A 114,347-nucleotide genomic window follows, 5' to 3' on the forward strand; every position below is an offset into this window, starting at 1 on the left:
GCGAAGGCTGCGGCCGATGCCGCGGCCGCCGCCCAGGCGCAGGCTGCGGCTGCCGCCCGGGCCAGGGCTGCCACACCGCCGCCTTCTGCTCCGGCCCCGAAGCCCGCCGCTCCGGCTCCTGCCCGCCCTGCCGCCCCCACCAACCCCAGTGGGGCCCAGGCCATCGCCCGGGACATGATGGCGGCCAAGTACGGTTGGGGGGCCGACCAGCTCGGCTGCCTGGTCAGCCTCTGGAATAAGGAGTCCGGCTGGAACGTGAATGCCTACAACCCGTCCAGCGGCGCCACCGGCATCCCGCAGGCGCTTCCCGGCAGCAAGATGGCCTCGGCCGGAGCCGACTGGGCCACCAACCCGGCAACCCAGATCTCCTGGGGTCTGGGCTACATCGCGGACCGCTATGGCAACCCCTGCGGGGCCTGGAACAAGTCGGTGGCCTCTGGTTGGTACTGAGGTCGGGTCGCGCTCGCGCCGACCGGTCAGTGCGCCACTGACCGGTCAGTGCGCCACTGACCGACGGGACTTCAACCATCCGTCGATAGCGTTCCAGAGGGACACTCCGACCACTCCCGCTCCGAGCAGAATGGCCAGGATGCGGCCCACTTCCGGCGGTACATTCCCTCGGCCGAGGGTGTAATCCACGAATTCCGGGTTGAACAGCTGACTGGTGATCAGCAGGTACAGGATCACCGTCGAGAAGACGACGGCGAGCACCGTGTTCAGCCACGCGAAGCCGGTGGTCCAGCCGTGGCGCGCGTAGACCGCGATCGCCAGGGCTGCTTCGAATGCGATGAGGATGAGCATTCCGCCCGGCCACCACGGCCACAGTTCGGAATTGAGCACCGGCATCGCAGTGGTCTGCGATCCGAGGCCGACGCCGATGTCCACGCCGTTCTCGGCGACGAGGACGAATCCGATGGATCGGTCCCAGAGCAGAGCGCCCGCGGCGAGGCCGAGGAACGCCAGCGAGGCGATGAGGTCGCCACGCCCGGCACCGGTCTCCTGCGGCTCGGGAAGCGCATCGAGCGTCCATCGTTCGCCGGTGTCGGCCCCGGTGCGCTCCAGGATGATGAAGACCAGGGTCGTCCAGAAGCCGACGTGCACGATCGTTCCGATCGCGACGGAGAGGAGGACTCCGATGGTCTCCGCGATGGGCGCATCGGCGATGAGCTGCGCAATCAGCACGCCCACGACAGCCGTGACGGGCGCGATGGTCCAGAGCAGTTTCAGCAGCCTCCACCAGGTGAGGTAGTACCTGGGGCCGATGAGCTGCAGGGGGCGGTCGGCGTAGCTGGCGGCCAGCACATCCGGATCGCCGAGGGCCGTGAGCACGGCGCGCTCGGCGTCCTGCCGCACTTCGCCCTGCTCAAGGCGTGCTTCGATGTCGTCGGCGATGGCGGCCGAGAGCTCGGCGCGAACATCCGCCTGTGCGTCCTGTGGAAGAGTGCGCACGGTCGCGGAGATATAACGGTCAGTCAGAGTGGCAGTCATTCAGTTCTCCCATGGGTGAGGGACGCGATCGCTTCGGTCAGCGCGGCCCATTCGGTTGTGAGAGTGTCGGCCAGTCGGAGGCCGGCGGCCGAGGTGAGGTAGAACTTGCGAGGACGTGATTCCTCGGTGTTCCATTCGCTCGTCAGATAGCCCTGCTTCTCCAGACGGCGAAGCAGGGGATAGAGCGTGTTGGCGTCGGCGGCGAAGCCGTGCCGGGCCAGATCCTCGAGCAGCCCGTACCCGTAGCCGGCATGGCGGAGAAGGTGCAGGCACGCGAGCACGATCGTGCCGCGCCGCAATTCAAGGAGTTGCGGGTCGAAGTCGTCACTATCCTTCATGCAGCTCACCATACTGTGCACCACACACTATCGTCAAGAGTCAGGTGATTTCCGAGGACCCGGTTGCCTCGTTCGGCTACGCAGGCCTGAGATGAAGTAGATTCGATGAATTTAGAACTTAATGTCTTCTGCTATAGAACATGTATTCTAAAAGTGCTAAACTTCTGATATGGACAACCGGGCCGATCTCAGCGACATCGAGGCCTTCGATAGTGGGCGTGTCGATGTCGAGGGCATTGATATCGAGGAGCTCGACGACGGCGGCGCGTTCGGCATCGTCACGGCCGAATCGTCCGGCGACGCTGCCTCCCTCGATCGGAGGATGCGCGTGCTGGCGGAGCTGGTTTCCGCGGCCGCTGCCGCCGATCGACTGCTCGCGTCGGTGGCGGCGGCGCGGGCCGAGGCGGTCGACCAGGTGCGGGCCTGGTGCCTCGCCAACGAACTCGCCGCCGAACGTGATCGGGCCCGCCGGGCCAGGCTGGCCCAGGCCGCCGAGCGGGGGCTCGCGCCCGATCTCGACAGCACCTTAGACAGTACGGTCGACAGCACGGCAGAGAGCGCCGCCGACAGCGAGGCCGTGTCGGCGGGCGTGGCCGGCACCCGGTGGGACGCCCTCGAAATCGCCTACCGCACCGCGGTTTCCGAGCTTGCCTGTGCGCTGCACATCTCGCAGGCCTCGGCCTCCAACCTCATGTCGCAGAGCGAGGCCCTCACCGGCACGTTCACGGCCGCTCGCAATGCCCTCGCCACCGGCCAGATCAGCTACGCGCACGTGCGGCTGCTGATGGAACATGCAGCGTCCCTGCCCGAGGCAGCCCGGCCCGAATTCGAGGCCAGGATGCTGCCCGAAGCGAAGCGGCTCACCGTGGCCCAGTTCGACCGCGAGGCCCGCCGGGTGCGTGAGAAAACCCACCCGGAGTCGATCACCGCCCGCCGGGCGAAGAGCCAGTCCGACCGCACCCTCGTGTTCGAGCCCGCAGCCGACGGCATGGGCTGGCTGCACAGCTACCAGCAGCTGCCGGTCGCCCAGGCGATCTTCCACCGAGTCAACGACATGGCGGCCAGCCTGCAAGGCCCCGACGAACCCCGCACCCTGGCCCAGCTCCGGGCGGATGCCTTCGCGGCCCTCCTGATCGACGGCGTCACTCCCGCGGGGCTCGGCCGGGGCATCCGCGCCACCGTCAATGTGACGGTGCCCGTACTCACCCTGCTGGGCCGCAGCGACGAGCCGGGTCACCTCGAGGGATGCGGTCCGATCGACCCCGAGACGGCCCGCGAGCTGGCCGCAGGAGCCCCGAGCTTCACCCGCATCCTCGTTCATCCCGAGACCGGGGTGATGCTATCGGTCGGCCGGAATCAGTACCGCGTGCCGAAAGACCTCCGGCGACTCCTGGTGATCCGAGACGAGACCTGTCGATTCGCCGGCTGTAACCGGCCGGCGGCCCGAGCCGAGATGGACCACACCCACGAGTGGCAGGCCGACGGGATCACCCGCTACGACAACCTCGCCAGCCTCTGCGCGCCCGACCATCGGTTGAAGGCCGAAACCAACTGGGCGGTGACCCAGTCGCCAGGCGGCGAGCTGCACTGGACGGCGCCCAGCGGCCTGCACTACCGATCGGAACCGGCGATCCCGTTCGAGCCTCCGGGCGACGTGGCCGATCCGCCGCCCTTCTAGGCCGTTCTGCACCGGAGCGGTCGGTTGGGGTCACAATGTCTCGTGAAACTCCCTCATCGATCGTCACGGCCGCCTGGTGTGGTCACCTCGGTGTCCGTGCGCTCCAGAACCCCGACGAAGACGCGGTAGAGCACGAGTCCGAGGGCAGCGACCCCGGTCAGGATCAACAGAATCGACCCGTAGGAGGATGCCTGGTCGGTGCCGGTGATACCGCCCAGGAGGTTGGGCTGCAGTTTCATCAGTGCTGCCGTGTAGGCGATCCCGACCGGCACGGCGATGTTGATGGTCAGGTTGTAGAAGCCGATGGCGATACCGGTGTTCTCGACCGGTACCCGCATGACGGCGGTCGACACGAGCGGGCCGTACATCAACGCAAACCCCATCCCGAACAGGATCATCGAGATCACGAAGATCCCGATCCACTGGCCCACCAACAGAGCCGGAATCAGCATCGCGATGACGATCACGATCAGGGCGATGGTGATGGCCTGCTTGGAGGTGAGGAACCGGGCGATCTTGCCGGTTGCGGTGCCGACGATCACCGCGGCGATGTATCCGGGGATCAGCAGCAGGGAGACCTCGCCGAGGTTGTAGTCGTACACGTCGGAAATCAGGAACGAGAACAGGAAGGTGTAGCCCAGCTGCACCGAGTAGGTGACGAACACCACGATGATCATGAGCGAGTATTGGGCGTTGGCGAAGAACGCGCTCGTGATCACGGCGTTGTCATGGGTCCGGATGTGCCAGATGAAGAGAATCAGCCCCGCGCCGACGGGCAGCAGGTACAACGCGTTGAAGTTCTGCATGAACAGGATGAGCCCGGTGGAGAACACCGCGATCAGGAAGAGGCCGAACACATCGACGCGTCCGCCGCCCGTCGTCTCCGTGGAGACCGTCCGCAACACGACCGGGATGGCCAGCAGGGACAATAACGCGACCAGGAAGAACGCAGCCCAGCCGATGTAGGTGGCGATGAACCCGCTGCCTACTGTGCCGATCAACAGGGACAGCTGGAAGGCAGCGGTGCTGAAGCCCAGGTACTTCTTCTGCTCGTCGCCCGTGAAGTGCTTGGTGACGTAGATCACGTAGAGGGTCTCGGCGGCCGCCAGGCCGGCGCTCTGAATCAGCCGGCCGACCAGGATCAGCCAGAAGTCGCCCTGGAAGACGAAGCCGATCAGTGACCCGATCGTCATCACGATGATCGCGAAGATGATGAGTCTCCGGATACTGATCGAGTCGGCCAGCGCGGCGTAGACCACGGCCCCGATACCGATCAGGATTCCGGCCAGGGTGGCTTGCAGGCTGACGGTGTTGACCGGGAGGTCGAGGCTCTCTGCCAAAGCCGGGGACATGAACTTGAAGCCGTTGTCCAGCACCAGCGAGAAGACGAAGAGGAACAACAGGACGGGGACGGCACGGCTCGGCGTGAAGACCCGGGCCGGGGCTGTGGTTTGGGTTGCGGTACTCATCAGGCCAATTCCAGCGCGATCTCGATCATGGCGGTGAAGGCGGTTTGCCGTTCTGCCGGGGTGGTCTTGGCGTTGGTGACGATCTGGTCGCTGACAGTGAAGATGGCGAGCGCATCGACGCCCGCGGCCGCGGCGTTGGCGAACAGCCCGGCCGACTCCATCTCGACGGCCAGGATGCCCATCTTCATCCACTTGCTCAGGGCGTCGGGATCGGCGCTGTAGAACACGTCGGATGAGAGGACGTTGCCGACGTGGGTGCGGTGACCGCGCTCGTCGGCGACTCGCTTGGCCTGCTCCAGCAGCCGGTACGACGAGAGTGCCGCCCAGTGGCCGGGCAGGTTGAACTGGTCCAGATAGTTGGAGTCGGTCGATGCCCCCTGGGCGATGACCACATCGTAGAGGTCCATGTTCTCCTGCAGGGCGCCGCAGGTACCGACGCGAATCAGGTTCTTCACCCCGAAGTGGTGGATCAACTCATAGCTGTAGAGCGAGATGGAGGGAATGCCCATCCCAGTGCCCATGACGGACACAGGGCGTCCCTGGTAGGTGCCCGTGAAGCCCAGCATGTTGCGAACCTCGTTGAAGCAGCGGACGTCATCGAAGTACGTCTCAGCGATGAACTTCGCTCGTAGGGGATCGCCGGGAAGGAGGATGGTCTCGGCGATCTCCACTCCCTTCGGATCAATGTGCGGTGTGCTGGTCGTGGTCATGGTGACTCCTTCGTCTGGACTGCAGTATGAAGTTACACCTCTCAAGTACCATGTAAAACGTGATAACGTCAGAGTGACAAGGAGGTCTCGTGACGACCCGTTTGGATCCCCACACGTTCTTGGGACAGCAGCTCCAGCTCGCCGCCGGGCAGCCGATTCGAGTCGCTGTCTACACGCGGCTCGCCGAGGGGATCCGCACTGGCGTGTTCCGGCTCGGCGAGATGCTGCCCAGGGAAACCGAGCTCTCCGCACTGCTCGGCGTCAGCCGCACACCTGTGCGCGAGGCGCTGATGCTCCTCGAAGAAGACGGGTTGCTGGTCACCCGTCGTGGAGTCGGGCGATTCGTCACGGACTCGATCCCGCACGGCGGTCTGGAACAGATGCGGCCATTTGAGATCGCCTTGGCCGAACCGAATACGACGATGACCGTGCAGCCGGTGCGCTTCGAGTTGGAGGGCTTCACCGACTTCGTGTCCAGCCGGCTCGCGCTCGACCCGGCTGCCAACGCCTGGATCCGCGAGAGTGTCCTGCTGCAGGACGGTGTTCCCCTGGCCCTCGTTCAGGAACATCTCCCCGCTGGGCGCTACCTCAGCGATGTGAGCGCGCGCATCGCATCCGAACTCCCGGAGATGGCCGCGGCACCCCGCACGCTCCTCGCATCCATGCAGGCCGACGGCCACGTTTTCACGAATGGAATGTGTCAGGTCGTCGCAACCAACGCCGGCCCTACGCGAGCGAAACTGCTGAACATCGACCCGTCTGTGGCGGTCCTCATTCTCACCCAGACGGCGGGTCTGGGCGGAGTGCCGCTCTACGCCGCGAAATGTGTCATCGCGCCCGGCCATGGGGCGCTGTCGATAATGCAGCACAACCCGAACTAGTCGGCGACCGCGACCGCGACGGCGCTGCCGCCTGACACCGGTGACCGGCGCCGGGGCGTAACCTCGAGCCATGAAACGTGCGCTCGCGGTTGCCCTGGTGTCGGCCCAGTTCGTGCTTCTGCTGGCGCTGGCCTTCCTGCCTCACAGCACGTTGTGGCCGGTGAGTCCGGGCGTCGTCGTCGTCACGATCCTGCTCGCCCTCGCCGGTGCGGTCATCGCCGTTCTCGGAGTGCTCGGCCTCGGCCCGGCCCTCACGGCGAGCCCGATCCCGCGGGAACACGCGCCCCTCGTCACCGGCGGCGTCTACGGCCTCGTGCGCAGCCCCATCTACACCGGACTGATGACCGGCGGCCTCGGCCTGGCGTTGATCGGCGCCTCGGCCCTGCACATTCTCACCTGGCTCGCCCTGGTGCTGCTCCTGGCCGGCAAAGCGCGCTGGGAAGAACGGATGCTCGTGTCCGAGCACCCCGATTACGCCGACTACGGCGCCCGCGTCGGGCGTTTCCTGCCTGGTATCGGCCGGCTGAAGTCGTGACGCCGTAAGCAATCCGTAAGACCTGACGGACACTGGATCGGCAACGATGGAAGCACTAGACACAAGCCCCTATCGGTGAGAGCCGTGGCCAAAGGAACCCCATGAACATGCACAGGAGCGCTGCCGCACTGGCACTGACCGTTGCGGTGGTCGTCGGCGTGAGCGGCTGCGCAAGCAGCACCGCCGGCACGCAGGTTGAAAGCCAGGCCGACAACCCGGCAGGCACGTCTGCCAGTCCGGCCACACCGGCGGCCGGCGAGGCCCCCACCCCGGCGACGGCAGCAGGCGCCTACATCGACTATTCCGACGGAATCATCGCGAAGACCGAGGGCACCAAGGTGCTCTTCTTCCACGCCTCCTGGTGCCCGAATTGCCGGGCGCTGGAGAAAGACATCAACGCGGGCCCGCTCCCGGCCGGGCTCACCATCATCAAGGTCGACTTCGACAATGCCGTCGACCTGCGTCAGCAGTACGGCGTCACCCTGCAGACGACCGTGGTCTACGTCGATGACGACGGTTCCGAACTCGGCAAGACGATCCTCGCCGAAGACCCCAGCGTCGACGCACTCGTCGCGGCTGCCCCGTAGTGGACGGTCTGCTCCTGGTCAGCCTGGCCGCGGGCATCCTGACCGTCGCGGCACCCTGCGTGCTGCCGCTTCTGCCCGTGATCGTGGGGGGATCGATCGTGAGCGAGGAGGCCGATCCGCGTCGGGCGCGCCTCCGCCCGCTGGTCATCGCGGCCTCCCTCGCCGTCAGCGTGGTCGCATTCACCCTGCTGCTCAAGGCGACCACGGCTCTGCTGGGTATTCCGCCGCAGGTGTGGCAGGTGATCGCCGGCGGCATCGTGGTGCTGCTGGGCGTGAACCTGCTGGTCCCCACGCTCTGGGAGCGGGTGTCCTCGGCCCTCGGCCTGCAGAACCGCAGCAACCGCGCCCTGGACGCGTCGATCGGACGCCAGAGCCTGGGCGGAGACATCCTCACAGGGGCGGCGCTCGGGCCGGTCTTCAGCAGCTGCAGCCCGACCTACGCGCTCATCGTCGCGACGGTGCTGCCGGTCTCCTTCGGCGAGGGTCTGCTCTACATCGTCGTCTATGCGGCCGGTCTGGCAGGCACGCTGATGCTCGTGGCGTACCTCGGCCGGTCCTTCGCCAAGCGACTGGGCTGGCTGGCCGATCCCGCAGGATGGTTCCGCCGGACCGTCGGCGTGGCCTTCATCCTGGTCGGGATGGCCGTTCTGTTCGGGCTCGACAAGACGCTGCAGTCGTTCATCCTCGATCTCGGCTGGTACGACCCGATCGCCGGGCTCGAGGAGCTCCTGCGCTCCTGACCCTCCCGGCCAGGCCGAACCGGCTAGAGAAAGATCAGAACCAGACGCACCCCGACAGCCAGAATGGCGGTGCCCGACAGCGCCAGCGACGCGAGCACCAGCCCGCGACCGCGGGCGCCGGCCGGGATGACACCGTAGGCCCGGAGGGAGAGGGACAGCCCGATCAGAGCCGCGAACAGGGCAGGGAAAGGCAATAGGACCGCGAGGACGACGCTGACGACCGACACCCAGAAACCCGGCACCCGTCCCGGCGTCTTCGACCAGTCCAGGTGGGGTGCCCCGAGACCCAGCAGATTGTTGCCCTCCATGTTCGCGCGCGGGTCGTCCACTTGTCGCTCCTTCAGCTTGTCGTGACAGTCTCACACGCCAGGGCCCGTCAGACCGCGTCCCTGCCCGTGCGTGGGGGCGGCTACCCTTGAGGAGGCCCGGAAAGGAACTTCTATATGAGCGAGCTTGCGGGCGAACTGGCACGGGTGCGCGAAGCGTTCGACAAGCCCACCCTGCGCCTGCTGGACCGCAAGTGGGCGCCGTTCGTGCTCTTCGTGTTCAAGTCCTCCTTCAGCCGCGACCGGCGCAGCGTGCAGGCCGACCTGCTGCACGCCCAGGTCGACGCGTACCTCGCCGACCTGCGGTCGGTCGGCAGTGACGTCCCGGGAAAGACCGGCCGCGCCCTCTGCGTGCAGTGGATGAACGATCAGTGGCTCTACCGCGAAACGGGGGAGGGCGATGAGGAGCACTACTCGCTCACGTCGCATGCCCTCGAGGCGCTGTTGCTGGTCGAGAGCCTGTCCCGCGATCGGGCGTTGATCAGCGAATCCCGTCTCACCACGATCGTCGACACGGTGCGCCACCGCGCCACGCAGGCCAACCCTGACCGGGAGGAGCGCATCCGTCGCCTCGACCAGGAGATCGCCGAGAAAACGGCCGAGCGTGACCGCCTCGCGGCCGGCGGCGAGATCGCCGCTGCCTCGAACGAGCAGATGCACGAGGGCTATGTCAACCTGATCGACCTGATCAATCAGCTGCCCAGCGACTTCAAGCGCGTCGAAGAGTCCGTTGCCGCCATGCACCGGCAGATCGTCAACGACTTCCGCGGTGAGGAACGCCCGATCAGTGAGGTCCTCGACGAGTACCTCTCCAAAACGGATGCTCTGATGACGTCGACCCCGGAGGGCCGGGCCTTCGAGGGAGCCTTCGCTCTGCTCCGCAACGACGACCTCCTGCAGGAACTGGGCGACGACCTCGAGACGATCCTGCTGCACCCCTTCGCCCTCGAGCTCAGCTCCATCGAGCGTCGCGGCTTCATGGGCACCGTGCGCCTGATCCGGAAGGGCATCGACGCTGTGCTCACCCAGCGCAACGGGCTCACCACCACGTTGCGCGAGCACATCGTCAACCACGACGTGGTCAAGGACCGTGAGCTCGAACGGCTGCTGCGCGAGATCAACAAGGAACTCGCCCTCTGGATGGAGACCGCCGGGCCCCGCTCCACGGTCACCGCCGAACTCATGCCGGGAACCCTCGACGTGGAGCACCTCCGGGAGCGGTTCTACGATCCGGGTGCCCACCGGGCCCCGCCTGCGCTGCAGGATGTCTCCGACGACGCCCCGCTGCCGCCGAGTCTCGACGAGATGCGCCAGCAGGGCGGCCCGCTGCTGGGGGAGCTGCGCGACGCGATCGTGACGGCCTTCAGCCACGGCGAGGCGGCATCCGTCGGCGACGCGTTCAACGAGCTCGACCCTGCCCTGCGCAGGCCGGTCGAAATCCTGGGGATGCTGCAGATCGCCACCCAGATCGACGCGGTCAGCCGGGCTCAAACCCTCGAGCGCTTCGAAACCGTCCGGCCGGACGGCTCCACCCGCAGCTTCGCGGTGCCCCGAATCATGCTCAACGACGACGAAACCGCGGCGCTGTCCGCCCTGAACTACGGATCTGACGATGACTGACGAGCACACTGACGAGCCCACCGATTTCGACTCACCCAGCTTTTCCCTGTTCGAGGGCGATGAGGGCGGGCTCACGGTGGAGCAGCGCCGCACCCTGGTGCTGCTGCTGAAGCACCGCTACATCTCCGCTGCGCTGCAGCCGGCCGAGTGGCAGACCCTGCTGCGCTCCGAGAGCCTGCTCACGTCGCGCCTGAACGACATGTTCCTCGACCTGCACATCGACCGGCACTACGAGGTGGCGTTCAAACGGCAGGCGGTGGCCGAGGGCGGTGACCGGTTCCCCACCCTGCTGCACGACGTGTCCTACACGCGCGAAGAGACCATTCTGCTGGTGCTGCTGCGCCAGCGCTTCCGCAGCGAACGGGCGAACGGCCAGGACATCGTCATCGTGGACCGCGTCAACCTGGTCGAGAACGTCGGGCATTTCCGGCCCGAGCACGCCACCGACCGCTGGGGCGACGCACGCCGGGCCGCGGCAGCGGTGGACGCACTCGCCAAGGCGCGGGTGCTGCTGAAGACGAGCGACCCCGACCGGTTCCGTGTCTCCGCCGTGATCGAGGTGCTGCTGCCGGTCGAACGCCTGAGTGAACTGCTCGAATGGCTGGTCAGCCACAACGCCGATCCCGGCTCTTCAGCGCAATTACCGGAGCACGCCGACCTCGACCTCGCCGATCTCACCGCTCTGCCGGAGGCCCTCGCATGACCGACTCCCCGCTGTTCTTCGTCGACGGTCTGACCGAGGGCACCACGCAGTGGCGCGCCGAATCGTTCCAGATGGTCAACTGGGGCGGATTCCAGGGCCACCACGAGATCGCCTTCGCGCCGACGGCCACCCTGGTCTCCGGGGCCTCCGGAACCGGCAAGAGCAGCCTGCTCGACGCCTACCTCGCCCTGATGATGCCCTCGGACACCCCGTTCAACGGCGCGTCCAACGACGCCGGCTCGGGGCGTGCGCGCAGCGCCGACCAGCGCAGCCTGATGACCTATCTCAAGGGCAAGACCGACGCCAACCGGGAGGCCGGCACGGGGGAGTTGCAGGACCAGGTGCTCCGCGGTGCCAACGAGTCCACCTGGGGTGCCGTTGCCATGACCTTCATCGACGACAACCAGCGCCGGTTCACCGTATTGCGGGCCTATTTCGTGCCTCGCGGCGGCACCCGGTTCGCCGATATCACCATGAAGATGGCCACGATCGACGGCTACCTCGACCTGCGCGACCTGGCCGAAGTGACCGAGTCCCGGTTCGACAAGCGCGCCCTGAAATCCCGGTTCCCCGAACTGGATGTCTTCGACACCTACGCGGCGTTCGCCCAGACCCTCTACACCCGCCTCGGCATCGGCGCCAACGGCGAGGGCGGCAAGGCCCTGCGGCTGCTCGCCCGCATCCAGGCCGGCCAGCAGGTCAAGACGGTCGACGGGCTCTACAAGTCGATGGTGCTGGAGGAACCGGCCACCTATGCCGCCGCCGACAAGGCCGTCGCCCACTTCGAAGACCTGGAACGCTCCTACGGGGCCATGGTCGCCGAGGCGCAGAAGGCCAAGGTGCTCGAACGCCTGCCCGATCTGCACAACGCCTATGAGACGGCCACCGACAAGGCCGACCTGATCGACACGTTCGGCGTGCACCGCTCGGGCGACACCCCCTTCGTGCTCTGGCAGCTGCGCACCGAGCACACCCTGCTCGAGGGAGCCGCCGACGCCAACCGGCTGCAGCGCCGTGAAACCCAGGTGCGGCAAACGGCGGCGCGGGATGCCGAAACCGAGTTGAAGGTTCGGGTCGCCGACCTCCAGCGTCAGCAGCGCGAGAACGGCGGAGACGTTCTCGTCAGCCTGCAGAACGAGCTCGGACAGCTGAGAGACAAACGTGACGACGTGGCCGCCGAACGGGCGAAGTTCGACGAGCGGATCCAGCCGCTCGGGCTCTCCATCGACTCCGCCGACGACTTCGACCGGGCCCGCGCCGACGCCGACGCGTTCCTGGCCGGCTTTCCCTCCGCGGAGACCGACCTGGAGGATGAGCGCACCGCGGTGCAGCGCACCGCCTACCCGATCGAGGAGAACCTCCGCGTCCTGAAACAGGAGCACACGTTCCTCTCGGGCCGGGCCAGCCTGGTCCCACAGCACCTGCACAGCGCGCGGCTGCTGATCGCCGAGGCGTCGGGTATCCCCGCCGAGGAACTGCCGTTCCTGGCCGAGCTGATCGATCTGGCCCCCGGCGAAGAGTCCTGGCGGCAGGCGGCCGAGGTCACCCTCGCCTCCGTCTCGCGCGTCATGCTTGTCGACGAGACCCGCCTGCGTGCACTCAGCCTGGCCATCGACCCTTTGCGCATCCCGGTGCGCATCCACTTCGAGGGGGTTCCCCTGCGGGGCCATCAGGAGATCGACGGCGACCCCCGCTTCGTGTCGGGCAAACTCGTCTTCACGGACTCGCCCTTCAGCGGCTGGGTGCAGGATCGGGTGCAGGCCGCGAACCTCGACGCGGAGTGCGTCGCCACGGCGGCCGACCTGGGCGGGAACGGCCCTCGGGTCACGCCGAGCGGGCAGACCCGCAACGGCTCCCGCGGCGCCCACGGCTGGAACAGCGACCAGAAGTCGATCATCGGCTTCTCCAGCCGCACCCGCCTGCAGGACATCGACGGGGAGCTGGCCCGCCTGCGGCTCACGGCCGACACCCTGGCACGGGAGGCATCCGGTCTCGGTTCGCGCCTGGCCGACCTGCGAGCCCGCAACGCGGCGCACCGGGTCGTCGCCGACGCCGTCTTTTCGGTCATCGACGTGGCCGCCGCGGACGCCCGCATCACCGACAAGCAGGCCGAACGGGAGAGGGTCCTCGCCGACAGTGACGTGCTTCGCGCGCTGAAAGACGAGGAAGAGCGGCTGGCGGCCGAGCTGGAGGCCGCGCAGAAGCAGAAGCACGCCACCGAGGGAGCGCTGCAGGCCCTCGTGACCGAGCAGGGCCGGATCGTGGACCGGCAGGATGCCGTCACCAGCCGGCTCGATCGCATCGACGGTGACCCGGAAGCCGCTCTGCAGCTGTCCGAGGAGCATGCCACCCACCTCGACGCGCAGTTCGCGGCCGTCGCCGACCAGCACGATCTCGACGCGTTCGACGGGGCCATCAAACGCCTGCGCGAGCGCCTGACCGAGCAGTCCAGCCAGGACCGGGACAGCGCCGCCGGCGCCCGCAACACCCTGATCGGCATCTTCGAGACCTTCCAGAGCCGCTGGCCTGACCCCAATATCGGCGTCTCGCTCGATTCCTACCCGAGCTACCGGGACATCCTCGACGCCGTCTACACGCTCGGACTTCATGAGCGACGCCAGGAATGGAAACGGCGCCTGGCGCTCTGGAGCGGTCAAGACCTGGTTCCGCTGGTCGGGGCCTTCACCACCTCCATCGAGGAGATCGAGGATCGGCTTCGCCCGATCAACGAGATCCTCACCACCCTGCCGTTCGGCGCCGGGCGCGACCGGCTCCAGATCAGTCTGCGCCGCCTGCACCGCGACGATGCCACCGCGTTCCGCAAGGAGCTCAAGGCTCTGTCCGGGGGATCCACCGTCGCCTTCACCGACGAGCAGACCGAGAGCCGGTTCACCCGGCTGCAGGCGTTCATGGGGCTGATCCGCCGTCCCGCCGACGGGTCCCGGCAGGACACGCAGCGCGACCTGCTGCTCGATGTGCGCCGGCACGTGGAGATCACCGCCGTGCGTACCACCCCCGACGGTGTGGAGGTCAGCACCTACTCCTCTCTCGGCGGCAAGAGCGGTGGCGAGTCCCAGGAGCTGGTGGCCTTCGTCGTCGGAGCCGCCCTGCGGTTCCAGCTCGGCGACGAGAGCCGCACCCGCCCGCGCTTCGCCCCGGTCTTCCTCGACGAGGGATTCGTGAAATCGGACTCCGAATTCGCCGGCCGGGCTGTGGCCGCCTGGAAGGGGCTGGGCTTCCAGCTCATCATCGGTTCCCCGCTTGACAAGGTCACGGCGCTCGAGCCGCACATGGAACTGGTGCTCTCGATGACCAAGAACAACACGACGGGGTTCTCGTACATCACCCCGCTGTCCTCGCCGCAGCCGGTTCCGCAACCCACACGGTAGGGCCTTGCGCGTTGTCCGCACCGGGCGAAAACTGGGAATGTTCCACCAACACCTTGTGTACCAACAAATGTGGTCCTAAGGAGGCCCGCAATGACTAGTTCCCTCAACCGGATGTTCGGAATCGTCCTCGGAGCACTGTTCCTCCTCCTCGGCCTGCTCGGCTTCACTGCGACAGGCAACGTCGGCTTCGTTGCGACGGAGGGTGGCTTGCTCCTTGGCACCTTCGAGGTCAACCCGATGCTCAACGTGGTCTACATGCTCCTCGGAGCGGCCCTGCTGATCGGCGGGGTGGCCAGTGTCCGGGCGGCGAAGATCGTCAACGGAACCGTCGGTGGCATCCTGCTGCTGATGGGTATCATCGGCTTCTTCATCGTCGGCACCGAGTTCAACTATCTCGCGCTGAACACGGCCGATCACGTCCTGAACCTCGTGACCGGAGTGGCACTGCTCGGCGTCGCCCTGGCGGCGGAGAGGCGTGCGACACCGGCGATGACAACCACCGCGCAGAAGCAGAGCACCTACACCAGCGACACCGAGTGACACGCACCGGATCAGGGCCTTCGTCGAGGAGGAGGGCCCTGGTTCCAGCGCGTCTGCCCGCTAAGATTTTGTAGCGTGACCGCTATCAAGCTGATCGTCGATGAGGGGCTCACAATCGCGCTCTCCGCCGTTCGTATGGCGGTCAAGAACGACATCATCGTGGGTGCGCTCGGCGAGCATTCCGACTACGACCCCGAGCACTATGCGGCGATGGCGCGGCACGAGTTGCACCTGCTCACTCGTCAAAACGAGGAATACGCCCTGCGAGTGAAGCAAATGCGCAGGGCGCTGATCAAATCACGGTGGACCGCCGACCTTTCGGAAGACCAGATCCACGACATCAGCCAGCTCAAGCTCCGCCGGCGCGTGCACGAGAAGCTGGCGGTGGCTCTGGAGGAAGTGGCCGCGGACGACGATCGGGTCGCGCGTCTCGTGCGCCGGGCCCAGCGCGCCGCGAGCGACGAGGTCAGCGACGCGGTGTCCTCACGCCTGATCAAGTTGAACATCGACTGGCGGGATCCCGACTACGAGGAACGCCGGGCGGCACGCACCGAAGTGTTCCTGCACATCGACCTGGCCCTGCTCAAGCTGAAGCACGATGCGGCGATCGGCGCCGACGCCAGCGACTACTGACGCGGCCGCCGGCGCCGACGGCCGGACGGCGCTCAGCTGCGGGAGAAAAGCCGGGCGAAGAAACCGGGGGTGGGTGCATCGTTCTCGTGGCCGCGGCACCGCTGTGCTCCCGGAACGCCTCGCATCACCTGGTCGACGTGCTGACCGCACCCGGCCCAGGTCGTTTTTCCGCACTTCTTACACGTAACTTGACGGCACATCTGTTGATCCCTTTCGTTGAACTTGTCTGCTCAACATACCCCATGGGGTATCGGATTTGCCGTATGGATCCTGAATACGTGGCTGAATCAGTCGCGAATCAGTCGCACGTCAGGAGTCCTTCCGGCTCGCACGCCAGGCACGCCACGCTCCGGTCGACCACAGTGCCCACAGCACGAGCACCGGCTGGAACAGCAGGCGGATGCCGCGGGCGACGTCCGTGTCCAGGCCGAACGAATCCGTCTGCGTCACGAACTGGGAGATATTGCCCGGGAAGATCGCCAGGAAGAACACGGCCACGACCCAGCCCACCTGAACCTGGCGCCGGGCCAGCAACAGCAGCGCCAGGCCCAGGGTGATCTCCACCACTCCGGACGCGAGCACGACGAAATCGCCCTCGAGCGGTAGCCAGGTGGGCACCTGGGCGAGGAACGCCTGCCTGTTCCAGGCCAGGTGGCTGATCCCGGCGAAGAGCAGGAACGCTCCCAGGGCCAACCGGGCGATCAACCGGGCGATCGAGGTCACGGTACGACCGGTTCCAGGTGCTCCGCCAGCGGTCATGCGGCGACCTTCGCGGCGATTTCGGCGTCGGTCCGGGCGTTGAAGACGCCCCACATCATGTGTGTCGGTCCGCTGCCGTCGCTACCGGGCGCCGCGGGGCGGCTGACCCAGCGCTCGGCTGCGGCGGTGGCGCCGAGCGCAGCCAGGGACGGGGCGATGCGAGTCTTGCGTAACGTGCCGGCCATCACCCTGCCGTCGGCGGCGAGCCGCCACCCGCGGCTGGCGGCGAGCACCTGCCCGACCTCCTCGTCGGTGAGCCAGCGGGAAAAGCTGCGGCTGGGCGGATCAATCGCGGTGAGTCTCATGCGAGCGCCACCAGGTCGGCTTCCAGCCGCTCGACGTCGGCACGGTGGCAGAGCTCCGTGGCCGGGGTCATGGCGGTGGCGCTGCCGGCGGCGACGGCAGCCCGGAAGGCCCGGTCCACCGGGTGCCCCTGCGCGATCCGCAGGACGAAGGCGCCGAGAAAGCTGTCGCCGGCCCCGACGGTGCTCTTCACCTCGACCTGCGGCACCCCGAGACGGATGATCCCGCTGGTCGTGGCGAGCACGGCACCCGCTCCGCCGAGCGTCAGGGCGACGATCTGCGCCGATCCGCGGGCGACGAGCTCGGCGGCCGCGTCGATCTTGCTCTGCTCGGTGTCGAGGGTTGCACCGACGAGCTCACCCAGCTCGCGTCCGCTGGGTTTGACCAGGTAGACACCCTCCGCGAGCGCCGCAGCGAGCGCCGGGCCGGACGTGTCCACGACGCAGTGGGCGCCGCGCTCGTTCGCGAGCCGGGTCACCCGGGCATAGAAGTCGTCCGGCACTCCCGGCGGCAGGCTGCCGCTGGCGACCACATAGCCGCCCACCGGTATCGCCTCTTCGACGACGGAGAGACAGGCCCGCCACTCGGCTTCACTGAGCTCGGGACCCTCCAGCACGAAGCGGAACTGCTTGCCCGTTCCCGTCTCATCGACGGTGAAGCTTTCGCGGGTGCTTCCCTGGATCGGCACCGCCAGGGTCGGGATGCGCTCGGCTTCGATCAACCGGCGGAAGGCCTCCCCGGTCGGGCCGCCGGCGGTGTAGACGGCGAGGGCCTGCCCGCCGAGCCGTTGCACCACCCGGGCCACGTTCACGCCGCCGCCGCCCGGGTCGAGGCGGGACCGGCCGCAGCGCATCTTGTGCTCGCTGACCACCTGCTCGGTCGACGTGCTCACGTCGAGTGCGGGGTTGACGGTGAGGGTGAGAATCGGCCGCACAGTAGCGGCCCGGGAGACGTCCATGTCCCCAGCGTAGAAGACTTCCGGGCGTGCCTCGTGCTGGCGCGGGGTCCGGCTCATAATCGGAGCATCCACTCACCGATGCCAGGAGGTTCACCATGACGACACGGCTCAATCCCTACCTGGGATTCCGCGACAACGCCAGGGAAGCGATGGAGTTCTACCAGAGGGTCTTCGGCGGGGTGTTGACCCTGAGCACCTTCGGCGAGTTCCAGGCCAGTGATGATCCGACCGAGCAGGACAAGATCATGCACGCCATGCTCAGCACCGACGACGGCCTGGTGCTGATGGGCTCCGATACGCCGAACCGGATGGAATATCGGCCGGGGACCAACTATTCCGTGTCGCTCAGCGGCGACGACGACCCGGTGCTGCGCGGCTATTGGGAGAAGCTTTCGGCCGGCGGCACGACCGTCATGCCGCTGTCGCCGTCGCCGTGGGATGACAGCTTCGGGATCTGCGTCGATGAATTCGGCGTGACCTGGATGGTCAACATCGCTGCACCCGCGTAGAACCGCGGCGGATGGAGATCAAGCTGCCCCGCCTCGCGATGAACGATGTGGCCTACATGCGGGAGACCGTGTTTTACGAGGGGCCGCGTTTTCGCGAGCGGGTCAGCCGGTTCTGGATCCTGCTCGTGCTGGCATCGGTCATCGCCGCTGCCGGTGTCGCCTCCGATTCCACCGCGACCGTGATCGGGGCGATGATCATCGCCCCGCTGATGATCCCGATCCAGGGCACCATGCTGGCCACGGTCCTCGGCGATCCGAAGAACCTCAGCCGGTCGATCGGCCTGATGCTGGCGGGTGCCGCCGCCGCCATCGGCATCGCCGTGCTGGTCGGGCTGCTGCTGCCCGTGGACGTCCTGGCGGAGAACAACTCGCAGGTCGCCGCCCGGGTTCATCCGCGCCTGATCGACCTGCTCGCTGCTCTCGGCACCGGGGTGGTCGGTTCCATCGCCCTGGTCCGCCGGGACATCTCCGACGCACTGCCGGGCGTGGCCATCGCGATCTCGCTCGTGCCGCCCCTCTCGGTGGTGGGCTTCACCTTCGAAGCCGGTGCACTGCTGCAATCGCTCGGTGCGCTGCTCCTCTTCATGACGAACGTTGCGGCGATCCTCGGCACCGGCATCGTCGTGATGGCGCTCTACGGAGTCAACCGTTTGGGTGAGGCCCCGGCCACCCCGCGGGCGCGTCGCACGCACCGGCGCAACGGCATCCTGGTCGCCGTCGCCATGGGCGTGATCGTGCTCGTGCCCCTGAGCGTCTCAAGCGTGAGCGTGGCCCGCTCGAGCATCTTCGAGGCATCCGTGCAGTCGGTGTCCCAGCGCTGGGCGACGGATGCCGGCTGGCGCCTGCAGCGCGTGGCGACCGACCCCGACAATACGGTGGTCGTCAGCGTGGAGGGTTCCCTCCCGCTGCCGGACACCACCGTGCTGGAGCAGGAACTGCGCGCCGGCGGACTCGACCCGAAGCAGGTGAGGCTCGTGCTGGTTCCCGCGTACACCGTCGACTACTGACGTGCAGGCCGACGCTACGATGAGGCTGTGAAGCCCTTCCTGCTGCTGGCCACCCGTTCCGAGGACGAGGCCGCCGACGACGAGTACGCCGGTTTCCTCGAGGCCGGGGCACTGCTGCCCGAGCAACTGCACCGGGTGCGACTCGAGGCCGGTCCGATGCCGTCGATCGACCTGGACGCGTACTCGGGCATCATCGTGGGTGGCAGCCCGTTCAACGCGAGCGATGCTCCCGCGGTCAAGTCGCCCGTGCAACGCCGCGTCGAGAGCGAGCTGGCCGAACTCCTCGACCGGGTCCTCGACCGGGACTTCCCGTTCCTCGGCGCCTGCTACGGGGTGGGGCTGATCACGAGCCACCTGCGCGGAACGCTCGACGGCACCTGGTCGGAGGAGGCCGGCCCGGCCTGGATCTCGCTCACCGACGCGGGGGCATCCGATCAGCTTTTCGCCCGGCTCGCGCCGAGCTTCGAGGCCTTCGTCGGACACAAGGAGGCGTGCTCGGCGCTCCCCGAGGGTGCCGTGCTGCTGGCCACCGGGCAGAACTGTCCGGTGCAGGCCTTCCGGGTCGGCCGGAACGTGTACGCGACGCAGTTCCACCCCGAGCTGACCAATGCGGGAATCCTGACCCGCATTCGCATCTACCGGGAATACGGCTACTTCGATCCCGACGCCATGGAAGACGTCATCGCCGCCATCGACGCGTCCATCGTCACCGAACCGGCCAACCTGATGAAGGCCTTCGTCGAGCGCTTCGGTCGGTGAGGCGACAGCCGGTCCGGGGCAGGTCCCGCACCTAGAGTGGTTCCATGGAACTTGAACCAACCGACCGTTCTGCGGCGGCACTGCTGGAACTGGCACGATCCCTCGGCGTCGACACCTCCGTCACCGGCTGGGACGGCGCCTCGAGGCCCGTCGAGGCCGGAACCCTGCGCGCCGTTCTGGCTGCCCTCGGAGTGGCCGCCGGCACACCCGCCGAGATCGACGCCTCGCTGACGGAACAGTCCCAGGCTCCGCGGCGCCGCCTTCTGCCGCCCGTCGTCGTCGTGCGTGCGGGCAACGCGGCCGACGTCCCCGTGCACACCCACCCGGGCTCGACGGCACGGGTCTGGATCATCGCCGAGGACGGCACCCGGCACGACGTGGCGCAGCAGGGCACCCGGACCACGCCGCACACGGTCGACGGCGTCCCGATCAGCGAGGCGACCTTCTCGGTTCCCGCCCGGTTGCCCCTCGGCTGGCACAGGCTGCACGCCGCGGCCGACGGCCGGGAGGCGGACTGCGCCCTCGTCGTGACCCCGCCGATGCTGGAAACCACCCGTGCCCTGGCCGGGCGCCGGGATTGGGGTCTGATGGCGCAGCTGTACTCGGTGCGCTCCTCGCGGTCCTGGGGGATCGGAGATTTCGCCGACCTCGCCGACCTCGCCACCATCTCCGGTGCCCAGTACGGTGCCGGCTTCGTGCTGGTCAACCCGCTGCACGCGTCCGAGCCGGCCCCGCCGGTCGAGCCGTCCCCCTACCTGCCGTCGAGCCGGCGTTTCTTCCACCCGCTGTACCTCCGTGTGGAGGACGTGCCCGAGTACGCCTACCTGACCCCGGAGGCGCGGGCCGTCGTCGAGTCGCTGGCGACCCGGCAGCATCCGGCCAACCTGGAGCCCGACCACCTCGACCGCGACTCCGCCTACTCCGCCAAGCTGACCGCGCTGGAAGCCGTGCACCAGGTGCGGCGCAGTGCCGCGCGCGAACACCGGTTCGAGACGTTCCGTGCCGAGCAGGGCCAGGGCCTCGCCGACTTCGCACTCTGGTGCGCCCTGTCCGAGCTGTTCCCGGCGGATGCCCCGGAATGGTCGATCGAGCCTCGAGGCCCCCGCGGCCCGTTCGCCGCCGAGCATCGGGAGCAGCTGGCGGACCGCGTCGAATTCCACTGCTGGCTGCAGTGGCTCTGCGACCAGCAGCTCGAGACCGCGCAGCGTGCGGCGACGGATGCCGGGATGACCATCGGCATCGTGCACGACCTTGCGGTCGGGGTGCAGTTCACCGGATCCGACGCCTGGACCCTGCGTGACGTGCTCGCGCCGGGCATGACCGTGGGCGCGCCGCCGGACATGTTCAACCAGCAGGGCCAGAACTGGTCCCAGCCGCCGTGGCACCCGGGCCGGCTTGCCGAGTCCGGTTACGCCGCCTACCGGGACATGCTCCGCAGCATCCTGCACCACGCCGGCGGGATCCGGGTGGACCACATCCTGGGACTGTTCCGACTCTGGTGGATCCCGGTCGGGGCCGGCCCGGGGGAGGGCACCTATGTTCACTACGATCACGAGGCCCTGATCGGCATCCTCGCCCTCGAGGCCCAGCGGGCCGGAGCAATCGTGATCGGCGAAGACCTCGGCGTGTTCGAGCCGTGGGTGCGGGACTACCTCGCCGAGCGCGGCATCTTCGGTACCTCGATCCTGTGGTTCGAGCGCGAGAACGACGTGCCGCTGGCCCCCGACCGCTACCGGCAGGCGTGCCTGACCAGTGTGAACACGCACGACCTGCCCCCGACGGCCGGCTACCTCGCCGGTGACCACGTGGCCCTGCGCGAGTCGCTCGGGCTGCTCGGGCGGCCAGTGGCCGAGGAGCGCGCCGCCGACCACGCCGAACAGTCCGCCATGCTGGCCGCGCTGCGCGAACGCGGACTGCTGTCGCCGGTCGGCACCGAGCCGGCGCCGACCGTGCAGGAGACGGTCGAGGCGCTGTACGCCTACACCGCGCTGACACCGTCGTCGCTCCTCGGCGTGGCGCTGGTGGACGCGGTCGGCGAGCGCCGCACGCAGAACCAGCCCGGCACCACGAACGAGTACCCCAACTGGCGCGTCCCGCTGGCCGGCCCCGACGGCGCGAGCGTCCTGATCGACGACCTGGCCGCCAACCCGCGCCTCGCCGCTCTCGTGAAGGCGATCCGTACCGCACCCTGAGTCGCTCCGGCGGAGTAGGTTGGCGCCATGGTCGGCGCAGCAGTCCTCCTCCCCGTGCCGGGGCCAGAGGGTATCCGCGAGATCCGGATCTCGAGTCCGGACCGCATCCTCTGGCCCCTGCCGGGCCTGACGAAACTCGACCTCGCCCGGTACATCGTGGAGGTTGGCGCCCCCTTCGTCGCTGCCAACGGGGACCGGCCGATCTCGCTCCAGCGGTTCCCCGGAGACATCGCGGGGGAATCCTTCTTCTCGAAGAACCCGCCGAAAGGGGCTCCGGACTTCGTGCGCTCGGTGAGCGTCGTCTATCCCAGTGGGCGCTCGCATCCGCAGCTCGTCATCGACGAGCCTGCTGCGGCCGTCTGGGCCGTTCAGATGAACACCGTCGTCTTCCACCCGTGGCCGTCGCGGGCCGGAAACCCCGACAATCCCGACCAGCTGCGGATCGACCTCGATCCGCAGCCCGGCACCGACTTCGATGATGCCGTCCCGGTTGCGCTTGAACTCCGCCGTGTGCTGGCCGAGGCCGGCCTGACGGCGTTCGTCAAGACGAGCGGTCACCGCGGCCTGCACGTGGTGGCGCCGATCGAGGCGACGCACGAGTTCCTTGCGGTGCGCCACGCGGTGATCGCGGCTGCCCGTGAACTCGAGCGCCGCCTGCCCGGCTCGGTGACGACAGCGTGGTGGAAGGAGGAGCGGGGCGCCCGCGTCTTCGTCGACTACAACCAGGCGAATCGGGATCGCACCCTGGCGGGGGCGTACAGCCCGCGGCCGCTCGCGCACGCCCCGGTCTCCTGCCCGCTGGAGTGGTCCGAGCTGGAGCGCGTCGACCCCCGGAGCCTCACGATCGGCACGGTCCCCGGGAGACTGGCGCTCGGCGGCGATCCGTGGGCCGACCTGTCCCGGCACCCCGGCAGCATCCGCACCCTGCTCGACTGGTGGCAGCGGGATCTGGCCGCCGGCCTGGGCGAACTGCCCTTCCCGCCCGACTATCCGAAGATGCCGGGGGAGCCGCCGCGCGTGCAGCCCAGCCGGGCACGCAACCGACAGGGGGACCCATGAGTGCGGTAGAGGTCAGCGGTCTGCGCAAGCAGTACGGAGGGGTGAGCGTGGTCGACGACCTCTCCTTCAGCATCGAGCAGGGGGAGATCTTCGCCCTGCTCGGCCCGAACGGCGCCGGCAAGACCACGGCGGTGGAGATCCTGGAGGGGCACCGTCGCCGTGACGGGGGAACGGTGGATGTGCTCGGGTTCGATCCCGAGACCGGTGGGCGCCCGTTCCGGGAGCGGATCGGCATCGTGCTGCAGGAGGCCGGCTTCGACGAGGACTTCACCGTCGCGGAACTCGTGCGCCTCTACCGGGGCCTGTACCCGCGCCGGCTGGCCGCCGACGCCGTGATCGAGCAGGTGGGGCTGGCCGACAAGGCGAAGGCCCGCGTCAAGACCCTGTCCGGCGGGCAGCGCCGCCGCCTCGATCTCGCCCTGGGCCTGGTCGGAGATCCGGAGCTGCTCTTCCTCGACGAGCCGACGACCGGGTTCGACCCGTCAGCGCGGCTGCGAGCCTGGGACCTGGTGCAGGGCCTCCGCCAGCTGGGCAAGACCGTGCTGCTGACCACGCACTACCTCGACGAGGCCGAGCATCTGGCCGACCGGGTCGCCGTGATCGTGCGCGGGCGCCTCGTCGCGCTCGGTACGCCGGCCGACCTCGCCGCCGCGCAGCAGAGCGCCGTCGTGTCCTTCCGGCTTCCGCCCGACGCGACCATCGGAGACCTGCCGGTCCTCGGCCCCCGTCCGATCGCCCACGGAGCCGACTGGGAGGTGGCTACCGACCATCCCGCCGCGATGGTGCACACCCTGACCGGGTGGGCGCTGGGGCGCGGCAGCGAGCTCCCCGCCCTGAGCGTGCGCCGGCCGTCCCTCGAGGATGCCTACCTCGCCCTGATCGAGCAGGCCGCGCCCGCCGGGACGCGGCCGTGAGCGCGGTGTCTGGCCCCTCCGTCGCCCGGTTGATCCGGCACCAGCTCGGGTACGCGCTCGTGGCGCTCTGGCGGTCCCCGACGGTGCTGATCTTCACCTTCGCGATGTCGCTGGTGTGGCTGGTCGTGATCGGCATCGTCGCGGGCAACGAGGCCGTCGATCCGGTGGCCGGCGTGCGGGTGATGCAGTACGCCACCCCCGTCGCCATCGCCATGGGCACCTTCTTCGCCACGTTCCCCACCCTGGGCACGGCCCTGTCGGAGGCCCGTGACGCCGGCATCCTGAAACGACTTCGGGGAACTCCGCTGCCGGCGGCGGCCTACCTCGCCGGGCAGATCGGCGCCGCCATGATCTTCGCCGCCGTCTCACTCGTCGTCACGCTCGCGGTCGCCGTCACGTTCTACGAGGTGCGGCTCCGGGGCGAGGTCCTGCCGGCCCTGGCCGGGACCCTGGTGCTCGGCATCGCCACCTTCGCCGCGCTGGGCCTGGCGATCGCGGCGGTGTCGTCGACCGCTGCACTCGCCCAGGCCCTGTCGATCGGAAGCGCCATCGTGCTGGCCTTCATCTCCGGCCTGTTCTTCGTGGGCGGCGACCTGCCGGCCTGGCTGACCCGGGTGGCCTCCGTGTTTCCGCTGAAGCCCTACGCGGACGCCCTGAAGGACCAGTTCGACCCGGCTGCGACCGGCTCCGGCTGGGACATCCGGGCACTCCTGATCCTGGCGGCGTGGGCACTGGCCGGCGTGTTCGTGGCCACCCGGGCCTTCCGCTGGGAGGCGCGGGCACACCTGTCTCGTCGCGGTCCGCGCGACGCATCGCCGACACGCACGACCGCGCCGACACGCACGACAGCGACAACCGCGACGAGCATGACGACCGTTTCGATTCTCCGGCGTCCCTCCACGGCCCGGCTGGTCCTCGGCCAGGCACGCGCCGCGAACCGGGCCACCTGGCGCGATCCGGGATCCTCCTTGTTCGTGGTCGTGCCGGTCGGTCTCTACGCGCTGCTGCTGGCGGTGCAGGGCAACGTGGTGTTGCCGAGCGGGATACCGTTCGCGACCTTCTACGCCGCCGGCATGATCACCTGGGGAGCCGGCACTGCCGTGTTCATGAACCTGCCCGAAGCCCTCGCCCGGGCGCGCGACCGCGGCCTGCTCAAGCGTCTGCGCGGCACGCCGCTCACTGCCGGCAACTACCTTGCCGGCAGCACGGTCGCCGGCCTGGGATTGACCTTCCTCGTCGCAGTGCTGGTCCTGTCGGTCGGCGCACTCTATTTCGGCCTGCGCATCCCGGTGGCCGGCCTGGCCCTCGGATTCGGGGTGATCGTGGTGGGCACACTGTCCTTCGCCGCCTGCGGATTCCTTCTGGCCGCCCTGGTGCCCAATTCGCGGGCCGTCGGGGCTGTGGGCCTGATGATCCTGTTCGTTCTGGCATTCTTCTCCGACGTCTTCCTGGTCGGCATCGGCCCGGACTGGACCGGCGTCGTCGGCTCCGTCTTTCCCCTCAAGAACCTGCAGAACGCGCTCACCGCAGCCTGGGACCCGTCCGGGCCCACCGTGGCCTGGGGCAATCTGGCGGTGCTGGCCGCCTGGTTCGCCGGCGCGGGCACGCTGGCCGTGCGCTTCTTCCGCTGGGACCCCCACCGCAGCTGACCGCTGACGTATGCCGTTTCGGGCATCCGTTCCGAGGAAAATGGATCGGATGACCACCCCATCGAGCACCACACTCTTCCGAGGCGCGCGCGATCGCCTCCTGCAGCTTCGCGACGGTCATGCGCGTGCCGCGGCCGAATTCGAATGGCCGGATGTCGGTGCGAACTTCAACTGGGCCGTCGACTGGTTCGACGTCATGGCCGAGGGCAACGACAAGACCGCACTGTGGATCGTCGAGGAAGACGGCCGGGAGCTGAAGGTCACCTTCGCGGAGATGTCGGCGCGTTCCGACCAGGTGGCCACCTGGCTGATCGCGCAGGGCGTGGGGCAGGGCGACCACGTCATGCTGATGCTGGGCAACCAGGTCGAACTCTGGGAACTGATGCTGGCCATCATGAAGGTGGGCGCGGTCATCCTGCCTACCTCCACGGTGCTCGCGACCGGCGATCTGGCCGACCGTGTTCTGCGCGGTGGGGTGCGCCATGTGATCGCCAACGCCGGCGACGCCGCGAAATTCGACGAGGTCCCGGGCGACTTCTCCCGCATCTGTGTCGGCGCCGCCACGGACGGCTGGGCCGACTACGCGGATGCCGCCCTCGCACCGGCCGCGAAGCCCGGCGTGGTCGTCTCCTCCGATGACGCCTCGCTGATCTACTTCACCTCGGGCACCACCAGCAAGCCCAAGATGGTGGTGCACACGCAGACCTCCTATCCCGTGGGACACCTGACCACCATGTACTGGATCGGGCTCCGCCCGGACGACGTGCACCTGGCGATCAGCTCGCCCGGCTGGGGCAAACACGCCTGGAGCAGTTTTTTCGCGCCGTGGATCGCCGAGGCCACGGTCTTCGTCTACAACTACGCCCGGTTCGATCCCCACGCCCTCGCCGACCAGCTGCACCGCGCGAAGGTCACCACGTTCTGCGCCCCGCCGACGGTGTGGCGCATGCTGATCCAGTCCGACGTGGGGGAGAAGCCCGGGGGGCTGCGCGAGATCCTCTCGGCCGGGGAGCCTCTCAACCCGGAGGTCATCCACCGGATCCAGCGGTCCTGGGGTCTGACGATCCGGGATGGCTACGGGCAGACCGAGACGACGGCGATCGTGGGCAACGCCCCGGGGTCCACGCTCAAGGCCGGTTCGATGGGACTGCCCCTGCCAGGCGTTGCGATCACGCTGCTCGACCCCATCACCGGGGAGGAGTGCGATGAGGGTGAAATCTGCCTCGACCTGTCCCGCACCGCGGTCAACCTGATGTCCGGGTACCACGGCGATCCCGAGCGCACCCGGGAGGCGGTCCGCGGCGGCTACTTCCACACCGGCGACGTCGCCAGCCGCGACGCCGACGGGTACATCACCTTCATCGGCCGCACCGACGACATCTTCAAGTCCTCCGACTACAAGGTCTCCCCGTTCGAGGTGGAGAGCGTGCTGCTGGAGCACCCCGCCGTCGCCGAGGCCGCCGTCGTGCCCGCGCCCGACGACACCCGGCTGAACATCGCCAAGGCCTACATCGCCCTGGCCGCCGGCTGGGAATCCGACGCCGCGACCGCCCTGTCGGTGCTGCGCCACGCCCGCACCGGCCTGCCTCCCTACATGCGTGTGCGGCGGGTCGAGTTCTTCGAGCTGCCCAAGACCAGTTCCGGCAAGATCCGCCGGGTCGAACTGCGCCAGCGTGAGGATGCCGCGGCCGCCGGGAAGCACACCCTGCCCGATGAATGGCGAGACGACCAGTTCCCCGAGCTCAAACGCTGACGGCCGCGACCAGGCTCCGGACGGCGGCGAGCGGAATCGGCAGCCACGACGGCCGGTTGAGGGTCTCGTACACGGCCTCGTAGACGGCCTTGTCGAGTTCGAACGCGTCCAGCAGTGCTTCCTGTCCGGCCAGGCTCTGGCCGGACCGCTCGGCATAGCCGTCGAGGAATCCCTGACGGCAGGCGGCGCCCCACGCTGCGGCACCCTGGTGGCGGCCGGGCGGGTGGTTCCCGGGCGCGGACCGCTCCACCGTGCCGGCCACGTAGGAGAACGAGCGCAGCATCCCCGCCACGTCCTTGAGCGGGACGTCGGGCCCGGTCCGGTCGGCCAGGGGACGCAGGGGCTCACCCTCGAAGTCCACCAGAACCCAGCCGCGCCCGGGAACCTCGAGCGCCTGGCCGAGGTGGAGGTCGCCGTGGATGCGCTGCAGGCCGGGCCAGTACGCCATCTCCGCCCGCAGGAAGACCGCTTCGACGGCCGAACCGTAACCGGCCAGCGCCGGAACGTCGCGGACGGCGCCATGGAAACGCTCGCGCATGCGTTCCACTTCGGCGGCGATGACTGCCGGAGTTGCCTCCCGGGTCGGCATCACGGCGGCGAGATCGGCATGCACCGCGGCGATCGCCTCACCGAGCGCACGCGCCTGTTCACTGAAGTCCTCGCCCGCTCGTGCCGAGGCCAGCGCTGCACGCCAGGCATCCGGGGCGCCCGGCAGGAACTCCTGGGCGAATGCGAGGTGTCCGGTCAGGCGCACACCCGGCAGCTCCGGATCGACCCACTCGCCGACAACGCAGCCCACCGGCTCGGGCACGAACCGTGAGCCGGCCCGGGCCAGCGCCGATTGCACGGAAACGTCCGGGTTCTCGCCGGCGTGCAGCATCCGGAACACCTTGCAGATCACGGGACGCACGACACGTCCGGCGGCGTCGACTCCGTCGAGGATGATCGAGGTGTTCGACTGCTCACCGCTCAGCACCCGGCTGGAGACCACCACGGCCGGCCGTTCACCCGGAACGGCGTCGACCAGGAGCTCGCCGCGTGCGCGGGCGCCGGCTGGCCCGGGAACGGTGGAATCCTCGTTCAGGATGAAGGTGAGCAGGGCCCGGCCGTAGGCCGGGTCACCGGGACCGTCGTACAGGTAGCTGCCGCCGCTGTCGCTGATCAGGGCGGCGTCGCCGCCGGGCAGCGGTGCCCGGCGCTCGGTGAGCGGCAGCTGATAGAGCGTGCGGGTCGGGGCGGCAGCATCGAAGATCAACTCCGTGCGGATGCTCACGCCCGGCTCCGTTGCCGGCAGCGCCCAGCGGCCGATGCTGACGAGGCGGGGGACCTCACCCCGCCCGGCGAACCATCGCTGCGTCGCGACCCAGTGGTTGAGGTGGTCCGGGAGTGCGATTACGCGACCGTCGTCAGTCATAGCGTCAGAGTACGCCCGGGCCGGCCACGGGAGCCGCCAGAAGGGAGACCACAACCGTGTCGCCCTTCGTGGACTGCTCGCCGATCGGCACGAAGCCCAGTCGGGAGTGGAACGCCAGGGACCCGGGGTTCGCCGGTTTGACGTTCACCTCGCAGAAGACCTCGCCGACCTCGGACTCGCCGGCCGCGGCGAAGATCGCGGTGTAGAGCAGCCGGCCCAGACCCTGGTTCCGGGCCGTTTCGGACACCACAATGCGGTCGACGTAGAGGAAGGCGTCGGACCGGGCCGAGAACCACCGGTAGTTCTCGCTCGCATAGTCGGCGCCGGCGCCGAAAAGCACGGCGAAGCCGAGCACCTCGTCCGGAGCGGCGTCGTGCACCACGCAGAGGGCCTGACTGCTGACCGCGAGCAGGGCGGTCAGGCTGGTCGCGTCGTGCGGATTGACGGCCGGTACAGCCGCGTTGTTGAGCCGGAGAACGGTGTCGGTGTCGGTGGGGCGAAGGCGTCGGAGCGAATAAGGCATGGGATGACGATAAACCACCCGGCGCACCCTATTTCGCGGGGCTGCTCCCGCGGAGCCCGACGGCGACCAGGGCGAGGCAGACGGCGCAGACCACGAACAGTCCGCTCAGCAGCGCCGTATAGCTGGCCAGGGCGTTGAGCGACGCGAAAAGAACCGGCAGCAGGAAGCCGAGATAGGTCAGGCTGTAGTAGACGCCGGTGATCCCGGCGAGGTCGGCGGGCGTCGAGATCTTCTGGATCTCGACGAGCCCGGCGACGATGCAGATGCCGTACGCGGCGCCGAGAACAATGGCGCTGATGAGCGCGAGCACCGGGGACAGCACGATGGCCGTCGCGGCGCTGAGCGCCACCCCGACCAGCATCACGCTCATCCCGACGGTGAGCGCCCGGCCTCCGGTGAGGCGGTTGATCCGGGCCACCTGCGGCTGCACGAACGCTCCGGTGCCGAGCGTCACGACCGTGAGCAGGGTCGCGTAGGCGAGGTTCAGGCTTCCGAGCTGGTCTTCGACCAGCTTGGGCATGATCGCGTAGGCGATGCCGGCGGCGCCGAATACCCAGGGGGCGGACGGGGCGATCACGCGAACGAAGCGGCGGTGCCCGGCCAGCGGAACCGCCAGGTCCCGCCAGAACGGGCGGTGGGCCCGGTAGCGCGGAACAGTCTCCGGAGCCTTCACCAGTCGGGGGAGCACCAGCAGGCTGATGACGATGTGCACGAGATAGGGCGACAGGGTGGGCATGGGCCCCCACTGCGCGAGCGCACCGGCCACACCGGCCCCGAGTCCGAAACCGATGGTGAGGGTCAGGGCCGGCCGCCGGGCACCGGCCGTCGGCCCGGCCTGGCGGTCGAATGGCGGGCTCGACAGTTCCTTGAGCCAGGCCGTCCCTACCGACATCGCCACGCCCACGCTCAGGCCGGCGAGGAGACGCCCGGTTCCGAGCATGACCGCACTGGAAAATCCCGCGCCGAGCAGGATGCTGGCGAGAATGCCCAGGAGCACGCCCGCCACGACCAGCGGCTTGCGGCCATAACGGTCCGAGAGGGCCCCGGCCAGCAGCAGTCCCGGCACCAGGCCCACCACGTAGAAGCCGAGGAAGAGATCGGCCATGACCGCGGAATAGTGACCGAGGGATTCATACATGTGCAGGAGCGGGGTGAAGTGGTTCCCGCCCCAGGCCATGACGAACATGGCAGGTGCGGCGAGTTGCCAGGCGGGAACGGTGCGACGGAAAATCATGGGTCTTTTCTGAACAGGAGCTGGAGGCGCGAGGAGATGTGGGGGGAGTCGGGGAGGAGGGTCAGGGCGTCAGGAAGGCGTGGTGGCCGTCTTCCACGTGCTGACGCAGGGCCACCTCATAGGAGAGAGTGTCCCCGCCGCGCAGGTGGTGGGCAAGGATGCGATGTTCCTGAACCAGGCGGGTGAGGCTCTCCGGATCGCGCAGGGCCACCCGGTGCACGAGGCGTTCGAGTCGTGGGCCCAGCCGCGCGTAGATCCCGTCGATCACCCGGTTGTGGGTCTCGTCGACGATCCGGGCATGGAAGGCGTGGTCGGCGCGGGCGAACGTGAGCAGGTCACCGGCCTGTGCGGCGTCCTCCTGGATCCGGATCAGGTCCTGGAGGGCGGCATCGACGCGCGGTCCGTCGGCGGGCCGCGCGCTGAGAAGGGTCACCGCCGCGTTCTCGAGCATCACGCGCACCTGCAGCAGCTCGGCCGTCTCGGTGTCACCCAGTGCGGTCACGACCGCACCCTTCTTGGGGAAGAGCGTCAGTAGCCCGTGGGCCTCCAGGGCCAGGAACGCCTCCCGCACGGGAGTGCGGCTGATGGAGAGGGCTTCGGCAACCTCGCCCTCGGTGATCAGGGAGCTGGCGGCCAGGGTGCCGGTGATGATGGCCTCGGCGACGTTCGCGTACACCCGGTCCACCGCCGAGGGTGCCGCGGCGGACGTCGTGCCGCGGGGATCCCGGAGAAAACTCATGAACTCATCCTAGCCATAGATGCATCAATAGATGCAATTGAGAGCGCCGTCCGATTCTCCCCGGTTCGCCCCGATCCGCCCGCAATAGAATTCAGCGGTGACCATGACAGCACCGCAACCGACCACCGCCCTCGCCCAACTGGCCCTCGCCCTCCCGGCCGCCCAGCTCCTGACCGGCCCACGCGCCGACGCTTATCTGCGTGACCAGTCGGACAGCACCCCTGCCGGCACGCCGCTGGCGGTCGTTTTCCCGGCCAGCACCGAGCAGGTTGCGGCCGTCGTGCGGGTCGCCGCGGCCCATCGCATCCCGATCGTGCCCCAGGGTGCCCGTACCGGGCTGGCCGGCGGCGCCAACGCGATCGAGGCCGGCATCGTGGTGAACCTCACCAAAATGAACACCATCGTGACCGTCGACACGGTCGACCAGACCGCCACGGTGCAGGCCGGCGTGCGCACCTACGCCCTGGCCCGCGCTGCCGCGGCCGTCGGATTGTTCTACCCGCCGGACCCTGGGTCCTGGAAGGGCTCGACCCTCGGCGGCAACGTCGCGACCAACGCAGGCGGGATGCGCTGCGTCAAATACGGGGTGACCGGCAACTTCGTTCGCCGACTGACCGTGGTGCTCGCCGACGGCTCCATCGTTCACACCGGCCAGCGCACCATCAAGGGCGTCTCCGGGTATGACCTCACGGCGCTCCTGGTCGGCTCGGAGGGAACGCTCGGCATCATCACGGAGATCACGGTCGGGCTGCTGCCGGCTCCGGCCGACGCCTCCGGAGTGTCGGCCACGTTCGCCACGACGGAGGCGGCCCTGGCTGCCGCGGCTGTCATCGTCGCCTCCAACCGCCGCCCGAGCGTGCTCGAATACCTGGACGGACCCTGCATCGCCGCGATCAATGACTTCGACCCTGAGTCCCGGCTGCCGGCCGATGCCGCCGCGCTGCTGCTCATCCAGTCGGACCAGGCCGGTCAGGCGCACGCGGACGTCGAGGAGTATGCCCAGATCCTGAAGGCCGGGGGAGCGTCCACGGTCTCCGTCGCGCACGACCCCGAGCACCTCGACGAGCTGATGAGCGCCCGCCGGCTGCTCCAGCCCGCACTGCAGGCCGCCCGCGGGTCCAGCCTCAACGAAGACGTGACCGTGCCTCGATCCCAACTGCCGGCACTGCTCGCCGGGCTCACCGAGATTTCCCGCGAACTGGCGGTGCCGATCGGCACCGGCGGACACCTCGGCGACGGAAACCTGCACCCCGTGATCGGTTTCGACGCCGCGGTGCCGGCGCAGGTCGATGCGGCCCACCGGGCGTTCGCCCGGGTGATCGCCCTGGCTATCACGCTCGGGGGCTCCGCATCCGGCGAGCACGGCATCGGCCTGCTCAAGAAGGATCACCTCGATGACGAGCTCGGTCCGGTGCTGCTGGACTTGCAGCGCCGCGTCAAAAAAGCCTTTGATCCGGACTCGATCCTGAACCCCGGAAAGAAACTCTGAGAGGATCGCATCCTTTTAACCGCGCGTGCGTGACACGCGGAAAAACTACGCAGAGCCAGAACAGGGCCAATTCGCGTTTGGCCCTGCAAGACCGGAGTAGTGTTGAAAAAGAGGGCAAGTCACGGTGCATCGTCGCATTAGCCGGAGCCTCGTGGTCCTGCTCTCTCGGCCCGACTGTGGGAGAGACACTCTCGCGGAGGGTGTCTCGATCCACGAGGAGAGCAATCTACATGACCATAACTGAAGGTGTTCGCAGCGGAACGGATGATGCCGGCCGGACTGACTTCGTTTCCGGCCCCTGGCAGGATTCGATCGATCTGCGCGATTTCATCCAGCGCAATTACACGCCCTACCTGGGCGACTCAAGCTTCCTCGCCGGCGCGACCGCACGCACGACGGGCATTTGGGACAAGCTGTCCGCGATGTTCCCCGAGGAACGTCGTAAAGGCGTCTACGACGTCGACGCGACCACGCCGTCGTCCATTACTGCCCACGCCCCGGGCTACATCGACAAGGCCAACGAGGTAATCGTCGGACTGCAGACGGATGCGCCGCTCAAGCGCGCCATCATGCCGTTCGGTGGCTGGCGCATGGTCGCCACCTCCCTCGAGACCTATGGCTACCCCGTGTCGCCCGAACTCGAAACGATTTTCACCGATTACCGCAAGACCCACAACACCGCCGTCTTCGACGTCTACACTCCCGCGGTCCGCCGTGCGCGCAGCAGCCACCTGATCACGGGACTGCCCGACGCCTACGGTCGTGGCCGTATCATCGGCGACTACCGCCGCGTTGCCCTCTACGGTGTCGACGCCTTGATCGCCGCCAAGAAGAACGACCGCGCCGAAATCGACATGGAGCCCTCGACCGAGGACGTCATCCGCGCCCGCGAGGAGAACTCGGAGCAGATCCGGGCCCTCAAGGAACTCGTCCAGATGGCGGCGACCTACGGCTCCGACATCTCGAAGCCGGCCACCACGGCCCGCGAAGCAGTGCAGTGGCTCTACTTCGCCTACCTCGGTGCGGTCAAGGAGCAGAACGGTGCGGCGATGTCGTTCGGTCGCAACGCGGCCTTCCTCGACGCCTACATCGAGCGCGACATGGCCGCCGGCATCCTGAACGAAGAGGGTGCCCAGGAGCTCATCGACGACCTCGTCATCAAGCTCCGCATCGTGCGCTTCCTGCGCACCCCGGAATACGACGAGATCTTCGCCGGCGACCCGACCTGGGTCACCGAGTCGCTCGCCGGCATCGGTGAAGACGGCCGTCCGCTCGTCACCAAGACCACGTTCCGGTTCCTGCAGACGCTGTACAACATCGGCGCAGCACCCGAGCCGAACCTCACCGTTCTCTGGAGCGACGCTCTGCCCGAGGGATTCAAGCGCTTCTGTGCGCAGGTCTCCATCGACACGTCCGCCATCCAGTTCGAGTCGGACGAGATCATCCGCGCCGAGATGGGTGACGACGCCGCGATCGCCTGCTGCGTCTCGCCCATGCGCGTCGGCAAGCAGATGCAGTTCTTCGGTGCACGCGTCAACGCCGTCAAGGCGCTGCTCTACTCGATCAACGGTGGCCGGGACGAGGTGTCGGGCAAGCAGATCGCTCCGGAAACCGTGCCGAACGCCGACGAGGTGCTCTCCTACGACACCGTCTTCCCGGCCTACCTGGAAACGCTCGAATGGCTCGCCGAGACCTACGTCACGGCCTTGAACTGCATCCACTACATGCACGACAAGTACGCCTACGAGCGTCTCGAAATGGCGCTGCACGACAAGGAGATCATCCGCACGCTGGCTTGCGGCATCGCCGGCCTGAGCGTGGTTGCCGACTCCCTGTCGGCCATTAAGTACGCCACGGTCCGCCCGGTGCGCGACGAGACCGGCCTGGTTGTCGACTACACGATCGAGGGCGAATTCCCCCAGTTCGGTAACGACGACGACCGTGTCGACACCATCGCCGTCGATGTGATGGAGCGGTTCATGCAGATGATCCGCAAGCACCCGACCTACCGCGGCGCCATCCACACCCAGTCGATCCTGACGATCACGTCCAACGTGGTCTACGGCAAGGCCACCGGCAACACGCCGGACGGCCGTCGTGCCGGCGAGTCGTTCGCACCGGGTGCCAACCCGATGAACGGCCGCGACACCCACGGAATGCTCGCGTCGGCGCTCAGCGTCGCCAAGCTTCCCTACAGTGAAGCGCAGGACGGCATCTCGCTGACCAACACGGTCGTTCCCAGTGGTCTCGGCCACACCAAGGACGAGCAGATCACGAGCCTGGTCGGCCTCATCGACGCGTTCACGTCGGCGACCGGTTACCACATCAACGTGAATGTGCTCAACCGCGAGACGCTCGAGGACGCCATGGCGCACCCGGAGAACTACCCGCAGCTGACGATTCGCGTCTCCGGCTACGCGGTGAACTTCGTCCGCCTGACCCGCGAGCAGCAGATGGATGTCATCAGCCGCACGTTCCACTCGCACTAATTTCCACTGATATCAACGCGGCGACGCTGAGTAGGACGAGACAATGCCAGCAGTAAACCTCGGCCTACCCAGCGCCGGCGTCGCTACCTCCCTGATGGACGGCTCATCCGTGAGCAGTGAGCAGGCCGATCTGGCCAAACTCCACCATCTCGAGATGGAAGCCATCCACAACGGAACAGTTGCCAGCGTCCACTCGTGGGAACTGGTCACGGCCGTTGACGGTCCCGGCACGCGGCTGACACTCTTCCTTTCCGGGTGTCTGCTGCGGTGCCAGTACTGCCACAACCCTGACACCTGGAAGATGAAGGACGGGCTTCTCACCACGCTGGACGACCTTGTCGCCCGGGTCAAGCGCTATAAAGGCGTCTTCGACTCGACCGGCGGCGGGTTGACCATCTCGGGTGGGGAGCCGCTCATGCAGCCCGCCTTTGTGACACGCCTCTTCGAGGAATGCCACAAGCTCGGCGTGCACACCACCCTGGACACCTCCGGGTTCCTGGGCAAGAGCGCGCCGGACAAGCTGCTGGACAATCTCGACCTCGTGCTGCTCGACGTCAAGTCCGGCCTCCCCGAGACGTACAAGGAGGTGACCGGCCGCGAACTCGCACCTACGATCGCGTTCGGAGACCGCCTCAGCGAACGGAACATTCCCGTCTGGGCGCGTTTCGTTCTCGTCCCGGGTCTCACCGACGCCGTCGACAACGTCGACGCCGTCGCTGAGATCGTGTCGCGCTGGCCGAACGTCGAGCGCGTCGAGGTCCTGCCCTTCCACCAGATGGGTGAAGACAAATGGGACCGGTTGAACATCCCCTATCCGCTGCACGGGTCGAATCCTCCGGATGAGGCACTGCTGGAACGGGTGCGAGGCCAGTTCGCAGCCCGCGGGCTGACGGTCTTCTAACCCGTCCTCTCACCGGGCACATCACCGCGAATCAGACGAGGCGTGGCATCTCCCCAGATGCCACGCCTTTTCTGCGCATTAAACCAGAGGATGCCTCCAGCCAAGCTGGGAAAAACCTTCGAATCCCCTAAGCTGAGATACATACAAAGACATGAATCGTGTCTCAACGAAAGGCAGCACAATGACCACCGTCACGGTAACCTCCCCCGACACCATCAGCTCCAGGAAAGCCGGAGTGGTTCGCCTGATCGGGCTTCTCGGCCTCATTGGCGGCCTTGCCTTTCTGCTCGTCGGCGGCGTGGGCTGGGCCACCGTCAGCAGCCAGCTGGGTGAAGAGAACATTACGGTCGCTGAGGACGCCTCGTTCCTGGGCGGCGCCCCCGTCGTCGGCCCCTTCTCCGCTTACGCTCAGGCCGACATCATCAACCACCACGCCATGAAGGCCAGCGGCGGCAAGACCTATGCACAGCTCGAGCAGGACGACCCGACCCGCCCCACCGTCATGACAGCCTCGCTCCTGCGTGCGTCTCTGTTCACGTCGATTCTGGCCTTCGGCGTCTCCGCCTTCGCGATGGGCGTCGGCATTCTGATCGGCCTGTTCGGCTGGGCCCTCCTCACGCTCGCTCCGTCGGCGAAGACGACCAAGCCGGCAGTCGGCACCACCGTCTAGTCACGGCTACTGCGGCCCGGCGGCGTTTGGCTGCCGGGCCCTTTTTTCGTTTAAGCAAGCCCCTAGCCCTTGAGGGAACCTCAGGTTTGCATGCCATGGGACCCATTTTCTGGGCCCCTGGTTCAGGGGTCCCCTTCGGGATCCGATGAGGGTAGGGGTGATGCAATGGGCACGTCGGGATTCACCAAACGCAGATCCGTCGGCGGGGTGCTCACAGCCCTCCTGGGCATCACGGTGATGAGTGTGGTCGCCGGGCTCCTCGTCACCGCCGGCGTGACCCCGGTCGTTGCGCTGACCGGCCTCGGCGCGACCAACGCGATCACGGTCTTCGAGAACCTGCCCGGCTACCTGGCCATCGACAAGCTGTCGCAGAAGAGCAACATCTACGCCACCCAGAACGACGGCACGCCTCTGCTGCTGGCGTCGTTCTACGATCAGAACCGGATCGAGGTGGGCTGGGACGAGATCAGCAGTTACGCCAGGGACGCCGTCATCGCTAGTGAGGACCCGCGCTTCTATGAGCACGGCGGCGTGGACGCCCAGGGAACGCTCCGGGCGGCGCTGACGACCGCGGTCGGCGGAGTGACGCAGGGGGGATCGTCGATCACCCAGCAGTACGTCAAGAATGTGCGGGTGCAGAAATGCGAACTCGAAACGGACATCCTGCTGCAGAAGCGCTGCTACAACGCCGTGACCGAGACGAGCCCCGACCGCAAGATCAAGGAGATGCGTCTCGCGATCGGAGTCGAGAAAAAGTTCCCCAAGAACGACATTCTGCGCCAGTACCTCAACATCACCGGCTTCGGCGGAACCGTGTATGGGATCGAGGCCGCCGCGAACTACTACTACAGCACGACCGCGGCCGCTCTCACTCTGCCGCAGGCCGCCAGTCTCGTGGCGATCGTGAACAACCCGGCCAAGTTCCGCCTGGACAACCCTGCAAGCGAAACCAACGGAGCGGCCAACGGCTACGCGGTCAATAAGGCCCGCCGGGATTACATCCTGCGTGAGATGCTCCGCTACCAGAAGATCACGGCCGAGGAATTCCGGGCCGCCCGCACCACGCCGGTCGAGCCGGTCATCCAGGAGCCGAGCACGGGCTGCCAGACCGCCCGTGGCGCCGCCTACTTCTGCGATTACGTGACAAACCTGCTCCGGAACGACCCGGCGTTCGGCGCCGACGAGGAAACCCGCCTGCTCAACTTCCGGCGGGGCGGCTACGACATCTACACCACCCTCGACCTGGACCTTCAGCGAGCGGCGGAGGAGACCATAGCGGCGAATGTCCCGATGGAGTACCCCGGCTGGGATGTGGGCAGCGTGGTCACGAGCGTGCAGGTGGGAACGGGGCGCGTGCTGGCGATGGCGCAGAACAAGCTGTACAGCCAGGATCCGGTCGTCACGGCCACCAGTGCCGCCTACACCGGCGTCAATTACAACACCGACTACGCCGAGGGCGGTTCGCGGGGGTTCCAGCCCGGCTCGACCTACAAGGTGTTCACGCTCGCCGAATGGCTGAAGACCGGGCACCGGCTCGACGAGCGCGTCGACTCGGCCCGCGAAGCCAACTGGGGAACGTTCAACGACAGTTGCCGGGGACCGCAGAACTATGACGCCCAGAACTGGAATCCACGAAATGACGCCGGGGAGAGTGGCGGAAACTACAGCGCGCTCGAGTCGACGCTCGGCTCCATCAATACGGGGTTCATCGGGATGGCCAAGGTGCTCGACCTGTGCGGCATCCGTCAGACGGCCGAATCATTCGGTGTGCATCGCGCCGACGGTGACCCGCTGGCGCAGTCGGCGGCGTCCGTGATCGGAACGAACGAGGTGGCGCCTCTGAGCATGGCCGTTGCCTTCGCGGGTATCGCCAACCGCGGGGTGACCTGCTCGCCGGTCGCGATCGACCGCATCGTGGGCGCGGACGGCGACGAGGTGCCGCCGCCGGAGTCGACATGCTCCCCGTCGGTGGCCCCGTCGGTGGCCGCCGGCATGGTCTTCGCGATGCGCCGGGTGATGACCGACGGCACGGCGCAGCAGTCCTGGGGTGCCACGGAACCCCGGGTGCCGCTGATCGGGAAGACCGGAACAACGGATGGCGGCAAGGACACCTGGATGGTCGGCGCCAGCTCCAAGGTGGCGACCGTGGCGGCCGTGGTCAGCGTCACGGGGGAGGCTCGTCAGCGGTCGATCAGCTTCGCAAGCGGCCCGGCGGCCACGGCGCGGCACCGGATGTGGCCCTTCGTGATGTCGGTCGCCAACGCCAAGTACGGCGGGGATGAAATGGAGGAGATCGGTCCGCCCCCGGTCGTCGTGCCGGTCTCGGATGCCGGGGATACCGATGACTCGACGGATGATGCCGACGACTAGGACTCGGCGATGACGACGAGTGCTTCGTTGTGCTTGAGGAAACCCGGCTTCCAGGGTGGGTCGAAGCGGGCGAAGTAGGGCTGGCCGGCCGGGAGGAGACCCTCACGGCGCACGGCCTCGATGAGGAGGGCGCCGTTCTGCGTGAATCGCTCGTCACTCCAGCCGCCGCTGAAGCGACGGGCGGCGACGGTGCGCTCGGCCACCTCCTTCGTGCTGACCTGCGCGTTGCGGGGCACGGGAACCTCCGCGGCGGGCATCCCCGCGGGGAGGACGAAGCTGATCGTGTGGCTTCGCGGGGTCGTGGTCTCCTGGATCACCGGCGCGGTCATCGCGATGCGCGTGGAGGTGTCATTGTTGCCGCTGATGTACTGGAAGAGCGGTGCGAAGCCACGATTGCCGGCCCCGGAGAAATCCCCGGCAACCTCAACCTGTACGAGCACGGTGCGGGGGTAGTGGCGCAGTTCGAAATCGGCGTACTGACGCAGCACGTCGTAGCGCTGGTTCTCGGTCATGCATATCAGTTTAGGCGCGCATCAGGCGGTGCGCCGGGGCCAGAGGTGGTGAACATTCTCGGTGGCCATGGCGGCCAGTTCCGCGGCCAACTCGTCGGCCAGATCGTGCGCACGGTCGGCATGTCGGGCGGCCGCTTCGGCGGCGTGACGCGTCGCGACCCGGCGGGAGACATCCGTGAGGTCCCAGAGGTTCTCGCCCGTGACCGAGACGCCCTTCGCGCCCGACCGGCGGGTGCGGCCGCGCACCAGCATCTGGTGGGTGTGGAACACCGGGCCGCCGATGCGCTCCTGAGCGTCGTGGAAGAAGACGACATTGGACACCGGTCCGGAGCCGTCGTCGAGGCTGACGAAGACCACCCGGCGCCCGCCCCGCATCGGCGGTGTGTTCGTGGCTCGGCGAACCCCGGCCAGGAGCACCTCGGTTCCGCCGGGCAGATTGACCAGCTCGGCAGCGGGTGTGACGCCCAGTTCGGTGAAGAGCGGGTAGTAGCGGGCCATCTGATGCCCGGCCACCGCGAGGCCGAGGCTCTGCAGCTCGAGGTCGGACTGGGTGCGCCCGCGCAGCTCCAGAGAGGTCACCGCGGTGAACCGGGAGCCCTCGTATTCGAGCACGGGCAGGGGCACATCGAAGGCGAGCTGGTCGTCGTGGATGGTGACCGCGGTGCCGCGCAGCGACTGGATATGCGCCAGCAGCTCGTGGCGCCGGGCGCGGTCGTAGCCGATGAATGAGTCGAGCGCCCCCACCCGGGCCAGAGCCTCGAAGGTGCTGCGCCGGGGGCGAACCCGATCGCGAAAGTCCTGCAACGAGGTGAACGGCTGGTGGCGAACGATGCGGGCGCGTTCGGCCGCCGTGCAGCCGGCCAGTTCGGGCAGGGCCAGGCGGATGCCGCGTTGCCCGCCGCCGTCGATCTGCTCCACCCGGTAGTCCAGTGCGCTGCTCTGCACGTCGAGACCGAGCACGGGCACGCCGAGGTTGCGCGCCTCGGCCACGATCAGGTCCTTCGGCCACATGCCGGGGGCGTGCGTGAGCAGGCCGGCGAGGAACACCGCCGGATGATGCGTCTTCAACCAGGCGGACTGATAGGTGGGAAGGGCGAACGCGGCGCCGTGCGCCTTGGCGAAACCGAAGCTGCCGAACCCGGCGAGCACCGTCCAGACCCGGTCGATCACGTCGGGCGCGAAGCCGCGCTCGGCGGCACGCTCGCGCACGAACTCCTCGATGCGGGGAAGCTGCTCGGGCTTGCCCAGGTGACGGCGGAAGACGTCCGCCCGGCCGAGCCCGCACCCGGTGAGCTCGTTGAACAGGTGCATCACCTGCTCGTGGAAGATCACCACGCCCTCGGTCTCCCGCAGGAACGGCTCGAACCGAGGGTGGATGTAGTCGGGGGCAACCTCGCCGTGCCGGGCCTGAAGGTATTTCAGAGGCATGTTGTTCTTCATCGGGCCGGGCCGGAACAGGGAGATCTCGACGGTCAGGTCGTTGAAGACCCGCGGCTGCAGTTTGCCGACCAGCTCCATCTGGCCTGGCGACTCGATCTGGAAGATGCCCAGGGTGCGGGTGGAGCGGATCAGCTCGAAGGTGGCCGGGTCGTCGAGGGGAATCCGGTCGAGGTCGATGCTCTCGCCGGAGAGACGATGGTGCTCCTCGACGGCGTGGGCCATGGCCGACTGCATGCGCACGCCGAGGATGTCGAGTTTGATCAGGCCCATCGGGTCCATGTCGTGCTTGTCGAACTGGGACATAGGCAGCCCCATGCCGGACGCCTGCACGGGCGTGCGGTCGAGCAGTGACGCGTCGGAGAGGATGACCCCGCACGGATGCACCGAAATGTGCCGGGGCAACCGGTCGAGTTTGGCGGTGAGGTCGACGAGCAGCTCGAGCTGCGAGGACGCCCGCACCTCGGCGGCGAAGTCGGCCAGTTCGGGTTTCTCGGCCAGGGCCCGCCGGAAGTCCCGGGCGTTGAACCGCCAGATCTGCTTGGCGACGGCGGCGACCTCTTCGTGGTTCATGCCGAGGGCAAGGCCCGCATCCCGCACCGCGCCCCGGCCGCGGTAGGCATTCGTCATGGACATCAGCGACACCCGGTCGCTGCCGAAGGTGTCGAAGAGCGTTCGGTAGATGTCGTGGCGGCGTGCCGATTCCACGTCGATATCGATGTCGGGCAGGGTTTGCCGTTCGGGGGAGAGGAAACGTTCCCAGAGCAGGCCGTTGGAGATGGGCTCGACGGAGGAGGTGCGCAGGGCGTAATTGAGGACCGAACCCACCCCGGACCCTCGTGCCTGGATGCGGATGCCCATGCCTCGGATGATGTCCGCCACCCGGGCGACGGTGAGGAAATACCCGGCGAATCCGAGCTGCTCGACGGTCTTCAGCTCATGCGCCAGGCGGGCATGTGCCGCCTCGCCCAGCGCGGAGTGGGAGTACAGGCCGTCGATGCCGGCGCTGGCCCGGGCGCGCAGCTCGGTGAGCGGGTCGCCCGTGACCCCGATGATGCGCGCCTCCGGCATGCGGGGCCGGCCGAGCCCGATGTCGGAGTCCGGGTCGAGGCTGCACCGGTCGGCGAGCAGCTCCGTGTCGCGGAAGAGCCGGTCCACGGCGCCGTCGTCGTGCAGCCCGGCATCGACGACCATGCGGGCCACCTGCCGCATGGCGCCCTCGGGCTTCAGCCAGGCCTGCCCGTTGCTCTGCAGCTGCTCGAGGTCCGCCAACGCCGTCAGAGTCCGGGCGGCGTCGGCCAGGTCGGCGGTGACGGCCTCGTCGGGGGTGCCGTACCGAACGGCGTTGGTGAGCACAGCAGGCACGGCGGCGTGCTCGAAGAGGGCGAGCATGCGGGTGGCCGGCGTCACGCTGCCGGTCGTGCCCGGCTCGGCCAGGTGGCAGACGATCTCGCCGGCCACCGACTGCGGCGGCATGGTGCGCAGCCAGGTGCTGAGGCAGGATCCGGCTGCGTCCGTGTCGCGGCGCTCGACCGATTGGCCCACATCGGAGGCAGGCCCGAGCAGCACCGTGAGGCAGCTGAGCCCGGCCAGCTCGGCCAGCCGGGTGCGGGCGATGCTGGGCTGGCCCGGTGATCGGTGGGCGGCGCTGACCGCGCGGCAGAGGGCGGCGTAGCCACGGCCGTCCAGGTTGCCATGGGCGAGCACGACGACCCGGCCCAGCGGCTGCCCGTCGTCGTCGTGCACCGCGAGGTCGGCGCCCAGCCCCGGCCGGATACCCTCCGCCACGCACGCACGCACATGCTTGACGGCGCCGTAGAGGCCGTCGCGGTCGGTGAGGGCGAGAAAGGAACCGTTCTGCTCCCGCGTCTGCTCGGCCAGCGCCTCGGGGAGCGTGACCCCGAAGTGGGTGGAGTAGGCGCTCGCGACATGGAGGTGCGAAAACATGTGTGTACTCCTTTGGCAGCCTGGTCGAATGCGCGACTTAGAACAAGTGTTCGATGTAGGGAGTGTACGTCACACGGGCGACACGCGCCACCGTCAGTCTGGTTGAGCCGGCTCTCTGGATAGGCTGGGGAACCCAGTCGCCGTTCCCGGTTGCCCCGCCCTCGTGCATCGCCTCGTTTGGAGATCCCCATGACAACCCCCACTTCGTCCTGGACGGATTACCTCGGCCGGGCTTCCATCCGATCCGGCCAGGCCCTTCTGGTGCTCGCGCTGCTCGTGGTGGCGATCTTCGGGATCACCCAGCTCAAGCTGGTCTTCATCCCGCTTCTGCTCGCGCTGATCGTGGCGTCGGCGCTGCGCCCCGTCATGAGGTTCCTGCTGGCCCGCGGGGCGAACGAGTCCCTCGCCGCGGCGATCACCCTGATCGGGAGCGTCGCGGTCTTCGGCGGCGTCGTCACCCTCGTCGTGTTCGGCATCCGTGGTGAGTGGAACACCCTGTTCACCTCGGCCAATGAGGGCCTGGACGCACTGCAGGATCTCCTCACCAGCGGCACGCTGCCGATCGATTCCGCCCAGATCGATTCGGTGCGGGAGTCGGTCATCGCGTTCGCCACCAGCAGCCAGTTCGGGTCCGGTGCTCTGGCCGGGGTCTCCGTGGCCGCCGAGATCGTGGCCGGCCTGGTGCTCGGCCTCGTCGTGCTGTTCTACTTCCTCAAGGACGGCCCCCACATCTGGAGCTTCCTGATCCAGCCGCTCGCCGGCACGCGGCACGCGCGCGCCGTTCGGATCGGCCTGCGCAGCGTCGAGGTGTTCGGCAACTATGTGCGCGGCACGGCGATCGTCGCCTTCGTCGACGCCCTGTTCATCGGGATCGGACTGTGGATCCTGCAGGTTCCGCTCGCGCTGCCGCTCGCCGTCATCGTGTTCGTCGGCGCCTTCATCCCCATCGTCGGGGCGACGGCCGCCGGCATCCTGGCCGCCCTGGTCGCCCTGGTCACGAACGACCTGACCACCGCCATCATCGTGGTCGCGATCGTGGTGGGTGTGAACCAGCTCGAGGGCAACTTCCTCTCCCCGGTGGTGCTCGGCAAGTCGCTGCGCCTGCACGGCCTTGTCATTCTGCTGGCCCTGACGGCCGGCACGATCCTGGGCGGCATCGTCGGCGCGATCATCTCCGTGCCGATCGCCGCCGTGGGCTGGGCCGTCATCAAGGCCTGGAACGCGCCCACCCTGCCGCCCGTTCCCGTACAGCCGGTCGCGTCGGCCGAATCCGTCCCGCCTGGACTCTCGATCGGGGCGGCCGGCGCGACGGTCTAGCCGCCCGCACCGGGCGATCAGTCGAAGGCGGACAGGCCCGTCACAGCACGGCCCACCAGCAGGGCGTTGATCTCGTAACTGCCCTCGTAGGAATAGATCGCCTCGGCGTCGGCGAAGATCTTGGCCATTTCGTACCGGGTGCTGATGCCGTTGCCGCCGAGCAGCCCGCGACCCAGGGCCACCGTTTCGCGCATCCGGGTCGTGCAGGCGGCCTTCGCGAGGGCCGCCTGGTCCATCGTGAGCCGCCCGCTCTCCTGCAGCCGCGCCAGCTGCACCATCAGCGACAGCGACAGGGTCGCATTGCCGATCATGCGGGAGAGCTGTTCCTGCACCAGCTGAAAGGATGCGATGGGCCGGCCGAACTGGCGTCGCTCCAGGGCGTAGGCGCGGGCCACGTCGAAGGCGGCGAACTGCTGGCCGACCGCCTGCCACGACACCCAGACCCGGGAGTTGCGCAGCAGCACGTTCGTGTCCTGGAAGCTCCGGCTGCCCGGCAGCCAGTTCGTGAACGGGATCCGGACATCCGTCAGGGTGATGTCGGCGTTCTGCACGATCCGCACCGCGATCTTGTTCTCGATCGGGGTGGCCGTGAACCCGGGCCGCTCCTTCTCGACGATGAATCCCTTGATCTGCCGGTCAGCGGTGTCCCGGGCCCAGACCAGCACGTAGTCGGCCATGGCGCCGTTGCCGATCCAGCGTTTGGTGCCGTTGAGCACCCACTCGTCGCCGCACCGGGTGGCCGTGGTCTCCATCATCCGGGAGATGTCGGAGCCGTGCTCCGGTTCGGTCAGGGCGAAGGCGCCGATCTTCTCCAGCGCCAGGAGGCCCGGCAGCAGACGCTCGCGCTGCTCGGGCGAGCCGAGCTCGTCGACGGCCGCGGCGAACAGTTCGTGGTGCACGCCGTAGAACGTGGAGATCGAGGTGTCGGCCCGGGTCAGCTCCATCTGCAGCAGCCCCGTGAGCAGGTGGCTGGTCGGCGCAGCACCGGTCGCGGCGAGGTTCTGCGCGGCGAGGTTCTGTGCGGCGAGGCGGGGCAGCAGCTCGAACGGGAACTCGGCCCGGTTCCAATAGTCCACGGCGAGCGGGCGCACCTCGGTCTGGTAGAACGCCCGTGCGGCGGCCAGCCGCTCGCGCTCATCCGGCGTGAGCAGATCGATGACGAAGATCAGGTCGGCGTCGACGTAGGGTGGGGCCTGATCCGGTACCGGCCCCTGGCCGAGACCGCCACCGAGCCCGAGCTCCTGCTCACCCAGGGGCGCGAAGAACGCGTCGACGGATGCCCGCGTCACCTCGCCGAGGCCGGCCGGCGACCACCGGGGGCTGCGGTCCTTGTCGATCACCTGGGCCCGGATGCCCTCCTGCAGTTCGCTCCGCTGCAGGAAGCGCAGCGTCACTCGGTATTCCTGGTCGAGCACCTCATCCAGGCTCGGGAGCCGCCGGGCCCGGCGGAGCGACGCCAGCGTGACCGTGAGGGCGGTCGGCGACCTCATGAGGATGAGGGCGGCGGTGTCCCGCGCTACCTTCTCCGGAGAGTTCTGCAGGGCGGCGACGATCTCGCCCACATCGTCGAACGCGTAGCACTCGTCGATCCAGTGCCGCTGGGCGAGGAGAGCGGACGGCGGGGGAGTCTCGGCGAGGGCGCGCACCGCCTCGACCGCGCCGGTCCGGGCCAGGGCGCGGGCGAGATCCGGGAGCCGGGCGCTCGGCACGAAATGGTCCGCCAGACCCAGCGCGATGGCATCGGACCCGGAGGCCGTCGCGGCGGTCAGGGCAAGGTGGGTGCCGAGCTCGCCGGGAGCCCGGGACAACAGCCAGGTACCGCCGACGTCAGGCACGAAGCCGATCGCGGTCTCCGGCATCCCCAGCCGTGTGCGCTCGGTCACGATCCGGGTGTTCGCGTGGCCGGAGACGCCGACCCCGCCGCCGAGCACGACGCCGTCCATCACCGCCACATAGGGTTTGGGATACCGCTGGATCTCTGCGTTCAGGTGGTACTCATCGGCGAAGAAGCGGGCGGCCTCGGCGTCGGCGTCCGCGCGCGTGTCCGCCGCCACGTCCCCGCCGCCGCGGTAGATCGCCACGATGTCGCCCCCGGCGCAGAGCCCCCGGTCGCCACTGCCGGTCAGGAGAACAGTCTCGACCTGGTCGTCGGCGGCCCAGCCGGCCAGCACCGCGGACATCCGTGTGATCATCGCGTGGGTGAGTGCGTTCAATGCCGCCGGACGGTTCAGAACGATCTCTGCGAGTCGTCCGTCACGGCGCAACAGCAGGTCCGGCCGGTCATCGATGAACTCGAGCATGGCCCCACGCTACCGGTACGGGCTCGGATCGCTCGGAAGCGGCTCGGAAGCCACTCCGCGGCGACTCAGAAACGGGCGAGCAGCTCCGTCTTCTTGGCATCGAATTCCGCGTCGGTGACGATCCCCGCGTCGCGCAGCCGGCCCAGCTGCAGCAGCTGGCCGACGGGTCCGGCCTCGATCGCGCGGGTGTCCGCAGCGGGTCGCGGCGCAGCCTCGAGCACGAGCGGCTCCGGGCCGGGACCGGCGGGCAGTTCGGGCGCCGGGGCCGGAGTGTGGGCGGCACCCTGCGACATCCGGTCGATCCCGGCCAGGGCGATGGCCGAGACGATGAACACCATGTGGATGATGACCTGCCAGAGCACGCCGTCCCAGGTGTAGACGTCGCCGGTGATGCTCTCCTGGCCCGCCGTCGACGTGGAGCCGCGGGCGGCGAGGTCGCCGACCTCGATGAACGTCTTGAGCAGGTGGATCGATGAGATGCCGACGATGGCCATGGCGAGCTTGACCTTGAGCACGTTCGCGTTGACGTGGGAGAGCCACTCGGGCTGGTCGGGGTGGCCGTCGATGGCGATCTTCGACACGAAGGTCTCGTAACCGCCGATGATGACCATGATCAGCAGGTTGGCGATCATGACGACGTCGATCAGGCCGAGCACGCCGAGCATGATGGTGACCTCTTCGATCACGATCCCGTCGGGGCCGGGGTGCGTGAACGCGTGCAGCACGCCCTCGCCGAGGTGGATGAGCTCGACCATGAAGACGATCACATAGATGACCTGGGCGACGATGAGGCCGATGTAGAGGGGAGCCTGGAGCCAGCGGCTGAAGAAGATCATCAGGCCGACGCTTTTCACCCAGCCGGACTGGGAGCGGAAGGAGGTGGCGGTGGAGGTTTCAGTCACCGGGTAATCCTAGGGGGAGGCCGGATGGGAGAGCGCTGTATCCGGGTGTCGGGGTAGCGTGGTGCTCGTGAGCGGGAAGCCGGTGAAGGCCAGGGCGACCGGGGGTACCCGGCGGCTTCCTGTCCCGTCGGTGCGCGTGCGCATCCTGGCGACGATTCTGCTGGTGGCGGCGGCAGGCATGTTCGCCGCCGCCACGACCGCCTATGTCGTGCAGCGCGAGAGAACGCTGGCCGCCGTCGACGCGTCGCTGACGGATGCCGTCGACGACGCCCGCTTCGTCGCCGCCGACGCGGGGGAGACGACGCTGAACGGGGTGCTCGGCCAGGTCGTGCAGAGCATCCGTCCCGGAACCAACGAGACGACCCTCGCGATCATCGACGGCTCCGCGGCCCTCGCGCCCGGCGGCGACGTGGACTTCCGGCTCGAAGACGATGCGGCGTTCGTCGCCCGGGTCACCGCGGAGACCAGAGACGGGAATGTCGTTCTCGGCACCGTCAGCAGCCCCGGGCAGACCGTGCGCTACGTGGCTGCGCCGGTCAGTGTCGCGAACGATCCCGGCGAGGGGGTCTTCGTGGCCGCGTTCGACCTCGACGCCGAGCTCGGGCCGGTGACGGATGCCTGGTCCACCTCCCTGCGGGTCACGCTCCTCGCCCTGGTGGTGCTGGGGCTGGTGGGCTGGTTCGTCTCCGGTCGGCTGCTCGCACCCATCCGTTCGCTGCGCGAGGCCGCGGCCCGGATCACCGCCTCGGACGTGAGTGAGCGCATCCCGGTGGAGGGCCGCGACGATGTGTCCGAGCTGACCCGCACCGTGAACGACATGCTCGACCGGCTCGAGGGTGCCCTGACCGGGCAGCGCCGGTTGCTCGACGACGTGGGGCACGAGCTCAAGACCCCGATCACGATCGTGCGCGGGCACCTCGAGCTGATGGACGCCGACGACCCCGCCGACGTGCGGGCCACCCGGAGCCTCGCGATCGACGAACTCGACCGGATGAACGGTCTCGTGCGCGACATCTCCGCCCTGGCCGAGCTGCAGCGGCCGATGCGCCTGACCCGCACGCCCGTGGACATCGCGGCCCTCACGGAGCAGGTGCGCACCAAGGCCGCCGCACTGTCAGGCCAGCGCTGGGTGAGCACCCGGACGGCGCACGTCGTGGCGCCGGTCGACGCGGAGAAACTGACGCAGGCCCTCCTGCAGCTCGCGGCGAACGCCGCCAGCCACGGTGCGGCCGGCGGCACGGTCGACGTCGGCAGCTCCGCCGACCAGGACGCCGCCGGAGCCCCGCGGCTACGCCTGTGGGTGCGTGACGACGGCCCCGGGATCGAAGTCGAGACGCAGGACCACCTCTTCGAGCGCTTCCACCGCGGCGGCGGCGGGCGCGGCACGGCCGGCTCCGGGCTCGGCCTCGCGATCGTACTGGCCATCGCGCGTGCCCACGGCGGCACCGTCTCGGTCGATTCGGCCCCCGGGGCCGGCGCCACCTTCACGATCGAGCTGCCGCTGCTGCCGATCGAGACCAGCCCCGAAACGACGGAGACCTGACCGTGAGCCGAATCCTCATCGCCGAAGACGAACTGCGCATCTCCTCCTTCATCGAGAAGGGCCTGGCCGCCGCCGGCTTCACCACCGTCACGGTCTCCTCCGGGCTCGACGCGCTGGACTACGCGCTGACCGGCGGGTTCGACCTGCTGGTGCTGGACATCGGCCTGCCCGGCATCGACGGCTACGAGGTGCTGCGCCGGCTGCGCGCCGAACCGTCGACGCTGCCGGTGATCGTGCTCACGGCCAGGGACTCGGCGGAGGACACCCTCGCCAGCCTGCAGGGCGGGGCGAACGACTACATGGCCAAGCCGTTCCGCTTCGACGAGCTGCTGGCGCGGATCCGGTTGCGACTCACGGATGCCGTGCGCGTCGCCCCGGCCCTGCTCGCCGTCCCGGGGCTCGAGCTCGACCTGCGCACCCGCCGTGCCATCGTGGGTGACCGGCAGGTCGACCTGTCAGCCCGGGAGTTCGCCCTCGCGGAGGAGTTCCTGCGCAATCCGGACCAGGTGCTGAGCCGCGAACAGCTGCTCAGCCGGGTGTGGGGCTACGACTTCGACCCCGGCTCCAACATCGTCGACGTCTACGTGGGTTACCTTCGGGCGAAGTTCGGCGCCGCTCGGATCGAAACGGTCAGAGGTATGGGCTACCGGCTGCGCTGAGGGGAGAGCGCGGCCGATAGCCCGGTGGGGGTGTGGAAGTCAGTCGTCGCTGTCGTCGCTGTCGTCGCCGGAGTCCTCGTGACCTGAGTCGTCAGAGTCGTCGTAGTCGTCGTAGTCGTCAGAGTCGTCGGAGTCGTCGGAGTCGTCGTAGGCGTCGGAGTCGTCGTGACCGGAGTCGTCGACGCGTCCGTCGCTGTCGTCGGGGGCATCGTTGACGTCGTCGGCGCCGTTGCCTCCGCCGACGCGTCCGTCGCTGTCATCGGGCGCGTCGCTCACGTCATCGGTGACTCCCGGGAACACGAGCGGAGTGGGGACATCCGTGGCGGTGTCATCGCTCGACACGCCGGAGACCGGCGTCGTGGGCGTCACCCCGGTGTCGGCCTGGGCAGCCAGAAGTCCGATCGACAGGAGACCGGCGATACCGACGGCGGAGAGGGCGATGGTGTGCTTGGTGCGGATCTGGAACATGGCCTGACCTTTCATCTGCGCCGACTTCGGCGGGGGCTTCGGTGGGAATCACCTGGCTCTCACTCTTCCGCGAGGAGATGAGGCCCGAACCAGAGGGTTGTGAGAGCTCTCTCATCCGGGGTGCTGCGTCAGTCGTCGGGCCGGTCTCCGCCGTTGTCATCGCCGCCATCGATCGCGTCGTCATCCCCGTCGTCGTCGACGACCAGCGGCGCCGGGGCCGGCACCAACGCGGGCGACCCGGGCTCTGACGTGGGGGAGACCGGAGCAGGTGTGGAGGGCGAAGCCGGTGAGGTCGGGCCCGGTGCGGGGTCCACCTCCACGACCAGGGCCGGCACGTCCACGGCCTGCCCCGGCTGATCCGCGATGGCAAGACCGCTCACCAGGGCGAGGGCGCCGGCCGACGCCAGGAGGACGCCGATGCCGGCTCCGATCAGCAGCAGCGAGCTCCGACGCGGGCGGGAGGGGCGCGAATCGCTCATGGTCTTCTCCGATCGACGAATACGGTTCAGTCTGGACCGTGTGGATGAGACTCAGGCACGGGTCGGATGAGAACTCTCTCATCTCCGCCGCAGCCAGGTTGCCTTCCACTGAGTGGGAACAACCGGCCCGGTCGGCACCGTGACCCCGCAGGATGACACCATCACCTGTCACCGTCGCTAGGAGAAACCCGTGTCCCCAGAAAACACCCGTGTCGCCATCATCGGCGCCGGCCCTGCCGGTCTTCTCCTGGCCTGGGCCCTGCGCGACGCCGGCATCGACTCGATCGTGGTCGAGAACCGCTCCCAGGACTACGTGCTCGCCCGCATCCGGGCCGGCGTGCTCGAACAGAGCGCCGTCGAAACCCTCACCCGGCTCGGCCTCGGCGAGCGCCTCCACGCCGAGGGGCTCGAGCACGACGGCATCTACCTGCAATTCGCCGGCGAGCGCCGCAACGTCGACTTCAACGAGCTGATCGGTCGCACGGTCACGGTCTACGGTCAGCAGGAGGTCGTCAAGGACCTGATCACGGCGCACACCGCCGCGGGCTCGACGATCTACTACGAGGCGGCGGATGTCCAGGTGCTGGGTCTCGAGTCGAAGACCCCCCGGGTCACGTTCGTCCACGACCGGGAAGCCCACTCGATAGCGGCCGACTTCATCATCGGCGCCGACGGTTTCCACGGCGTCTGCCGGGCGTCCATCCCCCCGACGGCGCTCACCCTCTACGACCGCAGCTACCCGTTCGCCTGGCTGGGCATCCTCGCCGACGTTCCGCCCTCGACCGACGAGCTGATCTACGCGCTGCACGAGGACGGCTTCGCCATGCACTCGATGCGCTCGCCGCAGGTGTCCCGCCTGTACCTGCAGGTCGACACCGCCGACTCCATCGACCAGTGGTCGGATGAGCGCATCTGGGAGGCGCTGCAGACGCGGCTGGCCGTTCCCGGCTGGACGCTGAACGAGGGTGCCATCACCGACAAGTCGATCACCCCCATGCGCAGCTTCGTCGCCTCCCGGCTCTCCTACGGCAACCTGTTCCTTGCCGGGGACTCCGGGCACATCGTGCCGCCCACCGGAGCGAAGGGTCTCAACTCGGCCATCGCCGACGTGACCCTGCTCGGCGCCGCCCTGGTCAGCCACTACGCGGGGGACGACGCGCCTCTGTCCGGCTACGGGGAAACCGCGCTCCGCCGCCAGTGGCGGGTGCAGCAGTTCTCCCAGTCGATGACCGAGATGCTGCACCGAGACCCCAGCGACCTGCAGTCGGCGGCGTTCAACTACCGCAGCCAGCTCGGCCGGCTCGACTACCTGACCGACTCCGTGATCGCGCAGCGGGAACTCGCCGAGCAGTACACCGGCCTCCCGTTCTAGCTGCCCAGGAACAGAGAGGAATGACCATGAAAGACCACACCTCGCAGTCCGAGATCAACGACGAGATGCGCGCCATCGAAGCGGAGGCGCGCGCCCGCGTCGACGACGGTGGAGCACCCGAACTGCACCCGCGGCGCAACTACCCGCCGTACCGCAGCTCGATCCTGCGCCACCCGACCCACGAACTCGTGCGCGTCGACCCGGAGGAAGTCGAACTGTTCTCGCCGGCGTTCGGCCACACCGACGTGAACGTGCTGGAGAGCGACCTCACGATCCAGCACCGCGGCGAACCCCTCGGCGAGCGCATGACGGTTTCGGGCCGGGTGCTCGACGGCGAAGGCCGCCCGGTGCGTCGGCAGCTGATCGAAATCTGGCAGGCGAACGCGGGCGGACGCTACGTGCACAAGCGCGACCAGCATCCGGCGCCGCTCGACCCCAACTTCACCGGTGTCGGCCGCGTGATCACAGGCGAGAACGGCGAGTACTCGTTCACCACGATCAAGCCGGGACCGTACCCCTGGCGCAACCACCTGAACGCCTGGCGGCCCGCGCACATCCACTTCTCGCTGTTCGGCACCGCGTTCACCCAGCGCCTGATCACCCAGATGTACTTCCCGGGGGACCCCCTGTTCGCGCTGGACCCGATCTACCAGTCGATCACCGACCCGGCCGCCCGCGCCCGTCTGGTGGGCACCTACGACCACGACCTGAGCGTTCCCGAATGGTCGCTCGGCTACAACTGGGACATCGTGCTCACCGGCCCCAAAGCCACCTGGATGGAGAGCGAGGAAGCCCATGACTGAGCCGAAGCCCACGGAGTTCATTCAGACCCCGTCGCAGACCGTGGGTCCGTTCTACGGTTTCGCGCTGCCCTACGAGCGGGGCCCCGAGCTCGTGCCGGGCCGGCACCCGCACGCGATCCGCCTGCACGGCACCGTGACGGATGGCGCGGGCGACCCGGTACCGGATGCGATCCTCGAGCTGTGGCAGGCCGACGAGACCGGCGCCATCAGCCGGGAACAGGGAGCCCTCGACCGCGACGGCTTCACCTTCACCGGATTCGGACGTGCGGCGGTGGACCAGGCCGGCCACTTCACCTTCACCACCGTGAAGCCCGGCTCCGTCGGCGGGGGTGCCCCGTACATCGTCGTCACCGTCTTCGCCCGGGGACTGATCCACCACCTGTTCACCCGCGCCTACTTCCCCGAAGACGCCGAGGCGCACCGTCGCGACGCGGTGCTGGGCGCCGTGCCCCCCGCCCGCCGGGCCACCCTGGTCTGCGTGGCCGACGGCCACCCGGGCGGAACACCGTCCTACCGGTTCGACGTGAGGCTGCAGGGCGCCGACGAGACCGTGTTCCTGGACTTCGATGCCTGAGCGAGCCGGCGAGGGGGCCGGGTCCTACGACGTCGGCCTGCTGCACCCGCTCGGCTTCGGCAGCCGCGCCGACGAGCTGACCGGCGACGCAGCCTGGCTGCAGGCGATGGTCGACGTCGAGCTGGCCCTGACCCGCGGGCTGGTCGCCGCCGGGCTGGCCCCGGACTGGATGACCACGGTCTGCGACGAGCTGTCGGATGCCGGACGACTCGACCTGGCCCGGATCGCAGTCGAGGGGCAGGGTGGCGGCAACCCCGTGATCCCGCTGGTGACGCACCTGGCGGCGGCCGCCGAGAGCCGCCGGCCCGGGGCATCCGACCACCTGCACGTGGGCGCGACGAGCCAGGACATCCTCGACACCGCCGCCATGCTCGTCGCACACCGGGTGGCCGGCGAGCTCGCGGCCGGGCTGTTCGATCTGGCCGGCAGCCTCTCGGCGCTCGCCGACCGGCACCGCGGCACGGTGATGGCCGGGCGCACCCTCGGCCAGCAGGCCTCCCCGACCAGCTTCGGCTTCATCGCCGCCGGCTGGCTCGACGCCGTGCTGACGGCCGCCGAGCAGCTCGATCGGGTGCGGGCGAGCCTGCCCGTGCAATTGGGCGGCGCCGTCGGCAACCGTGCCGTTCTGAGCGATATCGCCCGGTCCCGCCTGCCCGCAGTGCCGGCCACGCAGACGGTCGATGCGGTCACGACGCACCTGGCCGCCGAGCTCGGACTCCGCGTGCCCGGAATCGGCTGGCACACCAACCGGTTGCCCGTGACCGGGCTGGCCGCGGCGCTCGCCGCCGTGGCCGGGAGCGTCGGCACCTTCGCCCTCGACGTCACCGTGCTCTCCCGCACCGAGATCGCCGAGGTCGGTGAGCGGCTGGCGGCCGGCCAGGGCGGATCCTCCGCGATGCCGCACAAGCGCAACCCGGTGACGGCCGTGCTGGTGACGGCGGCCGCCCGGCAGACTCCCGCGCTCGCCGCCACCCTGTTCGGCAGCCTGCTCGCCGAGGACCAGCGTCCCGGCGGAGCCTGGCACGCCGAGTGGCAGAGCCTGCGACTGCTCGAGCGGCTGACCCTCGGCGCGGTCGCCGGCGCCGCCTCGCTGGCGGGCCGGCTCGACGTGGACGCGGAACGGATGCTGCGCAACCTCGACCTGACCGACGGCCTGGTGTACAGCGAACGGGTGACCACCCTGCTCGCCGAGGCCCTCGGCAAGGCCGCGGCGTTCGCCCTGGTGCAGCGCGCGGCGGAGGAGGCCCAGCGCACCCGTCGCCCGCTGCGGGTGGTGCTGGCCGCCCTGATCACCGCCGGCGGTCACCCCGAGGAGCTCCGGTCGCGGGTGTGGACCGCGTTCGACGACGACCTCAGCCTCGGGCAGACCGACGCCGGCATCGACCGGGTGCTCGCCCGGTACCGTGGAGCCACAGAGACGAAGGGGACACCGTCATGACCCAGCCCACCATCCGCGGCACAGTCGCACCGGCGCCGGCCGCGGGCACGCTGCCGCTGCTCGTGCTCGGCCCGTCGCTCGGCACCACCACCGCGCTCTGGGACGGTGTGGCCGCACGGCTCTCCGCCTCCTGGAGGGTGCTCTGCTTCGACCTGCCCGGCCACGGCGTCAGCCCCGCCACCCGGGAACCGTTCACCGTTGCGGAGGTCGCCGATGCCGTGATCGCCCTCGTCGACTCGGTCGGCGGGGGAGCCTTCCACTACGCCGGGGTGTCGTTCAGCGGTGCCGTCGGACTCGAGCTGGCCCTGCGCCACCCGGAGCGCCTGCAGAGCCTCGCCGTCATCTGCTCCGCGGCCCGGATCGGCACTGTCGCCGGCTGGGTCGAGCGGGCCGCCCGGATCCGTGGCAGCGGAACGCCCTCCATCATCGCGGGCAGTGCCGAACGGTGGTTCGCGCCCGGGTTCCTCGACCGCGACCCGGCCGCCGGCTCCGCCGCGCTGGACCAACTCCTCGACGTCGACGACGAGTCGTACGCGCTCTGCTGCGAGGCCCTCGCTGAGTTCGACGTGACGGATGCCGCGGCGGGCATCCGTGTTCCCACCCTCTGCGTCGCGGGTGAGTTCGACCGGTCCACCCCGCCCGCCCAACTGGCCGCCCTGGCCCGCCGCATCCCGGGGGCCCGGCTGGAGACCATCGACGGGGCGGCACATCTGGCCCCGCTCGAGCGGCCTGCCGAGGCGGCAGCCCTGCTGGAGGCCCACCTGGGCCGTCAGGCGGCGCGCTCCCGCACCGCGGCGGAGACCTACTCCGAGGGAATGGCTGTGCGCCGCGCGGTTCTCGGTGACGCGCACGTTGACGCTGCGACCGCCGCGATCACCCCGGAGACCGCCGACTTCCAGGACTTCATCACCCGCTACGCGTGGGGGGAGATCTGGAGCCGGCCCGGCCTGGACCGGCGCACCCGCAGCTTCCTCACCCTGGCCTGCCTGGTGAGCGGCGGGCACGAGAACGAACTGGGCATGCACGTGCGCGCGGCCCTGACCAACGGGCTGACCCGCAGGGAGATCAGCGAGGCCATCCTGCACACCGCGATCTACGCAGGGGTGCCGGCGGCGAATTCCGCGCTCACCGTGGTGCGCGATACCTTCACGACCATCGACGCGCAGCGCTCGAACTGACGGACCAAAGGACTGTTCCATGGATAAGACGTTCACTTCTGCCGCGGCCGCCGTCGCCGACATCCCGGATGGCGCCTCCCTCGCCGTCGGCGGGTTCGGCCTGGTCGGCGTGCCGATCGTGCTGATCCGCGCTCTCCTCGCGCAGGGCACCACCGACCTCCGGGTGGTCTCCAACAACTGCGGCGTCGACGGCTGGGGCCTCGGCGAACTGCTGCGGGAGGGGCGGATCAGCCGGGTGATCGCCTCCTACATCGGCGAGAACAGGGACTTCGCCCGCCGCTACCTCGGCGGCGAGCTCGAGGTCGAACTGACCCCGCAGGGCACCCTCGCCGAGCGGCTCCGGGCCGGCGGCAGCGGCATCCCCGCCTTCTTCACCGCCAGCGGCGTCGGCACCATGGTCGCCGAGGGCGGACTGCCCTGGCGCTACGGGCCCGACGGCCAGGTGACGGTGTCGTCGCCGCCCAAGGAGACGCGCACCTTCGCCTCGCTCCGCGGCGGGGAGAAGGAGTATGTGCTCGAGGAGGCGATCGTCACCGACTACGCCCTTGTGCGCGCCGCGAAGGGCGACCGGCACGGCAACCTCGTGTTCGAGAAATCCGCCCGCAACTTCAACCCGGTCGCCGGCATGGCCGGACGCCTCACCATCGCCGAGGTCGACGAACTGGTCGAGCCGGGGGAGCTCGACCCGGATGCCATCCACCTCGCCGGCATCTACGTGCACCGCATCGTCGAGCTCTCCGGCGCCCTGGCCGCCGACCTGCCGATCGAGAAGACCACCACCCGGCCGCGGCCCGCCGCATCCGTCGCAAAGGACCGCTGATCATGCCGTTGACCCGCAATGAGATGGCCGCGCGCGCCGCGCAGGAACTCACCCCCGACAGCTACGTCAACCTCGGGATCGGGCTGCCCACGCTGATCCCCAACTTCCTGCCGGAGGGGGTGCACGTCATCCTGCACTCCGAGAACGGGGTGCTCGGTGTGGGCCCGTACCCGTGGGAGGGCGAGGAGGACCCGAAGCTGATCAACGCCGGCAAGGAGACCATCACGGTCAACCCCGGGGCCAGCTACTTCGACTCGGCGCAGAGTTTCGGCATGATCCGCGGCGGCCTGATCGACGTGGCCGTGCTCGGCGCGATGCAGGTCTCCCGGTCCGGCGACATCGCCAACTGGGCCGTGCCCGGCAAGATGATCAAGGGCATGGGCGGCGCCATGGACCTCGTGCACGGCGCCGACACCGTCATCGTCGTGATGGAGCACACCGCGAAGAACGGCGACTTCAAGATCGTGAACGAGTGCTCTCTGCCACTGACCGGCAAACGCGTCGTCACCCGCATCATCACCGATCTGGCCGTGATCGACGTGACGCCGGAGGGACTCGTGCTGCGGGAGATCGCGCCCGGCCTCACCGTGGCCGAGGTGCAGGCGGCCACCGAGGTGCCGTTGCTCGTGCCGAAGACGCCCACGCTCATCCACACGCGTCTCACTGCGTCCGAACCCGAACCCGGGCCCGCGTCATGAGGGACGTCGTCATCTGCGAACCGCTGCGCACCCCGATCGGCCGGTTCGGCGGTGTCTTCGCGGCCGTCGCGCCCGCCGACCTCGCCGCGGCGGTGATCGCGGCGCTGCTGGAACGAACCGGAATCGACGGGGCCGTGGTCGACGACGTGATCCTCGGCCAGGGCTACCCGACCGCGGAGGCGGCCTCCGTGGCACGTGTCGCCGCCCTGAACGCCGGCCTGCCCGTGACGGTCGGCGGCGTGCAGGTGGACCGGCGCTGCGGCTCGGGGCTGCAGGCCATCCTCGACGCGGCCATGCAGGTGCAGACCGGTGTCAGCGACATGGTCGTCGCCGGCGGCGTCGAATCGATGAGCCAGGCCCCGTTCTACACCGTCGACTCCCGCTTCGGCGTGGGCGGCGGCGCCGGAATCCTGCTGCGGGACGCTCTCAGCCGCGGCCGCGAGACCGCGGGCGGTCGCCGCTACCCGGTGCCCGGGGGCATGCTCGAAACCGCCGAGAACCTGCGCCGCGAATACGGCATCGGCCGCGCCGAGCAGGACGACCTGGCTCTCCGGTCGCAGGCGCGGGCATCCGTCGCCGTGGCCGAGGGCCGGTTCGACGACGAGATCGTGCCGGTGACGGTGCCGGGCCGGAAGGGACCGGTCGTGGTCTCCGCCGACGAGACCCCGCGGGCCGACAGCAGCCTCGAGGTGCTGGCGGGCCTCCGCCCGATCCTGCGAGAGACGGATGCCGACGCCACCGTCACCGCCGGAAACGCCAGCGGCCAGAACGACGCCGCGGCCGCGTGCATCGTGACCACCCCGGAACGGGCGGCCGAGCTCGGGCTGACCCCGCTGGTGCGGCTGGTCACGTGGGCGCGTGCCGGGGTGGAACCGTCCCGAATGGGGATCGGGCCGGTGCCGGCCACGGCCCGGGCGCTGCAGCGTGCGGGGCTGAGCCTGGCCGACATGGACCTGATCGAACTCAACGAGGCCTTCGCCGCGCAGGTTCTGGCGGTCAGCCGGGAATGGGAATTCGCCGAGGCGGACTGGGCACGCACCAATGTGAACGGGTCGGGCATCTCGCTCGGGCATCCGGTGGGAGCGACCGGGGCGCGCATCCTCGCCACCGGCGCCCGGCACCTGCACCGCACCGGTGGGCGCTACCTGCTCGAGACCATGTGCATCGGCGGCGGTCAGGGACTCGCCGCGATCTTCGAACGGGTGTAGCGAGCGGCCGTCGCAACCTTTCCCGCATCCGCGCGTACTCTGAACGTGTGAATTCTGAAGGAACGACCGACCGACGCGACGCGAACCGTGACTCGAGCACCATCAACCAGGTGACCGTGGCGCCGCTCGACCTGGCCGCGCACGTCGCGGACGTGTCGACGGGATCCTGCGGGGCCGTCGTGACCTTCATCGGCCAGGTGCGCGACCACGATCCCGACGCCGCCGGGCAGGTGACCGGCCTCGATTACAGCGCGCATCCGGATGCCGGCCGCATCCTGTCCGAGATTCTCGCCCGGGTCGCCGCGGAGTACCCGCAGGTGAACCTGTCGGTCAGCCATCGGATCGGCCACCTCGACGTGGGTGACCTGGCCCTGGTCGCGGCCGCGGCGAGCGCCCACCGCGCCGTCGCCTTCGAGGCCTGCGAGCGCCTGGTGGAAACCGTCAAGCTCGAGGTGCCGATCTGGAAGAAGCAATACGAGGTCGACGGGTCCACCGCCTGGGTCGGGCTGACCTGAACCGGCGTACGGATTCATAAAACGGACGTGTATCCTTTTTATTAGCGCACGGCTCGGTCGTGCCCCTGAGGAGGATCCATTCCATGACCGCCGAACCCATCACCCTGACCACCGCGCACACGTGCACCTGCAACCATGACGAGGCCGAGACCATCGTGCTCGACGGCCGCACCATCCCGCACGCGGTTCGTCACGCGGCCATCTTCGGTGCCCTGGAATCCATCCAGCCCGGCTTCTCGCTCGACCTGATCGCCCCGCACGACCCGCTGCCGCTGCTGGCGCAGTTGGAGAAGGCCCGACCCGGCGCGTTCACCGTGTCGTACGTGGAGCGTGGCCCGGAGGCCTGGCGCATCCGCTTCACCCGCGCCGCCTAGCCACCCGAGATCAGACCAACCATGCACGGCAATGGGCGACTGGCGTTTCTGCTGCTCGGCGGGCTCGCCCTGCTGGCCGGCCTCGATGGGGCGCTGCTCCTGCTGGGTCTCTCGGCGCCGGTTCTCACTGCGCGACTCGCGGATGTGCACGGACCCCTGATGGTCTTCGGGTTCGTGGGCACCGTCGTCGTGCTCGAGCGGGCCGTCGCGGTGAGGAAGACCTGGGCCTACCTCTCACCGGGGCTCCTGGGCCTGGGCGGTCTGGCTATCGTGTCTCCGCTTCCCCTGCTGGTCGGTCAGGTTGCCTTCGTGGCCGGGTCGGCCGTTCTGCTGGTCATCTACCGGGCGATCTGGCTCCGGCAGCCCTCCACGTCCACCGCCGTGCAGGCGCTCGGCGCCCTGCTCGGCCTCACTGCCACCGTGCTCTGGCTCGGCGGTGTGCCCGTTCCACGACTGGTGCCCGCGATGACGCTCTACCTCGTGCTCACGATCGCCGGCGAACGCCTCGAACTCGCCCGCATCTCGCCCTCCGTCGATCACCGGGCCGAAATCCGGATGCTGGTCGCCGGCCTGGTCCTGACCCTCGGCACCGTTCTCGCTCTTCTCTGGCCGGCGCTCGGCTACCCCGTTCTCGGGCTCGGCCTGCTCGGGCTCGTCGCCTGGCTGTTCCGGCACGATGTGGCGTCCCGTCTCATCCGCAGCACCGGTCTGCCGCGGTACATGGCCGCGTGCCTGCTGGCCGGCTACGGCTGGTTGCTCTCGGTGGGCGCGAGCTGGGTCATCGTCGGCCCGAGTTTTTCCGGTCCCGGCTACGACGCCGTGCTGCACGCCGTCTTCCTGGGGTTCGTGATGTCGATGATCATGGCGCACGCCCCCACGATCCTGCCGGCCGTACTGCGCCGGCCGCTGCCCTACCGGCCCGTGCTCTACCTGCCCGTCGTGCTGCTGCACGTCTCCCTGCTGGCGCGCATCCTGCTCGGTGACGCACGCGGCCTGCCGGCCCTGGTGCAGTGGGGCGGCGTGGCCAATATCGTCGCCGTGCTGCTGTTCGTTCTGCTGGCCGTGGTCTCGGTACTCCGCGGAACGCCGCGACGCCAGGCCTCGGCCCGCCCGCTCACCCCGCACCGCCCGCTCACCCCGCACCGCCCGCTCACCCCGCCCCGCCCGCTCACCCTCGAACCGAAAGTCAAACCATGAGCCGTCGGCTGTGGCACATTCTCACCGGACTTCTGGTTCCGGCCTGGCTCCTGCTCACCCTCGTCGCCGTGCTGATCCACCGTTTCCTGCCGGTCGCGCCCTGGCTCATGGTGCACCTGCTGTTCCTGGGGGCCGTGAGTACCGCCATCCTGATCTGGAGCCAGCACTTCGCCGACACCCTGCTCCGGCAGCCGGCTCCCGGCGGGCGGACCGGGCTCGGCGTGCGGCTCGGCGCGCACACCGTGGGCGCGGTGCTCGTGATCGTGGGGATCGTCGGCGGCTGGTGGCCCGTCGTGCTGGCCGGCGGCATCCTGGTCGGCGCGAATGCGCTCGTGCACGCGCTGCTGCTGTTCCGGCAGTCGCGCGGTGCGCTGCCCGGCCGGTTCGCGCCGCTCGTGCGGTACTACATGGCGGCCGGAGTCTCGCTGGCGATCGGCGTGGCCCTGGGTGTGCTGATGGCCCGCACGGACTCGGGGAGCGAGACCTACGAGCGCCTGTTCATCGCCCATATCGGGCTCAACCTGCTCGGCTGGGTCGGCCTGACCGTCATCGGTACGGTGGCCCTGCTCTGGCCGACCGTGCTGCACGCCCGGGTGCAGACGACCCGCGCCTCGAACCAGGGCACCCTGCCCCTGTTCCTGGCCGGCCTGACCGTGCTCGGGCTCGGCTCGCTGATCGATCAGAGGCTGGTCGCCGCCGCGGGCGTGCTGCTCTACCTGGTCGCGCTCGGCCTGGTGCTGGTGGAGGCCGTGCGCCTGGCCAGGCAGTCGCCGGCCGTCACCTTCGCCGGCTGGAGCCTCGGCGCCGCCCTGGCCTGGTTCTTCGGTTGTGTGCTCGGGTTCGGCCTTCTCGTCGCGTTCGCGCCCAGCTGGGTTCTCGCGGCGGACCGGCTCGAGCAGCTCGTGCCGGTGTTCGCGGTCGGTTTCGCGGCTCAGATCCTGCTCGGCGCCCTGACCTACCTGCTGCCGGTCGTACTCGGCGGGGGGCCGCGGGTGTCCAAGGCCACGACCCTTGAACTCGAGCGCGGCGGCCTGTTCCGGGCGATCGTCGTCAACGGTGGACTGGTCCTGTACCTGCTGCCGGTGCCCAGCCTGGTGAAGGTCACCGTCTCCCTCCTGGTCGTCGGTGCGCTCGCCTCCTTCCTGGTGCTGATGACGAGGGCCCTGCGGCAGAATCGTCGGCTGCGCCGGGCGACGGATGCGACGGTTCCGCCGAGCCCGGCGTCGCCGCCGGTCGCCGTGTCACCGCCACGACGCACCGGCCCGACCGTCACGGCCGTCGGCGCCCTGCTCCTGGCCGTGACCCTCGGGATCGCCCTGGACCCGTCCGCCGCCGGCATCCCGAGCATCGGGGCCACCGGCGCCGCGGCATCCGTCGACGTGGCGGCGACCGGCAGGACGACCACGGTCGACGTCGTCATGAAGGACACCCTGTTCAGCCCCGACACCATCGAGGTGCCCGCCGGGGACACCCTGGTGATCAACCTGACCAACGCCGACGACATGGTGCACAACCTCGTGCTCGCCACCGGCGTGGTCTCCGGTTCCATCGCCCCCGGCGCCAGCGCTCGGGTTGACGTCGGGGTCGTGGCGGCCGACGTCGAGGGTTGGTGTTCGATCGCCGGACACAAGCTCCTGGGCATGGTGCTCACGGTCGTGGCCGTCGGGGGAGAGTCTGCCGACCACGGGGATACGGGCCACGGCTCCGCGGCCCCCGCCGGCTCGGCCGGCGCGGCGGACGACCTCGACCTGATGCGGGAACCCGACGCCGACTTCACGGCGCGGGAGGCGGCGCTCGGAGCGGCGGGCGCGGAGACCGTGCACACCCTGACCATGCGGGTGGAGGACGTCGAAATCGAGGTGTCGCCCGGCGTCACCCAGACCCTGTGGACGTTCAACGGTACGGCTCCCGGCCCCACTCTGCGGGGGAAGGTCGGCGACGTCTTCGACGTGACCTTCGTCAACGACGGGTCGATCCAGCACTCCATCGACTTCCATGCGGGTGCCCTCGCGCCCGACCGACCCATGCGCAGCATCAACCCGGGGGAGAGCCTGACCTACCGCTTCACCGCGACCCGGTCGGGGATCTGGCTCTACCACTGCAGCACGATGCCCATGTCGGTGCACATCGCGAACGGCATGTTCGGGGCCGTGATCATCGATCCACCCGGGCTCATCCCGGTCGACCGGGAGTACGTGCTGGTGCAGTCCGAGTTCTACCTCGGTGTGCAGGGCGGGGAGGCCGACGCCGACAAGGTGGCGGCGCAGTTCCCCGACCTGGTGGTGTTCAACGGCATCGCCAACCAGTACGGCGCCCGCCCGCTCGCGGCGAAGGTCGGCGAGAAGGTGCGTATCTGGGTACTCGACGCCGGGCCGAACGTGGGCAGTTCCTTCCACATCGTGGGCGGCCAGTTCGACACCGTCTACAAGGAGGGCGACTACCTGCTGCGGGACGGCGGCAGCACCGGGACGGGTGGTTCCCAGGTGCTCGACCTGGCCGTGGCCCAGGGCGGCTTCGTTGAGCTGACGTTCCCCGAGGCCGGCAACTACCCCTTCGTCAGCCACGTCATGTCCGACGCCGAGAAGGGCGCCCGGGGGGTCGTCCGGGTGGCGCCCTGAGATCGGAGCGGCCGTCCGGTCCCGCTCCCGGTGCGGTTGTTTTTACGACATTGATAAGGAAAACTAGTCTCGTGCCCACCGAATCGCTCGACGCCCGAACCCACCACGCCCTGTCCGGCATCAGCCGGGTCGCCATCCTCGAACTGCTCCGTTCCAGCGATGAGCCTCTGGACGTTCCCGCCCTTGCCGCGCGGGTGGGGTTGCATCCGAGCACGGTGCGTTCGCATCTGGATCGACTGGTGGCGGTCGGCCTGGCCGTCGAATCCGTCGAGGCACGGTCCCGACCGGGCCGCCCGAGACTGTTGTACAGTGCCGCCGCGCCCGTGGGCGAGGTCCCCGACGACTCCTACCGTCTGCTGGCCGGCGTCCTCGCGGGCAGCCTGGCGGCGAGCGGGAACTCGGGCGTCACGGCGGCAACGGCTGCCGGGCGCAACTGGGGAAGCGAGTTGGTCCAGCGCGGTGACGCGCGCCCTGCCGCAGACTCCGCCGCAGGCTCCGCCGCGGACTCCGGGCCGGCCGCGCCGGTGGACGGCGGCACCGCGACCCTGCGCGTCGTGGAGATTCTCGACGAGATCGGGTTCGCGCCGAAGCTCCAGGTGCCGGGGCCTGGGCACACGGCCGGAACAGACCCCGCTCCTACCGTGATCGAACTCCACCGCTGCCCGTTCCTAGACGTGGCGACGGAGAACAGCGACGTCGTCTGCTCGGTGCATCGCGGACTCATGGAGGGTGCCCTCGAGCGCCTGCACGCGCCTGCTGTCAGCGTCAGACTCGAGCCGTTCGCCCGGCCCGGCGTGTGTCTGGCGCATCTCACCCGCGCGGTGGAGGCATCGTGACCGGTGCCCGGCGCACCGTGCCGTTGCGCAGCACCTGTGCGCAGCCGCATCCGTGCGGTGCCGCCATGCGGCTCACCATCCTGGGCCAGATCCCGATCTTCCAGGATCTCTCGGCCGAAGCGCTGGCCGACCTGGCCGACCGGATGCCGTCGCTCTCCTGGGGCCCTGGGGACACCCTGTTCGCCGCCGGTGAGCCGGCCGAGCACGTGTACCTGCTCGCGGCCGGCCAGGCGAAGGCGTTCCGATCGACGTCGACCGGGCAGTCCACCAGCCTCGACTTCCTAGGCCCGGGAGACGTGCTGGGTTCCCTGACGGCTCTCGACGAGGGCCGGTACCCCGAGACGGCCGTCGCGCTGGTCACCACCTGCGCCCTGCGCCTCGAATCGGCTGCCTTCCGGGAGCTGCTGCTCACGCATCCATCGGTGGCGCTGCGCGTGCTCGACGTCGTCGTCGAGCGTCTGCACCGGGCCCGGTCGATGGAGGCCGAGCAGGCCTCCGTCACCGTGACCACGCGGGTGGCAGCCACCCTGCTGCGCCTCGCCGACACCTTCGGTGTGCCGGGGGACAGCGTGGGAACGACCCTGATCCAGCTGCCCCTGACCCGCGCCGACCTGGCCGCCATGACCGGCACGAGCGCCGAGTCGGTGTCCCGTGCCATGAGCGGCCTGCGCCGGCACGGGCTCATCGAGTCCGGGCGGCGGTGGACCGCCGTGCTCGACCGTCCCGGCCTGCTTGCGGCAAAGTGACGCGCGTCATGGTTGCCTGCGCCCCGGGTTCGTAACGTCGTAGACATGACAACACACACTGCAACCCCGACCTCCACCCCGACATCGACCCCGGCCACCGTGCACACCATCCTGCGTGCCGACGGCTTCTCCTGCCCGTCCTGCGTCGCCAAGATCGAGAAGCAGATCGGCCGCCTCGCCGGAGTCACCGGCGTGACCGTGTTCTTCGCCACCGCCCGGATCGAGATCGACCACGACCCGGCCGTCGTCAGCACGGATGCCCTCATCGCCGCCGTCGGCAAGGCCGGCTACACCGCCCGCCTGGCCGCGTTCTGACCGCCGGTCCCGGGGGAGTGACATGACCATCCTGCGCCGCTACCTGATCCCCATCGCCTCCGGCGGTTTAATCGCCGTCGCCTGGCTGCTCGGCCTCCTGCCGGTGCCGCCCATCGTCGCCGACGCGGCGATGGTGGCGGCCGCGGTCGTGGCCGGGACCCCGATCCTGCGGACCGCCGGACGGGCGCTGCTCGCCCGGGTGGTCGGCATCGACCTGCTCGTCTCGGTCGCTGCGGTCGGCGCGATCGTGCTCGGCGAATACTGGGAGGCCGCCGCCGTGACCTTCCTGTTCGCGATCGGGCACGCCCTCGAAACGGCCACCCTCAACCGCACCCGCTCCGCCCTGACCGCGCTCGTGGCCCTGGCCCCGGACGTCGCCCTCGTGCTGCGGAACAATGAGCAGCTCGAGGTCCCGGCCGGGTCGGTGCTGACCGGGGAGACCGTGCTGATCAAGAACGGCGCCCGGGTACCCGTCGACGGTACCGTGGCGCAGGGTGCCGGCACCCTCGACGAGGCCTCGATCACGGGGGAGTCCCTCCCGGCCGAGAAGACCGTCGGAGACCGCGTCTTCGCCGGCACGATCTCCACCGGCGGCTTGCTGCAGGTGCGGGCCACCGAGGTCGGCGCCGCCACCACCCTGGCCCACATCGTGCACCGGGTCGAGGAGGCCCAGGAGGCCACGGCCCCGACCCAGGTCTTCATGGACCGGTTCTCGGCCTGGTACACCCCCGGCATCCTGGTGCTCGCCCTCGTGGTCGGCCTGGTGACGGGCGACGTGTTCCTGGCGCTGACCCTGCTCGTGATCGGCTGCCCGGGTGCCCTGGTCATCTCGATCCCGGTCGCGATCGTCGCCGGGATCGGCCGTGCCGCCCAGCTCGGAATCCTGATCAAGGGCGGCGAGTTCCTCGAGACCGCTGCGAAGATCACGGTCGTCGCGGTCGACAAGACCGGCACCCTCACCCGCGGCCGCCCGGTCCTGACGGACGTCGTGGTGCTCGACCCCGCCCTGACCCGGGCCGAGCTGCTCGACTGGGCTTCCCGGGCGGAGGCCGGCTCGGAGCATCCGCTGGCCGGAGCGATCGTGCAGGCCGCCGCGCGCGAGGGATCGTCGGGGCTCGTCCCTCTGCCCGAACACGTGCTGAACGTGCCCGGCCAGGGCATCGTGGCCGGCGTGGCCGGCCGGACCGTGCTGATCGGCAACCCGGCCCTGCTCCGCGCCCACTCCATCGCGGGCACGGATGCCGCCGCCACGGTGGCTGCCGGTCTCGCCGCCCGCGGGCGCACGCCGCTGATCGTCGTTCTCGACGGCATCATCGCCGGTGTCCTGGCCGTGGCCGACGAGGTGCGCCCCGACGCCGCCGACATGGTCACCCGGCTGCACGCGGCCGGGGTCACCCGGGTCGTCATGCTCACCGGCGACGGTCCACTGGTGGCGCAGGCCGTGGGCGACGCCGTCGGGATCGACGAGCTGCGCTCGTCGCTGCTGCCGGAGGACAAACTCGACGTCGTCGCCGGACTCCGGCGGGACGGCCACGTCGTGGCGATGGTGGGAGACGGCGTCAACGACGCCCCGGCCCTGGCCACCGCGCACATCGGCATCGCGATGGGCGCGGCCGGTTCGGCCGTGGCGGTCGAGACCGCCGACATCGCGCTGATGGGCGACAATCTGCTGATGCTCCCCGCCGCCATCGACCTGGCCCGCCGCACGGTGCGCGTGATGCACCAGAACGTGGCCCTCGCCCTGATCACGGTGGCCCTGCTGCTGGCCGGGGTGCTGCTGGGCGGCGTGACGATGGCCGTCGGCATGCTCGTGCACGAGGCCTCCGTGCTGATCGTGATCGTGAACGCGATGCGCCTGCTGCGCCGGCCCGGGCAGCGCGCACAACTAAAAATGCTGGATAAGTCAGATAAGTCAGAGAGAAGAGAGATGATGGCCTGATGACGTCTTCCTACCCCTCATCGAGCTACCGCACGCTCGCGTCGTTCAGCAGGATCCAGCTGCTGTACTTCCTGCAGCAACGCGGGACGATGACGGTTGGAGACCTGGCGGAGGCCACCGGTCTGCACCACAACACGGCCCGCGAGCATCTGCAACGCCTGATCGGGGATGGTTTCGTCACCTGCCGGCCGGAACGAAAGGAATCCAAGGGCCGGCCCCGGATGCTGTACAGCGCCGCCGCCGGCCCGGACTACGCCGACGGTTCCATCCGGGCGGCGAAGGCGGAGGCTGCCGAGCGCCACGGCGATCAGGTGCGACGGATGCTGCGGGTCGAGGCCGTCATCCACTCGCCGCTGCAGCGGCAACTGGACGCCCTCGACGACCACCTCGACGGGTCCGGCTTCGACGCGCGGCTCGAGATCGACGGTGCCGAAGGGGACCACGTGCACCTGCACGAGTGCCCGTACAGCGAGATGGTCAAGGCGCACCCGGAGGTCTGCCGGGTGCACTTCGGGCTGCTGAAGAGCCTGCTCGAAGCGACCGAGGGCCCGCTGAGCGCCGACGCGCTGCATCCGCTGGTCGAACCCAACACCTGTGTCCTCGACCTGCACCGCTCCGACGCCGAACCCACCCCCGACGTGCAGCCTCAGTCGGCAATCATTTGTCACGGTGTTTCCGGCTTGTAGCGTTTTTTCCCGCCCCTGAGACTGGACTGCGAGGGTGGTTGCCGGCCATGGCGACCCCGGGCAGTGCAAGGGGCACGTTGTGAAGACACTCAAGAATTCGGCCTTCTCGAAGCCGTCTAAGACCGTGCCGGCCAAACCCGGCATCGACGGCCCGATCGACGACACGATCCTGAAACTCGGGCGCTTCCTGCGCCGCGGCAAGGCGTCGCCCGACCTGCGCTCCGTGTTCCTTGAGGGCGGCCGCGACGCCGACTCGTTCTACCGCGACCGCTGGACCCACGACAAAGAGGTGCGGTCCACCCACGGAGTGAACTGCACCGGCTCCTGCTCCTGGAAGGTGTACGTCAAGGACGGCATCATCACCTGGGAGACCCAGCAGACCGACTACCCCTCCGTCGGCCCCGACTCACCCGAATACGAGCCCCGCGGCTGCCCCCGCGGCGCCGCCTTCAGCTGGTACACCTACTCGCCGACGCGCGTGAAATACCCCTACGTCCGCGGGGTGCTGCTCGACCTGTACCGTGCCGCGAAGGCCCGCACGGGCGACCCGGTGCTCGCCTGGGCCGAGGTCACCGGTGACCCCGAGAGCGCACGCGCCTACAAGAGCGCCCGCGGCAAGGGCGGTCTGGTGCGTGCCAGCTGGGACGAGGCCGCCGAGATCGTCGCGGCCGCCCACGTGCACACCATCAAGAAGTACGGCCCCGACCGCATCGCCGGCTTCTCGCCGATCCCCGCCATGTCGATCGTCTCCCAGGGGGTGGGCAACCGGTTCATCTCCATGCTCGGCGGCACCATGCTCTCGTTCTACGACTGGTACGCCGACCTGCCCGTCGCCTCCCCGCAGGTGTTCGGCGACCAGACCGACGTGCCCGAATCGGCCGACTGGTGGAACTCGTCCTACCTGATCATGTGGGGCTCCAACGTGCCGGTCACCCGCACGCCCGATGCGCACTTCATGGTCGAGGCTCGGTACAAGGGCCAGAAGGTCATCACCGTCTCACCCGACTACGCCGACAACTCCAAGTTCGCCGACGAGTGGCTGGCCGTGCACCCCGGCACCGACGGCGCTCTCGCGCTGGCCATGGGCCACGTCGTGCTCAAGGAATTCCTCGTCGACCGCCGCACGCCCCGCTTCGTCGACTACATGAAGCGCTACAGCGACTCTGCCTACCTGATCAGCCTCACCAAGCGCGGCGACGCGTACGTGCCCGGCAAGTTCGTGACCGCGGATGCCCTGCCCGGCCTCGACCCGACGGTCGCCAGCGCCGCGTTCAAGCCGGTGCTTCTCGACCAGAACGGCCAGGTGGTCGTGCCCAACGGTTCGATCGGGCACCGCTTCTCCGAGACCGACGCCGGCAAGTGGAATCTCGACCTCGAGGGAGTCGACCCGCTCCTGTCCATCGCGGACGCCCCCGACTACGACCAGGCCTCCGTCGCCATCGACATGCCCCGGTTCGACGTGGCACCGGAGAGCGACGAGATCGGCGAGCAGCACGCCGGCGGCGCGGGCGTCATCCGTCGCGGCGTGCCCGTGCGGATGGTGGCCGGCCAGCTGGTCACCACCGTGTTCGACCTGCTGCTCGCGCAGTACGGCGTGGGCCGGCCGGGCCTGCCCGGCGTCTGGCCCACCGGCTACGACGACGCCACCTCGCCCGGAACCCCGGCCTGGCAGGAGGGCATCACCTCGGTGCCGATGCAGGCCGCCGAGCGGATCGGCCGCGAGTTCGCGCAGAACGCGGAAGACTCCGGTGGGCGCTCGATGATCCTGATGGGCGCCGGAACCAACCACTGGTTCCACTCCGACACCATCTACCGGGCCTTCCTCGCCCTGACCACCATGACCGGTTGCCAGGGCGTCAACGGCGGCGGCTGGGCCCACTACGTCGGTCAGGAGAAGGTGCGCCCGCTGACCGGGTACGGCCAGTACGCATTCGGCCTGGACTGGGTGCGCCCGCCCCGCCAGATGATCGGCACGGGTTTCTTCTACCTCGCCACCGACCAGTGGCGTTACGACGGCCTCTCCGCCGACACCCTGTCCAGCCCGCTCGGCGTGGGTACCTTCAAGGACCGCACCACCGCCGACTGCCTGGTCGAGTCGACCAAGCGCGGCTGGATGCCCGGCTACCCCACCTTCAACCGCAACTCGCTCGACCTCGTCGACGACGCCGTGGCCGCGGGCGTCGACCCGGCCCAGTACGTGGTCGAGTCCCTCGGCGACGGCACCCTGGAATACGCCATCGAAGACCCGGACGCGCCGGAGAACTTCCCGCGGGTGCTCGTGGTCTGGCGGGCCAACGTGATCGGCTCGTCCGGCAAGGGCAACGAGTACTTCCTCAAGCACCTGCTCGGCACCAAGAACGCCGTGCGTGCCCCCGAATCGCCGCCGGAGAAGCGACCGAAGACCATGAAGTGGCACGAGACCGCGCCCGAGGGCAAGCTCGACCTGATGGTCACCAGCGATTTCCGCATGACGAGCACCACCATCTTCAGCGACGTGGTGCTGCCGCCGGCCACCTGGTACGAGAAGAACGACCTGTCGACGACCGACATGCATCCGTTCATCCACTCGTTCAACCCGGCGATCGCCCCGCCGTGGCAGGCGAAGACCGACTTCGACATCTTCCACATCCTCGCCGAGAAGATCTCCGAGATGAGCGTGGAGCACCTCGGGGTGCGGAGCGACCTCGTCGCCGTGCCGCTGCTGCACGACACCCCGGATGCGATGAGCGCCCCGCACGGCATCGTCGAGTACGACCAGGTGCTGGTGCCCGGCGTGACCATGCCCAAGCTCGTCGTGGTCGAACGCGACTATCCGGCCTTCGCCGCGCGGCTCGGGGCCCTCGGGCCGCTGACCGAGAAGCTCGGCATGGTCACCAAGGGCGTCAAGTTCAACCCCGACGTCGAGGTGGCCTACCTGGCGAAGAAGAACGGCCTCGTTACGAGCGGCCCCGCCGCGGGCCGGCCGCAGCTGAAGACCGCCATCCAGGCCTGCGAGATGGTGCTGGCGCTCTCCGGAACGACCAACGGCCGACTCGGCACGCAGGGCTTCCGCCAGATGGAGGAGCGCACCGGCATGAAGCTGGCGCACCTGGCCAGCGACAACGAGGGCCGCCGCTTCTCCTACCCGGATGTGCAGGGAGCCCCGGTGCCGGTGCTCACCTCCCCGGAGTGGTCCGGCAGCGAGCACGGAGGCCGCCGCTACAGCGCGTTCACGATCAACGTGGAGCACCTGAAGCCGTGGCACACGCTCACCGGGCGGCAGCACTTCTACCTCGACCATGACTGGATGATCGAGCTGGGGGAGACCCTGCCGATCTTCCGGCCGCCGCTGGACATGCACCGTTTGTTCGAGGATTCCATCGTCGGGTCGACCTCCGCCACCGGGGCGACCGGGTCGAAGGGCCGCGCCGAGGTGGCCGTGCGCTACCTCACCCCGCACTCCAAGTGGTCGATCCACTCCGAGTACCAGGACAACCTGATGATGCTGTCGCTGTCCCGCGGCGGACCCACCATCTGGATGTCCCCACTCGACGCCGACAAGATCGGCGTGCGCGACAACGAGTGGATCGAGTCCTACAACCGCAACGGCGTCGTCGTGGCCCGTGCGGTCGTGTCGCACCGGATGCCCGAGGGCACCGTGTACATGTACCACGCGAAGGACCGCACCATCAACGTGCCCATCGCGGAGACGAGCGGCATGCGCGGTGGAACGAACAATTCGCTCACCCGCATCCTGCTGAAGCCGAGCCACCTGATCGGTGGCTACGCGCAGTTGTCCTTCGCTTTCAATTACCTCGGCCCGACCGGGAACCAACGCGACGAGGTCACCGTGATCCGTCGACGCAGCCAGGAGGTTGAGTACTAAATGCGCGTAATGGCTCAGATGTCGATGATCATGAATCTCGACAAGTGCATCGGCTGCCACACCTGTTCGGTGACCTGCAAGCAGGTGTGGACCAACCGCACCGGCGTCGAATACGTCTGGTTCAACAACGTGGAGACCAAGCCCGGCGTCGGCTACCCGCGCCGTTACGAAGACCAGGAGAAGTGGAAGGGCGGTTGGCAGCGCAACAAGCGCGGACGCCTGAAACTGCGCTCCGGCGGCCGGATCAAGCGCCTCGCCACCATCTTCAACAACCCGGATCTCCCGGTGATCGATGACTACTACGAGCCGTGGACCTACGACTACGACATGCTGACCAAGGCTCCGCTGAGCACGGAGAGCCCCGTCGCCCGGCCCAAGTCGCTGCTCACCGGCCAGAACATGGACATCAAATGGTCCGGCAACTGGGACGACGACCTCGGTGGCTCCCAGGAGACCGCGGCCGACGACCCCATCCTCGCCACCATGAGCGAGCACGTGAAGATGGAGTTCGAGAACACCTTCATGTTCTACCTGCCGCGCATCTGCGAGCACTGCCTGAACCCTGCCTGCGTCGCGGCCTGCCCCTCGGGCGCCATGTACAAGCGCGAGGAGGACGGCATCGTCCTCGTCGACGAAGACGGATGCCGCGGCTGGCGCATGTGCGTCTCCGCCTGCCCCTACAAGAAGGTCTACTTCAACCACAAAACGGGCAAGGCCGAGAAGTGCACCCTCTGCTACCCGCTGATCGAGCAGGGCAAGCCCACCATCTGCTCGGAGACCTGCGTCGGCCGGCTCCGCTACCTCGGCCTGATGCTCTACGACGCCGACGCGGTTCTCGCACAGGCCTCGGTCGAGAACGAGCACGACCTGCTGGACGCCCAGCGCGCCTGCTTCCTCGACCCGTTCGACCCGGAGGTCATCGCCGCGGCGAAGGCCGAAGGCATGGAGGACGACTGGATCCTCGCGGCCCAGAACAGTCCGATCTACAAGCTCATCTCCGAGTACAAGGTGGCACTGCCGCTGCACCCGGAGTACCGCACCATGCCCATGGTCTGGTACATCCCCCCGCTGTCCCCGGTGGTCGACGTCATCTCGACCACCAACAACGACGGTGAGGATGCCCGCACCCTGTTCGCCGCGATCGACAAGCTCCGCATCCCGGTGGAGTACCTCGCCGGACTGTTCTCCGCCGGGGATGTCGTCCCCGTCGAGGACTCGCTTCGGAAGCTCGCCGCCATGCGGTCCTACATGCGCGACATCAACCTGGGCCGCGACCGTGACGAGTCCATCCCGGAAGCGGTCGGCATGACCGGCACCGAGATCGAGGCCATGTACCGGCTGCTGGCCATCGCCAAGTACGAGGACCGGTACGTCATCCCCAAGGCGCACGTCGAGACGGCGCGTGAACTGGAGGAACTCGCCTGCTCGCTCGACACCGACGGCGGCCCCGGTATGGGCGGCCCCACCGCCGCCACGGCGGCCGGCCCCTACGGAAAGACCCCCGGGATGCCGCTGAACGCGACCGTCGACAACTACAACCAGATGGTCGGCAAGGGCGGCGAACGCACCAAACCCACCACCCCGGGCCGGGTCAACCTGCTCAACTGGACCGGCGGAGGCGTGCCCGACGGCATGTTCCCGCCCCGGACCATCGATGGCGCCACCGGGAGTCCCGCATGAGACTGAAGCTCCCGACCCGGAAGATCACCGCACTGCCCCTGTCCGCGGAGGACGGCCGCCTGGCGCATATGGCGGCGTCCATTCTGCTCGACTACCCCAACGAGGAACGACGGTCGCGCTTCGCGGCCGCCGCCGCCTCGGTGGCTCTGCTGCCGGATCCGCTCCGCCACGCCTTCGAGGCGTTCCTCAGCGCAGCGGATGCGATGACGCAGCAGGAGCTGGAGATCCACTTCACGGCCACGTTCGACCTCAAGCGCAAGTGCTGCCCGTACCTGAGCTACTACGCGGCGGGCGACACCCGCCGCCGCGGCATGGCGCTGGTGCGCTTCGTCGAGGCCTACCGCGCTGCCGGCTGGGAGGTCGCGGCCGATGAACTGCCCGACTACCTGCCGATGGTGCTCGAATTCTCCGCGTTGAGTGACTCACCCATCGCCCAGGAGCTGCTCGCCGCACACCGGGACGGGATCGAGGTGCTCCGCACGGCACTCGAGGCCGTGCCGAGTCCCTACTCCCATGTCGTCGAGGCGGTCTCCCTGTCGCTGCCGAAGATCGACGAGGAAACGCGTCAGCGCTACCTCAACCTGGTGAACGAAGGTCCGCCGACCGAGACGGTCGGCATGACCTTCCTCGGCAATCTCAAACCGTTCTCGCCCTCCGGCGCGAACACAGAGGACGTACGAGTATGAATCCGCTCGACATTCTGCTCTGGGTGGCGTTCCCCTACGCCGCCGCCGGGGTCTTCATCGTCGGCCACCTGCTGCGCTACCGGTTCGACCAGTTCGGCTGGACGTCCCGGTCGAGCCAGACCTACGAGAACAAGTGGCTCCGCTGGGGCTCGCCCCTGTTCCACTACGGCATCCTGATGGTCTTCGGCGGGCACATCGTCGGACTCTTCATCCCCAAGCCGTGGCTCGAATTCTTCGGCGTCACCGAGCACATCTACCACCTCGGGGCCACCTGGCTGGGTAGCATCGCCGCGGTGCTGACCATCGCCGGCCTGGTCATCCTGCTGGTGCGTCGCCGCCTGGTCGCCCGGGTCAAACTGGTCACAACCGTGATGGACAAGGTCATGTACCTGTTCCTCACCGGCACGATCGCGTTCGGCACGACCGCGACCGTGCTCTACCAGGTGCTCGGGGCCGGTTACGACTACCGCGGGTCGATCTCACCGTGGATCCGCAGCCTCTACGGCTTCCAGCCGGACCCGGCGCTGATGAGCGACGTGCCGTTCTTCTTCCAGCTGCACGTGCTCTGTGCGACCAGCCTGTTCCTGCTGTGGCCGTTCACCCGCCTGGTGCACGTCTTCTCGGCGCCGCTCGGCTACTTCGTCCGGCCCTACATCGTCTACCGCTCGCGCGACGGCCACCGCGGCACCGGCGCCGTGAAGGCACGCCGGGGCTGGGAGAAGAGCGAGTTGCCGCGCGGCACCCGTGACAAGGAGGGCAGCCGCCGGTAGAAGCCCGGCCCGGAGACGTTGACTCCGGCGCGCGGCCGGGCAATCGTGGAGGCGTCCTCACTCCTCGCTTGCCCCGCAGCAGAAAGGTCGCCGATCATGACCGCACCCAAGGTCCAGCACCTCAGCGTCGCGGAGCGGAAGGCTCGCGGCAAGGGCGCGCGCGAACACACGCCCCTCACCAGCCACCGAGGCTGGGTCCCCGCCGCCGACCGCCCCGACCCGGTCACCGTGCTGGAGGCCCAGAACATCACCCGGGAGCAGGACCTGGTGCCGGTGCGCCACGGCCGGATGCTGGTCTCACCCTTCACCTTCTATCGGGGATCGGCCAAGGTGATGGCGACCGACCTGAAGGACACCCCGCGGGCGGGCCTGATCACCCAGCTCTGCGGTGACGCCCACCTGTCGAATTTCGGCATATTCGCGTCCCCCGAGCGGCTGCTCCTCTTCGACCTCAACGACTTCGATGAGACGCTCCCCGGTCCGTTCGAGTACGACGTGCTGCGGATGACCGCCAGTTTCACGATCGCGTCCCGGAACAACGGGTTCAGCGCGTCGGACGCACGGGATGTGACCCTCGCGGCGGTCCGCGCGTATCGGGAGACCATGGCCTCGTTCGCCCAGATGCGCACCATGGACATCTGGTACGCAAGGTTGTCCCAGGAGGACCTGACGAAGGCCCTCCAGCAGTCTGTGGGCACCGGGACCGGCAAGCAGCGGAAACTGAACCGGACCATCGAGAAGACGATGAAGCGCAACTCGGCGAAAGCCCGCACCAGGGACAGCCTGCAGGCTCTCTCCAAACTCGCCGAGTTCGACGACGGGCAGTACCGGATCGTGAGTCAGCCGCCGATCGTGATCCCCGCCCGAGAACTCCTCGACGCGTTCGGGATGTCAGCCGAGGAGACCCGGCGCGCTATCCTCGACCAGTTGCGCGCCTACCGGGCCACCCTTCCGGACGACCGCCGTCATCTGCTCGAGCAGTTCCAGCTGGTCGACGTGGCCCGCAAGGTGGTGGGTGTCGGCAGTGTCGGCACCCGCTCCTTCATCGCCCTGCTCCAGGGGCGAGATCAACAGGACCCGCTCTTCCTGCAGATCAAGGAGGCCACGGCATCCGTTCTGGAAGACCACCTGCCGAAGAGTCGTTACAAGCAACCGGGGGAGCGGGTCGTACAGGGCCAACGGCTGATGCAGGCCGCCAGCGACATCTACCTGGGCTGGACGAAGGGCGTGCAGGAGAACCGCTTCATGTACTGGCGGCAACTGCGCGACATGAAGGGGTCTGCCGAGGTCGAGTCGATGAAACCGGCCGGGCTGTCGCTCTACGCCCACGCCTGCGGCTGGACGCTCGCCCGGGCGCACGCCCGCTCGGGCGACCCGATCGCGATCGCGGCCTACCTCGGCAAGAGCGACAAGTTCGACAAGTCGGTCACCGACTTCTCCGAGCGCTACGCCGACCAGAACGACCGGGACTATGCCCGGTTCGCCGAGGCGGTGCGTTCCGGCCGCCTGCAGGCGGTCGAGGGCGTTTAAACGAGCCGATGAGGGAAGGCTGCACTTCGTGGCGGGGTGCGGTAACGGTGCCTAGCATTGCAAATATGCAGGCTCACCTCCGTGTCTGCCCGGTATACCCTCGCAGGGAGTCCCATGTTCGAAGCGTTACTCGACACCATTGCAGGCCTGCCCGTGCACCCGCTCGTGGTGCACGCGACCGAGGTCGTCGTTCCCACCGCAGCCCTCGTCGTCGTCGTCGCCGCCCTCTGGCCCCGGTTCCGAAAGTGGGCCAAATTCCTGCCGCTGCTCCTCGCCCTGGCCGCCGTCGTGCTCGTGCCGCTGGCCACCGAATCCGGAGAGGCGCTCGAAGAGCGGGTCGCCGAGACCGCCCTCGTCGAGACCCACACCGAGATGGCCGAGGGGCTGCTGCCCTGGGTGGCCGGACTGGTCGTTGTCGCCGCCGTGCTGCTCTGGTGGAATTACCGGGAGATCGTCGGCCGCTCATCCGTTGCCCGCGCCCCGAAATGGGTTGCCATCGTGCTGGCCGTGGCCGCGCTGGTCGCCGCCACCGGCACGACCGTGCAGGCCGTCCGGATCGGACACAGCGGGGCTGCCTCCGTCTGGTCCGAGGTCGGGGGAGTGCCGGCGCCCACGGACGGCGGAGACGAGGACTAAGACGAGCACCGGGCCGCGCTGAGCTCAGTCGGTCACGGAGCTGCCGGTGCCCAGACCGGTGGCGACCTCGCGGGCCCACTCGGCCGCGCGCTCGAGTTCGCCGTCCACCAGCGGGCCGCCGTAGCCGTGCACGTGGAAGCTCCTCTGCCTGGTCACGATCTTGAAGCCGAGGCTCTTCAGCTCCTGCTTCGCCGCCCGCGCCGCCGAGCCCGGCAGGCGCGGCGCGTTCGTGCGGGTGTCGAAGGTCGCGGCCTTGACGCCCGGTGCGGGGGCGAGCTCGTTCAGCCATTCCCGGATGCCGTGGGTCGGTATCCGGGGTGCGTCGTGCTGGCGCACGGCATCCTCCCGGGTACCCGGCCGCGTCATCGAGAAGGCATGTGTCGGACCGCCCGCCAGCACGAGATCGAAGCCGTCGACGGATGCCGGTGCGGCGTCGGAATCGACGATCTCCACCTCCATCGTGGTGCCGAGTTCCGCGGCGATCGCCTGGGCGACCTTCTCCGTGTTGCCCCATTGGGATTCGTAGACCACGAGTGCACGCATGACGACCTCCGGTTTTTCGACCCAGAGTACGTCGACGAGGCTGACGGAGAAAGCTCTAGTCGGCGGTCGAGGCGCGTTCCTCGGCGAGTTCGGTGAGCCGGGCGAGGGCACGAGGCCATTGCGCGGCGAACATGGCCGTGAACTCTTCGTCGGTGTCGACCTCCACCACCAGGGTCGTCACCCCGTCGGACTCCCTGAAGGAGTAATCCTCGTGGGCGCCCGCGAATCGCTGCGCGTGTGCGCTCGTGGTGTCGTTGATACCCCCGGAGACTTCGCCCAGGTATTCCAGAGAGATCAACTCGTCCGGCCGGAGGTCGACGACCCTCGCCACCAGCCCCCTGAGGGTGCCGTCGTCGCCCGGGGCGAGGAAACGAATCACCTGCCCCGGGTTCCAGCTGCCGACGAAGTGGGAACCGTCGTGGAACAGCCGGGTCCATTCCCGGTAGGTCGACTGGTCCAGCATGGTGGTCCAGACCGTGTGCACCGGAGCGTCGATCCGGGTCGTGAAGTGCAGCTTGTCCATGCCGGGATCGTACAACTAGCTGGGGAAGGGTGCATCCTTGCGGGCGTAGTAGAACCAGGCGAGCCAGGTGCAGAAGACGCAGAACACGGCGCAGCCGGCGAAGAACGCGGTCGGGCTGATGACGGTGAGCGAGATTCCCACCACGAACGGTCCGAAGGCGGCGATCGCGGATGTCCAGGCGATGGCGCCGCCGGCCTGGCGCTTCGGGAAGATCATCGGCATCTGCTTGAACGTGCCGGCGTTGGCCAGCCCGGCGAAGAAGAAGATGATCAGCATCCCGGTGAGGAAGCCCCAGAACTCATCCACGCTGGTCGGGGTGAGGAAGAACGCGGTGAGGGTCGTGCCTGCCACCATGCCGAGCCCGCCGATGAAGGTGAAGATCGCACCGCCCCACTTGTCGCAGAACGGGCCGCTCGCCGCTCGCACCAGGGCGCCGAGGACGGGACCGATGAAGGCGAAGGCCAGCGGGTTCGGGGCATCCGGGAAGTCGCCGTAGACGTTGAGGATGATCAGGCCCATCTGCGCGGCCAGGCCGCTGTAGGCGCCGAAGCTCATCAGGTAGATGGCCGTCATGATCCAGGTGTGCTTTACCCGGAAGATGTCCATCTGCTGGCGGAAATTCGCCGTGATGGGAACCCGGCGCAGGTAGACGACGGCCAGGACCACGGCCAGCAGGGCCCAGGGGATGAGCACCAGACCGCCGTTGTGCAGCCAGACGAGGTCACCCTCGGCGCTGCTCTGCGGGGTGAGGGCGGCGGTGCCGAGCAGACCGAATCCGACCACCCAGGGCAGGATCAGCTGCATCAGGCCGATGCCGAAGTTGCCGAGGCCAGCCTGCAGGCCCAGGGCCGTTCCGGCGAGGCGCTTGGGAAAGAAGTAACTGGTCGAGGCCATGAAACCGGAGAATGTGCCGCCGCCGATGCCGGCCGCGAAGGCCAGGGCGAGGAGCACCCAGTAGGGCGTGGACGTGTCCCGGGCGGCGAGGGTCCAGCCGAGCATGGGGATCACGAGGAGGGCCGACGACATGGCGACGAGCGATCGGGTGCCCATGATCGGCGGCAGGAACATGAAGACCAGGCGCAGCAGCCCACCCGCGAGGCCGGGGAGGGCGACGAGCCAGTACAGCTGGCTGGGCTCGAGGGAATAGCCGATGTCGTTCAGGCGCGGCGCGATCGCACTGACGAGGTACCAGGCGGCGAAGCTGAGCGTCAGGCTGAAGGTGGTGATCCACAGGGTGCGCCAGGCGAGCTTCGGATCCCAGGTCTCGTCGTTCTCCGGATCCCAGTTGGACAGATCCGGCTTGAGCTTCGAGGCGAACTGCGGTGTCGTGTCGACTGACATTGTGTTTCCTTGGCCTGGGTGGGCTGCCGGGCACACGGCCCGCGTAGCTTCCACCCTCGCGGTGCGGCCGGATTGCGACAACGCGCGAACGCCGTGACAAATGAATCGGCTGGATTCGAACCCGAACCGCCGGGCTCAGCCGGTAAGGATCAGCCGCCGGCGAAGGGCGGCAGCACGTCGACGGTGTCGCCGCCGGAGAGGGTTACCGTGTCATCCGTCGCCCGCGTGCCGTTCACGAGCAGGGAGCACCGGCCGAGGATGCGCTCGAACTCGGCGCCGTAGAGGCCGGTGAGCTGGGCGCGCAGGTCGCCGACGCTGGTCGCGTCGATCGCGGCCGCGTCGGCGGCGGCGGCCTCGGCGGCCGCGGCGAAGAAACGGATGGTCGCCATCAGCGGACCTCCACCGGCTGGTCGGGCGGCCAGCTGAGCGCGAGCTGGGTGGCCAGTGCGCTGGCAGCCTCGATGTCGGCGGCCGTGCCGCCGTTGCGGGCCGCGGCCAGCCCGACCAGGAACGTGCTCAGCGGGGCGGCGGGCCGGGCCACGTTGTGGGCCACGTCGCGAGCCACGTCGAGCAGGGTGCCCACGGGCACGTCGGCCGGATCGAGGCCGAGTGCGGCGGCGAGGGCGGCAAGCCACTCGTCGAGAGCCTCGGGGGGAAGCGGGGTTGAGGTGCTCATTCGGTATCACTCCTCGGGGAGATGCTCCGCGGTGGGGTGCTGGTCAGCAGTGCGGAACTCCTCTCCACATCCTGCCATGTGTCCACGTCGGCGCCGGTGCCGCCTTCGTCGGTGACGCCGCGCAGCTCGAGCGGGGCGAGCAGCGCGCGCATGCTGGCGCCGTGAGCGTCGGCCCCGAGTCGTCGGGCGGCCGCGCCGAGGGGTGCCTGCCGATAGATCCCCGCGAGCCACTGCGCGCGGCCCCCCGTGTCGATCAGGTGCAGGCCGTCAACGGATGCCGGCAGCGCCGGGTCGGTCGCCGCCGGCACCAGCAGACGGGCGGCATCTGCTGCCCAGGGAAGGTCGCAGGCCAGTACCAGCACCCAGCCGGCCGGGGCGTCGGAGGCAGAGACGCGCACGCGCTCGAGCGCGGCGAGCCCCGCTACGATCCCGGCGACCGGGCCTCCGAACGGCGGGTCCTCGAGGGTCCAGGTCGACTCGGCCCGGTGGCCGGCCGGGACGGCCGCCCGGGCCTCCTCCGGCCCGACCACGACGACGTGCCGGGCGAGGCTCCGGGCGTCCAGCACGCGGGACAGCAGGGTGCGGCCGGCCACCTCGACCGCGGGTTTGACCGCGCCGTCGAGCCTCCGGGCGCGGCCGCCGGCCAGCACGATCAGGTCGATCGGGTCGATCGGCTCGATCGGGTCGATCAGTTCGGTGGCCACGACCACGGCTACGCGTTCGGGCGGTGCCAGTCGCCGGACTTACCGCCCGTCTTGGTGATCAGGCGCACGTTCTCGATCATGACGGACTTGTCGAGACCCTTCACCATGTCTACGACGGCGAGGGCGGCCACCGACACCGCGGTCAGTGCCTCCATCTCGACGCCCGTGCGGTCGGCGGTGCGCACGGTGGCCGTGACGCGCACGCCGGTGTCCTCGATGACGAGGTCGACGGCGGCGCCGTGCACCCCGATCACATGCGCGAGGGGGAGCAGGTCGGCGCACTTCTTGGCACCCTGGATGCCGGCGATCCGGGCCACGGCCAGCACATCGCCCTTGGGGGTGCTGCCGTCGCGGAGCGCGGCGATGACCTTCGGGCCGCAGGCCACGAAGCCGGCCGCCGTGGCGCTGCGCACGGTGGGCTGCTTCTCGGTCACGTCGACCATGCGAGCCTGGCCGGCGGAATCGAGGTGCGTGAAGGGGTGTGCGGTCGGGTCGGGAGCGGTCATGACAACAGCATGACAGTGACCCGGTCGCCCTCGGCAATCCGGGTCACGTTCTCCGGCACGATGGCCAACCCGACCGCCTGGCCGAGGCCCGCGACGAGATGCGATCCCGAGCCGCCCGCCGCGGCGCGGCGCACCACGCTCCGGGTGCCCTCGCCCTCGAGGGTCACCGGCATGTACTGGGCGCGTCCGAGCGGGGAGTTCCAGCTCTCCGCGGTGGTCGCGGAGATGGTGGTGCGGAACAGGTCGGTGTGGCCGCCGAGCCGGCGCAGGGCCGGCCGCACGAAGACCTCGAACGAGACGAAGGCACTGACCGGGTTGCCGGGAAGGGCGAAGATGAGTGGCCCGTCGATTGCCGGAGCACCGTCGGCGGTGGCCGGGGCGGCCGGCCACCGGCCGAAGCCCTGGGGCTTGCCCGGTTGCATCTTCACGGGGCCGAACCGTACGGTGCCGAGCGGGGCGAGCACGGCCTTGACCACGTCGTAGGCTCCGACGCTCACCCCGCCGGAGAGCACGATGGCGTCGACGGTGCCGGCCAGGCCGGCCAGCAGGCTGCGGAGCGTGCTCTCATCGTCGGGAACGGCGCCGAGCCGGATCGGCACCCCGCCGGCGGCGGCGACGGCCGCGGCGAGGAGATACGAGTTGGAGTCGGGGATCTGGCCGCGCCGGGTGGGCTCACCGGGGGTGACGAGCTCGCTGCCGGTGGAGATGACGGCCACGCGGGGGGCCGGATGCGCCAGCAGCCTCGACGTGCCGGCGCTGGCAGCGGCGGCCACCCGGGTCGGCCAGAGCACGCAGCCGCGGGCGAGCACGGTGTCGCCGGCGTGGGCGTCTTCGCCGGAACGACGGATGTGCGCTGCCGGAGCCGGTGCCCGGAGGATGGTGACCGTGACGGTGCCCTGATCGGTGTCCTCGATCGGCACCACGGCGTCCGCTCCGTCGGGGAGCGGCGCGCCCGTCATGATCCGGGCGACCTGACCGGTCTCCAGGTGCGGATTCTGGCTGGTTCCGGCCGCAAGGTCGGCGACCACCGTCAGCGTGACCGGATGATCCGGAGCAGCCTCGAGCAGGTCGGCGCGCATGACGGCGTAGCCGTCCATGGCCGAGTTGTCGAAGGGGGGAGTGTCCGTGGCGCTCCGCACGTCGTCGGCGAGAACGAGGCCGAGGGCCGCGTCGAGCGACACCAGCACGGGCGGCAGCGGGGCGACCGCGGCCAGCACGAAGGCGAGCTGGTCGGCGACGCTGCGGGCCGAGACGGGTGGGGCGCAGGCGTCAGCGGCCGTCCCGGGCTCGGATTCGTGCCGGTGCTCCTGCTGGTGCGTCGTCCCCGTCATGGTCACGTCCTCGCTGTGGTCGTCGATTCGCTGGTGACGGCGTCACCGTGCCATTTATGGCCCACTCCGGGAGCGGTGCCGTCGGCTACGGCGGCGTCCCAGGCGATCATGCCGCCGTCGAGCAGGGTGAGGTCGGTGAACCCGGCGGCGGTGAGGGCCGCCGCGGCGCGTTCGGCCCGCGGGCCCACGTGGCAGTGCAGGACCAGCGGCAGATCACGCGGCAGGGTCGCCGTTCCGGCCTCGGTGAGAAGCTCGCCCAGAGGCAACAGCACGGCATCCGGGATCGCACTCTCGGCATGCTCGTCGGGCTCGCGCACGTCGACGACCACGAACGGGTCGGTGCCCGCGGCGCGGGCGGTGAGGCGCGTGACGAGCTGCACCGGGGTGAGCGACGGCCACGCCTGTGCCTGCGCGTGTGTCTGCGCCGCGGCGAGCGTCGCGGCCGGGTTCGGGTCGGTGGCGGCCACGCCGGTGCCGATCAGGGGAACCTCGGTGAACCGACCCGAGAGGGCGTCGATCACGAGGATGCGCCCGATCAGCGGGGTGCCGATCCCGGCGATCAGCTTGATCGCCTCGGTGGCCATCAGCGAGCCCACCTGACCGCAGAGCGCACCGAGCACGCCGGCCTCGGCGCAGTTGGGCACCTCGCCCTCGGCGGGCGGGGTCGGGAACAGGTCGCGCAGGTGCACCCCCGTCACTCCGCTTCCGGCGGGCGGGTTGGCCCAGAACACCGACAGCTGCGCGTCGAAGCGCAGAACGGATGCCCACACCAGCGGCAGGCCGAGGGTCGCGCAGGTGTCGTTGACCAGGAACCGGGTGGGGAAGTTGTCCGTGCCGTCGATGATGACGTCGTACCCGCCGAGGATCGCGGCGGCGTTGCCCGCATCGAGGCGTTCCGCGTGCTGCACGACAACGGCTTCGGGCGCGATCCCGGCGATCGTCTCGGCGGCGCTGACCACCTTGGGCCGGCCGACATCCGCCTGGCCGTGCACGATCTGTCGCTGCAGGTTGCTCGGCTCCACGTCGTCGCTGTCGACGATGCCGATCGTTCCGACGCCGGCCGCGGCCAGGTAGACCAAGGCCGGCGAGCCCAGGCCGCCGGCGCCGAGCACGAGCACCCGGGCATTGGCGAGGCGGCGTTGGCCGAGCTCGTTGAGCTGGGGCAGGCGGCGCTGGCGTGCGGTGCGAATGGATTCGGCGCCGCTGAGGCGGTCGATGGGCTCGACGAGAGGGGGAATGGCCATGGTTACCACGCTAGGCGCTGGTGGGGTCCGGCGGGTACCCATCCCGGAGTGCCCCTTGAATTCCCAGCCGGAATGTAGTCCAGTAGGAGGGCACCAAGGAACCAACTAGAGAAATCCATGCAGTCTCGCGCGGCCGGATCGGCCCCGCTCTGAGGAACGCAATCAGGAACTAGGAAGGTACTTTCATGACAGGGAACAGGGCAGTTGCCTACAAGAGCCCGGGCGTCGTCGAGGTCATCGACATCGACTACCCGACGTTCGAGCTGAAGGACGGGCCGGGTGTGAACCCGGCGAACGTGGGCCGCAAGGTGCCGCACGGGGTCATCCTCAGAACCGTGACGACCAATATCTGCGGCTCGGACCAGCACATGGTCCGGGGGCGCACGACCGCACCGTCGGACCTGGTGCTGGGCCACGAGATCACCGGCGAGGTGGTCGAATGCGGGCCCGACGTCGAATTCATCAAGGTCGGCGACATCGTCTCGGTGCCGTTCAACATCTCCTGCGGCCGGTGCCGCAACTGTAAGGAGCGCAAGACCGGGATCTGTCTCAACGTCAACCCCGACCGCCCGGGCAGTGCCTACGGCTACGTCGACATGGGTGGCTGGGTGGGCGGCCAGGCGGAGTACGTGCTGGTGCCGTATGCGGACTGGAACCTCCTGAAGTTCCCGGACCGGGACCAGGCGCTGGAGAAGATCATGGATCTGACCATGCTCTCCGACATCTTCCCGACCGGCTTCCACGGAGCGTACAGTGCCGGCGTCGGCGTCGGATCGACCGTCTACGTCGCCGGAGCCGGCCCGGTGGGTTTGGCTGCGGCGGCATCCGCTCAGTTGCTCGGGGCGGCCGTCGTCATCGTGGCCGACCTGAACGAGGAGCGGCTGGCGCAGGCCCGCAGCTTCGGCTGCGAGACCATCGACCTGCGGAACGGCGAACCGCAGGACCAGATCGAGCAGATCCTCGGTGAGCCCACCGTCGACTGCGGCGTGGATGCGGTCGGCTTCGAAGCCCGCGGCCACGGCAAGGACGCCGGTCAGGAGCGCCCGGCCACGGTGCTGAACTCGCTGATGACGGTCACGGCCGCCGGTGGAGGCCTGGGTATCCCGGGGCTCTACGTCACCGGTGACCCGGGCGGGGTCGACGAGGCGGCGAAGGTCGGCTCGCTGTCCATCCGGCTGGGACTCGGCTGGGCCAAGTCCCTCTCCTTCACCACCGGTCAGTGCCCGGTGATGAAGTACAACCGGGGGCTGATGATGGCGATCCTGCACGACAAGGTGCAGATCGCCAAGGCCGTCAACGCCCAGGCGATCAGCCTCGAGGATGCCCCGCGCGGGTACGCGGAGTTCGACGCGGGCAAGTCGGTCAAGTACGTGTTGAACCCGAACAAGTACGTCAAGTAGCCGAATTCGACCAGTAACAGCACACCCGGCCGGCGGTTCGCCCCGGCCGGGTGTGCTGTTCTCCCGGGGCCTCGGCATTTGTCACCGTCCCCGGGACTTTTGCCGCGCGGGGCGGCGGTTAGTGTGGAGAGATGATTGATCAGTTCCAACGCCCGCTGCACGATCTGCGCATCTCGGTCACCGACCGCTGCAACTTCCGCTGCGTCTACTGCATGCCCACAGAGGTGTTCGGCAAGGACTTCGCGTTCATGGAGCGTGATGAGCTGCTCTCGTTCGAGGAGATCACCCGGCTGGCGCGGATCAGCGTGGCGCACGGGGTGGAGAAGATCCGCCTCACCGGCGGTGAGCCGCTGCTGCGCAAGGGGATCGAAGAACTCGTGGCGATGCTGGCCGCACTCCGCACCCCAGACGGCCGTCCGATCGACATCGCGATGACCACCAACGGTTCGGTGCTGGCACTGAAGGCGCAGGCTCTGAAAGACGCGGGGCTGAAGCGCGTCACGGTGTCGCTGGACTCGCTCGACGACGCCACGTTCCAGGCCATGAATGACGTGAAGTTCCCGGTCTCGAAGGTGCTGAACAGCCTCGACGTGGCCCACTCGGTGGGGCTCGGCCCGATCAAGATCAACATGGTGCTCAAGCGCGGGCAGAACGATCAGGACGTGGTGGCCATGGCGCGTCACTTCAAGGGCACGCCGTACATCCTCCGGTTCATCGAGTACATGGACGTGGGATCGAGCAACGGCTGGGAGATGGCGGACGTCGTGCCCTCGAGCGAGGTCGTGGCGCGCATCAACGCCGAACTGCCTCTCGACGAGGTGGCCCCCAACTACAACGGCGAGACCAGCCGCCGGTGGCGGTACCGCGACGGCGACGGGGAGATCGGCGTCATCTCCAGCGTCACCCAGTCGTTCTGCCACTCCTGTTCGCGGGCCAGGGTGTCCACCGACGGCAAGCTGTTCACCTGCCTGTTCGCGACCGAGGGGCACGACCTGCGCGCCCTGATGCGCGGCGGCTGCACCGACGAGCAGCTGTCCGCCGTGATGGCCCGGATCTGGAGCGAGCGCACGGACCGGTACTCCGAACTGCGCAGCATTGAGACCGGCAAGCTGCGGGCATCCGGGAAGAAGAAAATCGAGATGTCGTACATCGGTGGGTGAATCGAGATGAGCAGGATCACGGCGCGACGCAAGGTCGTGCGGATGACGGTGGGCAGGGCGCCCACCACCCGGGAAGACGTTCTGGCAGTGGAAGAGCCCCTCGAAATCCGCGTGAACGGGCGTTCTCTCGCCGTCACGATGCGCACGCCCGGCAACGATTACGACCTGGCCGCCGGGTTCCTGGTGTCCGAGGGCGTGATCACCCGGGGCGAGCACTTTTTCGCGGCCCGGTACTGTGCGGGCGCGACCGTCGAGGGGCTGAACACCTACAACGTGCTCGACGTGTCGCTTGCCCCCGGCGTCACGCCGCCCGACCCGAGCCTGGAACGGTCGTTCCTGACGACGAGTTCCTGCGGCCTCTGCGGTAAGGCGAGCATCGACGCCGTGCGCACCAAATCGGCGTTCCCGGTCGTGGACGACCCGGTGCGGGTTGATGCGGCGCTCCTGTCGACCTTCCCCGACACCCTGCGCGACGCCCAGGCCGTGTTCGAGAAGACCGGCGGCATCCACGCGGCCGCCCTCTTCGACGGCGCCACCGGGCGGATGCTGGTGCTGCGCGAAGACGTCGGCCGCCACAACGCGGTCGACAAGGTGATCGGCTGGGCGGTGAAGGAAGACCTGCTGCCGCTGGCCGGCACGGTGCTGATGGTGTCCAGCCGGGCGAGCTTCGAGCTGGCGCAGAAGGCGCTGATGGCCGGGATCCCGGTGCTGGCCGCCGTGTCGGCGCCGTCGTCGCTGGCTGCCGAGTTCGCGGACGAGGTGGGCATGACGCTGGTCGGTTTCCTGCGCGGCGACTCCATGGTGGTTTACGCCGGGGCCGAGCGCATCGAGAGCGGCGAACCGAGCGAACCGAGCCTGGCCGGCGTCACGGGCTGACGCGTGCCTGGGGCTCGACCACCCGTCCGGCGTGCCAGGTGTCGACCGCGATCACGCTACCCACGACCACCAGGGAGATCGAAACGGAGGCCAGGGCATCCGTGGCGAAGTGGTAGCCGAGGTACAGGCGGCTGATGGCGGCCAGCACGATGCCGACCACGGCCAGGGTGAGGCCGACGGCGGTGTTGCGCGCGCTGAGACGGCGCGAGAGCACGAGGTAGGCGGTCACCAGCAGGAAATCGGACGCGCCCAGCACGTGGCCGGACGGGAAGGAGAACGTGAGGTCCGTGCCGTGGAGCATGAGGTCGATCGGCGGCCGCTCACGGCCGACCGTGCGCCCGATCAGCTGGGCCAGAACCACGCCGGTGGCCATGGCGCCGGCGAGGAGCAGCGGACGCCAGGCGTGCCGGGCGCCGAAGCCCCAGCCGACGCAGACCGCCAGCACGATCACGGGCAGAGCGATCGGCCCGAACACGACCGCCAGCACGATCATCACGGTCGTCAGAACGGGGGAACGGGACTCCAGCAGCCACTCCAGCACGGGAAGGTCGATCGCGGTCACACCGCTATCGCTGAGCACACTGACCAGCATGAGCGTGAAGACGACGGCACCGGATCCCACGCAGGCGATCGCGATGACTCGAAACCGGCGGCGGGAACCGGCGTCCAGCTCCCGCGTCTCGACGACGTACCGGTCGTGGAACGTGCGCCACGGATGCGCCGCGCGGCTCCGTCGGCGTTCCGCCGCGAGTCTCGCGGCCAGGGGAGCCCAGACCGCCACCGCGATGCCGATCACCAGTAGTGCCGCCCCGATCGTGTCGGTCAGCCAGTGCGCGCCCAGATAGGTGCGGCTGAGCATCATGGTGACCGTGTAGAGGGCCCCCGCCAGCCACACCCACCAGAACGGGAAGAGCACCGCCAGAACCATCGCCAGCACCGCCGCATTGGCGACATGGCCGGAGGGGAACGACCCGAAGTCAACACTGACCAGGAGGTCTTCGAGGTCCTGTGGGCGTGCCCGGCCGAACAGCCACTTGAGCAGGCGCACGGCGGCCCCGGACAGGACGATCACCAAGAGGGCGTACCCCGCGGCCCAGGGGCGCTTCAGGAACAGGAGCAGGCCGATGAGCAGACCGGGCACGACGACGGAGGCGACGAGACCGCCGCCCAGGCTGTTCATCACCAGGGCGAGGGAATCCCACACCGGTGCCCGGTTTCCGGACACCAGTGTCAGCCACCGCGTGTCGAGGGCGAACGGCTGGCCGTTCCTGGCGATGATCGCCCCCAGACCGACCGCGAGCACCACGGCGACCAGGCCGCTGAGTAGCGGCCACCAGCGCGTGACGCGCCGCAACGCGGCGCCCGGTTTCACACCCCGGCTCACGTCAGCGGTGCTGGATTCACGGTCTCGTGCGGGATGAATCGCACCGCCATGGCCTTGTAGCCGGGAGTGTTCGACTCCCGTGCCACGAGCTCACGGTGCATCAGCGCGTTCGCCTCGGGGAAGTACGCGGCCGCGCAGCCCCGCGGGGTGGGGTAGACCACCAGGCGGAACTCGTCGGCGCGGCGCTCCTCACCCTGGAAGGTGCTGATCACGTCGACCATGTCGCGGTCCGCGAAGCCCAGCTCGGTGGCGTCGTCCTGGTGGATCAGGATGACCCGGCGGCCGCCGGAGATGCCGCGGTAGCGGTCGTCCAGCCCGTAGAACGTGGTGTTGTACTGGTCGTGGCTGCGCATGGTCTGCAGGATCAGGTGGCCGGCCGGCGGGGTGAGGTACTCGAGCGGGCTGACCGTGAACCGGGCCCGGCCGATGTCGGTGGCGAAGCTGCGGGTGTCCCGGGGCGGGTTGGGCAGCACGAAACCGTTCTTCGTCTTGAGGCGCGTGTTGAAATCGGTGAAGCCCGGCAGCACGCGCGAGATCCGGTCACGGATGACGTCGTAGTCGTCGGCCATGGCCTTCCAGTCGATCACGTGGTCGTCGCCGAGAGTGGCGGCGGCCATCCGGGCGACGATGACGGGCTCGGCGAGCAGGTGCTCGGAGACCGGGTCCAGACGCCCCTGCGTGGTGCGCACGACCGACATGGAGTCCTCGACCGAGAGCACCTGGCGGCCGCCCGGGTGCTTGTCGTCGGTGTCGGTGCGCCCGAGTGTGGGCAGGATCAGCGAGATCTTGCCGTGCATCACATGGGAGCGGTTGGGCTTGGTCGACACGTGCACGGTCAGGCCGACGCGCTGCATGGCGGCCTCGAGTGCCACTGTGTCGGAGCAGGCGAGGGCGAAATTGCCGCCCATCGAGACGAACACGTCGACGTCGTCGTTCTCGAACGCCTCGACGGTGTCCACCGAGTCGAGGCCGTGCTTGCGGGGGGACTCGATTCCGAATTCCTTGTCGAGGGCGGCGAGCATCGGCTCCTTGGGCTTCTCCCAGACGCCCATGGTGCGGTCGCCCTGCACGTTGGAGTGGCCGCGCACCGGGCAGGCGCCCGCGCCGGGCTTGCCGAAGTTGCCCTGCAGCAGAAGCAGGTTGATGATCTCCTTGAGCGTGTTCACCGAGTGCGGCTGCTGCGTGAGGCCGAGCGCCCAGCAGATGATGGTGGCCTTGGAGTCGACCATCATCCGGGCGACGGTGGAGATCTCCAGCGGAGTGAGTCCGGTGGCCTTCTCGGTCTCGGCCCAGTCGATGGTCTTGCGGGCGGCGCGGTACTCGTCGAGTCCCTGGGTGTTCTTCTCGACGAACTCCGCGTCGACGACGGAGCCGGGAACGCGCTCCTCCTCCTCGAGCAGCAGGTGACCGAGGGCCTGGAACAGGGCAAGGTCGCCGCCGACCTTGATCTGCAGGTACTCGTCGGCGAGGGCGGTGCCGTCGCCGAGCACGCCGGACACCGACTGCGGGTCCTTGAAATTGAACAGCCCGGCCTCAGGCAGCGGGTTGACGGCGACGACCCGGCCGCCGTTGTCCTTGCATTCCTTGAGGGCGGACAGCATCCGCGGGTGGTTGGTGCCCGGGTTCTGGCCGACGACCAGGATCAGCTCGGCCTGGTGGATGTCTTCGAGCGAGACGGTGCCCTTGCCGATGCCGATGGTGGCGTTCATGGCCGAGCCCGAGGACTCGTGGCACATGTTCGAGCAGTCGGGCAGGTTGTTCGTGCCGATCGAGCGGGCGAACAGCTGGTACAGGAAGGCCGACTCGTTGGCGGTGCGGCCCGAGGTGTAGAACACCGTGCGGTCGGGAACGGTCGCGCGGATCTGCTCACCGATCAGCTCGAAGGCGTCGTTCCAGGAGATCTGGGAATAGTGCGTGTCGCCGGGACGGATGACCACCGGATGCGTGATGCGTCCCTGGTTGCCGAGCCAGTACTCGGTCTTGGTGGCCAGCTCCTCGATCGAGTGCTCGGCCCAGAACGCCGGGGTCACGGTGCGCTTGGTGCTCTCCTCGGCGACGGCCTTGGCGCCGTTCTCACAGAACTCGGCCGCCTTGCGGTGCCCCTGCGACTCCGGCCACGCGCAGCCGGGGCAGTCGGTGCCGTCGCGCTGGTTGAGGCGCAGCAGCGCCTTCGCGGTGCGGGCGACGCCGGCCTGCGCGAACCCGCGATCGAGAGCCACCAGAACGGCCTCCACACCGGCCGCGGACTTCTTCGGCTTCGTGACGACCAGATTGTCTTCGTTGATGTCCTTGATCGGAGCGCGTCGTGTCATACCCCCATCCTGCTCCCTTTGGCCGGGCCTGCCGACACGGGGCGAGTGTATGTTCCGAGTGGACGCCGGCGGATGCCCGGTGGATGCCCGGTGGATTCCCAGCCGGATACTTCGCTGTTGGTCAGGGATATGGCGTTGGATGAGAGGGCACGATGCCGTGCTCGACGCAGAAGACTTCACGATGGACAACTGCTTGATTCACTACAGAGAGGGCACCGTGGGAACTCACACGACGCTGGACACGATGCGGCAGACCCGATCGATTCTGGACGGCATCCGTTGCGCCGACGACCTGACGATCGCGGCGAGCCGCGACGGCGGCGTGCGCGCCGTGCGCCTGCTTGCCCAGGCGGCGACGGACCCGGGTGACCAGCTGACTGCGATCGCCGCCATCCACTCGCTGGGGCAGGTGTTCGACGAGTCCGCGGACGACGTGCTCGTGTCGCTGCTCACCCACGGCTCACTCTTCATCAGGGAGCACGCGGCCTGGGCCTTCGGCGCCCGACTGCCCCGGTTCGAGGCGCTCTCCGGGCTTCTGAGCATGGTCGTCGACGGAGGCTTCTCCGGGATGATCGCCCAGCGCACCCTCGAGCAGTGGAGCTCGTCGGTGCCCGATCATGTGGCGCTGGCCATCGAGGGTGCCCTGATCGGCGTGCACGAGTGCGGCGCCCGCGCCCGACTGGTGGAGACGATGGGGATCATCCCCGGCCGCATCCCCGAGCGGCTGCTGCGCCGCGTCGCCGTCGACGAGGCCGAGGCGGTCGAGGTTCGCGCGGCCGCGATCGCGGCCCTCGGCGATCTCGGGCCGAACGACGCCAGCATCCGGATCGTGAGCGATCTGGCACAGGAGGCCGGCGTGCTCGCCGACGTGGCCCGTCTGGCCCTGATCGACCTGACCGTGCCTACCTATCCGCGCCCGCCGTGGAGCCAGGGACTCACGGTGGCCCAGCTCTTCCTGCACGCCGACATCGACCGCGAACTCAGCCAGGTCGGGGCCGGCGACAACGGCGGCATCGCCACACTGCTGGTGCGGCTGGGCGACGCGCTCGTCGCCGGCAGCGGCGCGAGCGCCAGCGGCAGCGTGGAGCGCGTGCTGACCCTCTCCCGGGGCAGCTTCGCCGGGGCGCTGACCTGCCTGCCCGAGGTCGGGTCCACCCTCGCGGGGCATGCCTTCGCGACCGTGCCCTTCCTCGGCGATCCGGTGGCGTCGGTCGACGCGTGGCCGAGGCGCATTGCAACGCAGCGCGGCATCCGTCGCATTCTGCGTGCCGCGGGAACGGTCGACGCGATCCACCTGCGCATGGCCGACATCGGCACTCTCGCCGCCTCCACGGTGGCCCGCGAGCTCGACATTCCGATCGTGTTCACGGTGGCTCCCGACCCGCACAGCGTCATCCACTCCCTGGACACCTCGAGGGCGCTCACCCGGGAGAACTTCGGCACGGTCGACGAGACCGAGCACTTCTGGTTTCGGGCCCGGCTGGTGCAACGGCTGGCCGCGGATGCCGCGCACACCGTGCTCTTCCCCCGCCCCGATCTGCAGCGCGACATGCGCGATCTCGTGGGCATCGACATCGAGCAGCACCCGGAACGCCACTCCGTGATCGCGGAGGGCATCGACCTGGCCGTGATCGAGCGGGCCCTGGCGGATGCGCGCGCGACGTCCGGCGCCGAGCCGACCGAGCCTGCAGCAGAGATCAGCCCGACCGGCGCCGTGGCGCTGGCCGAACTCGACGCCCTGCTCGCCACGCTCCCGCCGAGCCGGCGCGGACTGCCGCTCGCCGTCACGGTGGGACGGCTCCACCGGGTGAAAGGCATGGCGGCGCTCACTCAGGCCTGGGCAGCGGATGCCGGCCTGCGAGCCCGCTGCAATCTGCTCATCCTCGGTGGGGACCTGCTGAGCCCCTCCCTCGACGAGAAGAGCCAACTCGACCAGATGGCGCAGGCCGTCAACCTCGACGACGCCGCGAACGAGGGGCTGCTGCTCGCCGGGCACCGCACCAACGACACCGTCGCCCACTGGCTCGCTGCGGCCCGGTACGGTCGGCCCGGTCTGGCGGCCCCGGGCGGCGCGTATGTCTGCGCGAGCATGAAAGAGGAATTCGGGATCGCCCTGCTCGAGGCCATGGCGACCGGGCTCACGGTCGTCGCACCGAACTCCGGGGGACCGGCCACCTATGTGGAGCACGGAGTGACGGGCTTCCTCGTCGACACCGGCAACCGGGCAGCCCTGGCCGGGGGGATCAGCGCCGCTCTGGACCTGGCCTCCGGTCCGCTCGGCCCGGACTACGCCGAGCGGGCGGGGGAGATGGTGGCGCGATCCTTCACCATCCAAGCCATGGCGAACACCCTGACCCGGGTCTACCGCGACGTCGCCAGCGCGAACGAGACCAGCGCGTGGATGGTGAGCGTCTGATGACCCTGTTGATCATCAGCCCCGACTATGCGTCGCACCTGTTCCCGCTCGCGACGCTCGGCACCGCCTGGCTGGAAGCGGGGGAACGCGTCGTCGTGGCCAGCGGCCCCGCCACCGCCGACATCGTCGCCGCCTTCGGATTCGAACGGGTCAACCTGCAGCTGGGCCGCGGGTCCAACCCCGGCACGATCCGGGCCGAGGACCAGCCGACGGGAGAGGACGACGCCCTCCGCGGGTTCTTCGACGCCACCCGGCTGGGCATGGTCGAGACCCTCACGTTCCAGGCCGAGGCCCGCAGCAATGACCTGCTCTGGAACCCGGTGGAGGTGGCCCGCGCGGTGCAGCAGATCGTGGCCGACGTGCAACCCGACCACGTGATCGTCGACCATCTCGCGTTCAGTGCGCGGCTGGCGCTGATCAGTGCCGGCATCCGTCACGCCGATGTGGTGCTCGGTCACCCGTCGGCCCTTCCGGTGGGCCTGGAGGTCTACGGCTACCCGCCCGACTGGCCGGATGCGTTCGCGCCCGCCGGAGACGACCTGGTCGCCCTGATGGGGATCTGCGAGAACGTGCGCGACTCCTTCACCGGCCAGTGGAACGCCGCCCTGCAGGTTCTGGACCCGACCGCCACGCCGAGCGCGGACGCGTTCATGGAGTGCGGGGACATCCTGCTGCTCAATTACCCGGCGGAACTTCACGACGCGGCGCGCGGCGAGCTGCTTCCCCCGCACGCCTTCCTCGGCTCGGCGGTGCGCGACGAGGCCGCCGACGCCGACGTCGACCGTTGGCTGGCCGACGGCAGTGACCTGCCCATCGTCTATGTCAGCTTCGGCAGCTTCCTGTCGGTGCGCGGGGACGTGCTGGCCCGGGTCGCCGAGGCCCTGCGCGGACTCGACGTGCGGGTCGCCATCGCCACCGGGGCCACCGACCCGGCCGAGCTCGGCACGATCCCCGACTCCTGGCTGGTGCGCGCGTTCCTGCCGCAGGTGACCGTGCTGGAGAGGTCCGTCCTGGCCGTCTCGCACGGTGGCAACAACAGTGTCACCGAGGCGATGACCCACGGGGTGCCGCTGCTGCTGCTGCCCTTCTCCACTGACCAGTTCGCCGGAGCAGCCGCGGTCGAAACGGCCGGTTTCGGGCTGTCCCTCGCGCCGAACACCGCCACGGCCGCCGAACTGCGCGTGGCCATGGCCGCGCTGCTCGCCCTCGGTGGCGATGCCCGGCAGAGCCTGGACCGGCTGGGTGCATCGCTGCAGGGCGGCGCCGGGCCGAAGCGGGCCTACGCGGCCCTTCTGGCGGTGCCGGTCGAGTTGTAGGGCGCCGGTTTCGGCAGGCCGGGTGGTCAGACGTCGATGGCGTAGACGAGTGATTCCTGCACCATGCCGAACCAGTCGTAGACGTCGTGCAGGAACGGCGCCTCGTCGTCGCTGAGCCGCGGCACACCGTCGGGCCCGATCTCGAGCCGCTCCGCGAGCGTGAGGCGCAGGTCGGTGAGCGTACGCAGCCAGGATTGCACGTCGTCGGGGTCGAGCGCGATGGTCACCGGCTGCTCGGCGGCCGCGGCCGCGCTCAACTCCGCGTCTCCGGGCTCGTCGGCGATCTCGTCGAGCGGTTCCTCGCCGAGGCTGGCGAGCACGCACCGTGCGTTCCGCACCTTGCGCTCGAGCAGGTCGTCGGCCGTGAACCGACGGAATTCCGCGGCGGCCGCCGGGTCATCCGTGTAGGCGTCCGGCAGCAGCCGGCGCAGGGCCGGGTCGTCGGAGGTGCCGAGCGCGTGCGTCTCCGCGGCTTCGAGCAGGTCGATCAGCTGGCTCGCGGCCAGGCGCAGCAGACCGATCTCCACATGTTCGAACTGTGCGCTCACGGTGCCGGCGCTTTCGCTGCCCGCACCTTCGCTGCCCGCACCCTCGCTGCCCGCACCTTCGCTGCCCGCGCCCGCGCGCTCGAACTGCATCACGAGTCGGCCTTGGCGAGGGTGGCCCACAGCCCGTAGCCGTGCATGGCCTCGACGTGGCGTTCCATCGCTTCCCGGTTGCCGGTGGCGACGACGGCCTTGCCGTTGTTGTGCACCTGCAGCATCAGCCGCTCGGCCTGCTCGGCGGAGACACCGAAGTAGCTGCGGAACACGTAGGAGACGTAGGACATCAGATTCACCGGGTCGTCCCAGACGATGGTGATCCAGGGGCGATCCAGGGACACGGCGTCCCGCAGATCGAGTCGTTCGTCAGTCTTGGGCACGGATCAAGCCTCACATGGAGTCGGCACAATTCCAACCGGGTGCCGGGTCAGGGCGCGTGGTGCGGTCGCCCCGCCGCGTGGCCGATGGCGGTCACGCAGAGGGTGATCACGGCCGAGAGGGCCACACCCCAGGCCACGCCCTGCGTCAGCAGCAGCGCCCCCACACCGGCTCCCACCAGGATGAGCACGATCGCGGCCAGTCTGCGAAACCAGGGCTGGCCCTTGCCGCCGCCGAGCCGGGAGTCCGCGGCGAAGCCCGTGATGGTCGAGGTCACGACGACCGTCGTGACATCCTTCACTCCGATATGGCGGGCCACGGATGCCTGCAGCCCCATCACGGCCGCCAGCGAACCGGTGATCGCGAGGTCGAACGGTGCGGGCGGCACGCCGCCTCCCGCGAAGAGCACGAGCGCCAGCGCCAGCATGATCAGGCCCTGGGCGCCGAACAGGACGGTGGCGTGCGTGGTCCAGCCGATGGCGACCGGGCGCAGCACGCGTCCGCCGACGGCGGCACCGAGCATGAAGGTGAACAGGGCCAGCAGGGGGCCGACCACGGGGAGTCCGGGGGCGCCGGCGATGGCCATGCCGAGGATGACGACGTTGCCGGTCATGTTGCCGGTGAAGACCTTGTCCAGGCCGAGGTAGCCCACGGCATCCGCCACGCCCGTGGAGAAGGTGAGGGCCAGCATCAGGCCCAGGTGCAGGTTGGCGGGATGGCGGCGGAGGAACTCGAGCACGGGGGTCCTAACGGAGGGCACGACTGCGATGTGGTGCTGCGTGGGGGCAGGTGGTGGTGCTTACCCGGGTGCCGGGCACGTTGGTCCATGATTCCACGGATGCCGGTCGCGACGGCGCAGGCTCGGGCTTGCTCCTCGGTCAGTCGCGGGTGTCGACGTCGAGCCCGGTTTCAAGGTCGGTGCAGTCGACCAGCCGGGTGTCATGGGCTTGCAGGTAGGGACGTGCGCCGGTATCGCCGGCGGCGGAGTCGATGAGCGCGGCCCAGTGTTCTCGCCCGATCACCACCGGGTGTCCCGGACGTGCATGGAAGCTCGCCTGCCGCAGCGTGTGCGGGCCGACGGATGACGTGTCGGAACCCGTCGCGCCGGAACCTGCCGCGCCGGACACACTGCCGATCAGTCGCGCGACAGTGCTCGTGCGCAGGCCCGGCACATCGACGGGAACAATCGCCACAGCGATGGGAGCCGGCGGTAGTCCGGTGGTGGGGAGTGCAGTGGCCTGGCGGAGGCCCGCACGCAGGGAGGCCGAGAGCCCTTCGGTCCAGTCTTCGGCGAGGGCGATGACGACCGACGGGGTGAGGCCGAAGTCGTCGAGCAGGGCTCGAGCTTTCGCGGCCTGGGCGCCGAGCACGACGATCACGGGGGTGCATCCGGCATCCGTGAGGGTACCGATCGTGCGCACCAGCCAGGGGGTGCCGTCGTCGTCGCGAGCGAGTGCCTTGGGCATGCCGTAACGGGATCCGGCGCCGGCCGCGAGCACCAGGCCGGCGATCGGCGCGGAAGAGGTGGGCATGCCTGCCATCGTAGGGCGGTGTGGGTCACCGGTGGCCAACCCGGGCGACCGACCCCCGGGTTGGACACGTTGACGGTGGTCGAGCCTCACGCTAGCGAGGAGATTTTCGTGACACACCGGGATTACTGACGACGGACACGGCGTGTCGCGAAAAACTCCGCAGTTAGCGACGGGCACGGATGCCGCGGCGCGGGTTCAGGCGATGGCGCGCCGGGTTTCGACGGGCTCAACCACCGGGTTTCGGCGGGCTCAACCACCGGTTTCGGCGGGCTCAACCGCCGGTTTCGGCGGGCTCAACCACCGGCGGGGGCGAGCACCCGGCGGCCGCGCACGAACACGGCGGAGATCGCGGGCTGACGGAGGGCCAACAGCAGCGCGAAGAGGGTCTGGTCGGTCGCCATCTCCTCGTCATCGGCCCGGATGCCGCGCTCGAGAACGGTGGCCAGGGGCTCCCAGCGGTCCGGCTCGATCAGCAGGAAGTCGGCATCCTTGCCTGCGTCGAAGTTGCCGAACCGGGCCTCCATGTCGAGGGCGCGCGCCCCGGCCAGGGTGCCGGTGAACAGCAGGGCGGCCGGGTCCAGCGAGAGGCCGGCGTCTCCGGGCTCGGAGAGGTGCACCTTGAAGCAGTCGTTGAGCACCCGGGAGATGAGCCACTCGTCGCCCGCGCCGACATCCGACCCGATCGCCACGTTCACGCCGGACGACGTCGTTCGCAGCCACGGCATGGTGCCCGACCCCAGGAACTGCTGCGAGGTGGGGCAGTGCGCCACGCTCGTTCCCGTCTCGGCCAGGCGGGCCAGCTCGCTGTCCTCGCAGTGCACGGCGTGGGCGAGGATGCTGCGCCGCCCCAGCAGGCTCGACCCGCCCCGGGTCGACCCCGGCAGGAAGCGCCCGTCGTAGGTGTCGAGGTAGGTGTCGACCTGGTAGACCGATTTCACGGCGTCGATCTCGCCCGTGCCGGGCCGGTTGTTCTCGTTCAGATGACTGTGGAAGTAGACCCCCCGGTCGCGCACGTCGTCATAGAGCTCGCCGAGACCCGCCAGGGTCGTCGGGGTGACCGACAGGCTGAACCGCGGCACCACGGCCACCTGGAGCAGCGCGGTCGCGGGGTCGCCGGTGTCCACCGCGTGCCAGCGGTCGATCTCGGCTGCCACCAGCTCCAGAGCCCGGGCCTCAGTGGTGAGCAGTGGATGCGACGGCTCCGAACCGACGGTCTGGATGCCGCGCCCGCTGACCAGGCGCAGCCCGGCCCGCTGCGACTCCTCGAACAGGGCGTCCTGCGCGTGCGGGAACGCCGAACCGAAGACCAGGGCGCTGGTCGTGCCCGCGGCAACCCGGCGGCGGGTGAAGTCCCGGGCGATCCGCTCACCGAATTCGGGGTCGTGCAACCGGGACTCGGCCGGGAAGACGCAGTTGTCCAGCCACTCGAGCAGCTGGCCGCCGCCGTAGGCGTCCGTGGAATAGGTCTGCGGGAAGTGCACGTGCGTGTCGACGAAGCCAGGCAGGATGAACCCGCCCCGGTTGTCGACGACCGGCAGGCCCCGGTAGATGGCCGGGAGGTCGGCGAACGACCCGACCCAGGCGATCTGGCCGGCCGCGGTGGTGACGAGGGCGCCATCGGGATGGGACACGAGGTGCAGGTGGGCGGTGGCCACGGTGGGGGAGCCGGCAATGTGGAAGATGTGGCCGCGGTAGACCCGGCTGGACGGTGTCACGACTGGTCAGGTTCCGTCGTCGGTGCCGCCGGGCTTGAACTCTGCCCAGCGGGGTGCAGCAGGCGCCAGATCCGGTCGCGGGACATGGGCAGTTCGGTGGGACGGATGCCGATGGCGTCGCGCACCGCGTTCGCCAGCGCCGGCGCCACCGGGTTGTACGGCGACTCGCTCATCGACTTCGCCCCGAACGGGCCGAGCACATCGCTCGTCTGGGCGAAATACACCTCGGTCACGGGCAGGTCGGCCAGAAGCGGGATGTGGTAGTTGCGCAGCACACTCGTGGTCACGGTGCCCGCGCCGTCGAGGATGACCTCCTCGTAGAGCGCGGTGCCGATCGCCTGCGCGACCCCACCCTCGATCTGCCCGCGGCACTGCTCCGGGTTCATCACGACCCCGGCATCCGCGGCCTGGATCGATTGCAGGATGCGCACCTCGCCGGTCTGCGTGTTCACGGCCACCCGGAAGGCGTGCACGTTGAACGCCACCGAGCGGCGGGCGCCGTCTTCCGCGCCGACACCGCGCAGAACGGATGCCTCGGCCAGCTCCGCCAGCGTCACGAACGTCTCCGCGCTGCGGAGACCGTCGGGTTCCAGCGTCCAGGAGTCGGCGGGGATCTCCCCGTGCCTCTCCGTGGCGGCCTGCCGCAGCGTGTCGGCGAGGTCGTTGGCCGCCGCGAGCACGGCCTTGCCGGCGATCACGACGCCCGCGGAGCCGAACGCGCCGGTGTCGTAGCCGATCGCATCCGTGTCGGATTGCAGGATCGTGATCCGGTCGGGGGTCGTGTTCAGGGCGGTGGCGGCCAGCTGCGCGTGCACGGTGGTGGTGCCGTTGCCGAACTCGGCCGTGCCGACGCGCACGGTGTAGCGCGCACCGGTACGACCAACTGCCGCGGTGTCCAGGGTGACCGAGGCCTGAGCGTAGTGCCCGCGCGGCGGGGTGGTCGCGATCATGGCGGTGGCCATGCCCTCGCCCACCGTCCAGTGCGCGCCCGGCGGCACCGGGGCGTCGTTGCCGCGGGCCAGGGCAGCCTGGGCGAGGTCGAGGCACTGGTCGAGGCCGTAGCTGCCGAAGATCAGGTCCGGGCCCTCCTCGTGGGTGACCACGAGCGGGTCGGTCGGTCCGACCGAGTTGAGCCTGCGCAGGTCGAACGGGTTCTGCCCGACCGTGCGGGCGAGCTCGTCGAGCGCGGATTCGACCCCGAAGATGACCTGGCCGAGACCATAGCCGCGGAAGGCGCCCGACGGGAGGTTGTTCGTGTAGACGCTCTGGGCATCCACCCGCTTGTTGGGCACCCGGTACAGGCTGACCGACTCGGAGCTGCCGTGGAACATCACTCCGGGTGCGTGGTTGCCGTAGGCGCCGGTGTCGGCGAGCACGCCGAGCTTCAGCGCGGTGAGGCGTCCGGCGTCGTCGGCGCCGAGGGTGACCTGGATCTGCATGGGGTGCCGGGCGGGGGAGAGGGTGAACTCGTCGGAGCGGCTGAACTCGTACTGCACGGGACGCCCGGTCTTCAGCACGGCGAGGGCGACGACATCCTCGGTCAGGATTTCCTGCTTGCCGCCGAAGCCGCCGCCGACCCGCGCCGTGAAGACCCGCAGCCTGGCCGGGTCGAGGTCGAACAGGCGGCAGATCTCCCGGTGCACCAGGAACGGCACCTGGGAGCTGGTGCGCAGGATGAGCCGCTCTCCGGTTTCTGCGCCGGTCCCGGTTCCATTCTCGGCGCCGGGCTCCAGCCAGCCGATGGTGGCGTGCGTCTCCAGGTGGGTGTGCGCCACCCGCTGGGTCTGCCAGCTGCCGGTCACGACGTGGGTTGCCTCGGCCAGCCCGGCCGCGACATCGCCGTATTCACCGTGCAGCTCGGCCACCAGGTTGCGGGACGGGTCGGCCAGCCGGCTCGCGGCCGCATCCTTGTCGCCGTGCACGAGGGGAGCGCCGGGCCGGAGGGCGTCGTGCGGGTCGAAGACGGCGGGCAGCGGTTCGTAGTCGATCTCGATCAGCCGGCAGGCGGCCTCGGCGATGGCGAGGGTGTCGGCGACGACGGCCGCGACCCGCTGACCACGGAAGCGCACGACCGAATCGAACACGAGGGTGTCGTCGGGGTCGTCGAGGCGGTCCTCGTGTCGGGCGGTGGAGTACAGCGTGGCGGGGGAGTCGGCGTGGGTGAGCACGCTGTGCACCCCGGGCAGGGCGGCGGCCAAGTCGGTCTTCATCGAACGGATGCGCGCGTGCGCCTGCGTGCTCTGCAGCACACTGAGGTGCAGGAGGCCCGGCACCTCGACGTCGAGGGTGTACGGCTCCTGCCCGCTCACCACGCGTTCGCTCGCCGGGGCCGCCAGGGAAGTGCCGACCGTGCCCGGGCGCGGGGTCGTTCGCGGCGCTGTCCTGGGTGATGTCCTGGGCGACGTCGTGACGACCGGCCCCATGCCCGTGCGGCAGGCGTCGGAGCCGGCCGAGCCGTCCTGCGGGGTGTGCGTGCCCCGGATGGCGTCCGCGATGGAACGGTAGCCCGTGCACCGGCACAGGTTGCCCTTGAGCAGGCGGGGGAGGTCGTCCAGGTCGGTCTCGGTCAGGGTGGAGGCGGTCACGATCATGCCGGCGGTGCAGAACCCGCACTGGAATCCCGCGGCGTCGACGAACCGCTGCTGAATCGGGGCCAGGTCGCCGGGGAGGCCGATCCCGGCCACAGTGGTGACCTGCGTGCCCTCGGCCCGGAACGCCGGGTAGATGCAGGAGTGCACGGGGGTGCCGTCGACCAGCACGGAGCAGGCGCCGCAGTCGCCGGTGTCGCAGCCCTTCTTGACCTCGAAATGCTCCTGGTCGCGGATGAAGGAACGCAGGCACTGCCCGGGGGCCGGGGAGGCGTCGATCGGTTCGCCGTTGATCTGCAGTCTCATCAGAGGTCTCCGGTCGGGTGTTCGGTGGCGTCGAGTGCGGTGGGTTCGAGTTCGGTCCGGATCTCCTCGCCGAGCACGCCGCTCACGGCGCGGCGCCAGTCGGCGGCGCCGTGGGCATCCGTGAACCAGCAGTCGATGCCGGCCACGTCCCTGGCCAGGGTGCCCGCGTCAGGCAGGGAGGAATAACGCAGCTGCACCGGGCGAACCGTGCCGGCGGTGACGGTGAGCACGAAGCGGCGATCCCGGTCGAGCCGGCCGATCAGCACAGCGCCGGAGCGGCCCAGCGGGGAGAGGGAGATCTTGCGGTACGCCGTGCGGGCCGCCAACGACGACGCGGGAACCTCGATCGACCGCAGCACATCGCCCGGGCCGAGCACGTTGGTGGTGTTGCCGGTGACGAAGGCGCTCGCAGGCATCCGTTCGTCGCTGCCGTCGCGGCGCCAGATCAGCACCTCCGCGTCGAGGGCGGCGGCCAGGCTGGTCATCGGGCCGGCCGGCAGGGACGCGCAGAGGTTGCCGCCGACGGTGGCGACGTTCCAGATCTTGAACGAGCCGTAGAGGGCGGTGGCGCACTGGAAGAACAGCGGATGCGCCGCCCAGCCGGGCGCGGCCGGCAGCCGGGAAAGTTCGGCGATGGTGCAGGTGGCGGCGATCGAGAGGCCGGGGACGGCGGTAGTGCCGGCATCCGCGGTCAGGCTCTCGGTCAGCGTCTCGGTCAGGGTCAGAGCAGGCCAGCCGAGCGTCTGCAGGTCGACCAGGCCGGTGAGGTGCGTCTGCGGGTCGCCGAACAGGTCGGAACCGCCCGCGAGCGGGGCTACCTGGGGGCCGAGCAGTGCCAGGTCGTCCCGGTGACGGGCGGCGGTGATCGTGAGCACGGTGTTGAGGTCCATTGTTTCCCTCACTCGACCGCCCGGTGCAGGTCGCACCACAAATTATCCGCGTACCGGGGTCGCCCCGCGAGTCGACGCGCTCGCTCGCGGCATCCTCACGGCAAGTCGAAGTGGTTCGGGCGGAGCTAGTGGTCCACGCCGTGGAGCTGGTCGAGGATGTGGTTGACGACCTCGTCAAGGAGACCCAGGCCATCCTTCACGCCGTTGGGGGAGCCGGGGAGGTTGATCACCAGGGTGCGCCCGCGGGCGATTCCGGCGTGGCCGCGGGAGATGAGGGCCAGGGGCGTGGAGGCGGCGCCGCGGCGACGGAACTCCTCCATCAACCCGGGAAGGAGCCGGTCGAGGTGTGGGAGGGTCTGCTCGGGGGTGAGGTCGTGGGGGCTGACGCCCGTGCCGCCCGTGGTGATCACCAGGTCGACGCCCGCGTCGAGAGCCGTCCGCAGGGCGGCGCCGACCGGGTCGCCGTCGGGCACCACGCGGCGCTCGCCGAGGGTGAAGCCGCGCTCGCCGAGCCACGCGTCGATGACCGGCCCGGTGCGGTCGGGGTAGACGCCGGCCGCGGCTCGCGTGGAGGCCACGATGACCTGCGCGGTGCGGGGCGTACGCGGCCCGTTCGGAGCGGATGGCCCGGTCGGCGGGCTCGTCTCGGTCGTCTCGGTCGCCCGGTGCGGTTCGCCGGGGTGGGACGGATTCGACGGATGGTTCGCTGCGGCACTCACGCGCTCCATCCTGCCGCACTGCGGGCTGCGCGCCGGTGTGTGACGCGGCCGGTGGGCAACGCCCGGGGGAGGGAATACGCTGGATCAATGACGTCTCCCGGTTCATCGTCCACCCGTGCGATCGCTCGCCCGCTGACGGACGAGGAAGTCGCTCGCATCCGCAACGACTTCCCGATCCTGGATCAGCTGGTGAACGGGCATCCGCTCAACTACCTCGACTCGGGTGCCACCTCGCAGAACCCGCTCAGCGTGATGGAGGCCGAGCAGGAGTTCTACGAGCAGCGCAACTCGGCCGTGCACCGCGGGGCGCACACGCTCGCCTTCGGCGCCACCGAGACGTTCGAGGCGGCGCGGGCCACCGTGGCCGCGTTCATCGGAGCCGAGGCCGACGAGATCGTCTGGACCTCGAACGCGACCGAGGGCATCAACCTCGTTGCCTATTCGTTCTCCAACGCCTCCCTGGGGCTCGGCGGCCCGGCCGCGCGGCGGTTCGCGCTCGGCGCGGGGGACGAGATCGTCGTCACCGAGATGGAGCACCACGCCAACCTGATCCCGTGGCAGCAGCTCGCCCTGCGCACCGGCGCGACCCTGCGGTTCATCCCGGTGCAGGACGACGGCACGCTCGACCTGGCCGCGGCGGCGGGTGTCATCGGAGCCCGCACCCGCCTGCTCGCGGTCACCCACGCGTCCAATGTGCTGGGCACGATCAACCCGGTCGCCGAACTCGTGGCCCTGGCCCGCGGGGTGGGCGCCCTCGTGCTGCTGGACGCCTGCCAGTCCGTGCCGCACCTGCCCGTGGACGTGGCCGCCCTCGATGTGGACTTCGCCGTCTTCTCGGGCCACAAGATGCTCGGCCCCACCGGAATCGGCGTGCTCTTCGGCAAGGCCGAACTGCTCGCCGACATGCCCCCGTTCCTCACCGGCGGATCCATGATCACCACCGTGGACATGCACACCGCCGAGTTCCTCGCCCCGCCGCAGCGGTTCGAGGCCGGCACCCAGCGCATCTCCCAGGCGATCGCCCTCGCCGCCGCCGTCGACTACCTGACCGAGACCGGCATGGCGCGCATTGCCGCGCGCGAGGCCGAACTGGGGCAGCGCCTCGTGGAAGGGCTGGACCAGATCCCCGGTGTGCGCCTGCTCGGGCCGCCCGCCGGAGTGGAACGTATCGGGCTGGCCAGCTTCGACCTGGCCGGGGTGCATGCCCATGACGTGGGACAGTACCTCGACGAGGCCGGCATCGCGGTGCGCATCGGACACCACTGCGCCCAGCCGCTGCACCGCCGCCTCGGCGTGACCGCGTCGACCCGCGCGAGCACCTACCTCTACACGACCACCGACGAGGTGGACCGGTTCCTCGCCACCCTGGCCGAGGTAGCCCCGTTCTTCGGAGTGACGACATGACCTCGACCGCCATGCAGCAGCTGTACCAGCAGATCATCCTGGACCACGCCAAGGCCCGCCACGGCGCCCCGGCGGAGGGTCTGCCGCCGCTGGAGGCGGCCGGCAGGGTCGATCCGGCCGCTGCCGGCCTGCGGGTGACCGAGTCGCACCAGGTGAACACGACCTGCGGCGACGAGGTGACCGTGCGTATCGGCCTGCGCGCCGCCGACGAGTCCGGCACGTCAGCCGGTGAGTCAGCCGGTGACGCGATCGGCGACGCGATCGGCGACGAGGTCGGCGACGCCGTGATCGAAGAGTTCGCCTGGGCCGGCGACGGATGCTCGATCTCCATGGCCTCGGCATCCGTGCTGCACGACACCGTACGGGGCGAGAGCGTCGCCACGGCGCGGGCACTGCTGGACACCTACCGCGAGATGCTGCGCTCCCGCGGCACCATCGAACCCGACGAGGAGGTTCTCGGCGACGCCGCCGCCTTCGCCGGTGTCTCCCGCTACCCGGCTCGCGTCAAATGCGCCATGCTCGCCTGGGTGGCGTTCGAGGCGGCCCTGCTCGCGGAGTAGCCGACGCGGTTCCCTCCCGCGGCCCGTCCGCGAGTTCCGCGAGTTCTGCGAGTTCTGCGAGTTCTGCGAGTTCCGCTATCTCGCGAGAGCGCACAATCTGCCCCTTGGCGTGCGCCGAAGGGGCAGATTGTGCGCTCTCGCGGGGGGTGGGGTCCTGGAGTCGGGCTGCTGAGGTCTTGCTCAGGATCGACCGCTACGGTGGGGGCAAGTCGCCAGAGGCGGCTCCGGACGACGGTTCAGTACCCGGCACGCGACAAGACTGGCCACGGGAGTCGTAGTCATGTCGTGGATCATTCTCATTCTGTCCGGGGTTCTGGAAGCCGTCTGGGCCACCGCCCTGGGCAAGTCGGAGGGGTTCACGCGACTGTGGCCATCCGTCGTTTTCGCGGTGGCGCTCGTGCTCAGCATGGGCGGGCTCGCCTTCGCTATGCGGGACATCTCGACCGGCACCGCCTACGCCGTCTGGGTCGGGATCGGCGCGGCGCTCACCGTGCTCTACGCCATGGTCTTCGGTGCGGAGCCGGCCTCGCTGATCAAGGTGCTGCTCATCGTCGGCCTGGTGGGCTGCGTCGTCGGTCTGAAATTCGTCGACGCCTCGCACTGACCTCCGGTGCCGTGCGCCCCGCGGCGTGTGCCCCGCGCCGCGGCGCACCTTATGGAAGCCGGCGCACGGTACATCATGCGCCCGCTTCCACAGGGTGCGCCGCGAGGTGGTGAGGCGTATATTCGACGTGTAAAAAGCGAATAGTCACTGAGGAGTTCCGGCCACGATTCGCGCCCACCGCTTCGCCTGCGGTCGGCACTCCGCCTCGGAAGCAGTCCAGATCGTCATCCGTCGGGCGCGGGATCCTCGACCGTGGCGGCTTCCAGATCTGCACTCCACCAGCGCCTACAAGGAGGCGTTTCACAATGCTCAAGGAACTGCACACTGTGTTACCGGCGGCGGACCTCAAGCGAGCCCAGTCGTTCTACCATGACGCGCTCGGCCTCGACCCGGACGAAATCCACGAGGGTACCCTCGTCTACCACGTCGGGTCGGGTTCGGTCTTCGAGATCTACGAGACCAGCAACGCCGGCACGGCCCAGAACACCCAGATGGGCTGGATCACGGATGACCTCGATGCCGAGATGAGCGGGCTCCGCGAACGCGGGGTCGTGTTCGAAGAGTTCGACATCCCGGGAATGAAGACCGAGAACGGGGTGGTCACGGCCGAGGACATGAAATCGGCCTGGTTCCGCGACACCGAAGGCAACTTCATCTGCATTTCGCAGACGATCTGACAACGGATGCGGCCGGCCAGGGCCGGTTCCGGGCGGTGCGTGAGCATCGCCCGGACCTCTGATCGGCCGAGCCGACCGCCGACCGCCGACAGCCGGCTCAGGCCCAGCGGGCACCCAGCTCGGCACGCAGCGGCCAGTCCTGGCCGTCGAGGATGATCTGGGCGCAACGGCCGGTGCCGGAGTTGACCACGATCGGGGCCATCAGGTTCACGGTGGTGCCGTCTTCACCAGGGTTCGTCACCACGAGCAGCAGGGCGTCCTCCGGGCCGGCCAGGTCGAGCGCCGCCGCATGGTCGTCGCCGATCACGGGGGAGTAGTCGGGCAGGTAGACGGAGGCGTCGAGCACGAACATCCGGGTGCGCTGGTTGTCGGCGGACTCGAGGGTGAACAGGCCGTCCGCGCCGGAAATCTCGGTGAGCGCGAACTCGGTCAGCGGGTCGAGGCCGGGCGGCGGGGAGACGAAGCTCAGGGCGACGGACACCGGACCGGTGGACACGGCGGCCGTCATCGGAGAAAGTCCATCAGTGTCGGCTGAAGCACCCGGGCGGTGACCGAGAGGGCCGCCTGGTAGCTGACCTCCTGAATTTTCAGGTCCAGGATGGCCTGGCCGAGGTCCACATCCTCGATTCCGGCCCGCTGGGCCTCGAGGTTTCCTTTGTGCTGCACGAGAGTGTCCCCGGCTTTCTGGATCTGGGCCTGGCGCACACCGACATCGGTCTGCGCCGTGAGCACGGTTTTCATTCGCAAGTCTATGGCGGCGAGGTGGGTGCCGACGTTCTGGGCTCCCGAGCGCAGGTCCCCGGCGATGGTGTCGATCAGGGCGAAGACCGAAGCGGCGCCCTGGCCGAAGACGGCGGCACCGTCGGCGTCGACCCTCACGGTGGTGTCGGCGCCGATGCGGCGGTCGACGCTGGCGGTCGGGGTGCCGGTGAACGTGAAGCCGGGGGTGAAGGCGACACCGGCATCCGAGTTGCCGGCGAAGACGGTGCGACCGAGGAAACGGGCGTTCGCCTGGGCGAGCAGGCCGTCCTTGAGGCTGTCGAGGCGAATCGCGAGGGCCTCCGTCGCGGCGGGGGAGAGGGTGCCCGTGTTGGCACCCTGCACGGTCACGTCGCGCACCTGGTTGAGCAGGTCGGTCACTGCGGACAGGGCCGTGTCGGCCGTGGTCAGCCAGCCGTCGGCGTTGTCGGCATTGCTGATGTACTGCGTCAGCGCCCGCTGCTCGGCCCGCACCGTGAGGGAGTCGGCCGTGCGCGCCGGGTCGTCGGAGGGCCGGTTGATGGCCTTCAGCGACGTGGCCCGCTCCTGCAGCTCGGCCATCCGGGCCAGGTTGGTCTGCAGGTTGGCCTGCGCGGTGCGCATCTGCGTGTGGGTGGTGACTCGGTTCAACATGGTTACCTTCCGACCAGTCCGGTGCGGTTGATCAGGGTGTCGAGCATCTCGTCCACGGCCGTGAGCACCCGGGCGGCACCCTGGTAGGCGTGCTGGAACATCAGCAGGTTCACGTTCTCCTCGTCGAGGTCGACCGAGGAGTTCGCCAGCTGCGCGTTCACCGCGGTGGTCGCGGTGACATCGGCGAGGGATGCCTGACGCAGTTCGCTCTTGGTCTTCACGGCCAGCGAGGTGACGAAGTTCGCCCAGTCGGTGCTGGGGGACCGCACCGGGTTGCCGGTGCCGTCCACGGCCTTGCCGGCGCCGAGCTGGGCGATCTGGTCGGCGATGGAGCCGTCGAGGGCTCCGTTCGCGCTGACCCCGGTCGTGAGTTCGGCGGCGGCCGTCGGGATGACGGACAGGCCGAGCGCGGCCGGACCGGTGGCTGCCGTGCCGAAGAAGGCGCCCGGCAGGGAGGAGTTGTCGCCGGCGGAGTAGATCGTGTTGACCTTCGCCGCCAGGTTCGTGGCGAAGGTGTTGTAGGCCGTCGCGGCTTCGGCGAGGGCGCCGCCGGTGCCGCCGGCATCCGCTCGGGCCAGCAGGGAGAGCGACCCGGCGAGCTCGCCGCCGTCGATGCCGATCGCACCGGCGCGGTCGGCCCACTCCACGCGCACCGCGCCGGAGGTGCCGGCTGGGTCGGTGAGCCCGTTCGGGCCGTCGAGGGTGCGCGGACCGCGGGCCACCAGGGCCCGGGCGGAGTCCCCGGCGACCAGGGCGTTGCCGCCCACGAGCACGTCGACGGTTCCGTCGGAACGGTCGACGACGCTGCCGCCGGTGAGGGCCGCGAGGGTCGTGGTGAGCAGGCTGCGCTGGTCGATGAGCTCGTTGGCGTTGCCGCCGCCGGCGACCGTCTGGCGGATGCGCGCATTCAGCTCGGCCACCTGCCCGGCGGCTCCGTTGATCTCGGCCACCATGGTGTCGACGCTGCCGCGCTCGGCGGACCACTGGGCTGCGACCGCCTGGTAGCCCGTGCGGATCTGCGCGGTGAGGAGCCCGGCCTGGCCGAGCAGCACCCCGGCCGGGGCGGAGTCGTCGGCGGAGTTCGCCACGCCCTGCCAGCCGGCCCAGAACTCCTGCAGTTGGGCGGAGAGCCCGTTCTCGCCGGGTTCGTTCATCGAGACCTCGACCGCGCTCAGCGCGTTGGCCCGCACCGCGGAGTAGCCGGCGACGGCGGCGCTGGAGCGCACCTGGGCGTCCAGCGAGGCGCTGCCGAGGCGGGCGATCCCGTCGACGGAGACACCCTGGCCGGGGCGCACGCCGGCGCTCATCAGGCCGAGCCGGACCGCGGCATCCACGGCGGATGTCGTCACGCGCTGCCGCGTGTAACCGTCGGTGTTGGCGTTGGCGATGTTCTGGCCCACGACCTCGAGCCCCTGGCGGGCGGCAACCAGGCCGGTGTACGCGGTGTTGAGTCCTCCGAAGGTGCTCATGGGGGCGCTACACCGTCTGGTCGAACAGTCGGGACCCGGTCGTGCGCAGGTCGGCGGTGCCGTGGGCGTCGTAGGTGTGGGAGTTCGTGCGCACGTCGGCCAGGGTCTCCTGGCTGGAACGCGCGGCGGAACGCAGCAGCTGCTCGTTGGCGTCGCGCAGCTCCTTGATCTGGCTGGTGAGTTCGCCCATGGCCTTGAGGTGGGCCGCCATGATCTCGGTCCAGGGGCCGGCGGGGGCGTGGGCCACGAGTTCGCGCAGCGTGGCGTCTTCAGTGGTGCCCCAGCCGAGGGCGACGGCGGCCACCTCGACCGAACGGGCCAGGCCGGCCTCGCGCACATGGCCGAGCACCTGCTCCACCTCGCGGGTGCCCTGCTGCAGCCAGCGGGTCTTGCCGTTGGTCAGGAGCAGCTGTTCCTCGTCGAGTTTGAAGACGAGCAGTTCGAGAAGCTCTCGCTCACGCCACAGCAACGCTGATAGTTCATTGGCGCCCATGTGTCCTCCACCTGCCCTTCGTCTGGTGCGGCGGCCTCTCGCGCGGAACGCGCACGCCACCGGTTCACAGCATGACTATCGACCGGTGAGCGCGCCCGGTAAGGGGCCGTATCGATTCAGCCTGTCAGCCGGGCCTGTGCGTGTCCACTGAAAGGGGGACAGAATCGGTGCAGATTCGCGGTCGTTCGACGAAAATCGCGGGTTTGCCCCGTTCTGGGGGTTCATTTGCCCCGTTGTGGGGGCGATCCGGCGCTGACCGCTCCCGGAGGGGCCTCTATTTTTAACTCAGGCAGATAAGTAAGTTTTTTGCCTGGGGCCCCGAAACCCCGCAACACCTCCCTGTTTTCTGTTCATGCGTTCCCGTGCTTACCCGGCAATTCCGCGAGTCGAGGCCCCCGCCTCACTGTCGGCACAACGTAGGTATCAAGCACCCAGGGAGTTCGCAGTGAATCGGGCAGAACGCAATCAGCTGGTGATCGAGAATCTCCCGCTCGTGGGCTACCTCGTCTCCGAGACCTGGGCCAAGGCCCGCCACCTCTCCCGCGACGACCTGGCCTCGGCCGGAGCTCTCGCCCTGGTCACCTCCGCGGATGCCTTCAACGCCGACCTCGGCGTGCCCTTCGGCGCGTTCGCACGCCGCCGCATCATCGGCGCTTTCGCCGACGAGATGCGCTCCAACGACTGGGCCACCCGGATGGCCCGCCGCCGCATCAAGGAGACCCGCGCCGTGCAGCAGACGCTGGCCGGCGCCCTCGGCCGGGCGGCATCCGTCGACGAGGTCGCCGCCGCCCTCGGCGTGGACCGGGAGACCGCCATCGCTGGTCTCACCGACTCCGAGCGCACCGTGTCGACCCTCGACGACGCCACCGCCGAGTTCCTGGTCTCCGACGCCGAACTTCCCGGCGACTCCCTGCTCTCCGCCGAGCGACTGGCCTACCTGCACGCCGCCATCGCGGCGCTGCCGGAGAAGATGCGCGTGATCGTGCAGCAGGTGTACTTCGACGACCGCACGGTCAAGGAGATCGCTGCGGAGCTCGGGATCACCCACTCGGCGGTGTCCCAGCAGCGGGCGGAGGCCATCCGTCTGCTCCGCGACGGCCTCGGCACGCACTATGCCGACGACGCCGAGGTGGAGTACGTGCCCGAGTCCCGCATCGCGCCGGCCCGCCGCAGCGCCTACCTGGCCCGGCTCGCCGACCAGGCCATGCTCGGCCTGGCCACCGCGAGCGGGGCGGCGTACGCCGATTCCGAGGGCGTCGATTCCGCCGGTTCGGAAACCCGCAAAGTTTTTTCGGTCAACGGCTAACGCGGTCTCGTCAGAGGCCGATAGCTCTCAACGTCAGGCCATGGATGGCCAGACGCTCACCACCCAATCACGGAGGATTTCATCATGGGTATGCAGATCAACACCAACCTCGCGGCCAACAACACGTACCGCAACCTGGCCGCCACGCAGAACGACATGTCCAAGTCCCTGGAGAAGCTGTCCAGCGGCCTCCGCATCAACCGCGCAGCGGATGACGCGGCCGGCCTGGCCATCTCCGAGGGCCTCAAGTCGCAGGTCGGTGGCCTCACGGTCGCCAGCCGCAACGCCCAGGACGCCGTCTCGGTCATCCAGACCGCAGAAGGCTCCTTGAACGAGGTCACCTCGATCCTGCAGCGCGTCCGTGACCTCGCCGTTCAGGCCGGTAACGACTCGAACAGCGTCAAGTCTCGTGAGGCGATCGCTACCGAGGTCACCGCACTCGGTAAAGAACTTACGCGGATCAGCGAGTCGACCAACTTCAACGGCACCAAATTGCTTGACGCCGCGGCCGGGACCACGCCAATGACCTTCCAGATCGGTGCCGGCGGAGTCGCAGCAGCTGACCAGATCGACGTCGAACTGACTGACGTCGCTGCGATTGGCACGTTGGTGTCAGGTATGGCGGCAACCGGGTTCTCGACTTCGGCCCTTGCTCTCGCGACGATCAACGCGGTTGATGGCCACATCTCCGCTGTTTCCACCTCGCGCGCCTCGCTCGGTGCGGACCAGAACCGCTTCGAGTCCGTCATCAAGAACCTGGCCGTCTCCAAGGAGAACCTGTCGGCAGCCGGCTCGCGTATCCGCGACACCGACATGGCCGAGGAAATGGTCAAGTACACCCGTTCCAGCATCCTCTCGCAGGCCGGTACCGCCATGCTCGCGCAGGCCAACCAGTCCAACCAGGGCGTGCTGCAGCTCCTCCGCTAAACCGGTGAGCTGAACCTTTCGGGAAACCGCACGGTGAACTATGGCTGGTGGTGACTCAAGAGATGAACTGGACCTCATCCCTCGGGCGCCACCAGCCATTCACGTTTCACCGGCCACACCCAGCCTGACCCACGCCTGACCCAGCAGCATCCAGCACGACCCGGCACGAGAAGGAGGTGACGACATGGTCACAGCGATCGACGGCCTCGTCAGCGGCCTCGACACCACCAGCCTGATCAACTCGCTGATGCAGGTCGAGGCGGTTCCGCAGACCCAGCTCAAGGCCAAGGTCTCGTCGGCTCAGACCATGATCTCGGCGCTCCAGGGTCTGAACACCCAGGTTGCCGCCCTCGCCGACCTCGCCACGAAGGCGGCCAAACCGGCCGCCCTCGACGTCTACTCCGCCACCAGCAGCTCCACCGGCGTCACGGTGGCCACCTCGGCCGGCGCCGCCGCCGGCCAGCTCGACCTGGTCGTGAGCAAGCTCGCCCAGACCCAGGTCACGGTCTCCGGACCGGTCACGGTCTGGCCCGACACCAACCTCACCTTCACCAAGGCCGACGGCACCGTCACCACGGTCACGGGTGCTTCTACCTCGCTCGACGACATGGTCTCCGCCGTCAACGCGGCCGGCGCCGGCGTCACCGCCACCAAGGTCGCCGTGGGCGTCGACGGCTTCCGCCTGCAGTTCACGGCCACCGCGCCCGGCGCCGCCGCGGGCGTCACCATCTCCGGCACCACCGTGCCGATGACCCAGACCAAGGCCGCGCAGGATGCCGAGGTCACGCTCTGGGCCGGCACCCCCGCCGAGCAGAAAATCACCTCCGCGACCAACACGTTCGCCGGCATCCTGCCCGGCATGACGCTCACGGTCTCCGCAGTGTCGGTCGATCCGGTGAGCGTGACCGTGGCCCGGGACGACGCCCGGATCAGCACGACGGCCTCAGAGATTGTCACCTCGCTCAACGGCATCTTCGCGGTGATCACGAATCGCTCGGCGGTGAGCACCACCACCAACTCCTCCGGGGTCACCAGCACGACCGCGGGGATCTTCTCCGGCGACAGCACCATCCGCGACACCAGGCAGCGCATCCTGTCGGCGGCCTCGATGCCCGTGAACGGGCGTTCTCCGTCGGAATACGGCATCAGTATCACCCGCTCGGGCACCATGGAGTTCGACGCGGCCAAGTTCGCGGCCGCCCTGGCCAAGGACCCATCCACGGTGAAGGCCGCCGTGACGGAGATCGCCAGCCGGGTCGCCGCCGCCGCGACCACGGCCTCCGACAAATACGACGGGCAGCTCACCCAGAAGATCACCGGGCAGCAGTCCACCGTGCGCAACCTCGGCGACCGCATCGCCGACTGGGACCGCAGCCTGGCCACGCGCCGGGCAACCCTGCAAAGCACCTACACCGCACTGGAAACCCAGCTCGCCGCCCTGAAAGCCCAGTCCTCGTGGCTGAGCGCCCAGGTTGCCGGGCTCCCGACCTCGAGCACAGGATGATGATGGCAGTGATGAGCATGATGGGTGGGGCCCAGGCCCGACGCGCACAGTTGAACCGCGAAGCAGTGCTCTCGGCCACGCCGGTGCGCCTGCTGACGATGCTGTACGACCGGCTGCTGCTCGACCTCGGCCGCGCCGAGATCGCGCAGAACATCGAGGACTGGGCGGTCGCCTCCGAGAACCTGCTGCACGCCCAGGCGATCGTTGCCGAACTGTCGACCTCGCTCAACGTG

104 protein-coding genes and 1 riboswitch (1 of these 105 running past the window's edge) are annotated in these 114,347 nt (G+C 69.2%); of the genes, 63 read left to right on the top strand and 41 right to left on the bottom strand.

Annotated features, from left to right (window positions below):
* The coding region (locus E3T49_RS01365; RefSeq protein WP_166785440.1) for an aggregation-promoting factor C-terminal-like domain-containing protein at window positions 1-450 on the top strand (450 nt) is incomplete at its 5' end.
* 45 nt (window positions 451-495) lie between these two features.
* Here the strand turns inward: E3T49_RS01365 and E3T49_RS01370 are convergent.
* The gene (locus E3T49_RS01370) at window positions 496-1,488 is read right to left on the bottom strand and encodes a permease prefix domain 1-containing protein (RefSeq protein WP_134422779.1); all 993 of its coding nucleotides are present in this window, start codon (window positions 1,486-1,488) and stop codon (window positions 496-498) included.
* Complete coding sequence (locus tag E3T49_RS01375; RefSeq protein ID WP_134422781.1) at window positions 1,485-1,826, bottom strand: PadR family transcriptional regulator; 342 nt, start codon at window positions 1,824-1,826, stop codon at window positions 1,485-1,487. Before E3T49_RS01375 ends, E3T49_RS01370 begins: the two co-directional genes overlap by 4 nt.
* Window positions 1,827-1,995: 169 nt before the next feature.
* On the opposite strand from E3T49_RS01375, the gene E3T49_RS01380 reads away from it, so the two are divergent.
* Entirely contained in the window at window positions 1,996-3,504 is a 1,509-nt protein-coding gene (locus tag E3T49_RS01380; RefSeq protein WP_134422783.1) for an HNH endonuclease, read from the top strand.
* 53 nt (window positions 3,505-3,557) lie between these two features.
* Here the strand turns inward: E3T49_RS01380 and E3T49_RS01385 are convergent, their stop codons facing one another.
* Both E3T49_RS01385 and deoD read right to left on the bottom strand, forming a co-directional pair.
* Window positions 3,558-4,973 carry an MFS transporter gene (locus E3T49_RS01385; RefSeq protein ID WP_134422785.1) on the bottom strand — a complete coding sequence of 472 codons (1,416 nt, stop codon included), beginning with the start codon at window positions 4,971-4,973 and terminating at the stop codon, window positions 3,558-3,560.
* Window positions 4,973-5,683 (bottom strand): purine-nucleoside phosphorylase, encoded by a 711-nt coding sequence (deoD, locus tag E3T49_RS01390; protein ID WP_134422787.1) that lies wholly within the window; start codon window positions 5,681-5,683, stop codon window positions 4,973-4,975. The genes E3T49_RS01385 and deoD overlap by 1 nt, the downstream gene beginning before the upstream one ends.
* Window positions 5,684-5,772: 89 nt before the next feature.
* On the opposite strand from deoD, the gene E3T49_RS01395 reads away from it, so the two are divergent.
* From E3T49_RS01395 to E3T49_RS01410, 4 genes are all read left to right on the top strand, one after another.
* Window positions 5,773-6,564: a GntR family transcriptional regulator gene (locus E3T49_RS01395; RefSeq protein ID WP_134422789.1), complete on the top strand. Its 792-nt coding sequence runs from the start codon at window positions 5,773-5,775 to the stop codon at window positions 6,562-6,564.
* A 70-nt stretch (window positions 6,565-6,634) separates the two neighbouring features.
* Window positions 6,635-7,099, top strand: coding sequence for a methyltransferase family protein (locus tag E3T49_RS01400; protein ID WP_134422791.1), 465 nt, complete (start codon window positions 6,635-6,637; stop codon window positions 7,097-7,099).
* A gap of 101 nt (window positions 7,100-7,200) precedes the next feature.
* Window positions 7,201-7,686: a thioredoxin family protein gene (locus E3T49_RS01405; protein ID WP_134422793.1), complete on the top strand. Its 486-nt coding sequence runs from the start codon at window positions 7,201-7,203 to the stop codon at window positions 7,684-7,686.
* The gene (locus E3T49_RS01410; protein ID WP_134422795.1) at window positions 7,686-8,426 is read left to right on the top strand and encodes a cytochrome c biogenesis CcdA family protein; all 741 of its coding nucleotides are present in this window, start codon (window positions 7,686-7,688) and stop codon (window positions 8,424-8,426) included. Before E3T49_RS01405 ends, E3T49_RS01410 begins: the two co-directional genes overlap by 1 nt.
* A 23-nt stretch (window positions 8,427-8,449) precedes the next feature.
* Here E3T49_RS01410 and E3T49_RS01415 read toward each other — a convergent pair whose 3' ends face one another.
* Complete coding sequence (locus E3T49_RS01415; RefSeq protein WP_134422797.1) at window positions 8,450-8,755, bottom strand: hypothetical protein; 306 nt, start codon at window positions 8,753-8,755, stop codon at window positions 8,450-8,452.
* 114 nt (window positions 8,756-8,869) lie between these two features.
* On the opposite strand from E3T49_RS01415, the gene E3T49_RS01420 reads away from it, so the two are divergent.
* The 5 genes from E3T49_RS01420 (at window position 8,870) to E3T49_RS01440 (ending at window position 15,637) form a co-directional block, all read left to right on the top strand.
* On the top strand, window positions 8,870-10,372 hold the full coding sequence (locus tag E3T49_RS01420) for a DUF3375 domain-containing protein (protein ID WP_134422799.1): 1,503 nt from the start codon (window positions 8,870-8,872) through the stop codon (window positions 10,370-10,372).
* Entirely contained in the window at window positions 10,365-11,075 is a 711-nt protein-coding gene (locus tag E3T49_RS01425) for a DUF4194 domain-containing protein (RefSeq protein ID WP_134422801.1), read from the top strand. The genes E3T49_RS01420 and E3T49_RS01425 overlap by 8 nt, the downstream gene beginning before the upstream one ends.
* Window positions 11,072-14,464 carry an ATP-binding protein gene (locus E3T49_RS01430; protein ID WP_166785441.1) on the top strand — a complete coding sequence of 1,131 codons (3,393 nt, stop codon included), beginning with the start codon at window positions 11,072-11,074 and terminating at the stop codon, window positions 14,462-14,464. The genes E3T49_RS01425 and E3T49_RS01430 overlap by 4 nt, the downstream gene beginning before the upstream one ends.
* A 90-nt stretch (window positions 14,465-14,554) precedes the next feature.
* Complete coding sequence (locus E3T49_RS01435) at window positions 14,555-15,004, top strand: DUF4383 domain-containing protein (protein ID WP_134422805.1); 450 nt, start codon at window positions 14,555-14,557, stop codon at window positions 15,002-15,004.
* 75 nt (window positions 15,005-15,079) lie between these two features.
* A complete protein-coding gene (locus E3T49_RS01440; RefSeq protein WP_134422807.1) occupies window positions 15,080-15,637 on the top strand; it encodes a hypothetical protein in 558 nt (185 codons plus the stop codon).
* A 309-nt stretch (window positions 15,638-15,946) separates the two neighbouring features.
* Here the strand turns inward: E3T49_RS01440 and E3T49_RS01445 are convergent, their stop codons facing one another.
* From E3T49_RS01445 to E3T49_RS01455, 3 genes are read right to left on the bottom strand one after another with little or no spacing between them, the layout of a single operon-like run.
* Window positions 15,947-16,396, bottom strand: coding sequence for a DoxX family protein (locus tag E3T49_RS01445; protein WP_134422809.1), 450 nt, complete (start codon window positions 16,394-16,396; stop codon window positions 15,947-15,949).
* A complete protein-coding gene (locus E3T49_RS01450; RefSeq protein ID WP_134422811.1) occupies window positions 16,393-16,701 on the bottom strand; it encodes a hypothetical protein in 309 nt (102 codons plus the stop codon). Before E3T49_RS01450 ends, E3T49_RS01445 begins: the two co-directional genes overlap by 4 nt.
* Window positions 16,698-17,714: a 1-phosphofructokinase family hexose kinase gene (locus tag E3T49_RS01455; RefSeq protein ID WP_241972582.1), complete on the bottom strand. Its 1,017-nt coding sequence runs from the start codon at window positions 17,712-17,714 to the stop codon at window positions 16,698-16,700. Before E3T49_RS01455 ends, E3T49_RS01450 begins: the two co-directional genes overlap by 4 nt.
* Window positions 17,715-17,752: 38 nt before the next feature.
* Here E3T49_RS01455 and E3T49_RS01460 point away from each other — a divergent pair, with 38 nt between their 5' ends.
* From E3T49_RS01460 to E3T49_RS01495, 8 genes are read left to right on the top strand one after another with little or no spacing between them, the layout of a single operon-like run.
* Window positions 17,753-18,166, top strand: coding sequence for a VOC family protein (locus E3T49_RS01460; protein WP_134422813.1), 414 nt, complete (start codon window positions 17,753-17,755; stop codon window positions 18,164-18,166).
* 11 nt (window positions 18,167-18,177) lie between these two features.
* Entirely contained in the window at window positions 18,178-19,173 is a 996-nt protein-coding gene (locus E3T49_RS01465) for a DUF389 domain-containing protein (protein WP_134422815.1), read from the top strand.
* Between the two features lie 27 nt (window positions 19,174-19,200).
* Window positions 19,201-19,932 (top strand): glutamine amidotransferase, encoded by a 732-nt coding sequence (locus E3T49_RS01470; protein ID WP_134422817.1) that lies wholly within the window; start codon window positions 19,201-19,203, stop codon window positions 19,930-19,932.
* 44 nt (window positions 19,933-19,976) lie between these two features.
* Window positions 19,977-22,124, top strand: a complete 2,148-nt coding sequence (malQ, locus tag E3T49_RS01475; RefSeq protein ID WP_134422819.1) for a 4-alpha-glucanotransferase — start codon at window positions 19,977-19,979, stop codon at window positions 22,122-22,124.
* Between the two features lie 27 nt (window positions 22,125-22,151).
* The gene (gene ligD / locus E3T49_RS01480; protein WP_134422821.1) at window positions 22,152-23,183 is read left to right on the top strand and encodes a non-homologous end-joining DNA ligase; all 1,032 of its coding nucleotides are present in this window, start codon (window positions 22,152-22,154) and stop codon (window positions 23,181-23,183) included.
* On the top strand, window positions 23,180-24,097 hold the full coding sequence (locus tag E3T49_RS01485; RefSeq protein WP_134422823.1) for an ABC transporter ATP-binding protein: 918 nt from the start codon (window positions 23,180-23,182) through the stop codon (window positions 24,095-24,097). Before ligD ends, E3T49_RS01485 begins: the two co-directional genes overlap by 4 nt.
* The gene (locus E3T49_RS01490) at window positions 24,094-25,746 is read left to right on the top strand and encodes an ABC transporter permease (RefSeq protein ID WP_166785442.1); all 1,653 of its coding nucleotides are present in this window, start codon (window positions 24,094-24,096) and stop codon (window positions 25,744-25,746) included. The genes E3T49_RS01485 and E3T49_RS01490 overlap by 4 nt, the downstream gene beginning before the upstream one ends.
* Window positions 25,747-25,795: 49 nt before the next feature.
* Entirely contained in the window at window positions 25,796-27,499 is a 1,704-nt protein-coding gene (locus E3T49_RS01495) for an AMP-binding protein (RefSeq protein WP_134422827.1), read from the top strand.
* On the opposite strand, the gene E3T49_RS01500 is transcribed toward E3T49_RS01495, so the two are convergent.
* The 4 genes from E3T49_RS01500 to E3T49_RS01515 all read right to left on the bottom strand — a co-directional run bounded on the left by E3T49_RS01500 (window position 27,489) and on the right by E3T49_RS01515 (window position 31,409).
* Entirely contained in the window at window positions 27,489-28,913 is a 1,425-nt protein-coding gene (locus E3T49_RS01500; protein WP_134422829.1) for a maltokinase N-terminal cap-like domain-containing protein, read from the bottom strand. The two genes, E3T49_RS01495 and E3T49_RS01500, sit on opposite strands and share 11 nt — an antisense overlap.
* A 4-nt stretch (window positions 28,914-28,917) precedes the next feature.
* On the bottom strand, window positions 28,918-29,436 hold the full coding sequence (locus E3T49_RS01505; RefSeq protein WP_134422831.1) for a GNAT family N-acetyltransferase: 519 nt from the start codon (window positions 29,434-29,436) through the stop codon (window positions 28,918-28,920).
* 28 nt (window positions 29,437-29,464) lie between these two features.
* Window positions 29,465-30,670, bottom strand: coding sequence for an MFS transporter (locus E3T49_RS01510; RefSeq protein ID WP_241972583.1), 1,206 nt, complete (start codon window positions 30,668-30,670; stop codon window positions 29,465-29,467).
* A gap of 61 nt (window positions 30,671-30,731) precedes the next feature.
* Complete coding sequence (locus E3T49_RS01515; protein WP_134422833.1) at window positions 30,732-31,409, bottom strand: GntR family transcriptional regulator; 678 nt, start codon at window positions 31,407-31,409, stop codon at window positions 30,732-30,734.
* Between the two features lie 103 nt (window positions 31,410-31,512).
* Here E3T49_RS01515 and E3T49_RS01520 point away from each other — a divergent pair, with 103 nt between their 5' ends.
* The 5 genes from E3T49_RS01520 (at window position 31,513) to E3T49_RS01540 (ending at window position 39,328) form a co-directional block, all read left to right on the top strand.
* Window positions 31,513-32,898 (top strand): FAD-binding oxidoreductase, encoded by a 1,386-nt coding sequence (locus tag E3T49_RS01520; RefSeq protein WP_134423641.1) that lies wholly within the window; start codon window positions 31,513-31,515, stop codon window positions 32,896-32,898.
* Window positions 32,899-33,128: 230 nt separating this feature from the next.
* On the top strand, window positions 33,129-35,387 hold the full coding sequence (gene pflB / locus E3T49_RS01525) for a formate C-acetyltransferase (protein WP_134422835.1): 2,259 nt from the start codon (window positions 33,129-33,131) through the stop codon (window positions 35,385-35,387).
* 43 nt (window positions 35,388-35,430) lie between these two features.
* Window positions 35,431-36,288: a pyruvate formate-lyase-activating protein gene (gene pflA / locus E3T49_RS01530; RefSeq protein ID WP_134422837.1), complete on the top strand. Its 858-nt coding sequence runs from the start codon at window positions 35,431-35,433 to the stop codon at window positions 36,286-36,288.
* Between the two features lie 181 nt (window positions 36,289-36,469).
* Complete coding sequence (locus E3T49_RS01535; protein WP_134422839.1) at window positions 36,470-36,958, top strand: aromatic ring-opening dioxygenase LigA; 489 nt, start codon at window positions 36,470-36,472, stop codon at window positions 36,956-36,958.
* A gap of 165 nt (window positions 36,959-37,123) precedes the next feature.
* Window positions 37,124-39,328: a transglycosylase domain-containing protein gene (locus E3T49_RS01540; RefSeq protein WP_166785443.1), complete on the top strand. Its 2,205-nt coding sequence runs from the start codon at window positions 37,124-37,126 to the stop codon at window positions 39,326-39,328.
* Here E3T49_RS01540 and E3T49_RS01545 read toward each other — a convergent pair.
* Together E3T49_RS01545 and E3T49_RS01550 are read right to left on the bottom strand one after the other, a co-directional pair.
* Window positions 39,325-39,840, bottom strand: a complete 516-nt coding sequence (locus E3T49_RS01545; RefSeq protein ID WP_134422843.1) for an SOUL family heme-binding protein — start codon at window positions 39,838-39,840, stop codon at window positions 39,325-39,327. The two genes, E3T49_RS01540 and E3T49_RS01545, sit on opposite strands and share 4 nt — an antisense overlap.
* Window positions 39,841-39,861: 21 nt before the next feature.
* Window positions 39,862-43,224, bottom strand: coding sequence for a DNA polymerase III subunit alpha (locus E3T49_RS01550; RefSeq protein WP_134422845.1), 3,363 nt, complete (start codon window positions 43,222-43,224; stop codon window positions 39,862-39,864).
* Between the two features lie 189 nt (window positions 43,225-43,413).
* On the opposite strand from E3T49_RS01550, the gene E3T49_RS01555 reads away from it, so the two are divergent.
* Window positions 43,414-44,541, top strand: coding sequence for an AI-2E family transporter (locus E3T49_RS01555; protein ID WP_134422847.1), 1,128 nt, complete (start codon window positions 43,414-43,416; stop codon window positions 44,539-44,541).
* A 17-nt stretch (window positions 44,542-44,558) separates the two neighbouring features.
* Here E3T49_RS01555 and E3T49_RS16785 read toward each other — a convergent pair whose 3' ends face one another.
* Together E3T49_RS16785 and E3T49_RS01565 are read right to left on the bottom strand one after the other, a co-directional pair.
* Window positions 44,559-46,841, bottom strand: coding sequence for a 3-hydroxyisobutyryl-CoA hydrolase (locus E3T49_RS16785; protein WP_134422849.1), 2,283 nt, complete (start codon window positions 46,839-46,841; stop codon window positions 44,559-44,561).
* Between the two features lie 65 nt (window positions 46,842-46,906).
* Entirely contained in the window at window positions 46,907-47,743 is an 837-nt protein-coding gene (locus tag E3T49_RS01565; RefSeq protein WP_134422851.1) for a TIGR00645 family protein, read from the bottom strand.
* 67 nt (window positions 47,744-47,810) lie between these two features.
* On the opposite strand from E3T49_RS01565, the gene E3T49_RS01570 reads away from it, so the two are divergent.
* Entirely contained in the window at window positions 47,811-49,286 is a 1,476-nt protein-coding gene (locus E3T49_RS01570) for a sensor histidine kinase (RefSeq protein ID WP_134422853.1), read from the top strand.
* A gap of 2 nt (window positions 49,287-49,288) precedes the next feature.
* Window positions 49,289-49,945, top strand: coding sequence for a response regulator transcription factor (locus tag E3T49_RS01575; RefSeq protein ID WP_134422855.1), 657 nt, complete (start codon window positions 49,289-49,291; stop codon window positions 49,943-49,945).
* A gap of 39 nt (window positions 49,946-49,984) precedes the next feature.
* Here E3T49_RS01575 and E3T49_RS16065 read toward each other — a convergent pair whose 3' ends face one another.
* Together E3T49_RS16065 and E3T49_RS01585 are read right to left on the bottom strand one after the other, a co-directional pair.
* Window positions 49,985-50,428 (bottom strand): hypothetical protein, encoded by a 444-nt coding sequence (locus E3T49_RS16065; RefSeq protein ID WP_166785444.1) that lies wholly within the window; start codon window positions 50,426-50,428, stop codon window positions 49,985-49,987.
* A gap of 113 nt (window positions 50,429-50,541) precedes the next feature.
* Window positions 50,542-50,892 (bottom strand): hypothetical protein, encoded by a 351-nt coding sequence (locus E3T49_RS01585; protein WP_134422857.1) that lies wholly within the window; start codon window positions 50,890-50,892, stop codon window positions 50,542-50,544.
* A 190-nt stretch (window positions 50,893-51,082) separates the two neighbouring features.
* Here E3T49_RS01585 and E3T49_RS01590 point away from each other — a divergent pair, with 190 nt between their 5' ends.
* The 23 genes from E3T49_RS01590 (at window position 51,083) to E3T49_RS01700 (ending at window position 77,376) form a co-directional block, all read left to right on the top strand.
* Window positions 51,083-52,264 (top strand): 4-hydroxybenzoate 3-monooxygenase, encoded by a 1,182-nt coding sequence (locus tag E3T49_RS01590; protein WP_134422859.1) that lies wholly within the window; start codon window positions 51,083-51,085, stop codon window positions 52,262-52,264.
* A 26-nt stretch (window positions 52,265-52,290) separates the two neighbouring features.
* Window positions 52,291-53,067, top strand: coding sequence for a protocatechuate 3,4-dioxygenase subunit beta (pcaH, locus tag E3T49_RS01595; RefSeq protein ID WP_241972584.1), 777 nt, complete (start codon window positions 52,291-52,293; stop codon window positions 53,065-53,067).
* Window positions 53,060-53,641 (top strand): protocatechuate 3,4-dioxygenase subunit alpha, encoded by a 582-nt coding sequence (gene pcaG, locus E3T49_RS01600; RefSeq protein WP_134422863.1) that lies wholly within the window; start codon window positions 53,060-53,062, stop codon window positions 53,639-53,641. The genes pcaH and pcaG overlap by 8 nt, the downstream gene beginning before the upstream one ends.
* A complete protein-coding gene (locus E3T49_RS01605) occupies window positions 53,634-55,079 on the top strand; it encodes a lyase family protein (RefSeq protein ID WP_134422865.1) in 1,446 nt (481 codons plus the stop codon). Before pcaG ends, E3T49_RS01605 begins: the two co-directional genes overlap by 8 nt.
* Window positions 55,076-56,257, top strand: a complete 1,182-nt coding sequence (gene pcaDC / locus E3T49_RS16790) for a bifunctional 3-oxoadipate enol-lactonase/4-carboxymuconolactone decarboxylase PcaDC (RefSeq protein WP_134422867.1) — start codon at window positions 55,076-55,078, stop codon at window positions 56,255-56,257. The genes E3T49_RS01605 and pcaDC overlap by 4 nt, the downstream gene beginning before the upstream one ends.
* Before the next feature lie 19 nt (window positions 56,258-56,276).
* On the top strand, window positions 56,277-57,077 hold the full coding sequence (locus tag E3T49_RS01615; RefSeq protein WP_134422869.1) for a CoA transferase subunit A: 801 nt from the start codon (window positions 56,277-56,279) through the stop codon (window positions 57,075-57,077).
* Between the two features lie 2 nt (window positions 57,078-57,079).
* The gene (locus E3T49_RS01620) at window positions 57,080-57,775 is read left to right on the top strand and encodes a CoA transferase subunit B (protein WP_134422871.1); all 696 of its coding nucleotides are present in this window, start codon (window positions 57,080-57,082) and stop codon (window positions 57,773-57,775) included.
* Entirely contained in the window at window positions 57,772-58,983 is a 1,212-nt protein-coding gene (locus tag E3T49_RS01625) for an acetyl-CoA C-acetyltransferase (protein WP_134422873.1), read from the top strand. Before E3T49_RS01620 ends, E3T49_RS01625 begins: the two co-directional genes overlap by 4 nt.
* Before the next feature lie 47 nt (window positions 58,984-59,030).
* Window positions 59,031-59,498 carry a molybdenum cofactor biosynthesis protein MoaE gene (locus E3T49_RS01630; RefSeq protein WP_241972585.1) on the top strand — a complete coding sequence of 156 codons (468 nt, stop codon included), beginning with the start codon at window positions 59,031-59,033 and terminating at the stop codon, window positions 59,496-59,498.
* A gap of 83 nt (window positions 59,499-59,581) precedes the next feature.
* Window positions 59,582-59,872, top strand: a complete 291-nt coding sequence (locus E3T49_RS01635) for a DUF2249 domain-containing protein (RefSeq protein ID WP_134422875.1) — start codon at window positions 59,582-59,584, stop codon at window positions 59,870-59,872.
* A gap of 21 nt (window positions 59,873-59,893) precedes the next feature.
* Window positions 59,894-61,069 (top strand): hypothetical protein, encoded by a 1,176-nt coding sequence (locus E3T49_RS01640; RefSeq protein WP_198414202.1) that lies wholly within the window; start codon window positions 59,894-59,896, stop codon window positions 61,067-61,069.
* Complete coding sequence (locus E3T49_RS01645; protein ID WP_134422877.1) at window positions 61,066-63,687, top strand: multicopper oxidase domain-containing protein; 2,622 nt, start codon at window positions 61,066-61,068, stop codon at window positions 63,685-63,687. Before E3T49_RS01640 ends, E3T49_RS01645 begins: the two co-directional genes overlap by 4 nt.
* A 71-nt stretch (window positions 63,688-63,758) precedes the next feature.
* A complete protein-coding gene (locus E3T49_RS01650; RefSeq protein ID WP_198414203.1) occupies window positions 63,759-64,523 on the top strand; it encodes a helix-turn-helix transcriptional regulator in 765 nt (254 codons plus the stop codon).
* Window positions 64,520-65,269, top strand: a complete 750-nt coding sequence (locus E3T49_RS01655; protein ID WP_241972586.1) for a Crp/Fnr family transcriptional regulator — start codon at window positions 64,520-64,522, stop codon at window positions 65,267-65,269. Before E3T49_RS01650 ends, E3T49_RS01655 begins: the two co-directional genes overlap by 4 nt.
* A gap of 45 nt (window positions 65,270-65,314) precedes the next feature.
* Window positions 65,315-65,584, top strand: a complete 270-nt coding sequence (locus E3T49_RS01660; protein ID WP_134422879.1) for a heavy-metal-associated domain-containing protein — start codon at window positions 65,315-65,317, stop codon at window positions 65,582-65,584.
* Between the two features lie 22 nt (window positions 65,585-65,606).
* A complete protein-coding gene (locus E3T49_RS01665) occupies window positions 65,607-67,523 on the top strand; it encodes a heavy metal translocating P-type ATPase (protein WP_134422881.1) in 1,917 nt (638 codons plus the stop codon).
* Window positions 67,523-68,209, top strand: a complete 687-nt coding sequence (locus E3T49_RS01670; protein ID WP_134422883.1) for a helix-turn-helix transcriptional regulator — start codon at window positions 67,523-67,525, stop codon at window positions 68,207-68,209. Before E3T49_RS01665 ends, E3T49_RS01670 begins: the two co-directional genes overlap by 1 nt.
* Before the next feature lie 124 nt (window positions 68,210-68,333).
* Complete coding sequence (locus tag E3T49_RS01675) at window positions 68,334-72,074, top strand: nitrate reductase subunit alpha (RefSeq protein ID WP_134423645.1); 3,741 nt, start codon at window positions 68,334-68,336, stop codon at window positions 72,072-72,074.
* Window positions 72,075-73,754 (top strand): nitrate reductase subunit beta, encoded by a 1,680-nt coding sequence (gene narH / locus E3T49_RS01680; RefSeq protein ID WP_134422885.1) that lies wholly within the window; start codon window positions 72,075-72,077, stop codon window positions 73,752-73,754. It abuts the gene before it with no gap.
* Window positions 73,751-74,440: a nitrate reductase molybdenum cofactor assembly chaperone gene (gene narJ / locus E3T49_RS01685; protein WP_134422887.1), complete on the top strand. Its 690-nt coding sequence runs from the start codon at window positions 73,751-73,753 to the stop codon at window positions 74,438-74,440. The genes narH and narJ overlap by 4 nt, the downstream gene beginning before the upstream one ends.
* Window positions 74,437-75,210, top strand: a complete 774-nt coding sequence (gene narI / locus E3T49_RS01690; RefSeq protein WP_134422889.1) for a respiratory nitrate reductase subunit gamma — start codon at window positions 74,437-74,439, stop codon at window positions 75,208-75,210. The genes narJ and narI overlap by 4 nt, the downstream gene beginning before the upstream one ends.
* 96 nt (window positions 75,211-75,306) lie before the next feature.
* Complete coding sequence (locus tag E3T49_RS01695) at window positions 75,307-76,740, top strand: DUF2252 domain-containing protein (protein WP_134422891.1); 1,434 nt, start codon at window positions 75,307-75,309, stop codon at window positions 76,738-76,740.
* Between the two features lie 114 nt (window positions 76,741-76,854).
* Window positions 76,855-77,376 (top strand): DUF2231 domain-containing protein, encoded by a 522-nt coding sequence (locus E3T49_RS01700; protein ID WP_134422893.1) that lies wholly within the window; start codon window positions 76,855-76,857, stop codon window positions 77,374-77,376.
* A 24-nt stretch (window positions 77,377-77,400) separates the two neighbouring features.
* Here the strand turns inward: E3T49_RS01700 and E3T49_RS01705 are convergent, their stop codons facing one another.
* The 9 genes from E3T49_RS01705 to E3T49_RS01745 form a co-directional block, all read right to left on the bottom strand.
* Entirely contained in the window at window positions 77,401-77,919 is a 519-nt protein-coding gene (locus E3T49_RS01705) for a flavodoxin family protein (RefSeq protein ID WP_134422895.1), read from the bottom strand.
* Between the two features lie 55 nt (window positions 77,920-77,974).
* Window positions 77,975-78,442: an SRPBCC domain-containing protein gene (locus E3T49_RS01710; RefSeq protein WP_134422897.1), complete on the bottom strand. Its 468-nt coding sequence runs from the start codon at window positions 78,440-78,442 to the stop codon at window positions 77,975-77,977.
* A gap of 15 nt (window positions 78,443-78,457) precedes the next feature.
* Entirely contained in the window at window positions 78,458-79,783 is a 1,326-nt protein-coding gene (locus tag E3T49_RS01715; RefSeq protein ID WP_134422899.1) for an MFS transporter, read from the bottom strand.
* Window positions 79,784-79,932: 149 nt separating this feature from the next.
* Window positions 79,933-80,172 (bottom strand): MoaD/ThiS family protein, encoded by a 240-nt coding sequence (locus E3T49_RS01720; RefSeq protein ID WP_134422901.1) that lies wholly within the window; start codon window positions 80,170-80,172, stop codon window positions 79,933-79,935.
* Complete coding sequence (locus tag E3T49_RS01725; protein WP_134422903.1) at window positions 80,172-80,459, bottom strand: DUF6457 domain-containing protein; 288 nt, start codon at window positions 80,457-80,459, stop codon at window positions 80,172-80,174. The genes E3T49_RS01720 and E3T49_RS01725 overlap by 1 nt, the downstream gene beginning before the upstream one ends.
* Entirely contained in the window at window positions 80,456-81,163 is a 708-nt protein-coding gene (gene mobA / locus E3T49_RS01730; protein WP_241972587.1) for a molybdenum cofactor guanylyltransferase, read from the bottom strand. The genes E3T49_RS01725 and mobA overlap by 4 nt, the downstream gene beginning before the upstream one ends.
* A gap of 8 nt (window positions 81,164-81,171) precedes the next feature.
* Window positions 81,172-81,669: a cyclic pyranopterin monophosphate synthase MoaC gene (gene moaC, locus E3T49_RS01735; protein ID WP_134422905.1), complete on the bottom strand. Its 498-nt coding sequence runs from the start codon at window positions 81,667-81,669 to the stop codon at window positions 81,172-81,174.
* A complete protein-coding gene (locus E3T49_RS01740; RefSeq protein ID WP_134422907.1) occupies window positions 81,666-83,000 on the bottom strand; it encodes a molybdopterin molybdotransferase MoeA in 1,335 nt (444 codons plus the stop codon). The genes moaC and E3T49_RS01740 overlap by 4 nt, the downstream gene beginning before the upstream one ends.
* Window positions 83,001-83,002: 2 nt before the next feature.
* Window positions 83,003-84,244, bottom strand: a complete 1,242-nt coding sequence (locus E3T49_RS01745; RefSeq protein ID WP_134422909.1) for a ThiF family adenylyltransferase — start codon at window positions 84,242-84,244, stop codon at window positions 83,003-83,005.
* A 185-nt stretch (window positions 84,245-84,429) separates the two neighbouring features.
* On the opposite strand from E3T49_RS01745, the gene fdhA reads away from it, so the two are divergent.
* The 3 genes from fdhA (at window position 84,430) to fdhD (ending at window position 87,680) form a co-directional block, all read left to right on the top strand.
* Window positions 84,430-85,644, top strand: a complete 1,215-nt coding sequence (gene fdhA / locus E3T49_RS01750; RefSeq protein WP_134422911.1) for a formaldehyde dehydrogenase, glutathione-independent — start codon at window positions 84,430-84,432, stop codon at window positions 85,642-85,644.
* Window positions 85,645-85,775: 131 nt separating this feature from the next.
* Complete coding sequence (gene moaA, locus E3T49_RS01755) at window positions 85,776-86,804, top strand: GTP 3',8-cyclase MoaA (RefSeq protein ID WP_134422913.1); 1,029 nt, start codon at window positions 85,776-85,778, stop codon at window positions 86,802-86,804.
* 6 nt (window positions 86,805-86,810) lie between these two features.
* Window positions 86,811-87,680 carry a formate dehydrogenase accessory sulfurtransferase FdhD gene (fdhD, locus tag E3T49_RS01760; RefSeq protein ID WP_174722367.1) on the top strand — a complete coding sequence of 290 codons (870 nt, stop codon included), beginning with the start codon at window positions 86,811-86,813 and terminating at the stop codon, window positions 87,678-87,680.
* On the opposite strand, the gene E3T49_RS16475 is transcribed toward fdhD, so the two are convergent.
* Both E3T49_RS16475 and E3T49_RS01770 read right to left on the bottom strand, forming a co-directional pair.
* Window positions 87,670-89,064, bottom strand: a complete 1,395-nt coding sequence (locus E3T49_RS16475; RefSeq protein ID WP_241972588.1) for a phosphatase PAP2 family protein — start codon at window positions 89,062-89,064, stop codon at window positions 87,670-87,672. The two genes, fdhD and E3T49_RS16475, sit on opposite strands and share 11 nt — an antisense overlap.
* Complete coding sequence (locus tag E3T49_RS01770) at window positions 89,061-91,376, bottom strand: FdhF/YdeP family oxidoreductase (protein ID WP_134422917.1); 2,316 nt, start codon at window positions 91,374-91,376, stop codon at window positions 89,061-89,063. The genes E3T49_RS16475 and E3T49_RS01770 overlap by 4 nt, the downstream gene beginning before the upstream one ends.
* A gap of 139 nt (window positions 91,377-91,515) precedes the next feature.
* Between E3T49_RS01770 and E3T49_RS01775 the strand changes: the two genes are divergently transcribed.
* Together E3T49_RS01775 and E3T49_RS01780 are read left to right on the top strand one after the other, a co-directional pair.
* Window positions 91,516-93,792 (top strand): glycosyltransferase, encoded by a 2,277-nt coding sequence (locus E3T49_RS01775; RefSeq protein WP_241972589.1) that lies wholly within the window; start codon window positions 91,516-91,518, stop codon window positions 93,790-93,792.
* Window positions 93,792-95,108 (top strand): glycosyltransferase, encoded by a 1,317-nt coding sequence (locus tag E3T49_RS01780; protein ID WP_134422919.1) that lies wholly within the window; start codon window positions 93,792-93,794, stop codon window positions 95,106-95,108. Before E3T49_RS01775 ends, E3T49_RS01780 begins: the two co-directional genes overlap by 1 nt.
* Window positions 95,109-95,134: 26 nt before the next feature.
* Here the strand turns inward: E3T49_RS01780 and E3T49_RS01785 are convergent, their stop codons facing one another.
* The 8 genes from E3T49_RS01785 to E3T49_RS01820 form a co-directional block, all read right to left on the bottom strand.
* Window positions 95,135-95,746, bottom strand: coding sequence for a DUF2017 family protein (locus E3T49_RS01785; protein ID WP_241972622.1), 612 nt, complete (start codon window positions 95,744-95,746; stop codon window positions 95,135-95,137).
* Complete coding sequence (gene clpS / locus E3T49_RS01790; RefSeq protein WP_198414204.1) at window positions 95,746-96,030, bottom strand: ATP-dependent Clp protease adapter ClpS; 285 nt, start codon at window positions 96,028-96,030, stop codon at window positions 95,746-95,748. The genes E3T49_RS01785 and clpS overlap by 1 nt, the downstream gene beginning before the upstream one ends.
* A 47-nt stretch (window positions 96,031-96,077) precedes the next feature.
* Complete coding sequence (locus E3T49_RS01795) at window positions 96,078-96,767, bottom strand: YoaK family protein (protein WP_241972590.1); 690 nt, start codon at window positions 96,765-96,767, stop codon at window positions 96,078-96,080.
* A 139-nt stretch (window positions 96,768-96,906) separates the two neighbouring features.
* The gene (locus E3T49_RS01800; RefSeq protein ID WP_134422923.1) at window positions 96,907-97,560 is read right to left on the bottom strand and encodes a nucleotidyltransferase family protein; all 654 of its coding nucleotides are present in this window, start codon (window positions 97,558-97,560) and stop codon (window positions 96,907-96,909) included.
* A 293-nt stretch (window positions 97,561-97,853) separates the two neighbouring features.
* Entirely contained in the window at window positions 97,854-99,275 is a 1,422-nt protein-coding gene (locus E3T49_RS01805; protein ID WP_134422925.1) for an amidohydrolase family protein, read from the bottom strand.
* The gene (locus tag E3T49_RS01810) at window positions 99,272-102,169 is read right to left on the bottom strand and encodes a molybdopterin-dependent oxidoreductase (RefSeq protein ID WP_134422927.1); all 2,898 of its coding nucleotides are present in this window, start codon (window positions 102,167-102,169) and stop codon (window positions 99,272-99,274) included. The genes E3T49_RS01805 and E3T49_RS01810 overlap by 4 nt, the downstream gene beginning before the upstream one ends.
* The gene (locus E3T49_RS01815) at window positions 102,169-103,059 is read right to left on the bottom strand and encodes an FAD binding domain-containing protein (RefSeq protein ID WP_134422929.1); all 891 of its coding nucleotides are present in this window, start codon (window positions 103,057-103,059) and stop codon (window positions 102,169-102,171) included. Before E3T49_RS01815 ends, E3T49_RS01810 begins: the two co-directional genes overlap by 1 nt.
* 125 nt (window positions 103,060-103,184) lie before the next feature.
* Window positions 103,185-103,640, bottom strand: coding sequence for a MogA/MoaB family molybdenum cofactor biosynthesis protein (locus E3T49_RS01820; RefSeq protein WP_241972623.1), 456 nt, complete (start codon window positions 103,638-103,640; stop codon window positions 103,185-103,187).
* Window positions 103,641-103,865: 225 nt separating this feature from the next.
* On the opposite strand from E3T49_RS01820, the gene E3T49_RS01825 reads away from it, so the two are divergent.
* The 4 genes from E3T49_RS01825 (at window position 103,866) to E3T49_RS01840 (ending at window position 107,023) form a co-directional block, all read left to right on the top strand.
* Window positions 103,866-105,182, top strand: coding sequence for a cysteine desulfurase (locus tag E3T49_RS01825; RefSeq protein ID WP_134422933.1), 1,317 nt, complete (start codon window positions 103,866-103,868; stop codon window positions 105,180-105,182).
* A complete protein-coding gene (gene sufU, locus E3T49_RS01830; protein WP_134422935.1) occupies window positions 105,179-105,742 on the top strand; it encodes a Fe-S cluster assembly sulfur transfer protein SufU in 564 nt (187 codons plus the stop codon). The genes E3T49_RS01825 and sufU overlap by 4 nt, the downstream gene beginning before the upstream one ends.
* Before the next feature lie 204 nt (window positions 105,743-105,946).
* Window positions 105,947-106,010: riboswitch (guanidine-III (ykkC-III) riboswitch) on the top strand.
* Window positions 106,011-106,022: 12 nt separating this feature from the next.
* Window positions 106,023-106,346 (top strand): DMT family transporter, encoded by a 324-nt coding sequence (locus E3T49_RS01835; RefSeq protein ID WP_134422937.1) that lies wholly within the window; start codon window positions 106,023-106,025, stop codon window positions 106,344-106,346.
* A gap of 305 nt (window positions 106,347-106,651) precedes the next feature.
* Window positions 106,652-107,023: a VOC family protein gene (locus tag E3T49_RS01840; RefSeq protein ID WP_134422939.1), complete on the top strand. Its 372-nt coding sequence runs from the start codon at window positions 106,652-106,654 to the stop codon at window positions 107,021-107,023.
* Between the two features lie 97 nt (window positions 107,024-107,120).
* On the opposite strand, the gene E3T49_RS01845 is transcribed toward E3T49_RS01840, so the two are convergent.
* From E3T49_RS01845 to E3T49_RS01860, 4 genes are read right to left on the bottom strand one after another with little or no spacing between them, the layout of a single operon-like run.
* Window positions 107,121-107,531, bottom strand: coding sequence for a flagellar assembly protein FliW (locus tag E3T49_RS01845; RefSeq protein ID WP_134422941.1), 411 nt, complete (start codon window positions 107,529-107,531; stop codon window positions 107,121-107,123).
* A complete protein-coding gene (gene flgL / locus E3T49_RS01850) occupies window positions 107,528-108,415 on the bottom strand; it encodes a flagellar hook-associated protein FlgL (protein ID WP_134422943.1) in 888 nt (295 codons plus the stop codon). The genes E3T49_RS01845 and flgL overlap by 4 nt, the downstream gene beginning before the upstream one ends.
* A gap of 2 nt (window positions 108,416-108,417) precedes the next feature.
* Complete coding sequence (gene flgK / locus E3T49_RS01855; RefSeq protein WP_134422945.1) at window positions 108,418-109,884, bottom strand: flagellar hook-associated protein FlgK; 1,467 nt, start codon at window positions 109,882-109,884, stop codon at window positions 108,418-108,420.
* Between the two features lie 7 nt (window positions 109,885-109,891).
* A complete protein-coding gene (locus E3T49_RS01860) occupies window positions 109,892-110,377 on the bottom strand; it encodes a flagellar protein FlgN (protein WP_134422947.1) in 486 nt (161 codons plus the stop codon).
* 445 nt (window positions 110,378-110,822) lie between these two features.
* On the opposite strand from E3T49_RS01860, the gene E3T49_RS01865 reads away from it, so the two are divergent.
* The 4 genes from E3T49_RS01865 to fliS form a co-directional block, all read left to right on the top strand.
* On the top strand, window positions 110,823-111,683 hold the full coding sequence (locus E3T49_RS01865; RefSeq protein WP_134422949.1) for a sigma-70 family RNA polymerase sigma factor: 861 nt from the start codon (window positions 110,823-110,825) through the stop codon (window positions 111,681-111,683).
* A gap of 84 nt (window positions 111,684-111,767) precedes the next feature.
* Window positions 111,768-112,610 (top strand): flagellin N-terminal helical domain-containing protein, encoded by an 843-nt coding sequence (locus E3T49_RS01870; protein ID WP_277613074.1) that lies wholly within the window; start codon window positions 111,768-111,770, stop codon window positions 112,608-112,610.
* A 184-nt stretch (window positions 112,611-112,794) separates the two neighbouring features.
* A complete protein-coding gene (gene fliD, locus E3T49_RS01875; RefSeq protein WP_134422951.1) occupies window positions 112,795-114,114 on the top strand; it encodes a flagellar filament capping protein FliD in 1,320 nt (439 codons plus the stop codon).
* 2 nt (window positions 114,115-114,116) lie between these two features.
* On the top strand, window positions 114,117-114,347 hold the 5' portion of the coding sequence (gene fliS / locus E3T49_RS01880) for a flagellar export chaperone FliS (protein WP_338145413.1). Its footprint extends 207 nt past the window's final position; the window shows 231 of its 438 coding nt (coding positions 1-231); its start codon is at window positions 114,117-114,119; its stop codon lies beyond the right edge, outside the window.

Source organism: Cryobacterium cryoconiti, from assembly GCF_004403065.1.
Taxonomy (GTDB): Bacteria; Actinomycetota; Actinomycetes; order Actinomycetales; family Microbacteriaceae; genus Cryobacterium; species Cryobacterium cryoconiti.

Excerpts from the sequence above, each read along its gene's own strand:
- E3T49_RS01450 (WP_134422811.1), bottom strand. The coding sequence starts at position 16,701 with ATGAGACTCACCGCGATTGATCCGCCCAGCCGCAGCTTTTCCCGCTGG.
- E3T49_RS01810 (WP_134422927.1), bottom strand. The coding sequence starts at position 102,169 with ATGAGACTGCAGATCAACGGCGAACCGATCGACGCCTCCCCGGCCCCC.
- E3T49_RS01380 (WP_134422783.1), top strand. The coding sequence starts at position 1,996 with ATGGACAACCGGGCCGATCTCAGCGACATCGAGGCCTTCGATAGTGGG.
- narJ (WP_134422887.1), top strand. The coding sequence starts at position 73,751 with ATGAGACTGAAGCTCCCGACCCGGAAGATCACCGCACTGCCCCTGTCC.
- E3T49_RS01775 (WP_241972589.1), top strand. The coding sequence starts at position 91,516 with ATGAGAGGGCACGATGCCGTGCTCGACGCAGAAGACTTCACGATGGAC.
- E3T49_RS01700 (WP_134422893.1), top strand. The coding sequence starts at position 76,855 with ATGTTCGAAGCGTTACTCGACACCATTGCAGGCCTGCCCGTGCACCCG.
- E3T49_RS01500 (WP_134422829.1), bottom strand. The coding sequence starts at position 28,913 with ATGACTGACGACGGTCGCGTAATCGCACTCCCGGACCACCTCAACCAC.
- E3T49_RS01620 (WP_134422871.1), top strand. The coding sequence starts at position 57,080 with ATGCCGTTGACCCGCAATGAGATGGCCGCGCGCGCCGCGCAGGAACTC.
- E3T49_RS01660 (WP_134422879.1), top strand. The coding sequence starts at position 65,315 with ATGACAACACACACTGCAACCCCGACCTCCACCCCGACATCGACCCCG.
- E3T49_RS01585 (WP_134422857.1), bottom strand. The coding sequence starts at position 50,892 with ATGAGCGATTCGCGCCCCTCCCGCCCGCGTCGGAGCTCGCTGCTGCTG.
- E3T49_RS01375 (WP_134422781.1), bottom strand. The coding sequence starts at position 1,826 with ATGAAGGATAGTGACGACTTCGACCCGCAACTCCTTGAATTGCGGCGC.
- narH (WP_134422885.1), top strand. The coding sequence starts at position 72,075 with ATGCGCGTAATGGCTCAGATGTCGATGATCATGAATCTCGACAAGTGC.
- flgK (WP_134422945.1), bottom strand. The coding sequence starts at position 109,884 with ATGAGCACCTTCGGAGGACTCAACACCGCGTACACCGGCCTGGTTGCC.
- E3T49_RS01720 (WP_134422901.1), bottom strand. The coding sequence starts at position 80,172 with ATGGCGACCATCCGTTTCTTCGCCGCGGCCGCCGAGGCCGCCGCCGCC.
- E3T49_RS01460 (WP_134422813.1), top strand. The coding sequence starts at position 17,753 with ATGACGACACGGCTCAATCCCTACCTGGGATTCCGCGACAACGCCAGG.
- pflB (WP_134422835.1), top strand. The coding sequence starts at position 33,129 with ATGACCATAACTGAAGGTGTTCGCAGCGGAACGGATGATGCCGGCCGG.
- E3T49_RS01860 (WP_134422947.1), bottom strand. The coding sequence starts at position 110,377 with ATGGGCGCCAATGAACTATCAGCGTTGCTGTGGCGTGAGCGAGAGCTT.
- E3T49_RS01780 (WP_134422919.1), top strand. The coding sequence starts at position 93,792 with ATGACCCTGTTGATCATCAGCCCCGACTATGCGTCGCACCTGTTCCCG.
- E3T49_RS01420 (WP_134422799.1), top strand. The coding sequence starts at position 8,870 with ATGAGCGAGCTTGCGGGCGAACTGGCACGGGTGCGCGAAGCGTTCGAC.
- E3T49_RS01725 (WP_134422903.1), bottom strand. The coding sequence starts at position 80,459 with ATGAGCACCTCAACCCCGCTTCCCCCCGAGGCTCTCGACGAGTGGCTT.
- E3T49_RS01870 (WP_277613074.1), top strand. The coding sequence starts at position 111,768 with ATGGGTATGCAGATCAACACCAACCTCGCGGCCAACAACACGTACCGC.
- E3T49_RS01695 (WP_134422891.1), top strand. The coding sequence starts at position 75,307 with ATGACCGCACCCAAGGTCCAGCACCTCAGCGTCGCGGAGCGGAAGGCT.
- E3T49_RS16785 (WP_134422849.1), bottom strand. The coding sequence starts at position 46,841 with ATGCTCGAGTTCATCGATGACCGGCCGGACCTGCTGTTGCGCCGTGAC.
- moaA (WP_134422913.1), top strand. The coding sequence starts at position 85,776 with ATGATTGATCAGTTCCAACGCCCGCTGCACGATCTGCGCATCTCGGTC.
- E3T49_RS01555 (WP_134422847.1), top strand. The coding sequence starts at position 43,414 with ATGACAACCCCCACTTCGTCCTGGACGGATTACCTCGGCCGGGCTTCC.
- fliD (WP_134422951.1), top strand. The coding sequence starts at position 112,795 with ATGGTCACAGCGATCGACGGCCTCGTCAGCGGCCTCGACACCACCAGC.
- E3T49_RS01520 (WP_134423641.1), top strand. The coding sequence starts at position 31,513 with ATGACAGCACCGCAACCGACCACCGCCCTCGCCCAACTGGCCCTCGCC.
- E3T49_RS01405 (WP_134422793.1), top strand. The coding sequence starts at position 7,201 with ATGAACATGCACAGGAGCGCTGCCGCACTGGCACTGACCGTTGCGGTG.
- E3T49_RS01745 (WP_134422909.1), bottom strand. The coding sequence starts at position 84,244 with ATGGCCATTCCCCCTCTCGTCGAGCCCATCGACCGCCTCAGCGGCGCC.
- pflA (WP_134422837.1), top strand. The coding sequence starts at position 35,431 with ATGCCAGCAGTAAACCTCGGCCTACCCAGCGCCGGCGTCGCTACCTCC.
- E3T49_RS01385 (WP_134422785.1), bottom strand. The coding sequence starts at position 4,973 with ATGAGTACCGCAACCCAAACCACAGCCCCGGCCCGGGTCTTCACGCCG.
- E3T49_RS01770 (WP_134422917.1), bottom strand. The coding sequence starts at position 91,376 with ATGACACGACGCGCTCCGATCAAGGACATCAACGAAGACAATCTGGTC.
- E3T49_RS01430 (WP_166785441.1), top strand. The coding sequence starts at position 11,072 with ATGACCGACTCCCCGCTGTTCTTCGTCGACGGTCTGACCGAGGGCACC.
- E3T49_RS01835 (WP_134422937.1), top strand. The coding sequence starts at position 106,023 with ATGTCGTGGATCATTCTCATTCTGTCCGGGGTTCTGGAAGCCGTCTGG.
- E3T49_RS01445 (WP_134422809.1), bottom strand. The coding sequence starts at position 16,396 with ATGACCGCTGGCGGAGCACCTGGAACCGGTCGTACCGTGACCTCGATC.
- E3T49_RS01715 (WP_134422899.1), bottom strand. The coding sequence starts at position 79,783 with ATGTCAGTCGACACGACACCGCAGTTCGCCTCGAAGCTCAAGCCGGAT.
- pcaH (WP_241972584.1), top strand. The coding sequence starts at position 52,291 with ATGAAAGACCACACCTCGCAGTCCGAGATCAACGACGAGATGCGCGCC.
- E3T49_RS01740 (WP_134422907.1), bottom strand. The coding sequence starts at position 83,000 with ATGACGGGGACGACGCACCAGCAGGAGCACCGGCACGAATCCGAGCCC.
- narI (WP_134422889.1), top strand. The coding sequence starts at position 74,437 with ATGAATCCGCTCGACATTCTGCTCTGGGTGGCGTTCCCCTACGCCGCC.
- E3T49_RS01505 (WP_134422831.1), bottom strand. The coding sequence starts at position 29,436 with ATGCCTTATTCGCTCCGACGCCTTCGCCCCACCGACACCGACACCGTT.
- E3T49_RS01665 (WP_134422881.1), top strand. The coding sequence starts at position 65,607 with ATGACCATCCTGCGCCGCTACCTGATCCCCATCGCCTCCGGCGGTTTA.
- E3T49_RS01705 (WP_134422895.1), bottom strand. The coding sequence starts at position 77,919 with ATGCGTGCACTCGTGGTCTACGAATCCCAATGGGGCAACACGGAGAAG.
- E3T49_RS01465 (WP_134422815.1), top strand. The coding sequence starts at position 18,178 with ATGGAGATCAAGCTGCCCCGCCTCGCGATGAACGATGTGGCCTACATG.
- E3T49_RS01510 (WP_241972583.1), bottom strand. The coding sequence starts at position 30,670 with ATGATTTTCCGTCGCACCGTTCCCGCCTGGCAACTCGCCGCACCTGCC.
- E3T49_RS01710 (WP_134422897.1), bottom strand. The coding sequence starts at position 78,442 with ATGGACAAGCTGCACTTCACGACCCGGATCGACGCTCCGGTGCACACG.
- E3T49_RS01785 (WP_241972622.1), bottom strand. The coding sequence starts at position 95,746 with ATGCAGTTCGAGCGCGCGGGCGCGGGCAGCGAAGGTGCGGGCAGCGAG.
- E3T49_RS16065 (WP_166785444.1), bottom strand. The coding sequence starts at position 50,428 with ATGAAAGGTCAGGCCATGTTCCAGATCCGCACCAAGCACACCATCGCC.
- E3T49_RS01485 (WP_134422823.1), top strand. The coding sequence starts at position 23,180 with ATGAGTGCGGTAGAGGTCAGCGGTCTGCGCAAGCAGTACGGAGGGGTG.
- E3T49_RS01605 (WP_134422865.1), top strand. The coding sequence starts at position 53,634 with ATGCCTGAGCGAGCCGGCGAGGGGGCCGGGTCCTACGACGTCGGCCTG.
- flgL (WP_134422943.1), bottom strand. The coding sequence starts at position 108,415 with ATGTTGAACCGAGTCACCACCCACACGCAGATGCGCACCGCGCAGGCC.
- E3T49_RS01635 (WP_134422875.1), top strand. The coding sequence starts at position 59,582 with ATGACCGCCGAACCCATCACCCTGACCACCGCGCACACGTGCACCTGC.
- E3T49_RS01800 (WP_134422923.1), bottom strand. The coding sequence starts at position 97,560 with ATGCCCACCTCTTCCGCGCCGATCGCCGGCCTGGTGCTCGCGGCCGGC.
- fdhA (WP_134422911.1), top strand. The coding sequence starts at position 84,430 with ATGACAGGGAACAGGGCAGTTGCCTACAAGAGCCCGGGCGTCGTCGAG.
- pcaG (WP_134422863.1), top strand. The coding sequence starts at position 53,060 with ATGACTGAGCCGAAGCCCACGGAGTTCATTCAGACCCCGTCGCAGACC.
- E3T49_RS01670 (WP_134422883.1), top strand. The coding sequence starts at position 67,523 with ATGACGTCTTCCTACCCCTCATCGAGCTACCGCACGCTCGCGTCGTTC.
- E3T49_RS01425 (WP_134422801.1), top strand. The coding sequence starts at position 10,365 with ATGACTGACGAGCACACTGACGAGCCCACCGATTTCGACTCACCCAGC.
- E3T49_RS01815 (WP_134422929.1), bottom strand. The coding sequence starts at position 103,059 with ATGGACCTCAACACCGTGCTCACGATCACCGCCGCCCGTCACCGGGAC.
- pcaDC (WP_134422867.1), top strand. The coding sequence starts at position 55,076 with ATGACCCAGCCCACCATCCGCGGCACAGTCGCACCGGCGCCGGCCGCG.
- fdhD (WP_174722367.1), top strand. The coding sequence starts at position 86,811 with ATGAGCAGGATCACGGCGCGACGCAAGGTCGTGCGGATGACGGTGGGC.
- E3T49_RS01535 (WP_134422839.1), top strand. The coding sequence starts at position 36,470 with ATGACCACCGTCACGGTAACCTCCCCCGACACCATCAGCTCCAGGAAA.
- E3T49_RS01625 (WP_134422873.1), top strand. The coding sequence starts at position 57,772 with ATGAGGGACGTCGTCATCTGCGAACCGCTGCGCACCCCGATCGGCCGG.
- deoD (WP_134422787.1), bottom strand. The coding sequence starts at position 5,683 with ATGACCACGACCAGCACACCGCACATTGATCCGAAGGGAGTGGAGATC.
- E3T49_RS01845 (WP_134422941.1), bottom strand. The coding sequence starts at position 107,531 with ATGACGGCCGCCGTGTCCACCGGTCCGGTGTCCGTCGCCCTGAGCTTC.
- moaC (WP_134422905.1), bottom strand. The coding sequence starts at position 81,669 with ATGACCGCTCCCGACCCGACCGCACACCCCTTCACGCACCTCGATTCC.
- E3T49_RS01825 (WP_134422933.1), top strand. The coding sequence starts at position 103,866 with ATGACGTCTCCCGGTTCATCGTCCACCCGTGCGATCGCTCGCCCGCTG.
- E3T49_RS01370 (WP_134422779.1), bottom strand. The coding sequence starts at position 1,488 with ATGACTGCCACTCTGACTGACCGTTATATCTCCGCGACCGTGCGCACT.
- E3T49_RS01400 (WP_134422791.1), top strand. The coding sequence starts at position 6,635 with ATGAAACGTGCGCTCGCGGTTGCCCTGGTGTCGGCCCAGTTCGTGCTT.
- sufU (WP_134422935.1), top strand. The coding sequence starts at position 105,179 with ATGACCTCGACCGCCATGCAGCAGCTGTACCAGCAGATCATCCTGGAC.
- E3T49_RS01515 (WP_134422833.1), bottom strand. The coding sequence starts at position 31,409 with ATGAGTTTTCTCCGGGATCCCCGCGGCACGACGTCCGCCGCGGCACCC.
- E3T49_RS01640 (WP_198414202.1), top strand. The coding sequence starts at position 59,894 with ATGCACGGCAATGGGCGACTGGCGTTTCTGCTGCTCGGCGGGCTCGCC.
- E3T49_RS01840 (WP_134422939.1), top strand. The coding sequence starts at position 106,652 with ATGCTCAAGGAACTGCACACTGTGTTACCGGCGGCGGACCTCAAGCGA.
- E3T49_RS01545 (WP_134422843.1), bottom strand. The coding sequence starts at position 39,840 with ATGACCGAGAACCAGCGCTACGACGTGCTGCGTCAGTACGCCGATTTC.
- E3T49_RS01495 (WP_134422827.1), top strand. The coding sequence starts at position 25,796 with ATGACCACCCCATCGAGCACCACACTCTTCCGAGGCGCGCGCGATCGC.
- malQ (WP_134422819.1), top strand. The coding sequence starts at position 19,977 with ATGGAACTTGAACCAACCGACCGTTCTGCGGCGGCACTGCTGGAACTG.
- E3T49_RS01455 (WP_241972582.1), bottom strand. The coding sequence starts at position 17,714 with ATGAGCCGGACCCCGCGCCAGCACGAGGCACGCCCGGAAGTCTTCTAC.
- E3T49_RS01550 (WP_134422845.1), bottom strand. The coding sequence starts at position 43,224 with ATGTTTTCGCACCTCCATGTCGCGAGCGCCTACTCCACCCACTTCGGG.
- E3T49_RS01540 (WP_166785443.1), top strand. The coding sequence starts at position 37,124 with ATGGGCACGTCGGGATTCACCAAACGCAGATCCGTCGGCGGGGTGCTC.
- E3T49_RS01615 (WP_134422869.1), top strand. The coding sequence starts at position 56,277 with ATGGATAAGACGTTCACTTCTGCCGCGGCCGCCGTCGCCGACATCCCG.
- E3T49_RS01645 (WP_134422877.1), top strand. The coding sequence starts at position 61,066 with ATGAGCCGTCGGCTGTGGCACATTCTCACCGGACTTCTGGTTCCGGCC.
- ligD (WP_134422821.1), top strand. The coding sequence starts at position 22,152 with ATGGTCGGCGCAGCAGTCCTCCTCCCCGTGCCGGGGCCAGAGGGTATC.
- E3T49_RS01435 (WP_134422805.1), top strand. The coding sequence starts at position 14,555 with ATGACTAGTTCCCTCAACCGGATGTTCGGAATCGTCCTCGGAGCACTG.